The 92,273-nt window shown below is 72.3% G+C and carries 83 protein-coding genes and 3 pseudogenes; 41 read left to right on the top strand and 45 right to left on the bottom strand.

Translation table 11 applies throughout. From position 1 onward, the window contains the following. The first annotated feature begins 238 nt into the window (after nt 1–238). On the top strand, nt 239–652 hold the full coding sequence (locus ACH4B3_RS26525) for a hypothetical protein (protein WP_398466816.1): 414 nt from the start codon (nt 239–241) through the stop codon (nt 650–652). A gap of 111 nt (nt 653–763) precedes the next feature. On the opposite strand, the gene ACH4B3_RS26530 is transcribed toward ACH4B3_RS26525, so the two are convergent. Further along, the gene (locus ACH4B3_RS26530) at nt 764–1,462 is read right to left on the bottom strand and encodes a response regulator (RefSeq protein ID WP_398466818.1); all 699 of its coding nucleotides are present in this window, start codon (nt 1,460–1,462) and stop codon (nt 764–766) included. Beyond that, entirely contained in the window at nt 1,459–2,817 is a 1,359-nt protein-coding gene (locus ACH4B3_RS26535) for a sensor histidine kinase (RefSeq protein WP_398466820.1), read from the bottom strand. Before ACH4B3_RS26535 ends, ACH4B3_RS26530 begins: the two co-directional genes overlap by 4 nt. Before the next feature lie 160 nt (nt 2,818–2,977). On the opposite strand from ACH4B3_RS26535, the gene ACH4B3_RS26540 reads away from it, so the two are divergent. The 3 genes from ACH4B3_RS26540 (at nt 2,978) to ACH4B3_RS26550 (ending at nt 7,387) form a co-directional block, all read left to right on the top strand. Continuing rightward, a complete protein-coding gene (locus tag ACH4B3_RS26540; protein WP_398466822.1) occupies nt 2,978–3,685 on the top strand; it encodes an ABC transporter ATP-binding protein in 708 nt (235 codons plus the stop codon). Then, nucleotides 3,682–6,030 carry an ABC transporter permease gene (locus tag ACH4B3_RS26545; RefSeq protein ID WP_398466824.1) on the top strand — a complete coding sequence of 783 codons (2,349 nt, stop codon included), beginning with the start codon at nt 3,682–3,684 and terminating at the stop codon, nt 6,028–6,030. The genes ACH4B3_RS26540 and ACH4B3_RS26545 overlap by 4 nt, the downstream gene beginning before the upstream one ends. Before the next feature lie 439 nt (nt 6,031–6,469). Then, nucleotides 6,470–7,387, top strand: coding sequence for an SAM-dependent methyltransferase (locus tag ACH4B3_RS26550; RefSeq protein ID WP_398466826.1), 918 nt, complete (start codon nt 6,470–6,472; stop codon nt 7,385–7,387). A gap of 413 nt (nt 7,388–7,800) precedes the next feature. On the opposite strand, the pseudogene ACH4B3_RS26555 reads toward ACH4B3_RS26550, so the two are convergent. Next, nucleotides 7,801–8,381: pseudogene (locus ACH4B3_RS26555) on the bottom strand (snapalysin family zinc-dependent metalloprotease). 535 nt (nt 8,382–8,916) lie between these two features. On the opposite strand from ACH4B3_RS26555, the gene ACH4B3_RS26560 reads away from it, so the two are divergent. Further along, nucleotides 8,917–9,827 (top strand): IS5 family transposase gene (locus tag ACH4B3_RS26560; RefSeq protein ID WP_398466828.1). Its coding sequence is split into 2 segments (ribosomal slippage): nt 8,917–9,178 and nt 9,178–9,827, totalling 912 coding nucleotides; the frame shifts between segments, so codons are not numbered across the junction. On the opposite strand, the gene ACH4B3_RS26565 is transcribed toward ACH4B3_RS26560, so the two are convergent. Next, on the bottom strand, nt 9,813–10,310 hold the full coding sequence (locus tag ACH4B3_RS26565; RefSeq protein WP_398466830.1) for a hypothetical protein: 498 nt from the start codon (nt 10,308–10,310) through the stop codon (nt 9,813–9,815). The two genes, ACH4B3_RS26560 and ACH4B3_RS26565, sit on opposite strands and share 15 nt — an antisense overlap. Nucleotides 10,311–10,499: 189 nt before the next feature. On the opposite strand from ACH4B3_RS26565, the gene ACH4B3_RS26570 reads away from it, so the two are divergent. Then, nucleotides 10,500–10,817: a hypothetical protein gene (locus ACH4B3_RS26570; protein WP_398466832.1), complete on the top strand. Its 318-nt coding sequence runs from the start codon at nt 10,500–10,502 to the stop codon at nt 10,815–10,817. 50 nt (nt 10,818–10,867) lie between these two features. Here the strand turns inward: ACH4B3_RS26570 and ACH4B3_RS26575 are convergent. Continuing rightward, nucleotides 10,868–11,231, bottom strand: a pseudogene (locus ACH4B3_RS26575) (hypothetical protein); the annotation flags it as partial. Nucleotides 11,232–11,290: 59 nt separating this feature from the next. Here ACH4B3_RS26575 and ACH4B3_RS26580 point away from each other — a divergent pair. Together ACH4B3_RS26580 and ACH4B3_RS26585 are read left to right on the top strand one after the other, a co-directional pair. Next, nucleotides 11,291–11,632, top strand: a complete 342-nt coding sequence (locus ACH4B3_RS26580; RefSeq protein WP_398467101.1) for a DoxX family protein — start codon at nt 11,291–11,293, stop codon at nt 11,630–11,632. A 330-nt stretch (nt 11,633–11,962) separates the two neighbouring features. Next, nucleotides 11,963–12,151, top strand: coding sequence for a metal-sensitive transcriptional regulator (locus ACH4B3_RS26585; protein ID WP_398466834.1), 189 nt, complete (start codon nt 11,963–11,965; stop codon nt 12,149–12,151). 674 nt (nt 12,152–12,825) lie between these two features. Here ACH4B3_RS26585 and ACH4B3_RS26590 read toward each other — a convergent pair. The 4 genes from ACH4B3_RS26590 to ACH4B3_RS26605 all read right to left on the bottom strand — a co-directional run bounded on the left by ACH4B3_RS26590 (nt 12,826) and on the right by ACH4B3_RS26605 (nt 16,780). Next, the gene (locus ACH4B3_RS26590; RefSeq protein ID WP_398466836.1) at nt 12,826–14,100 is read right to left on the bottom strand and encodes an MFS transporter; all 1,275 of its coding nucleotides are present in this window, start codon (nt 14,098–14,100) and stop codon (nt 12,826–12,828) included. An 81-nt stretch (nt 14,101–14,181) separates the two neighbouring features. After that, nucleotides 14,182–14,712, bottom strand: a complete 531-nt coding sequence (locus tag ACH4B3_RS26595) for a carboxymuconolactone decarboxylase family protein (RefSeq protein WP_398466838.1) — start codon at nt 14,710–14,712, stop codon at nt 14,182–14,184. A gap of 106 nt (nt 14,713–14,818) precedes the next feature. Beyond that, nucleotides 14,819–15,715, bottom strand: a complete 897-nt coding sequence (locus ACH4B3_RS26600; protein WP_398466840.1) for a hypothetical protein — start codon at nt 15,713–15,715, stop codon at nt 14,819–14,821. 291 nt (nt 15,716–16,006) lie between these two features. After that, nucleotides 16,007–16,780 (bottom strand): SDR family NAD(P)-dependent oxidoreductase, encoded by a 774-nt coding sequence (locus ACH4B3_RS26605; protein ID WP_398466842.1) that lies wholly within the window; start codon nt 16,778–16,780, stop codon nt 16,007–16,009. A 367-nt stretch (nt 16,781–17,147) separates the two neighbouring features. On the opposite strand from ACH4B3_RS26605, the gene ACH4B3_RS26610 reads away from it, so the two are divergent. Beyond that, on the top strand, nt 17,148–18,398 hold the full coding sequence (locus ACH4B3_RS26610) for a sensor histidine kinase (protein ID WP_398466844.1): 1,251 nt from the start codon (nt 17,148–17,150) through the stop codon (nt 18,396–18,398). Then, nucleotides 18,395–19,099 (top strand): response regulator, encoded by a 705-nt coding sequence (locus ACH4B3_RS26615; protein WP_398466846.1) that lies wholly within the window; start codon nt 18,395–18,397, stop codon nt 19,097–19,099. Before ACH4B3_RS26610 ends, ACH4B3_RS26615 begins: the two co-directional genes overlap by 4 nt. 326 nt (nt 19,100–19,425) lie before the next feature. Here the strand turns inward: ACH4B3_RS26615 and ACH4B3_RS26620 are convergent, their stop codons facing one another. Then, nucleotides 19,426–19,815 (bottom strand): cupin domain-containing protein, encoded by a 390-nt coding sequence (locus ACH4B3_RS26620; protein WP_398466848.1) that lies wholly within the window; start codon nt 19,813–19,815, stop codon nt 19,426–19,428. Between the two features lie 153 nt (nt 19,816–19,968). Next, nucleotides 19,969–20,901 (bottom strand): NADP-dependent oxidoreductase, encoded by a 933-nt coding sequence (locus tag ACH4B3_RS26625; RefSeq protein WP_398467103.1) that lies wholly within the window; start codon nt 20,899–20,901, stop codon nt 19,969–19,971. Nucleotides 20,902–20,990: 89 nt separating this feature from the next. On the opposite strand from ACH4B3_RS26625, the gene ACH4B3_RS26630 reads away from it, so the two are divergent. Beyond that, entirely contained in the window at nt 20,991–21,944 is a 954-nt protein-coding gene (locus ACH4B3_RS26630; RefSeq protein WP_398466850.1) for a GlxA family transcriptional regulator, read from the top strand. A 118-nt stretch (nt 21,945–22,062) separates the two neighbouring features. Here ACH4B3_RS26630 and ACH4B3_RS26635 read toward each other — a convergent pair whose 3' ends face one another. From ACH4B3_RS26635 to ACH4B3_RS26645, 3 genes are all read right to left on the bottom strand, one after another. Then, complete coding sequence (locus tag ACH4B3_RS26635; RefSeq protein WP_398466852.1) at nt 22,063–23,007, bottom strand: SMP-30/gluconolactonase/LRE family protein; 945 nt, start codon at nt 23,005–23,007, stop codon at nt 22,063–22,065. Between the two features lie 422 nt (nt 23,008–23,429). Beyond that, entirely contained in the window at nt 23,430–24,353 is a 924-nt protein-coding gene (locus tag ACH4B3_RS26640; protein WP_398467105.1) for a DUF1648 domain-containing protein, read from the bottom strand. Between the two features lie 59 nt (nt 24,354–24,412). Continuing rightward, a complete protein-coding gene (locus tag ACH4B3_RS26645) occupies nt 24,413–24,760 on the bottom strand; it encodes a GntR family transcriptional regulator (RefSeq protein ID WP_398466854.1) in 348 nt (115 codons plus the stop codon). A 227-nt stretch (nt 24,761–24,987) separates the two neighbouring features. On the opposite strand from ACH4B3_RS26645, the gene ACH4B3_RS26650 reads away from it, so the two are divergent. Beyond that, nucleotides 24,988–25,707 carry a hypothetical protein gene (locus ACH4B3_RS26650; protein WP_398466856.1) on the top strand — a complete coding sequence of 240 codons (720 nt, stop codon included), beginning with the start codon at nt 24,988–24,990 and terminating at the stop codon, nt 25,705–25,707. Between the two features lie 271 nt (nt 25,708–25,978). Here ACH4B3_RS26650 and ACH4B3_RS26655 read toward each other — a convergent pair whose 3' ends face one another. Then, nucleotides 25,979–27,490 carry a hypothetical protein gene (locus tag ACH4B3_RS26655; protein WP_398466858.1) on the bottom strand — a complete coding sequence of 504 codons (1,512 nt, stop codon included), beginning with the start codon at nt 27,488–27,490 and terminating at the stop codon, nt 25,979–25,981. A gap of 680 nt (nt 27,491–28,170) precedes the next feature. Next, entirely contained in the window at nt 28,171–28,407 is a 237-nt protein-coding gene (locus ACH4B3_RS26660) for a hypothetical protein (protein WP_398466860.1), read from the bottom strand. A 653-nt stretch (nt 28,408–29,060) separates the two neighbouring features. Here ACH4B3_RS26660 and ACH4B3_RS26665 point away from each other — a divergent pair. Beyond that, entirely contained in the window at nt 29,061–30,281 is a 1,221-nt protein-coding gene (locus tag ACH4B3_RS26665; protein WP_398466862.1) for a GDSL-type esterase/lipase family protein, read from the top strand. 229 nt (nt 30,282–30,510) lie between these two features. Here the strand turns inward: ACH4B3_RS26665 and ACH4B3_RS26670 are convergent, their stop codons facing one another. After that, nucleotides 30,511–32,154: a serine/threonine-protein kinase gene (locus ACH4B3_RS26670; protein WP_398466864.1), complete on the bottom strand. Its 1,644-nt coding sequence runs from the start codon at nt 32,152–32,154 to the stop codon at nt 30,511–30,513. Further along, nucleotides 32,151–33,812, bottom strand: coding sequence for a serine/threonine-protein kinase (locus ACH4B3_RS26675; RefSeq protein ID WP_398466866.1), 1,662 nt, complete (start codon nt 33,810–33,812; stop codon nt 32,151–32,153). The genes ACH4B3_RS26670 and ACH4B3_RS26675 overlap by 4 nt, the downstream gene beginning before the upstream one ends. Before the next feature lie 156 nt (nt 33,813–33,968). Between ACH4B3_RS26675 and ACH4B3_RS26680 the strand changes: the two genes are divergently transcribed. Next, entirely contained in the window at nt 33,969–35,024 is a 1,056-nt protein-coding gene (locus tag ACH4B3_RS26680; RefSeq protein ID WP_398466868.1) for a Gfo/Idh/MocA family protein, read from the top strand. A gap of 169 nt (nt 35,025–35,193) precedes the next feature. Here ACH4B3_RS26680 and ACH4B3_RS26685 read toward each other — a convergent pair whose 3' ends face one another. The 4 genes from ACH4B3_RS26685 to ACH4B3_RS26700 form a co-directional block, all read right to left on the bottom strand. Beyond that, on the bottom strand, nt 35,194–36,384 hold the full coding sequence (locus tag ACH4B3_RS26685; RefSeq protein WP_398466870.1) for a serine hydrolase domain-containing protein: 1,191 nt from the start codon (nt 36,382–36,384) through the stop codon (nt 35,194–35,196). Beyond that, entirely contained in the window at nt 36,381–37,610 is a 1,230-nt protein-coding gene (locus tag ACH4B3_RS26690; protein ID WP_398466872.1) for a serine hydrolase domain-containing protein, read from the bottom strand. Before ACH4B3_RS26690 ends, ACH4B3_RS26685 begins: the two co-directional genes overlap by 4 nt. A gap of 424 nt (nt 37,611–38,034) precedes the next feature. Then, nucleotides 38,035–38,469: a VOC family protein gene (locus tag ACH4B3_RS26695; RefSeq protein WP_398466874.1), complete on the bottom strand. Its 435-nt coding sequence runs from the start codon at nt 38,467–38,469 to the stop codon at nt 38,035–38,037. Between the two features lie 166 nt (nt 38,470–38,635). Further along, nucleotides 38,636–39,166 carry a GNAT family N-acetyltransferase gene (locus ACH4B3_RS26700; protein WP_398466876.1) on the bottom strand — a complete coding sequence of 177 codons (531 nt, stop codon included), beginning with the start codon at nt 39,164–39,166 and terminating at the stop codon, nt 38,636–38,638. A gap of 72 nt (nt 39,167–39,238) precedes the next feature. On the opposite strand from ACH4B3_RS26700, the gene ACH4B3_RS26705 reads away from it, so the two are divergent. Continuing rightward, on the top strand, nt 39,239–39,832 hold the full coding sequence (locus ACH4B3_RS26705; protein WP_398466878.1) for a TetR/AcrR family transcriptional regulator: 594 nt from the start codon (nt 39,239–39,241) through the stop codon (nt 39,830–39,832). 69 nt (nt 39,833–39,901) lie between these two features. Here the strand turns inward: ACH4B3_RS26705 and ACH4B3_RS26710 are convergent, their stop codons facing one another. From ACH4B3_RS26710 to ACH4B3_RS26740, 7 genes are all read right to left on the bottom strand, one after another. Continuing rightward, a complete protein-coding gene (locus tag ACH4B3_RS26710) occupies nt 39,902–40,714 on the bottom strand; it encodes a tetratricopeptide repeat protein (RefSeq protein ID WP_398466880.1) in 813 nt (270 codons plus the stop codon). A 195-nt stretch (nt 40,715–40,909) separates the two neighbouring features. After that, the gene (locus ACH4B3_RS26715) at nt 40,910–42,724 is read right to left on the bottom strand and encodes a chitinase (protein WP_398466882.1); all 1,815 of its coding nucleotides are present in this window, start codon (nt 42,722–42,724) and stop codon (nt 40,910–40,912) included. Between the two features lie 545 nt (nt 42,725–43,269). After that, a complete protein-coding gene (locus ACH4B3_RS26720) occupies nt 43,270–43,887 on the bottom strand; it encodes an SUKH-4 family immunity protein (protein ID WP_398466884.1) in 618 nt (205 codons plus the stop codon). A 311-nt stretch (nt 43,888–44,198) separates the two neighbouring features. Then, entirely contained in the window at nt 44,199–44,753 is a 555-nt protein-coding gene (locus ACH4B3_RS26725) for a DUF3291 domain-containing protein (protein ID WP_398466886.1), read from the bottom strand. 32 nt (nt 44,754–44,785) lie between these two features. After that, entirely contained in the window at nt 44,786–45,493 is a 708-nt protein-coding gene (locus tag ACH4B3_RS26730) for a helix-turn-helix transcriptional regulator (protein WP_398466888.1), read from the bottom strand. A gap of 676 nt (nt 45,494–46,169) precedes the next feature. Continuing rightward, nucleotides 46,170–47,612, bottom strand: a complete 1,443-nt coding sequence (locus ACH4B3_RS26735; protein WP_398466890.1) for a sensor histidine kinase — start codon at nt 47,610–47,612, stop codon at nt 46,170–46,172. Further along, complete coding sequence (locus ACH4B3_RS26740) at nt 47,609–48,265, bottom strand: response regulator transcription factor (protein ID WP_398466892.1); 657 nt, start codon at nt 48,263–48,265, stop codon at nt 47,609–47,611. Before ACH4B3_RS26740 ends, ACH4B3_RS26735 begins: the two co-directional genes overlap by 4 nt. 272 nt (nt 48,266–48,537) lie before the next feature. Here ACH4B3_RS26740 and ACH4B3_RS26745 point away from each other — a divergent pair, with 272 nt between their 5' ends. The 7 genes from ACH4B3_RS26745 (at nt 48,538) to ACH4B3_RS26775 (ending at nt 54,549) form a co-directional block, all read left to right on the top strand. Continuing rightward, nucleotides 48,538–49,071: a hypothetical protein gene (locus tag ACH4B3_RS26745; RefSeq protein ID WP_398466893.1), complete on the top strand. Its 534-nt coding sequence runs from the start codon at nt 48,538–48,540 to the stop codon at nt 49,069–49,071. Between the two features lie 146 nt (nt 49,072–49,217). Then, nucleotides 49,218–50,279, top strand: coding sequence for a peptidoglycan-binding protein (locus ACH4B3_RS26750; protein ID WP_398466895.1), 1,062 nt, complete (start codon nt 49,218–49,220; stop codon nt 50,277–50,279). Next, entirely contained in the window at nt 50,276–51,046 is a 771-nt protein-coding gene (locus tag ACH4B3_RS26755) for an ABC transporter ATP-binding protein (RefSeq protein WP_398466897.1), read from the top strand. Before ACH4B3_RS26750 ends, ACH4B3_RS26755 begins: the two co-directional genes overlap by 4 nt. Nucleotides 51,047–51,204: 158 nt before the next feature. After that, a complete protein-coding gene (locus ACH4B3_RS26760; RefSeq protein WP_398466899.1) occupies nt 51,205–52,380 on the top strand; it encodes an ABC transporter permease in 1,176 nt (391 codons plus the stop codon). 97 nt (nt 52,381–52,477) lie between these two features. Continuing rightward, nucleotides 52,478–52,879 (top strand): DNA-binding protein, encoded by a 402-nt coding sequence (locus tag ACH4B3_RS26765; protein WP_398466901.1) that lies wholly within the window; start codon nt 52,478–52,480, stop codon nt 52,877–52,879. 3 nt (nt 52,880–52,882) lie between these two features. Continuing rightward, nucleotides 52,883–53,953, top strand: a complete 1,071-nt coding sequence (locus ACH4B3_RS26770; RefSeq protein WP_398466903.1) for a PEP/pyruvate-binding domain-containing protein — start codon at nt 52,883–52,885, stop codon at nt 53,951–53,953. Continuing rightward, nucleotides 53,950–54,549 carry a transcriptional regulator gene (locus tag ACH4B3_RS26775; RefSeq protein WP_398466905.1) on the top strand — a complete coding sequence of 200 codons (600 nt, stop codon included), beginning with the start codon at nt 53,950–53,952 and terminating at the stop codon, nt 54,547–54,549. The genes ACH4B3_RS26770 and ACH4B3_RS26775 overlap by 4 nt, the downstream gene beginning before the upstream one ends. A 394-nt stretch (nt 54,550–54,943) precedes the next feature. Here the strand turns inward: ACH4B3_RS26775 and ACH4B3_RS26780 are convergent. From ACH4B3_RS26780 to ACH4B3_RS26800, 5 genes and pseudogenes are all read right to left on the bottom strand, one after another. Continuing rightward, nucleotides 54,944–55,159 (bottom strand): annotated as a pseudogene (locus tag ACH4B3_RS26780) (IS5/IS1182 family transposase); the annotation flags it as partial. Nucleotides 55,160–55,428: 269 nt separating this feature from the next. After that, the gene (locus ACH4B3_RS26785) at nt 55,429–56,580 is read right to left on the bottom strand and encodes a cysteine desulfurase family protein (RefSeq protein WP_398466907.1); all 1,152 of its coding nucleotides are present in this window, start codon (nt 56,578–56,580) and stop codon (nt 55,429–55,431) included. Between the two features lie 37 nt (nt 56,581–56,617). Then, nucleotides 56,618–58,342, bottom strand: a complete 1,725-nt coding sequence (locus tag ACH4B3_RS26790; RefSeq protein ID WP_398466909.1) for an EamA family transporter — start codon at nt 58,340–58,342, stop codon at nt 56,618–56,620. A 1,478-nt stretch (nt 58,343–59,820) separates the two neighbouring features. Beyond that, nucleotides 59,821–59,994: a hypothetical protein gene (locus tag ACH4B3_RS26795; protein WP_398466910.1), complete on the bottom strand. Its 174-nt coding sequence runs from the start codon at nt 59,992–59,994 to the stop codon at nt 59,821–59,823. A 337-nt stretch (nt 59,995–60,331) separates the two neighbouring features. After that, nucleotides 60,332–61,279, bottom strand: coding sequence for an AraC family transcriptional regulator (locus tag ACH4B3_RS26800; RefSeq protein ID WP_398466912.1), 948 nt, complete (start codon nt 61,277–61,279; stop codon nt 60,332–60,334). Nucleotides 61,280–61,379: 100 nt separating this feature from the next. Here ACH4B3_RS26800 and ACH4B3_RS26805 point away from each other — a divergent pair, with 100 nt between their 5' ends. Then, entirely contained in the window at nt 61,380–62,294 is a 915-nt protein-coding gene (locus ACH4B3_RS26805; RefSeq protein ID WP_398466914.1) for an MBL fold metallo-hydrolase, read from the top strand. Nucleotides 62,295–62,446: 152 nt separating this feature from the next. Beyond that, nucleotides 62,447–62,896: a hypothetical protein gene (locus ACH4B3_RS26810; RefSeq protein WP_398466916.1), complete on the top strand. Its 450-nt coding sequence runs from the start codon at nt 62,447–62,449 to the stop codon at nt 62,894–62,896. A gap of 82 nt (nt 62,897–62,978) precedes the next feature. Here ACH4B3_RS26810 and ACH4B3_RS26815 read toward each other — a convergent pair whose 3' ends face one another. Further along, nucleotides 62,979–63,953 carry a helix-turn-helix transcriptional regulator gene (locus ACH4B3_RS26815; protein ID WP_398466918.1) on the bottom strand — a complete coding sequence of 325 codons (975 nt, stop codon included), beginning with the start codon at nt 63,951–63,953 and terminating at the stop codon, nt 62,979–62,981. A gap of 98 nt (nt 63,954–64,051) precedes the next feature. Here ACH4B3_RS26815 and ACH4B3_RS26820 point away from each other — a divergent pair, with 98 nt between their 5' ends. The 3 genes from ACH4B3_RS26820 to ACH4B3_RS26830 all read left to right on the top strand — a co-directional run bounded on the left by ACH4B3_RS26820 (nt 64,052) and on the right by ACH4B3_RS26830 (nt 66,724). After that, nucleotides 64,052–64,453, top strand: a complete 402-nt coding sequence (locus ACH4B3_RS26820) for a RidA family protein (protein WP_398466920.1) — start codon at nt 64,052–64,054, stop codon at nt 64,451–64,453. A 460-nt stretch (nt 64,454–64,913) separates the two neighbouring features. Next, the gene (locus ACH4B3_RS26825) at nt 64,914–66,275 is read left to right on the top strand and encodes an SMI1/KNR4 family protein (protein ID WP_398466922.1); all 1,362 of its coding nucleotides are present in this window, start codon (nt 64,914–64,916) and stop codon (nt 66,273–66,275) included. Nucleotides 66,276–66,373: 98 nt separating this feature from the next. Continuing rightward, entirely contained in the window at nt 66,374–66,724 is a 351-nt protein-coding gene (locus ACH4B3_RS26830; RefSeq protein WP_398466924.1) for a hypothetical protein, read from the top strand. A 301-nt stretch (nt 66,725–67,025) separates the two neighbouring features. Here ACH4B3_RS26830 and ACH4B3_RS26835 read toward each other — a convergent pair whose 3' ends face one another. Then, nucleotides 67,026–67,679 (bottom strand): TetR/AcrR family transcriptional regulator, encoded by a 654-nt coding sequence (locus tag ACH4B3_RS26835; RefSeq protein ID WP_398466926.1) that lies wholly within the window; start codon nt 67,677–67,679, stop codon nt 67,026–67,028. Nucleotides 67,680–67,899: 220 nt separating this feature from the next. On the opposite strand from ACH4B3_RS26835, the gene ACH4B3_RS26840 reads away from it, so the two are divergent. The 5 genes from ACH4B3_RS26840 to ACH4B3_RS26860 all read left to right on the top strand — a co-directional run bounded on the left by ACH4B3_RS26840 (nt 67,900) and on the right by ACH4B3_RS26860 (nt 73,865). After that, nucleotides 67,900–68,553, top strand: coding sequence for a DUF2867 domain-containing protein (locus ACH4B3_RS26840; protein ID WP_398466928.1), 654 nt, complete (start codon nt 67,900–67,902; stop codon nt 68,551–68,553). A 288-nt stretch (nt 68,554–68,841) separates the two neighbouring features. Continuing rightward, entirely contained in the window at nt 68,842–70,410 is a 1,569-nt protein-coding gene (locus tag ACH4B3_RS26845; RefSeq protein ID WP_398466930.1) for an FAD-dependent oxidoreductase, read from the top strand. A gap of 654 nt (nt 70,411–71,064) precedes the next feature. Then, entirely contained in the window at nt 71,065–72,228 is a 1,164-nt protein-coding gene (locus tag ACH4B3_RS26850; protein ID WP_398466932.1) for an amidohydrolase family protein, read from the top strand. A gap of 153 nt (nt 72,229–72,381) precedes the next feature. Beyond that, entirely contained in the window at nt 72,382–72,945 is a 564-nt protein-coding gene (locus ACH4B3_RS26855; protein WP_398466934.1) for a DinB family protein, read from the top strand. Nucleotides 72,946–73,151: 206 nt separating this feature from the next. Continuing rightward, nucleotides 73,152–73,865: a helix-turn-helix domain-containing protein gene (locus ACH4B3_RS26860; RefSeq protein WP_398466935.1), complete on the top strand. Its 714-nt coding sequence runs from the start codon at nt 73,152–73,154 to the stop codon at nt 73,863–73,865. On the opposite strand, the gene ACH4B3_RS26865 is transcribed toward ACH4B3_RS26860, so the two are convergent. Both ACH4B3_RS26865 and ACH4B3_RS26870 read right to left on the bottom strand, forming a co-directional pair. Next, nucleotides 73,847–74,422: a dihydrofolate reductase family protein gene (locus tag ACH4B3_RS26865; RefSeq protein WP_398466937.1), complete on the bottom strand. Its 576-nt coding sequence runs from the start codon at nt 74,420–74,422 to the stop codon at nt 73,847–73,849. The two genes, ACH4B3_RS26860 and ACH4B3_RS26865, sit on opposite strands and share 19 nt — an antisense overlap. Nucleotides 74,423–74,948: 526 nt before the next feature. Beyond that, the gene (locus tag ACH4B3_RS26870; RefSeq protein ID WP_398466939.1) at nt 74,949–75,422 is read right to left on the bottom strand and encodes a hypothetical protein; all 474 of its coding nucleotides are present in this window, start codon (nt 75,420–75,422) and stop codon (nt 74,949–74,951) included. A 466-nt stretch (nt 75,423–75,888) separates the two neighbouring features. Here ACH4B3_RS26870 and ACH4B3_RS26875 point away from each other — a divergent pair, with 466 nt between their 5' ends. Next, entirely contained in the window at nt 75,889–76,440 is a 552-nt protein-coding gene (locus ACH4B3_RS26875; protein WP_398466941.1) for a CGNR zinc finger domain-containing protein, read from the top strand. A 244-nt stretch (nt 76,441–76,684) separates the two neighbouring features. After that, complete coding sequence (locus ACH4B3_RS26880; protein ID WP_398466943.1) at nt 76,685–77,068, top strand: VOC family protein; 384 nt, start codon at nt 76,685–76,687, stop codon at nt 77,066–77,068. 398 nt (nt 77,069–77,466) lie between these two features. Here the strand turns inward: ACH4B3_RS26880 and ACH4B3_RS26885 are convergent, their stop codons facing one another. Continuing rightward, nucleotides 77,467–78,345, bottom strand: coding sequence for a sigma-70 family RNA polymerase sigma factor (locus tag ACH4B3_RS26885; protein WP_398466945.1), 879 nt, complete (start codon nt 78,343–78,345; stop codon nt 77,467–77,469). An 83-nt stretch (nt 78,346–78,428) separates the two neighbouring features. Here ACH4B3_RS26885 and ACH4B3_RS26890 point away from each other — a divergent pair, with 83 nt between their 5' ends. Then, on the top strand, nt 78,429–78,878 hold the full coding sequence (locus ACH4B3_RS26890; protein ID WP_398466947.1) for a carboxymuconolactone decarboxylase family protein: 450 nt from the start codon (nt 78,429–78,431) through the stop codon (nt 78,876–78,878). 263 nt (nt 78,879–79,141) lie between these two features. Here the strand turns inward: ACH4B3_RS26890 and ACH4B3_RS26895 are convergent, their stop codons facing one another. Then, complete coding sequence (locus ACH4B3_RS26895; RefSeq protein WP_398466949.1) at nt 79,142–80,383, bottom strand: low temperature requirement protein A; 1,242 nt, start codon at nt 80,381–80,383, stop codon at nt 79,142–79,144. Between the two features lie 308 nt (nt 80,384–80,691). On the opposite strand from ACH4B3_RS26895, the gene ACH4B3_RS26900 reads away from it, so the two are divergent. Both ACH4B3_RS26900 and ACH4B3_RS26905 read left to right on the top strand, forming a co-directional pair. Continuing rightward, the gene (locus tag ACH4B3_RS26900; protein WP_398466951.1) at nt 80,692–81,627 is read left to right on the top strand and encodes a lipase; all 936 of its coding nucleotides are present in this window, start codon (nt 80,692–80,694) and stop codon (nt 81,625–81,627) included. Nucleotides 81,628–81,638: 11 nt separating this feature from the next. After that, entirely contained in the window at nt 81,639–81,842 is a 204-nt protein-coding gene (locus tag ACH4B3_RS26905; RefSeq protein WP_398466953.1) for a hypothetical protein, read from the top strand. Nucleotides 81,843–82,092: 250 nt separating this feature from the next. Here ACH4B3_RS26905 and ACH4B3_RS26910 read toward each other — a convergent pair whose 3' ends face one another. Further along, entirely contained in the window at nt 82,093–82,659 is a 567-nt protein-coding gene (locus tag ACH4B3_RS26910; RefSeq protein WP_398466955.1) for a DinB family protein, read from the bottom strand. A 116-nt stretch (nt 82,660–82,775) separates the two neighbouring features. Here ACH4B3_RS26910 and ACH4B3_RS26915 point away from each other — a divergent pair, with 116 nt between their 5' ends. Further along, nucleotides 82,776–83,033 carry a zinc-binding dehydrogenase gene (locus ACH4B3_RS26915; RefSeq protein WP_398467107.1) on the top strand — a complete coding sequence of 86 codons (258 nt, stop codon included), beginning with the start codon at nt 82,776–82,778 and terminating at the stop codon, nt 83,031–83,033. A 118-nt stretch (nt 83,034–83,151) separates the two neighbouring features. Next, nucleotides 83,152–84,432 (top strand): alpha/beta hydrolase, encoded by a 1,281-nt coding sequence (locus tag ACH4B3_RS26920; protein ID WP_398466957.1) that lies wholly within the window; start codon nt 83,152–83,154, stop codon nt 84,430–84,432. A gap of 2 nt (nt 84,433–84,434) precedes the next feature. Here the strand turns inward: ACH4B3_RS26920 and ACH4B3_RS26925 are convergent, their stop codons facing one another. The 4 genes from ACH4B3_RS26925 to ACH4B3_RS26940 form a co-directional block, all read right to left on the bottom strand. Continuing rightward, entirely contained in the window at nt 84,435–84,683 is a 249-nt protein-coding gene (locus tag ACH4B3_RS26925; RefSeq protein ID WP_398466959.1) for a hypothetical protein, read from the bottom strand. A gap of 293 nt (nt 84,684–84,976) precedes the next feature. Further along, on the bottom strand, nt 84,977–85,624 hold the full coding sequence (locus ACH4B3_RS26930) for a dihydrofolate reductase family protein (RefSeq protein WP_398466960.1): 648 nt from the start codon (nt 85,622–85,624) through the stop codon (nt 84,977–84,979). A 327-nt stretch (nt 85,625–85,951) separates the two neighbouring features. Then, nucleotides 85,952–86,656: a GNAT family N-acetyltransferase gene (locus tag ACH4B3_RS26935; protein ID WP_398466962.1), complete on the bottom strand. Its 705-nt coding sequence runs from the start codon at nt 86,654–86,656 to the stop codon at nt 85,952–85,954. Between the two features lie 454 nt (nt 86,657–87,110). After that, nucleotides 87,111–88,403 (bottom strand): PAS domain-containing protein, encoded by a 1,293-nt coding sequence (locus ACH4B3_RS26940; protein WP_398466964.1) that lies wholly within the window; start codon nt 88,401–88,403, stop codon nt 87,111–87,113. Nucleotides 88,404–88,767: 364 nt separating this feature from the next. Here ACH4B3_RS26940 and ACH4B3_RS26945 point away from each other — a divergent pair, with 364 nt between their 5' ends. Further along, nucleotides 88,768–90,141, top strand: coding sequence for an acetyl-CoA carboxylase biotin carboxylase subunit family protein (locus ACH4B3_RS26945; protein WP_398466966.1), 1,374 nt, complete (start codon nt 88,768–88,770; stop codon nt 90,139–90,141). Next, on the top strand, nt 90,138–92,150 hold the full coding sequence (locus ACH4B3_RS26950; RefSeq protein WP_398466968.1) for a PEP/pyruvate-binding domain-containing protein: 2,013 nt from the start codon (nt 90,138–90,140) through the stop codon (nt 92,148–92,150). The genes ACH4B3_RS26945 and ACH4B3_RS26950 overlap by 4 nt, the downstream gene beginning before the upstream one ends. Nucleotides 92,151–92,273: the final 123 nt, after the last annotated feature.

Consider the following 92,273-nt stretch of genomic DNA (forward strand, 5'->3'; position numbering starts at 1 on the left):
CTTCGCCATCGCGCTGCGCGGCACCGGCGGCAACGACGGCCCCTTCTACTCCGTGGACAGCAAGGGCGAGAAGCCGCAGTTCAGCTGGAACGAGGGCGACGTACTGAACTGGAACACCAAGAAGCCGTACGACTTCTGACGGGCCCCGCAACTGGTGAACCGCCCGCTCCGTCACAGCGCCACGGACCTGCACAGGCGGTATCCGCAGGCATGTCCGTGGATCGTCCCTGGCATCCCGGTGGGCGATCAGCCGGGCACGGTCCTGCCAGGGGACCACCGACCGTGCGACATCCGTGAGATCGCGTCGTCGTATCAGTGGCTCGTCGGCTACGGGCAGGAGAACCTGGCGTCCGGGCTGTGGGAAGAGGATGAGCTCGCCGGGCATCCGCATCAGTGGGTGCCCTTCGCCGCTCCCGTCTCCGGAGGCTACGCGTTCGTCGACCACCGCCCCGGGGCCACCTACGGCCATGTCTACGAGATGGCCATCAGCGCGGGCGATACCGACGGACGACTGTGGGCCACCAGTCCGACCGGGCTGTTCGATGACCTGGCCACCGTGCTGGAGACCGGCACGTCCTTCCTGTGCTATCGGCCCCACGTCGGCGTGCGGCCGTCGGGGCAGCGCTGCCTGCGCTGGAGGGTCGTCGCCTGAGCTGCCGATCGGCCGGGGCGGGGAGCTCTCCAGGACGGCTGGGGCCCACCGGCCCCGGCCCCGGCCGAGGTCGGTCCGGTCCACGGCCGCGGCCGCGACTCTCGGCCCCGTCTACGTGGGCTCGGTGGGCTGCCGGGCGGCCTCGCGTGTGCCGACGCTGACCAGCCCTGTCTCGTAGGCGACGATGACGGCCTGGACACGGTCACGGAGCCCGAGCTTCGCGAGGATGCGGGCGACGTGCGTCTTGACGGTCGCCTCGGCCAGGTGGAGGCGGGTGGCGAGTTCCGCGTTGCTCAGTCCTCGGGCCAGCAGACCGAGCACCTCCAGTTCGCGCGGGGTGAGCGAGGCGAGGTCGCGGTGGAGGGCGGCGGTGTCGCTGCCGCGCTGGGTGAACCGCTCCACGAGGCGGCGGGTGATGGCGGGCGCGAGCAGAGCGTCGCCGGTGCGGACCGTGCGGACGGCCGCGGTCAGGTGTTCGGGAGTGACGTCCTTGAGGAGGAAGCCGCTGGCCCCGGCGGACAGCGCCGCGTAGACATATCGGTCGAGGTCGAAGGTGGTCAGGATGATGACGCGGGGTTCGCCGGGGGCGCCGGTGAGGATGCGGCGGGTGGCCTCCAGGCCGTCCATCTCGGGCATCCGGACGTCCATCAGGACCACGTCGGGCCGGGTGCGGCGGACCGCTTCGACGGCTTCGGTTCCGTTCGTCGCCTCGGCGACGACGTCGATGCCGTCGGCGCCGAGGATCATACGGAATCCGGTGCGGACCAGGGTCTGGTCGTCGGCGAGGAGCACGCTCAGCGGCTCGGTCACGGTGCCTCCAGGGGCATCAGGGCCTCCACACGGTAGCCGCCGCTCAGGCGTCGGCCGGTGTGCAGGGTTCCGTCGTAGACCGCGAGGCGCTCGCGCAGGCCGATCAGGCCCCGGCCGCTTCCGGTGCCCACGCCCGGTCGTCCGCCGGTGTCGGTGACTTCCACCCGGAGCCGGTCCGGGCGGTATTCGACGGTCACCGCGGCGGTGGCGCCGGACGCGTGCTTCACGGTGTTGGTCAGGGCTTCCTGGACCACCCGGTAGGCGGCGAGTTCGACGCCGGGCGGGAGGGGGCGGGGCGGGCCGGTCACGGTCAGGTCGACGGGCAGTCCGGTGTCCCGGACCCGTCCGACCAGCACCTCCAGCTGGCCCAGGCCGGGTTGCGGGGCCAGCTCCGCCGCCGTGTCCGCCGAGTCCGCACGTCCGTCCGCCGACTTGCCCTCGTCGGCCATGGTGAGCAGTCCCATGACGTGACGCAGCTCGGTCATGGCCGCCCGCCCGCCCGCCTCGACGGCGAGCAGCGCCTCGCCGGCCTGCTCGGGGGAGGTTTTCATGATCTTGCGGGCGGCACCGGCCTGGATGACCATGACGCTGACGTTGTGGGTGACGACGTCGTGCAACTCGCGGGCGATTCTGGCGCGTTCGTGCTCGACAGCCCGGCGCAGCGCCTCGGTCTGTTCACGTTGCAGGGCGGAGAGACGGGTGCGACCCTCGTCGGTCCGGAGTTTCCAGGTGCGCAGTCCGACGGCGGCCACGGCCATCGGAGCCAGGATCAGCAGGGCGATGTACTCGTTGGGGACGATCGGTGTCACCGAGTTCCCCGAAGTGCCGACCAGGACGACCGACACCGGCAGCGCCGCCAGGGTGGCCACCCGGTACGGGCTGTACACGGCGGCACTGTAGACGGCGATGACGAACGCGTAGAAGGTCAGCCGCAGGACGCTCTGCGGTGTCGCCAGTGTCGCGGCCGTCACGACGCACAGCACGGCCAGTGGGTAGCGGCGGCGCAGCGCCAGGGCACCCGAGGCGACGGCCGCGAGGGTCACCATGAGGGCCAGGCCGCCGGGGCCGGACGGGCGCGGCATGACGTGCTCCACACCGGGTGCGATCTCCCGCACCACGACGTTGCCGACGTTGTCGATGCCGTAGTAGACGGTGGCGCTGCCGAGTACCAGTGCCAGCAGCGCGTCGAACTGCCAGGCCCGCCGGGTGAGTCGCAGCGGTGGACCGCTCGGCACACCGGCGTCGCGAACGGTCCGGCGGGCGACTTCCGGCAGCCGTTTCAGCGTCGTACGTACGTCCCTCACCGGTTCATTGTCGCCGCCGCGCGGACCCGCGGAGTCCACCGTGGCGGTCATTCCCGCCGCACCGGATACATCACCCGCCTACATCGCAGGGATGACGTTTCCGGGGCTCAGCCCAGCACGGTACCGCAAGGGGTTCGGGCGGGCGATGCGTGCGGGCCGGGGCCGCTCCTAGCGTTCAGCCAGCCGACCGCCCCGTACCGAGGAGCCTTACATGACCATGCCGGTGATCGAACTGCGCGAGGTGAGCCGCCGATACGGCGACGGCCCGCTCGCTCTGCACCAGGCGTCGCTGACCGTGCAGCCCGGCGAGGCCGTCGCGATCCTCGGCCCTTCCGGAAGCGGTAAGTCCACGCTGCTCAATCTGATCGCGGGCCTGGACCGGCCCGACAGGGGGACCGTCACCGTGGACGGGGTGCGGGTGGATCGGCTGGGCGAGGCCGGATCGGCGCGCTACCGGCGGTCGAAGATCGGCATGGTCTTCCAGTTCTTCAACCTGCTCGACGATCTGACCGTCGCCGACAATGTCGTCCTGCCCGCGCGTCTCGCGGGTATGGCACGCGGCGAGGCGGACCGCCGGGCGGCGGAACTCCTGGAGAACCTCGGCATCGGCCGGCACGCCCGCGCCTACCCCGGGCGGCTGTCCGGCGGCGAGCGGCAGCGCGTCGCGGTGGCCCGGGCGTTGATGAACCGGCCGGCGCTGCTCCTGGCCGACGAGCCGACCGGGGCCCTGGACACAGCCGCCGGACAGGACGTCAGCAGGTTGCTCACCGGCCTCAACGCCGAGGGCCAGACCGTCGTCGTGGTCACCCACGACCTGGCTCTGGCCCGGTCCTGCACGCACCGTACGGTCCGGATCTCCGACGGCCGGATCATCGAGGACATCCGGTCGCATGCCCTCGCCCCTGAGGCCGCCCGATGAGCGCGCTCGGCAGGGTGGTGCGCTCGGGGGCGAGACGACGCCGGGTGCAGACGCTGGTGATCGGGCTCGCCACGATGGTGGCGGTGGCCGCCTCCGTCCTCGGCGGATCGCTGCTGGTGGTTTCCGGCGCGCCCTTCGAGGACGCCTTCGCCAGGCAGCACGGCGCGCATCTGTCCGTGCAGTTCGACGCGAGCCAGGTGAGCGCCGGGCAACTGTCGAGGTCCAAGGATGCCGAAGGGGTGAGCGCCGCAGCCGGGCCGTTCCGTACGGCGACGGTCACCCCGCGGGCGGGCGGGGCGGGCCCCGCGTGGCCGATGACCGTGGTCGGCCGGAGCGATCCCGGCCGGGACGTGGACGAGGTGGCACTGGTCGACGGGCGGTGGCCCACGCGCTCCGGCGAGATCGTGCTGTCCGTGGGCTCCTCGCTCATCCCGACCATGGGCATGAAGATCGACTTCCCCGGCCTGCCCGGCGGGCCGACGCTGACGGTGGTCGGTGTGGCCCGCTCGGTCACCCGGACCGCTGATGCCTGGGTGGCGCCTTCCCAGATGCCGGCGCTGACCGCGCCCGGCAGCGGGGGCTACCAGATGCTCTACCGCTTCACCGACGCTGGCACCGCCGCGCAGATCACCGCGGGCGGCAGGACCGTGACGCGGTCCTTGCCGCCCCGGGCGGCCGTCGGCGAGCAGTCATGGCTCACCGTGAAGAAGTCCGCCGAGCGCGACACCGCCCTCTACGTCCCGTTCCTCAGCGCGTTCGGCGCCCTGGGCCTGGTCATGTCGGTGCTCATCGTCGGCAATGTCGTCGCCTCGGCCGTGGGCACGGGAACGCGCCGCATCGGCGTCCTCAAGGCCGTCGGTTTCACCCCGGCCCAGGTCGTACGGGCCTACATCGGTCAGGCGCTGGTCCCGGCCGCCGTCGGCACGGCCCTCGGTGTCGTCGCAGGCCACCTGCTCGCCGTCCCCGTACTGGCCGAGACGGGGGAGGCCTACGGCACCTCGTCCCCGGGCATCGCCCCCTGGGTCGATGTGGCGGTGATCGCCGGGGTGCTCGGTCTGGTGGCGGCGACCGCGTGGGCCAGTGCCTGGCGGGCCGGCCGGTTGCGGACGGTCGACGCACTCACCGTCGGGCGCACCGCTTCGACGGGGCGCGGCCGGTGGGCGGCCCGGCTGGCCGGACGGCTGCCGTTGCCGCGGCCGGTCGCCCTGGGCCTGGCCCGGCCCTTCGCGCGGCCCGGCCGCGCCCTGGCCGTGGGCACGGCGATCCTGTTCGGCGCCATCGCCGTCACGTTCACCGTGGGGATGAGCGCTTCACTCGGCCGGGTGATGGAGGCCAAGGCCCACGACGTCGCCGATGTCACGGTGCCCGCGCCCCTGCCGGACTTCGGCCCCCAAGGCCCCGGCTCCGAGAAGCGGCGCGAGACCGATCCCGACGCGGTCGCCGATGCCGTCAAGGCCGCCGCCGGAACCGGGAGGTACTACAGCGCCGCGACGGTACGGACGAACGTGTCCGGCCTGACCGGCATCGTCGACGTGATCGCCTTCACCGGTGACGCCTCGTGGGGCGGCTACACCATGGTCTCGGGCCGCTGGATCGACAAGCCCGGTGAGGCCGTGGTCCCGACCCCGTTCCTGGCCGCCACCGGTGCCCGCGTCGGCGACACCGTCACACTGAACGGCCTGGCCGAGCCGGTCAGGGTCCGAATCGTCGGCGAGGTCCTCGACCCCCGGAACGACGGCATGCAGGTCTTCACCGACGCCGCGACCCTCGAGGGCGCACATCCCGACCTGACGGAGACGAGTCATCACATCGCGGTCGCCTCGGGCACCGACGTGACCGGCTACGTCGATGCGCTCAACGCGGACCTGGCACCGCTGGGGGCCACCGCCCAGGCCGGCGGGCTCGGCTCCGGCAGCGAGATGGTCGTCACGCTCAACTCGCTGTCAGCGGTCCTCACGCTGATGCTCGTCGCCGTCGCCGCGCTCGGCGTGCTCAACGGGGTGCTGCTCGACACCCGCGAGCGCGTCCGGGAGATCGGTGTCCACAAGGCGCTCGGGATGACCCCCCGGCAGACCGTCGCGATGGTGCTCACCTCGGTCGTCGTGACCGGACTGGTCGCGGGCGCTCTGGGTGTGCCGCTCGGCGTGGCCCTGCACGGCTGGGTCATCCCGGCGATGGGCGAGAGTGTGGGGCTCCGCCTCCCCGATTCCGTCATCGCCGTCTACCACGGGGCCGAGCTGCTCCCGCTCGCACTCGGCGGCCTGTTCATCGCCACCCTGGGCGCGCTGCTGCCCGCCGGATGGGCCGCCAGGGCCCGAACCGCCACGGCTCTGCGCACCGAATAGGAGGTCGGACTGCCGATTGGGGCCGGCGGGGTTCAGCGGCCATTGCGGTGGACTCGCTTTCCCTCAGAACTGCCACCACTCTGGTCGTTTCCTTGTCGATGCCTGCCGGGCTGGAGCACGGCGCGGTGGGGGTGCCGTCCAGGGCTTCGTCTGCCGTGGCTGCGTGGTGCTCCTCTCGGCCGGCACCGGCGCCGAACCGGTGGTTCCTCGGTGTCGGTCCGGGGCGGCGCGGGTGCCTCACGCGTTGGCTGGATCCACCGCATGAACGATGTCTGCCGCTTCCGGTGGCGCGTCCGGCGGTGGAGACTCGCTCGTACTCGGCACACCGTGGCCGGGCCGAGCCCCGCACACCGACGCAGGGCACGGGAGGGCGCGTGCCGTCGTCTCGTGGAGTACCGGTCACCCTCTCGCGCCTGCCCGTACCGAAAGGTCGTCCACCGTGCCTCTCTTACGTGTCTCGCCGCGCGCCGACGTCCGCCTCCTCACCAGCTTCCTCACCGCTCGGCTGTCGACGGACTACGCCACCCGGGTCCGCAGCCTCTACCGGATGTACCCGCCGGCGAACCTGCTGTCGGAGCAGAGCACCTACTTGAACGTCGGCTACTGGGAGACCGGCTCGGAGTCCTACGACGAGGCCCAGGAGGCGCTCGCCGGCCGGCTCGCCGAAGCCGCCGGGATGGGCCCCGGCGACACCGTGCTGGACTGCGGGTTCGGCTTCGGCGATCAGGACTTCCACTGGCTCGCCACCCGGCGGCCGCACCAGATCTTCGGCATCAACGTCACCCCGCACCACGTCGCCGCAGCGCGGGCTCGGGCCCGGGCAGAAGGGGTGGAGGGCCGGCTCCGCTTCCAACGTGCCTCGGCGACGGACATTCCCTTCCCGGACGGCTGCTTCGACCGGGTGGTCTCGCTGGAGTCGGCGATGCACTACCGGCCGCGCACCCGGTTCTTCGCCGAGGCGTTCCGGGTGCTGCGGCCCGGCGGGGTACTCGCCGTCGCCGACATCGTGCCGATGCCCGGCGCGGGCCCGCGGACCGCACTCGGCTGCCCGGCGCTCGACTGGGTCAAACAGACGGTGGACGACCGCAACTGGCACGACCGGGACGACTACGCCGGGAAGCTGGAGACGGCCGGCTTCCGGCCGGTGCGGGTGCGCAGCGTCCGGGACCGGGTGTGGGACCCGTGGATCGCCTACGTCACCCGCACGGTCGACCATCCGGCGTTCGCGCGCCGGGTGAGCTCCTTGTACCGCGGCATACTCAGGTGGGGGATGAGCGATCGCGTCCAACTCGGGCGGGACCTGGCCCGGCTGGACTACGTCCTCGCCTCCGCCGTCAAGCCGGACTCCTCCGCCTGACCGGCTCCGTGCCGGCCTGGCCCTCCGGTGTGCCATGCCGAAGCGCCGCAGGAATGCCTGCCATCCCAGGCCCACTCGGTTTCGGAGTCATCGGTGCCTGACCACCGCAGCCAGACCGGCTGGGATGCGGCGCCGCTGGTCAGGTACTCGATCCGGAGGCGGATCACGGTGCCTTCAGTCACCGGCAGGGCACCGGGGTGGGCGGCGGTCCAGGTCGAGCGATGGGTGAGTCGCGTATGGGTCCGCCCGAGGCAAGCGGTGGCGGCGGTGCCGTGGAGACGGGTTGCCGTCACCGTCTGTCCGGCCATGTGTCGTCGGCGGCCGCCCCGGGCCACGGGGGCTGCCGGGGGCGGCCGCGGCTTCGCCTGCTCCGCCTCGTGCGCGCGGTGCGGCGTCGCCGGCACGGTTCCGTGTCAGGGCAGGTCGATCAGTACGCGGCTGTCGTCCAGGTCCGCGCGGCGGCACGGTAGGCGTAGGCGGACTCGACACGGGACCGCTCGGTGGCGTTGGGGACGGCGTTCGTGCAGCTGGTACCTGCGCTGGAGCCCGACATCAGCTGGGAGCACGGGCCGGGCTTGGTGTCCGGCAGGCCCAGGCTGTGGCCAAGCTCGTGGGCGGCTATGCGGGTCTTGTCGTAGCCTTGGGTGACCGCCTGGCTGCCGAGCTCCACCCGCACCTGGCCACCGGGGCGGACCGGGCCCAGCGTGGCCTGCGGCCAGCCGGTGGTGGCGACGATCTGGATCTGAGCACGGGTGCCGAACGGCGCCTTCACCAGCTTCACGTTAGTGACGTTCGCGTTCCACGAGGCGACTCCGGCCGTGATGGCTGCTTCCCAGCCGCCGGCCCGGGTGTCGTCGTAGTAGAGGGTCGTCACCGCCGAAACACTCTTCGGTGCAGCCGTGGACGGCGCGGACGCGGCGATCTCCGCGGGCACCATGGTCAGGGCGATGACCGCGGCGGTACCGGCGGCCGCGAACCACTTGGAGCGGGACATGACTGTCCTTTCTCTGGGCTGGTCTCCGAGGCGGAGGACCTGGAACACGGGTTGTCGGAGACCTGACAAGTTCGTGTTGATGGGAGTATGCACGCGATCGCCGGTCCGCACTCATACCGGTCGGCCATAACGCCGGCGCAGGCACCGAGGCGAGGCTCTTCGAAGGGAGAGGTCAGTCCGACCTGACGCGGCGGGCCCCGAAGGCGTTCCGGACAAGTTGGAGCAGGAGCGGCGGGGGGCCGATCAGGTCCGACTGGTCGTCCGCCACGGCGCGGGCGGCCATCGGCTGACCGAAGGGGGGTCGGCGAGCTGTCCGTACGAGACGGCCCCGCCGCGGCGGCCGCCCGGCACCCCGTTCAAGTGCCGTGCGTGCGGAAAGCCTCCCCACTGAGATGACCGACGCGCATCACCCCAGACCAGAAGGCACTTTCGCGCTTCCGCTCAGGGTCCGGACGCCGCCGCGAGCACACGTCAGAGGCTAGGGCCTGTCCGACGGGTCGGGTGACTGCCGAGCGCCCTGATCGTTTTGGTCCGAGTGGGTCGGGGTGACTTCGCGGACGAGGAATGGCCCCGGTTGAGGCCGCACGTGCCGACGAACGTCGGGCGAGGTGGGCGTTGGAAGGACCACCGCCAGGTGATCAACGGGATCCTGTTCCGGCAGCGGACCGGCATCCCCTGGCGCGATCTGCCGTCACGGTTCGGTAAGTGGAAGACGGTGCATGACCGGCATCGCAGGTGGTCAGCGGATGGGACGTGGGACAGGATTCTGAGGGCCCTCCAGGCCGACGCTGACGCGGAGGCCGTATCGACTGGTCGATGGTGAGCGTGGACTCCACCGTGTGCCGAGCTCATCAGCACGCCGCCGGAGCCCGCAGGCAGGCACCGCGGAAACCTGGCGAGCGCACCCGGCCCGCCCAGCACCGTCCGGACGAAGCCCTCGCCCGCTCTCGGGGCGGCCTGACGACGAAGATCCACTTGGCTGGTGAGGGCGGACTACGGCCGTTGGCTGTGCTGGTCACGCCCGGACAATGGGGTGACGCCCCGCAGATGATCCCGGTTCTGGAACGCATTCGCGTGCCGCGCCCGGCCGGCGGTCGTCCCCGCACCCGGCCGGACCACCTCAGCGGCGACAAAGCGCACTCTTCGCGCTGCATCCGCCGATACCTGCGCCGTCGGCAGATCAAGCACACCATCCCCGAACGGCGGGACCAGCGGGCTCATCGCCGGCATCGCGGAAGCTCGGGAGGCCGACCCGCCGGCTTCGACCGGACCCGGTACGCGCGCAGGAACGAGGTCGAGCGGTTGATCAACAAGCTCAAGGCCCACCGGGCCGTGGCAACGCGCTTCGACAAGAGGGCCTACATCTTCCACGGCACCGTCACCGTCGCCGGGATCCGGCTCTGGCTCCTGCCGCGAACCGGGCCCGGTACATCACTCGGTGCGTGACGACCGACTCACGGGCCGCCAGGCCGAGGGCCAGGCGACGTCCCGGTTGACCGGACCGGTCACCCCCAGACTGGCCCGTGCGCACTCGAGGTAGCGGCGCTGTGCGTCTCTGAACTCCAAGTACGCCTGTTCCCAGCTCTGTTCGACTTCCGTGGGCACGCCCCGCGCCAGGTGCTCCAGCCGCCACAGGCAGTGGTTCAGCGCCTTGGACGCGGTGTTCGTGTCGGTGTCTCCCAACAATTCGCAGGTCTCCCCCAGCGCCGAACGGCGGGCCTCAGCCGCGCCGAGCTCGGCGAGCACCTCGGCAGTGAGCTCCAGTGGCGCGGGACCAGTCACGAGCCCACGACCCGCAGCGATGCGCTGATAGCGGCCCGCGAGCTCTTTTACGGCGTGAATGTACTCGCCATAGGCGTCCAGACGCCGCGCGTCCCAGCGCACGGACTGCTCACGCCGCCACCGCACCCGATCGTTCAAGCTGCTCACCAGGAACGCCCCGATAGCGCCCAGCGCAACACCTACCAGCGGAAGTATCTGTCCCGACAGACTCAAAGAGGCCCCCCGATCACGTAGTCAAACGGTTCCCCCATTCTCCCGACCGGAGCCCAGCGAAGTCGGTGATGCCATCACCTGCAACCGACTGGTGACTCCTCGGACAGGCCCTAGGCTCACCACATGGACATCCGCGCCATCGACCCCCGCGACACAGCCTGGGAGCAAGACCATGCCCGCTACCGCGTCTCCTTCTGGGACGTACCGGCCGTCACCTCCCACGAGTACGAAATCCTTGACGAGGTCGACGTCGACGAACTCCTGACCTGGGCGTCGGGGTACGCAGCCGAACGGGGATGGTCCTACACCGTCTACGTCTCCACCACCGACGGAGACAGCCCGGGCCTCATCCGGGTCGCAGGTGTCCTGGGCGATCCGTTCGCTGTGAGTGCGCCGCCGCTGCCGGGGCTCGCCGCGGGATCAGTCGGTACCGGGCCCTGAAACACCCCCGGCGGTCGCACGGGACGGCGGAGAATGCCGCGCCGCGGCCGTCACAGCCTTGGGTCCCGAGCCGTGGCAGCACCGGTTGCCGGTCCTCGGTGACGGTACGCGGCTGTCGCGATCTCGATGAAGGATCGGATCAACGGGTTGGCGGCGCCCTCGTTCCACACCGCCACCTCCCGGCTCGGCGGCATGTCGATCAACGGCACCACGGCCGGCTCCGCGGGCAGGTCGTGTCCGAGAGGGGCCAGGCCGACCGTGCCGTTCCACAGCGCGGTCTGCAGGCAATTCCTGGACGGCGCGCACCACTGGGCCCTCGCGCGGCCTGCCACCGTTCCAGTACGACTGCCAGACGGGGTCGGTGCCCTGCGGGAACTGGAACCAGCGGCGGTCGCTCAGCTCGGCCAGCCGCGATCGACGGGTCCCCGGGAACCGGTGGCCCACGGGCGGGAACGATGGACACCGCCTCTTGAATCGTCGCGGGACCGCTCGCGCTCTTCTACCTCTACGCGGGCACACTCAAGGTGTTCCGCAGCCGTGATCAACTCCGACCGATGATGGCCTGGGTCGACCACATGCCCTTGCCCGCCCTCAGGGCGCTGGGGACGGTCGAGATACTCGGCGCGACCGGTCTGATCCTGCCACCGCTGACCGGCGTCGCTCCCCCGCTGGCGCCGGCCGCGGCCATCGGCTTCGTACTCCTGCAGATGGGCGCGATCGTCGTCCACCTGATGGGCGATGACCGCCGGATCGCACTCAACGCCGGGCTCGCCGTCACCGCGGCGGTGACCATCCGGCCGGCCACCTGGCTGTGATCGAGCGGGCCGCACCGGGCCGGTGGCGCAGCACGGTGCGGCTGGGGGTGCTGTGGTGGGAGGGGTGCCGTGACCCGGTCCCGGAGCGGAACATCCACAACCGGCCCCCGGCCCAGTGGTGTCCCCGCTTCGACGCCCCGGCCGGGTGGCGGCGGACAAGGCCGCGCACGCGGCGGCTGACCGGTACTCGGACGTGCACGGACACCGGACCAGGTGGAGTTGACGACGTGTCCGGCTGCTTCTGCACGCTGCGGGTCACCGACGGGGCCGGCTGGGTCGTCCCGCCTCCCGGTGCCCTCCGCGCCCGAGCCCGGGTGAGGCTTTCCGCCCGTGCCGGGTGACCACCGCCCTTACACCCAGATCTCCGCCACCACCGCCGCTCTCCAGTCCTGCTCGCTCGCGCTACTGGAGGAGCACCTCAACTGCTGTGTTTCCGAAGCGCTGTCCCAGGGTGGGGACACGGCCAGGGAGAAGGTCGACGAGGCGTCCCGGGCCATCGCACGGCTGGTCCGCGCTTGAGCCGCAGATCGGGCCGGGCCGGGTGATCAGTCGGACAGGGACGTGACGGGCGGGGAGTCGGACAGGACCGACTCCCCGCCCACGCATGCTTTTCAGCAGCCGGGCGGCGGACCGGCGTCTCCGCGACCCGGCTCAACGGTCCGTCGAAGTGAACGACCACGCCGGCGAGATCTGTGCGCTCACCGCAGCCACGCCGCGCCGCTGCCGCGGTGGTCCGGAATTCCTGCCCCTTACCAAGGGCGCGTGTTCCTGCTCAAGGTCACAAGGATGCGTCGCTCAAATGGATCCCGACCGCGTTCTCCTCATGCCTGCCACTCATCCGCGTGAACCATCGGACGGTGATCCCGCCACAGGACAGCGGAGGGAACCTCGCTCCTACGTCTGGACGTGATGACTGGCCTCAGGACGTGCCCTCGTACTGGGATGCCGGCGTCCATGCGTCTCCGTGCCGGCTCGTGCAATCAGACGCCGGGTCACGCCCCGTCGGCGTGGCGGTGACAGCGCAGCGCAGGCAGCCTGCCGACGACGTGCCAGCCCTCGTGTTCGGTCTCGGACGGGAAGGTCGTGGCCGCCGCCCGCACGGAGCGGGGCGGCGGCCACGACCTTCCCGGTGTGTCCGGCCGGCAGCGCGTGCTGTGCACGACGCGGACGGCCGGAGCTGTGTACGAGGCGCTTCACGCGGCCTTGGCCAGGGTGGACCGGTCCTTGCCGGGCGCGTGCCGGGCGGGCGTCACGGGTCGGGTGATGGCTCCTCGTCCGTCGTGGCGCGGCCAGAGGAGGAGAGCCGCGATCGTTCCCGCCCCGGCGAGGAGCGCGAGGACGGACCAGGCGAGGGCGAAGCCGGCGCTCGTGCCGAGCCATCCCGCGACGGGATAGGTGACCAGCCAGGCCAGGTGCGACAGGGAGAACTGGGCCGCGAATGCCTGGGGGATCGCGTTCCGTCCGACGGAGGCGCGCAGGACCTTGCCGGTCGGTGTGATGATCAGCGCCATGCCGACGCCGATCGCGGTCCAGATGATCGCCGTGCCGGTCCAGGTGGTGAGGCCGGCCGCGATGAGCGTCACCGCGGCGGTCGTGCCGCCGGCGAGGACTCCGGCGCCGGTCATCATGACGCTGCGGGCAGCGATCCGGTCGAGTACGCGGGGCAGTACGAGGGCGGCCAGGAGGGTCCCGGTGCCCGACGCGGCGAGCATCCAGGCGACGTCCGACTGCGAGCCGCCCAGCTCGTCGCGGACGTGGTTGACGGTGTTGACGACGACGATCGACCCTGCCGCCGCGACCACGAGGTTGAGCGCCATGATGCCACGCAGCCGCGGCGTCCTGAAGAAGGTCCTGATCCCCGCTGCCACCTTGTCCCATGCCCTGGTGTGGGTGCTGGGGCGGGCGTCGGGGATGCGCGTCGCCAGGACGAGCAGGGCGGAGACGAGGAATCCGGCGGAGGTGCCCAGGAACAGCCGGTTGAAGCTCATGAACGTCAGGGCGACGGCCGCCAGCACGGGGCTGAGCAGACTCTCCATGGTGGAGGCGACCTGGGAGGCGGACAGGGCGCGCGTGTAGTCGGACTCGTCGGTGACGATGTCGGGGATGACGGCCTGGAACGTCGGGGTGAACGCCGCGGAGGCGGCCTGGAGCAGGCCGATCAGGACGTAGATGTGCCAGACCTCGGTGACCAGCGGCAGTGCCAGGACCACCGCGCCGCGGACCACGTCGAGGAGGACCAGAAGAGCCCGCCTGGAGAACCGGTCGACGTACGCGGCGACCAACGGGGCTATGGCCACGTACATCACCATCTTGATGGTCAGGGCGGTACCGAGCACCATGCCGGCGCGCGGGCCGGCGAGGTCGTAGGCGAGCAGCCCGAGGGCCACCGTGGTCAGCCCGGTACCGAACAGGGCGATGACCTGGGCACCGAACAGGCGGCGGTAGTCGCGGATGGCGAACAGACGCATGGCGGTTTCCTTCCGTGTCCATGCGGCGGGGCACGGGCTCGGGGTGGAGGCCGTGCCCCGCGAGTACAGGCGGGGGTGTCTCTAGGCACCGGGGTCGCTCTCCGGTGTGAGACCGGCGAGCAGGTTGAAGGCGCCGGTGAGGACGTTGAGTGCGACGACGCCGACGACATCGGCTATCGCGCGGTCGCTGTAGCCGTGCTCGCGCAGCGCGATGACCTGTTCGTCGGTGATCGACGTCGGCTCGCGGTAGATCCGGAGGGCGAGAGTGATGATCGCCGCGATCGCGGGATCGGCCGAGGTACCCGCGTGGGCTCTCTCGATCTCGTCCTCGTCCACTCCCAGGGCTCGGGCGGCCTGGACATGCGCGTCGAGGCACAGCCCGCATCCCTGCAGGGCCTGGATGGCGATCGAGATCCGTTCGCTGGTCCTGCGGTCGAGTTTGGCGCGTCCCATGGCCCGGCTGAGCTGGAGGTAACCCCCCAGTACCGCCGGTGAGTGCGCCATCGTGGAGACCATGTCACCGATCCGGCCATGGCGGGAGACCAGGTCGGCGAGGAGGTCGCGCGAGGCGCCGACCGCCGTGTCGGGCGTGAGTCGGGTCAGGCGGGGCATGACGCTCCTTCCGCTGTGGGGTGTGCTGGGGCGGGTGGGGCCCGGCGAGTCGAGCGCCCCGCTGCCGCGCCGGGTGGCGCGGCAGCCGATCGGGGCGTTCACGGGATCAGTGGTGTCCGTGGCCGCCGTGATGGTGGCTCCCGTGCTCGGATGCGGCCTGGGGTGCGGCGTCCGACCGGGGGGTGGCCGCGGTGGTCCGCACCGTGAACTCGGCCGTCCGGACGACGTCGTCGTGCTGGAAGTCCAGGTACAGGCGGTACGTGCCGGACGACGGTGCGACCGCCATGAACGCGATCTCCGGTCCCGGTGCGGTGGTGCCGTCACCCGGTTCGCCCTCCGGGTGGACGTGGAGGTAGCCCAGGTCACCGACCCGCAGCGCCACCAGGTGCCCGTACGCGGCCAGATAGGGTTGCAGGTCGGTGACGGGGCGGTCGTTCCGGCTGACCGTGAGGGTCAGCTCGCTCGCCTCGCCGGGCACGAGTTCGCCGTCGAGCGCGACGGTGTACTCACCGATGCGGGCGATCCCGGTGGCCTCGGGGAGCGGCCGCGGGTCGTACGGCCCGGCGACCGCGACGTCGATCCCCAGCGTCATGGTCCCGTCGTGGCCGACCGGGTGAATGTCGGTGAAGAATCTCCAGTCCCCCGGCTCCAGGGCCAGTTCGACGCTCCAGGTGCCCTTCTCGTCCATCACCGGGTGCACGTGCTGGAACCCGGCTGTGTCGCGCCGGACGGCGATGAAGTGCAGTTCCTTCTCGTGCTCGGGCACGAACTCGGTCACCGGCTGCCCGTCGGGACCGATCACCCGGAAGCTGACCGGCTGCACGCCGGCGGTGAGGATCGTCGCGTCGAATTCCAGGGTGTACCCGTTCTGGGAGACCGACAGCCCACCGGGCTGAGCTCCGGCGTGGCCGCCATGGCCGGCGTGTTCGGCGTGACTACCGTGGCCGCCGTGGTTGGCGTGCCCACCGTGGTTGGTGTGGTCGTGACCGGCGTGGTTCCTCATGACATCTCCCCTGTGTGACGCGCCTTCCGGCGCCGTCCGTTCTGGCTGTTGATCACAACCATATACCCCCAGGGGGTATTTGGGGAGCCCGAATCGCTGGATCCGGCGAGGGGCTTGCCGAAGCCCATGGTCGGACGTGGCCGCATCCGCGGGCCGGACGGCGAACGGCTCCGCGCACGACTGGCGGCCACGCGCCGGCCCGGCCGCCTCGGCTCGTCCCCCACGCCCGGCTGAACACCTGGACGGGACCGGCGGGGCGCCCAGCGCGGCGACGCCGCCCAGCCGGACCGTTCAGCCGCGCGGCGGCTGCACCATCGCGCGGCCGGCCGACACACCGCCATCCACCGACACCGACGTTCCCGTCATGTAGGGGAAGTCCTCGGACGCCAGCCCCAGGACCGCCTGCGCGATCTCCTCCGGCTCCGCCATCCGCTGCAGTCCATCGACGTTCAGCGGGCCGAACGCCTTCTTGTACTTCTCCCAGTCCGCGTCCGGGATACCGGGGGGCCGGACGAACGCGGTGTCGGTGGTGCCCGGCAAGAGCGCGTTGACCCGGATGCCGCGGGTACCGTAGGCGAGCGCCGCCGCTTTCACGATGCCCTGCACCGCGCGCTTGCTCGCCGTGTACGCGGCCCCGCCCGGCCGGGCTTGTTCGGCAGCCGAGGAGGCGGTGCAGATGATCACGCCTCCGCCCGCCTCCAGCATGTAAGGGACCTCGTACTTGATCGCGAGGAAGACACCGCGGGCGTTGGTCCGCTGCACGTCGTCCCACTCCGCGACGGCCATCTCGTGCGGCAGCTTGTTCCCCCCGACCCCCGCGTTGTTGAAGGCGATGTCCACGCCGCCGTACGCGGCGGCGACGCGGTCCACGAAACGCTGCACCTGCTCCGCCTCGCGTACGTCGGCCGGGACGTAGGTCGCCTCGCCGCCGGCGTCCCGGATCTCCCGTTCCACCTGCCGTCCCAGCTCCACCCGCCGCCCGCAGAATCCGACCCGGGCGCCCTGCGCGGCGAAGGCGACCGCCGTCGCGCGGCCGATCCCCGAGGTGGCCCCGGTGATGAGCACCGATTTTCCCCGGAAGCGACGTCCGGCACCGCCCCGGCGGGATGCTGCCGCGGCCCGCGCGCCCGGAGCCGTCGCGGCGACGATGCCGGCCAGTCCTGCCGTGGTGCCCGCCATCACTGCCCGTCGCCGGGGCCATGGACCTCCGGCCGGCGTGGCGTCGCCGCCGGTGGCGTCGACACGCCCTGGGCGGGCGCCGATCGGTGAACTGCCATGAGGTGTCGTGCCGTTGTCTGTCATGCACCGCAGCCTGGCAGCGCCGGCCCGGTGCGCGGCTCCTGCAACCGGCCGGGACCGGCGGCCTGAGGAAGGATCCCGCCTCCTCCTCCGGGAGGACCCGGCGCTGATGGCGGCGGCCTATCGTGACCGGGTGAATCCACAATGGACCGGTCGCGTGTTCGACGAGCGGTACGCGCCGGCGCGGGCCGGGGTGCTGGCGCTCGTGCTGCTCGGCGATCTCCTCCTGGTACTCGAGCCGGAAGACGGCTCGGACCGGGCCCTCGCCGTGGGCGCGCTGCTGCTGTACCCGCTCGCCGCCCGGCGCCCCTGGGAGGCGGTGCTCTGCGGCTCGGTGCTCGTCACCCTCGGCCACGGGCTCGGTTCCGGGATCGTCCCGGCGCTGAAAATCACCGCGGCGGTCACGGTGTTCGAGCTGGCCCTGCGTCGAGCGGGGCGGCTCCCGGCCGCCGGGGCGTCCGCGCTCGCCCTCGCCGTCGTCATCAACCGCCTGGGCGACCTGCCGGAACAGGCTCTCTCCGTGCTGTACAAGGCGGGTGTGGTGGCCGGGCTGCCGCTGCTGCTGGGCGCCTACGTGCGCGGAGTCCGGGACGCCGCGTTCCGGGCCCGGGAGGACGCCGAGCGGCGGGCCGAGCGCGCCGGTCAGCGTGCGGCCACCGCCCGCGCCGCCGAACGTGCCGCCATCGCACGCGAGTTGCACGATCTGGTGGCGCACCATGTGTCCTCGATGGTGCTGCGGGTCGGTGTGGCCCGCCACGTGCTGCCGCCGACGGACGCGCGCGTGCGCCAGGTCCTGGACGATCTGCACACCGCCGGCAGCACGGCGCTGGCCGACCTGCGGCGTCTGGTGGCCGTCCTACGCGACCCCGGCAACCAGGGGGTGGATTGCGCGCTGGTCGATCCGGCGGCGCTGCCGACCGCCTTGCACTCGGTCGCCGACCGTGGCCGCCTCACCGGCCTGAGCGTCGAACTGGCCCTCGACCCGGACGTGGCACGGCTGGACGCGGTACGCGGCTTGGCCGTGCTCAGGCTCGCCCAGGAGGGGCTGTCCAACACCGCCAAGCACGCCGGGACGGGCACCCGGGCCCGCCTGACGGTGCGGGTGACCGGGGACGACGTCGTCCATCTGGAACTGGACGACGACGGAGGGAAGCCGGCCCGGGCACCATCGGCCGCCGACCGCGCCGGGCCGCCCTCGCCTGCCCTCGCGGCGCCACCGCTACCGGCGGCGGTGGCCGCCCGCCCGGTCGGCCACGGTCTCATCGGCATGCACGAGCGAGTCGAACTCCTGGGCGGCCACCTGGAAGTAGGGCCGCACGGCGCCGGCTGGCGGCTGTCCGCGACCCTGCCGGGCCCCGGCAGACCATGGACGGCCGCCCCGTGATCCGGATACTCGTCGTCGACGACCAGGAGTTGGTCCGCATGGGTCTGCGCATGCTCGTCGAACCCGCCCCCGACATGGAGATTCTCGCGGAGGCTGACAACGGGGCCGACGCCGTACGGCTCGCCGACCGGCTGGCACCCGACGTGGTGCTGATGGACCTCCGCATGCCGGGCCTGGACGGCATCGAGGCCACTCGCCGCATCCTCGCCGGCCGGCCCGGCGCCCGCATCGTGACCCTGACGACCTTCGATGACGACGACCACCTCTATCCGGCCCTCGCCGCGGGGGCGTGCGGCTTCCTGGTCAAGGACACCCCGCCGGGCGACCTGCTGGAGGGGATCCGCAGGGCCGCCGCCGGCGGCGCTCCGTTCAGCCCGGACGCGCTGCGCCGGCTGGTCAGCAGAGCCGTGCGTGACCACATCCGGCCCCGCGAGGAACCCGTCCCGGCGGGCCCCGGTGCCAAATCCCCCGGAGTCGGCACCGTCTCGGCCCCGCGTTCGCTGGAGGGCATCTCGCCACGCGAGCGCGAGGTCCTGGCCCTGATCGGCACGGGCCTGTCCAACAAGGACATCGCTCAGCGGCTGCACCTGGGCATCACCACGGTGAAGACGCACGTGGCGAGCTTGATGACGAAGACCGGGCGGGACAACCGCATCCGGCTGGCGCTGCTTGCCCACAGCGCGGGACTCGTCACCGACTGAGCCGGCGGATCACGGACTCCCTCTTCGTCTCCCACCCGCACTCGCGTACAGCGCACCGCTGCTCGTCGACGGGCCACACGCCGCCATGCCGGGCTCCACGGCGTCGGCGCCGTGTGCGACCGCCGGCCGACGGCCGGCACCCGACGTTCCACGGTGGAGAAGCGGGCGCGAGCTGCCGAGCCAGGGGCACCCTGGCAGGCGCTGCTGCCGTGCCCCAGGGCGCGGATGAGCCGGCGCAGCTGCGTGTGGCGGGGCCGAGCTCGGCGCGACGGACAGCCCGACCGGAACCGTCGAGGGGCCCGGCCGGGCTGTTCACGGGGAGGGGGTCACTCCGCCCACGGAAGCGGGATCCTGTCCTCGCTGCCCGGCAGCATTGCCCTGCCACCCACGGCCATGGCGACCAAAGCCCCTGCCGGGCCGTCCACGGCCTTCAGTCGCCGCACGGCACCAGCGGGCACGATGACGGCCTGACCGGCCTTGGCGCGCCGGGTCTCGCCGTCCACCTCGATCTCGAACTCACCCGACAGGGGCATCCACACCTGCTCTCGGTCGATGATGTGCACCGGCGTGGCGGAGTCCGCGCCGAGTTCCACCCGCCAGGTGCTGATCTCGGTACTGCCCTGACTGGGGGCGGCCAGACCGAACATCGAGCCGGACGGCGTCCTGGTCGTCCGCTGCTCGCTCTCGCCGACCACGTGCACGAGCGCACTCTCCATGTGAAGCACCTTTCCCTGCCGTTGTAGAGCGAGTTCATCCATCTGCGCGGCGGTATCACCGCGTACACCGCGGCCGGACTCCTGGGTTCGCGGTCGGGGAGGGACCACGGGGTAGCGAGGGGCAGGCCGGCGCCCACGCCGGAGCGTCGGAGCTCAGGCAACGGTCAGCACGATCTTGCCCGTCGTGCGGTTGGTCTCGCCCAGGGCGTGGGCCTTGGCGGCGTCGGCGAGCGGGAAGGCGGCCTCGATGTGGGCGCGCAGGGCGCCGGAGGCGGCCAGGTCGGCGACGGCGTTCATGCCGGCGTGATCGGCCTCGACGAGGAGGGTCTCGACGCGGACCTCGCGGGCCGCGGCCTTCGCGGCCTCGTCGGGGTCGGTGCCCGGCAGGAGCGAGACGAGGACGCCGCCCGGCCGCAGGACGTCGAGGGAGCGGGCGCGGGTGTCGCCGGACACGGGATCGAGCACCATGTCGACGTCCTGGACGGCGTCGCGGAAGTCGGTCGTCCGGTAGTCGATCACTTCGTCCGCACCGAGCGAGCGGACGAAGTCGTGCTTGGCGGCGCCGGCGGTGCCGATGACGTAAGCGCCGCGGGACTTGGCGATCTGGACGGCGAGGTGGCCGACCCCACCGGCGGCCGCGTGGATCAGGACGCGCTGTCCGGAACGGACCGCGGCGGTGTCGACGACCGCCTGGTAGGCGGTGAGGGCGGCGAGCGGCAGGGCGCCGGCCTGGACGTGGTCGATGCCGGCGGGCTTGTGCGCGAAGGCGCGGGCGGGGCCCGTCACGTACTCGGCGTGGGAGCCGACGCCGTGCGGGTAGGGCAGCATCCCGAAGACCGCGTCGCCCGGCTTGAACAGGGTGACACCGAAGCCGACGGCCTCGACGACACCGGACACGTCCCAGCCGAGGACCAACGGCATCCGGTCCAGGAAGATGCCGGCGGCGCGGTGCTTCCAGTCGGTCGGGTTCACTCCGGCGGCGTGGACGGCGACGAGGATCTGGCTCGGACCGGGCGTGGGCCGCGGCAGGACGACCTCCTTCAGCACCTCGGGGGTGCCGTGGGTGTCCTGGCTGATGGCGCGCATGGTGGTGTGGTTCGTCATGCCTTCCAGCCTCGCCGGGGACCCCGGGGTCGTACCATGGCATGAATGCCAACTTCCGACGGGATCGTGCCATGGCTGTCCATCGTGTCGTCGTCCTCGCCCTGGACGGGGTGTACCCCTTCGAGCTCGGCATCCCGAGCCGGATCCTCGGCGCGCTCCAGGACCGCTACGAGGTCCTGACCTGCTCCGTCGACGGCGGCCCTGTCGCCACCAACGCCGACTTCTCGGTCACGGTGGGGCACGGTCCCGAGGTCCTCCCGACGGCGGACACGGTACTGCTGCCCCCCTTCGACATCTCCCGCCTCTCGCGCGCACTGCCGCCGGGAGTGGGCGAGGCGCTGGCAACCGTACGACCCGGCACCCGGATCGTGTCCATCTGCACGGGTGCCTTCGTGCTGGCGGCCGCGGGGCTGCTCGACGGCCGGCCCGCCACCACCCACTGGGCCGTCGCCGACGTCTTCCGGTCCTGGTACCCGACGGTCGCACTCCACCCGGACGTGCTGTTCGTGGACGACGGCGACGTGCTCACCTCGGCCGGCGCCGCGTCCGGTGTCGACGTCTGCCTCCACCTCGTACGCCGGGACCACGGCACCGCCGTCGCCAATCACGTGGCACGGGCCTGCGTCGTGCCGCCGTGGCGGGACGGCGGCCAGGCCCAGTACGTCGAGCACCCGGTCCCCCCGGCGTCCGCGAACGGCACGTCGGCCACCCGCCAGTGGGCGCTGGAGCACCTGCACGAGCCGCTGACACTGGTCCAGCTCGCCGGGCACGCCCGCATGAGCCTGCGCACCTTCGCGCGCCGCTTCAACGAGGAGGTCGGAACGAGCCCCGGCCGCTGGCTGATCCAGCAGCGCGTCTCCCGGGCCCAGCACCTGCTGGAGACCACCGACCTCGCCGTCGACGACATCGCCGGACAGGTCGGCTTCGCCACCGGGACCTCGCTGCGTGAGCACCTGCACGCCGCCATCGGCGTCACGCCGATGGCCTACCGCCGCACCTTCCGGGGCACCGCCCCGGCGAGGTGAGCGGCTGTGCGCGGGCCGGCCGGGCGCGGTCCACCCGGCGCCGGCCCGGGCCTCCTCGGCCCCGCCTCGGTCACGGATCGACCGGTGATGAATCGGCGGGGCCTCACCGCGGCGCCGGCTACCGCCAGGGCCGTCGCCCCGGTCCGGTCGGGTGGGTGCCGGTGTTGCCCATGACCACCGAATAGAGGCTGGTCTCCGCGGCGATGAAGAGACGGTTGCGCTTCGCGCCGCCCCAGGAGATGTTGGCGACCGCCTCCGGGACGTTCAGCCGGCCTATCAGGGTGCCGTCGGGGTCGTAGCAGTGCACACCGTCGTTCATCGCGGCGACCCAGAGCCGACCGCCGTCGTCGAAGCGGAGGTTGTCGAAGCGGGCCTTCTCGCGGATCCCCGCTTCGGCGAAGACCTTGCCGTCCGACAGGGTGCCGTCGTCGCGTACGTCGAAGACCCGGATGAGGCCGGCCCGGGTGTCGGAGACGAAGAGCTGCCGCTCGTCGGCGGAGAAGACCAGGCCGTTCGGCGCGCCGAAGCAGTCCGCGACCAGCCGCACCTCGCCGGTCGCCGGGTCGATGCGGTAGACGTTGTTGGCACCGATCTCGCTCTCGGCGCGGTACCCCTCGTAGTCGCTGGTGATGCCGAAGTCCGGGTCGGAGAACCAGATCGAACCGTCGGACTTCACGGTCGCGTCGTTGGGGCTGTTCAGGCGCTTGCCCTGCCAGCGGTCGGCCAGCACGGTGAGGGTGCCGTCGTGTTCGGTCCGGGTCACCCGGCGGTTCCCCTGCTCGCAGGTGATCAGCCGGCCCTCGCGGTCGAGGGTGTTGCCGTTGGTGTGCCCGGCGGAGCGGCGGAAGACGCTGACCGCACCGGTCTCCTCGTCCCACCGCAGCATCCGGTCGTTGGGAATGTCGCTCCACACCACCTGGCGCCAGGCGGGCACGTAGATCGGCCCCTCGGCCCAGCGGCAGCCGGTGAACAGGACCTCCACGGCCTCATCGCCGTTCATGCACCTCCCGGTACGGAACCGCTCGTCCAGCATCTCGTACAGCCCCGGGCGCTCGCCGCTCATGGAGTCCACTCCTCACGAAACCTGCCGCATGCCGAATGTGAATCGGCCTCAGCGGCATGTTGCAAGATGAGGTTCTGTCCTGGCTAGTAGATCCCGAATGGAGAGTCGTGGATCACATCGATCGGGCACTGCCGGCCCAGCTCCGGCGGAACGCCCCCGGCGGGCCGTCGACTGCCCGCCGGGGCCGCCGGCGAGCGCGCACGGAAGCCGCGCGGCGTTGTGTCATCCGGACGTGGCGTCATCCGGCGTACCGCCGTCGAGGTCGACCCGGCCGCCGCGGGCGGCGCCTCCCCGGCCTGCACGATGGTCGACTCGACGTGCTGGACGGGTGATTCGACACCGGACTTCCCCGTGCTCCCCGGGATTCCCGGAGGCTGCGCCTGGGTCCCGTTGGCATCGGGGCGAACACGGACCGGGAACGGTCACCGCCTTGAGCGGTTCACGCCCATGGAGTTGAGAAGTGCGGCACCGCGTTCCGCGTCGTCCACGCTGACGGCGAAGTCCTTGCCCTTGGCGCGGATGACCAGGCACTCACCGCCGCGCAGCATGACGGTGGTCCCCAGCCCGCTCAGCCGATACCCCCAGCCGCCGACCTGGGCGGGCGTACGGTGCTCGACTCGCGCCGACTCGATGTCCCCCGCGGCCCAGCGGCGAGTCGGCCACCCGAAGGGCCCGAAGGACACAACCAGTCCCTTCTCGCTGACCCGCGCTTGCACGGACGCGCAGCCCAGGAGGAGAACGGAGGCGAGAGTGAACGGTGTGACCAGTGCCCACTGAAAGTCGATCAGGCCGCCGACGGCGGCCAGGGCGGCGGCGATCGCCGCGAGTCCGGTCACGGCCGAGATGCCGTGAAGCCACGGGTTGGAGGTACGAGAGAGCCAGACCAGCCGCTGGCCGACGGGGATGTCCATGCCGGGTCCTTCCGCCGCCGTCCCCCGTGCGGCAGCTCCTCGGCGGGTGGCGGCCCACGCCACGAGCCCTGCCGTGGCGGCTGCGACCAGGGTGAGAACCATCCCGCCGGTCACCGGGTCGGCTTGGCGCCAGTCCGACAGATCGAGGTTCGCCCACACGACGGACGCCTGCCCGCCGGCCAGGAAGGTCCCGCCCGTCAGCAGCGTGGCGCCACCCCATCCCTGCAGGGCACCGCCGGATTCACCGTCGGTCCACCGCGAGGCGAGCACCACGCCCGCCACCAGCACCGTCCAGATCAGCGCCGGGAAGAACGCCGCCGCCCACAGCGGCATGGAGCCGTCGGGCTCACCCGACGCTCCGTCCCAGTGCGTCGCCAACCTCTCCGGCAGCCGCCCACTCGCCATCAGAGGCATCGCCACCAGGAGGACGAGGATTCCGGCAGACCAGCCCGCTGTGCCCCATATCGCTCTGCTCCTGCGAACGTTGCGCCCGTTCACGCCATCCCCCTGATCATCTCGATGAGGTCGGTCTTGCTGTAGCCCAGGCGCGCCGCGTCCGTCACCAGACCATGCACACGGTCCAGCACCACGGAGCGCTGGTCCGCCCCTTGGGCCACCGTCACGCCCCGTCCTCGGCGGAACTCCAGTACTCCCTCGTCGCGCAGGGCGCGAAGGCCGCGCAGAACCGTGTTGACGTTGACGTCCAGCACCTGGGAAAGCTCGCGCGCCGGCGGCAGCCGGTCGCCTGGACCGCACTCCCCTTCGGCGATGGCACGCCGGATGGCCGCCGCCACCTGCTCGTGCAGGGGACGACTGTCCGCGACGTTCAGTCTCAGCAGCATGGTGCCAATGAAGATAGCACCATGTTGCTCCTCTAAGGGGGTGGGCGCCCGCCGGAGCCGGTCAGCGGCGACGAGGCCGTCTCTCCAGGTGGGCTGCCGCGCGCGCTTTCGGACGTCCGGGACGCCGCGGGGACTTCGCGAGGACATCGGAACGCGATGATCCGCGGTTGCTGCATGAGGCTCGCACCCCGCCGCCCGCGATCACATCCACGGCTAGCGTCGGTCCCATGGGCCGGCTGCGCATGCCCGGCGGTGGGCAGGAACGCGCCCCGCTGCCCGACGAGATCCAGGCCAGACCGGGGAAGCGTCTGGACGACGTCGCCAAGATCCTCGCCGGGGCGCTGGTCACCGTCGCGGGCGTCATGACCGCTCTCGGACTCACCAGCGACGTCGTCTTCGTCGCGCTCAACAACGACTCGTGGCCGATCTACGTGGCGTCGCTCTGCGCCATCCTGGCGATCGTCTGCAGCATCGTGGCGCTACTGATGCGTCCCACACGACGGGGCAATCTGTGGGAGACCGCCGTGCTCATCCTCGGGGTGATCTTCTACATGGTCGCGCTGAGCGTGGCGGTGGTCGGTGCCTCGAAGGCGGCGGGCGGGAACGGGCGGCCGTCCATCACCGATGTCAGGCTCACGGGGCCCCGGTCCGATCCGAGGCTGAGGTTCCTCGTGCACGCCGACGGCGTCGACACATGGGCCACCATCGAGGTGTACGGAAACGCCGTGGACGAGGCCGGGGAGCCTCTGGAGCCGCCGGTGGACTTCTTCCACAGCATTCTCCGGCCCAACGATCGAGGCGTGATCGAGCACCGGGTCGAAACACCGGTCACCGTTCCGGCCGGGACGTGGGGCATCGAGGTCGGGGCCGTGGCCGCCAACGCGGCGAACGACTGCGAGACGCTCTCGGAGCGCGGGCCCACATGTGTGATGATCCAGCTGCCTTGACGCCCCTCAGGCCGGCGCGGGCCCACCTCCGGGCACCCGTACGAGGTCGAGGACTGCCCCACCGGTCCGGCGGGTACCGGAGTCAGGTCGGCGTCCGGTGCCTCGCCGAGACGATCCGGCTCTACGGCGAGCGAGGACCGGTTGCCGGGCGGGGCGGCGGGCGTACCGGGTGGCCGGTCGGCGGTGCCGCCTTCCCGGTCGCCCGGCCCTTGTCACCTCGACGCTGATCGGCCGGCTTCGGGTGCGACCTGTGACACGGCCTCACCCGAGGTCACTGCCAGGCGATGACGGGGTGGGTGTCGGCATCCCCGTTGATGGTGCCCTGGTATTCCAGCCCCTTCATTCTGGGCAGCTCACGCGGTGTTGCGCCGGGGACCAGCTCGGCGCGGTAATAGCGGACCTCTCCCGAACGCCGTGCCGAGAACAGCAGCTCGCGCCGGTCCGGTGACAGAGCGAGCGGGAAGATGTCGCGGTCACTGGTCGGGAGGAGGTCCCGGCTGGTGGACTCGATCGACGAATAGTCGCTGCTGAAGGTCAGCAGGAAGACGTTGTCGTTCCGCACGGTCAGGCCGATCTGAGCCAGGTCGACCTTGGCGCACAGTACCGTCTTGTCGTCCACCCAGCCCTCCGGGGAGCAGCCATCCTGTCCCCGGTCGGTCAACCGCATTTCGTGGGCCACTGCCGTGGTACCGCGCAGGTTCGCGACATGGAGTGCGCCGATCGCGGAGCTGACGGCTGTCCGGGACGGGTTGAGCACGAAGTTGCCGTCCGAAGCCGTTCTGAGGTTGGCGCCGACGCGGTGGCCCTGAAGCAGTTGGAGTCCCTTGGATTCGTGTGCGGCCACGAGCCGTCCGGTCGAGGCGGATCGGGCCCGGATTCCCTTGTGGTAGTCGTAGAACCAGATCTGGTCGTTCACCCGGTCGAACACGGGACCCGACTCCCGAGGCAGGCGTGCCGAGAAGCCGTCGCCCTGCGAGCCGGTCAGGTCGCGCAGCTTTCCTGTCGCGGTGAGGTACCCGACGTGGTAGCCGCCGTCGGCCGCGCTGATGGACACGGCCATGCGTTCGAACGACGCGTCGAACAACTGGCGCAGCGCCTCGCCCCTACCCGGGCACCCGCCCGTCCGCGTCATGGCCAGCTGATCAGGAGGACCGTACTCGACGTCCGCATCTTCCGGGATGGTGAACGTGCGAGTGCCCGTCCGCCGTCCCGTGTCCGGGTCCACGGCGATCAGGGTGACTGCCTCGTCGGTACACGATGCCGCGATGAGCTGGTGTGCGCCGGCAGCGAAGCCGTCCCCGTTCCCCGGCTTGTCCGACGCCTCAGCGGCACCGCCCCGGTGCTTGGACTGCCCGTCGTCGCCGCCCCGTGTGGCGTGCAGTGCGTAGCCGCCCCCTCCCAGGAGCAGCACCAGAGCTGCCGCGATGCCGAGGATCTTGTGGGTGTTCCGCGACGGGCCCGGGACGGCGTTGTGGTCGGCACTCCCCTCTTGGAACTGGAGGGCGTGAACGTTTCGAACAGTCCGGTCCAGGGCTTCGGCAAGCCGCGGGTCTTGCTGCGCTGCGGCGGCCAGGACAGTGACGGCGGCTTGTCGGTTGCCGTCGTTCGGCTCGCCTTCGAGCCGGCGCAGAACCTCCTGCGACATGCCACCGGCCCCCAGCGCCTGGTCGATCAGGTCGCGCAGGGCGTTGACCGCCACGTTCTGAGGGGGCGAGAACGGGTGTCCGGTCACCTGCTGAAACAGGAGCCTGATGGCCTCGGCAGCCACGGTCTTGGGGTCCACGATGCTCTTCTCTGGCGCGGGATGGTGTGTGGGAGTGGTGCGTCTGTGAGGCAACGATGGAGACGTACATGCCCCAACTCCCGCACACAGCAGGAGTGTTACAAAGTAATGCATCGCTACGTGAGGCCGCCAACCGCGCGTCGGGGCCCGGCGCCTCGGTCGGGGCCTCTCGTCCCAGGCCTGCTCCCGCATGGGCGCGCGTGCGGCTGCGGCACACGTCGCACTACTCGGACAGGCATGGCTTGTTCGGGGTGTGCTGCCGGGCTCCGGTCGGGCCAGGTCATGGGGCCCGGCATCATCGGTCGGCCGGCCCGCTCTCATCCCGGCTCCGGCGCAGGGCGGCGGCCTCGGTCGCCGCGGCCTGGAGACGGCGCTGGGTACGCGCGTCCCCGGTCGCAGGCGGCGCATCCTGCGGCGCGGCGCCCGGACCGCCGAGGACGTCCGCCGCCCGTTCGGTGTGCCTACAACGCCCGACCCGGACCTGCTGCTGCAGTCGGGTCGGGCGGAGGGGGCAGGCCCTTTCTCGCAAGGCCGCTGGGCGAGGCGAGGTGAAGATCGCCGTCCTTTCATGACAGGCAACGCCTGTCATGAAAGGACGGCGGCGGACCTGGGTGCCGGGCTCTGCCGGGAGGAGACAGCCGGTCAAGGCCTGGTGCGCAGTCGACAGGCGCCGCGAGGACCTAGTAATAGAGCCACACGGCGATGAGATTGCCGTTGAGTGCGAAAATCACTTCCCCTGCTCCCTGGGGAGGGTATCGATTCGCCAGTTCCACGGCCTGGTACACGTCCCCGGCGTTTCCATTCCAGTGCCACTGTTTGGCTGCCCGGAGTTCCGTGGTTCTGGATTTGAATTCTGCTGCTTCCTCCAGTGAGACGGCCCGGTCGGCGGGAAGCTCGTCATAACCCTGGTTGCCCATGGTGATGCTCCATTGGACGTCATATGCGGCGCTCGTGGCGCAGATCGGATCACTCGATACCGCTCACATCCCAGCGTGTTCCCCCGGGTCGGGTGATCGCAACCGGCGAGCACGTCGCACGGTCACATGCGGGGCCCGGTACCGGCATTGGAGTTCTGACGTGCAGGTTTCATGTGCGGTGTCCTGCGGGGGTTGCTCGCACCGCAGTGGGAAGCGTGGCGGTCACGGGCGGTGGCGGCACCTGAGCCCGCACGCTGCCGGATGGCCGCGGGCTACCGGATGGCCGCGGGCTACCGAAGGGCAGCCGTCATTGCCGGGTTCGCCCGCCCATGCCCGTTTCTCGCCGGGGCTCCGTGCCGAGTATCGCAGCACTCACCCGGGGCCTTCTTCGCCACCCGAACCGCACGACCGGCTCGCCGGGAGTGGCATGCCTTGCCGCCACCGCCCTCGTCCCGAGGGCGACGCCCGGCGACCTTGACGGAGGCCGCGGAACGTCGCCAGTGGTCACTGGCGAGATCAAACCGACATCTGCAGCTACCTTGCGGTAACCAAAAACGGCGTGCGAAATTCCGCTTGCCACCGGCCGGAGGCCTCCCCCGTCAGACACCATCGCCGAACCCGTTCGGCGCGGCCGATTCCGCAGGAGTTCCGTCGTGATCGGATTCCGCACCACCCAGCGCACGCGCGGCACCATCGTTACGCGCGGCACCACCGCCAAGGCCGGCAGGAGCACCCGGCGGCTGCTCGCCGCGGCCCTGGCCCTCCCCGCGGCCCTCACCGCCCTGGTCGCCACCGGGGCCGCCCCGTCCGCCGCGAGCCCCACCTCCGGCCCGACCGCGATCGTCTCCATGGGCGACAGCTACATCTCCGGCGAGGCCGGCCGCTGGCAGGGCAACAGCCTCAGCAACACCGGCAGCCGCCAGGGCACCGACCGGGCGTGGACGGGCAGCGGCTACGACCCCACCCGCGTGTACGGCGCCACCGCCGCGAACGGCTGCCACCGCTCGGACTCGGCCGAGGTGCGCTCCGCCTCGGGCACCGCACAGGAACGGATCAACATCGCCTGCTCCGGCGCCACCACCGAGAACGTCTTCCGCGCCTCGAACGGCGGCGTGCCCTACAAGGGCGAGGCCCCGCAGGCCGATCAGCTCGCCGCGATCGCGGCCACCCACGACGTCGAGCTCATCGCGCTGTCGATCGGCGGCAACGACCTGGGCTTCGCCGACATCATCACCACCTGCGCCACGGACTACGTCGTCTGGTACTCGTACTGCCACGACGACCAGCAGGCCGTCGTGGACGCGAAGATCGACCGGGCGATGGCCGACGTCGGCAAGTCCATCGACGAGATCAGAGCGGTGATGTCCGCGGCCGGATACACCGCCTCCGACTACCGGATCGTGCTGCAGTCCTACCCCTCCCCCATTCCGCGGGCCGCGGAGAACCGCTACCCCGAGAGCGGCTGGAGCCGCGTCGGCACCGGCGGCTGTCCGTTCTGGGACCGGGACTCGGACTGGGCGCGCGACTCACTGGTGCCGCAGATCGCCGACCGGCTGAAGGCGGTGGCCGCGGCGAAGGACACACAGTTCCTGGACCTGCGCGACATGGCGCAGGGACGTGAAGTGTGCGCCAGGGCGAGCAAGCTGGTGACCGCCACCCAGCCCCCGTCCGCCGCCTCGAGCGAGTGGATGCGGTGGATCGACAGCGACTCCACGCAGGGCCCGGTCCAGGAGTCCATGCATCCCAACCACTACGGACAGCTTGGCCAAGGCCGCTGCCTCGCCCTGATCCACGCCAAGCCGACCGGCGACTTCAGCTGCCGCAACACCCCCGGCTCCGGCGCCTCCGGCATGTATCTGACCGCTGTGTCCTGAGTCGTGTCCGATCGTTGATCTCGCGTCGGCCGTGGTGAGTCGACGGATGCGGCGACGTGGGAGCGGGTGGCGCCGCTGCCGCCGGAGGCGAGTGGCCGGGGAGAACCAGACCCCGGCCACTGTCACCCGCTGCCGGATACGGCCTGCGGCCCGCAGGCCTCCCGGTGGACGTGCCGCCCGCCGGCCCGGAGGTCGCCGCTCTCGGTCGCCCGGCACCGTCGGCTCCCGTTCAGCGCGGCATGGCCGTGATCGCGGCGCGGGCGATCTTCTCGGCCTCCGGCTTGCAGCTCGACACCGGGTGTTCGTCGCCGCCCAGGGCCACTTCGACCACGAGGTTGCCGTCGCGGACGTGCAGGTTGCAGTGCTCGGTGGGAGTGCTGACGTCCGGAGCGCTCCAGTACGCCTCGTCACCGAAGCCGAGGCCCTTGGCGCGGGTTCCCTCGGCAGCGTCCTCGCGGAACTCCTCGCGCTGCAACGTGGTCTCGTGGTGGTCATCACCGTCGCTGCGCTTCAGTTCCCAGCCGACGAAGGCATGTACATCGTCGACCAGGCCGGCGATCCGGACCTTCCGGGGATCGCCGAGTATCTGTCCCCACGCGCAGCTCGTCGAGGATCCTTTGTAACCCTCGTCGTAGTAGTCGAGCGCCTTGTTCCGTGCGGGTAGCGGTAGTTGCCCTGCTATCTCGGGGCAGACCGGCGCCTTCGCGTACCTGTCGGGCTCGCCGCGGTCCTCTTCTGCCGTGTCCTTCGACTGGCCCGTCGCCGGCCATGAGCCCGCGGCCGGTTCGTCATCGCTCTGCAGCGCGTACACTCCGGCGCCGATGCCGGCGACGCCGAGCACGCAGGCCGCCACCAGGGAAACGGCCTTCCCGGTCTTCCGCCGGGGCGGGGGCGTCGCGGGACCGGCCTGCCGTGTCAGGACGGCTGTGCGCACCGCGGCGGGATCGGCGGGAGCGGGGCCGGGCACGAGGGTGCGGTCCGTGTCGCCGAGCAGCCGGTCGATGTCGGCCCGTTGGGCGGCGATCGCCCGGTGCACGGCGGGCGGCCACGGGCGGCCGCTGTGCGCGGTCGAGCCCAGGAGCGCGAGGAGTTGCTCCGGGGTGGGCCGGGCCGCCGGATCCTTGGCCAGGCACGGCCCGACGACCGCGCGCAGGCGCGGCGCCACGGCGGACAGGTCGGGCTCGGCGTGCACGACGTTGTAGAGGGTTCCCGCCATCGACGGAGCCGCGAAGGGGCTGTGTCCCGTCGCGGCCATGGCCAGCACCGCGCCGAGCGAGAACACATCGCCGGCCACGGTCAGTTCGCGACCCTCGGCCTGTTCCGGTGACATGAACGCGGGCGAGCCGACCACCCAGCCGGTCTGCGTCAGCTCGGTGGCCTCCGTGCCCTCGGCGACCCGCGCGATGCCGAAGTCGATGACGCGGACACCGTCCTCGGCGAGCAGCACGTTCTCGGGCTTGAGGTCCCGGTGGATCAGGCCGGTCCGGTGGATCTCGACGAGCGCCGTGGCCAGCCCGGCGGCGAGGCGACGTACGGACTCCTCGGGCAGCGGACCCGACTCCTCCACGGCCGCGCCCAGTGAGGGGCCGTTCACGAACACCGAGGCCAGCCAGGGCAGCGGGGCTTCGGCGTCCGCGTCCATGACGGCGGCCGTGTACGCGCCCGACACCCGGCGCGAGGCGGCGACCTCGCGCCGGAACCGGGCCCGGAACCCGTCATCGGCGGCGAGCCGCTGGTGCACCTGCTTGACCGCGACCAGCCGGCCGTCCGGCGAGGCGCCGAGCAGCACCCGGCCCATCCCGCCCCGGCCCAGTTCGGCGAGGAGGCGATAGGGTCCGGCGGTGGCCGGGTCGGCTGGTCCCAGCGGCCTCATCGCTCGGCCGCCGCCAGCTTCAGGGCCGACTTGCCCACGGCCTTGGCGATGTCCCTGGCCTCGTCCTCGGAGTACCGCGTGCTCTCCACGACGACGTTGAGCTCCAAGTTGGTGTCCCGGGCGTACAGATTGGCGATGTTCCGCTGCCAGTACGCCTCCTCCCCGACGCCGACGTCAGTGCGCTCGTACGACTGGCTGGCGGAGGCGTAGCCGGTCTCGTATTTCTCCTTCGCCAGCTCCGCTCCGGTCTTGCCGTCCTCCGTGAGGTGACGATCCCAGGAGACGGCGATCTTGTCGCCGTAGCGGTTCTCCCAGAAGCACTGGTTCCGCTCCTCCGGCGTTTCGCCGACGGCCTCGAGGTTGCCGCTCGGATCTCCGTAGCCCGCAGGCACCTCCACCTTGCCCTTGGCCTCCTTGCACGACGGCACCCGCTGCGTGTACTTGTCGCGGACCTTCGACAGGGGCGTCGTCCCGGGGGTCGGGATGGTCTCGTTCTCGCTCGGTGCCGTGGTCGCGGGCTTTCGCCCCTGCGCGTCCTTCTCGTCGTCGCCCTTTCCACCGTCGTCGGATGGCAGGAGGTTCAAGGCCGTCACCGCGGCCACCACCGCCACGGCCGCGGCGGCCGCGGCCGGCCACCAGGTGCGCCTGCGGCGGGGCGCCGCGGCAGCCGGCGCGGGCGGGAACGACGGCGGGGGCGGGGGCCCGGCGGGTGGGGCCGTGATCGTGGTGGGCTCGGTGGCGGTGGGAGCGGTGGGGGCGGTGAGCACGGCGGGCCCGGTGACCCACTGGTCGATCTTCGCCCGCTGTTCCGCCGTGAGCCGGTGCACCGCCGGGGGCCACGGCCGGGACGAGGGCGCCACCGTGCCGATCGCCGTGAGGAGTTCCAGCGGCGACGGACGGTCCGCCGGGGCCTTGGCCAGGCACGGCTCGATGAACGTCCGCAGCGTCGGCGGCACGGCCTCCAGGTCCGGCTCGGAATGCGCGACGTTGTACAGCACGCTCGGCACCGAGGTTCCCGCGAACGGCGGCCTGCCGGTGCAGGCCATCACGAGGGTGGAGCCGAGCGAGAACACATCCGCGGCACCGGTCGTTTCCAGACCCTGCACCTGCTCCGGTGCCATGAACGGCGGCGAGCCGACCATGGCACCGGTGTGGGTGAGCTTCGTGTGGCCCTCGGCGGCCCGTGCGATACCGAAGTCGATGACGCGGACGCCGTCTTCGGCGAGCAGCACGTTGGACGGTTTGAGGTCGCGGTGGACCAGCCCCGCCCGGTGCACGTCGACCAGCGCCTGCGCGAGTCCGGCGGCGAGGACACGCACCGATTCCGCCGGGAGCGGGCCCGCCGCGTCCAGAGCCTGGGTCAGGCTGGGGCCCGGCACGAACTCGGAGGCGAGCCACGGTGTCCGGGCCTCGGCGTCGGCGTCCATGACGGCAGCGGTGTAGGCGCCGGACACTCTCCGCGAGGCGGCGACCTCGCGCCGGAAACGCGCCCGGAACGCGTCGTCCTCGGCCAGTTCGGCGTGCACCTGCTTGACCGCGACGAGGCGGCCGTCCGAGGCGACCCCCAGCAGCACGCGCCCCATGCCACCCTGACCGAGCTCGGCCACCACCCGGAACGGACCGATATGCGATGGTCCGAACAGCCCTGTTGCACCCATGTCGCCTCACTCCTTCCCCCTGGGCCGTCCGGCCCCCGAAGCGAGAGGATCATACAGACCCCGGCGGGTGCGGTCCGACCGGTGCTGCCGGCGCGGAGGGGGCGCCCACGGAAATCGGGTTGCTTTGGGCGAGTGGGGCCAAGCGACCATGTTTGCATGCGAGTTGGTGTGATCGGGTTGAAGATGGGGCTGCACCTGGCGGGCTGGTGCCGACGGCTGGGCATGGAGGTGGTGGCCGTCTGCGACCGGGACGCCGCGCGGCGGGAGGCGGCGCGGGAGGAACTGCCCGGGGCGATGGTGACCGAGCGGTGGGAGGAGCTGCTGGACCACGGGTTGGACGGCGTTGTCCTGGCCAACGACTTCGACGAGCACGCGCCCCTGGCCATCGCGTTTCTGGAACGGGGCGTGCATGTGCTGTCCGAGTGCGCGGCCTGTGTGGACGAGGACGAGGGGCGGCGGCTGATCGCAGCGGCCGAGCGCTCCGCGGCCACCTACTCGTTCGCCGAGAACTATGTCCACCACCCGCACGTCCGCCTGATCAGGCAGGCGGTCGAGGCCGGGGAGCTGGGTCGGGTCAGCGTGATCGAGGCCGACTACCTGCACGGCATGTCACCGGAGACCGTCGCGGCTCTGATCGGCGATCCCGGCAGCTGGCGCGGCCGTATCTCCGCGGCGGCGTACTGCACGCACACCCTGTCGCCGGTGCTGGCCGTCACGAGTGCCTGGCCGGTGGAGGTGTCGGCGTTCCCGGCGGACGGGGCCGACCCGGACAAGGCCGTCGTCATGGCCGTCCGGCTGTCCACCGGCGCGCTGGCCGTCACCCGCCATGGCTTCCTCCAGGGCGAGCCCGACAGCCACTGGAGCTGGCTGTCCGTCCGTGGCACCCGAGCGCTCGCCGAGTCCGTCCGCGCACCGGGCGAGCGGGCGTATTCCGTCCGGGTCCGGACAGAGGGCTGGACACGACCCGATGGCGCCGGCCGCGAGGAGGAACGAGTGCCGCCGCCCCTCGTTCTGGACGGGCGGCCGGTGGAACGGCAGGCCGAGGGGACGGTGCGCATCCTCCAAGGATTCCGGGCCACCGTGGAACACGGGAGGCCGCCGCTGATCCCGGTGCGTCCCGCGGTGGCCGCCTCGCTGGTCGGCACGGCCGGCGCGGAGTCGCTGAAGAACGGCTCGCGCCCCGTGCGGATGCCCCTCTTCGCGCCGGAGTGACGATCACGGTCCCCGTCGGGGACAGCCTGGATCGCACCGGGGTTCCAGGCAATCCGGCCGAGCGGGGGCGCCCGATCCCCCGCACCGCGCAGCGCCGCGGGGGTGTGCCGTTCGCCGGAGTCGCACTGTCCTCCGCTCCGACCCGATCACCACCCCGAACCGGGAAGGCTCAGTGGCCGTGTTCCGGTCCGCCGCTGTCGTCGCCCGTGAGCGCGTGTGCGGCCAGGGCGTTGGCCGCGGCGTCGGTCGCCTCGTCGCCGGGACCGGTCCAAACCAGGGTGAAGCCGCGCCGCCCGTCGGAGGTGGTCCCGGCTCGGGTGTGGAAGCCGAAGGTGTCACCGTGGTGGCCCCAGTACCCGCCGCCCGGGGAGGGCGCCCACATCAGGCCAAGGCCGTATCGGGAGCCCGGCCATGCTTCCGCGAGGTCTCCGGCTGTCGGCACGGTCCGGTGCATCTCCGCCTGTTCGGCCGGGCGCAACAGGTCGCCGCGCTGCAACGCGGCGAAGAAGCGGTTCACATCGGCGAGCGTGCCGATCAAGGCACCGCCCGCACCGCCGAGGGTCTGGTTGCAGACGGTGACGTCGACCAGGCGCGGCTCGTCGGGGAAGAGCCGGTAGCCGCGTGGGTGCGGGCCGTGGATCCGCGGGTCGGTACCCGGGGCGGTCGTGCCACGCAGGCCGAGGGGCCGGAGAATGCGCCGGGTGACGTGCTGCTCCCAGCTTTCACCGGTCGCCTTCTCGATGATCAAACTGATCACCTGGTAGCCGGTGGTGGAGTAGTTGAAGGCGGTGCCGGGTGGGAAGTCCGGCGGATGGCGCAGCGCGATGGCGATGAGTTCCGCCTCGGAGTACGTCCGGAACCGGTGGGTACGGAATGCCTCCGCCGTACGCAGCTGAGGCACCCCGGCGGCGTCCTCGGGGTAGTCGTACAGGCCGCTGGTGTGCTGGAGGAGGTGGCGGATGGTGATGGCGCGGCCGTCGTTGCCGTTGCCGGTGACCAGGCCGGGCAGCCAGCGCTCGACGGTGTCGTCCAGCGAGAGCCGTCCCTCACCCACCAGTTGCAGCACCACCGTCGCGGTGAACGCCTTGGTCGTACTGCCGACCCGCATCCGCGACTGCCAGGGCACCGGCAGCGCGCTGCCCAGTACGGCCGCTCCGGCTCGGGCGGTGCGGGTGCCGTGCGGGGTCGTGACTCGCGCGAGCACCCCCACGGGGCCGGTGGCGGCCACCGCGTCCACATCTGCCTGGAGCCGACCAGTCGTCGGGCAACTGTGCGCCGCGGCGGGGCCGGCGGCCGGGAGGGCGCCGGCGACGGCGGTGAGGCCGAGGGCGGTGACGACGGTTCGTCGGCTGAGGGTCATGACAGCCCCCGGCACAGTGCGTGGTCCACCAGGGGATGCAGCGCGGCGTCCTCCATCGGGACCTTCAAGTGATCACCGTTTCCGCTGGTGGAGACCACGATGCCGCGTTTTCCGTCCGGGGTGATCCCGCCGCGGGTGGAGGCGCCGAGGGTGTCCCCCCAGTGCGTCCAGTAGCCACCTCCGCAGCTGAGGTCGAACCACGTCAGGCCGAGGCCGTAGCGCCCACCCCATCGCGCGAACTGGGGCACCGGGACGGTCTTCATCATCTCGGCGAGCTCGGCTCGCTCCAGCAGCTTGCCGCCGATCAGCGCTGCGTGGAACCGGCCCAGGTCCTCCGTGGTGCTCACCAAGGAGCCCTCGGCGTCCATGTCCTTCATATTGAGCACCGTGGTGTCGAACCACGGCTCGCCCTCGGCGAACTGGTAGTACGTGTGCGGGTGCGGTAGCGGCAGATAGGGGCGGTGGCCGGGCACGAAGGTGCCGGTCAGCTTCAGCGGGACGATGATGCGCGCGGTGACCTCCTGATCCCAGGAGCGCCCCGTCACCGCTTGGATGACCAGTCCGGCAAGAATGTAGTTGGTGTTGGAGTACTCCCACCGGGTGCCGGGGACGCTGCTGGGCGGGTGCCGCATGGCGAGCTTCACCACGTACCGGGGGTCGTGTGCGTCGTAGCGGTGCTTCTCGAACTGCTCCGCGTTCTCCCAGCCCGGCAGGTCGGAGACGGTGGGCAGCCCGCTGGTGTGCTGGAGAAGGTGGCGGATGGTGATGGCGCGGCCGTCGTTGCCGTTGCCGGTGACCAGGCCGGGCAGCCAGCGCTCGACGGTGTCGTCCAGCGAGAGCCGCCCCTCGCCCACCAGTTGCAGCACCACGGTCGCGGTGAACGTCTTGGTCGCACTGCCGATCCGGATCGAGGAGTGCCAGGCCACCGGCCGGTCCGTGCCCAGCTCCGCCACTCCGGCACGGGCCCGCGCCCGCCTGTCCCCGTCCCGTAGGTCCGCCAGAACCCCGACCGCCCCCGCCCGGTGCACCGCCTCGGTGTCCCGCCGCAGGTAGGAGGGTGTGTCCGCCTCGGGTGCGGTGCCTGTCCCGGGTGCGACGGAGGTGCCGGACGCGGCGGGCGCCACGGAGAACTGCGTCGCGCTCGGCCCGGCCACCACCAGCAACGCCGCCGCGGCCGTCCAGGCGACGCGGGCGGCGTGCCGCCTGCGGGATGTCCTCCGTACCATCACCCGATCTCCGATCAGTCAGGGGGCGAGCCGTCGCGCGGGCGTCCCGAGCGACGAGGAACTCGGCCGAAAGAGCCTTTCCCGCCGGCCTCGGCCCGGCAATCGGCCTGGTCGGGTGGTTACGCCAGGTGAACGGGCTCGCCGATGCGCATCGTGAACGCGCTGCGCTCCGGTCTGGTCGGGGTCGATGTGACCTGTGAGGGTGATGGCCGTCCTGGTCGCGGAGTCGCCGCGGGAGCGGGGCGGACTGGACCCAGCCGCTGCACGTCCCCCTCCCGGGTCCGACGGACGCGTGCTGCGCCTGGCGGATCCGCTGCACCTCGCACACTGCCTCGGAAGGCTGAACCGGATCCGTGCTCCGGGAAGGCACCCGCCCGCCGCTGACCGAAGCTACCGGGGCTCCCCCGGTCTCGCCGGAGGAGGCTCAGTCGAGGCAGAACTCGTTGCCCTCGATGTCCTGCATCAGGATGCACGACTCGTTGTCGTCGTCGGCGAGCAGCGTTCGCACGTGTACCGCGCCGAGCGCGACCAGGCGTGCGCATTCGGCCTCCAGCGTGGCGAGGCGCTCTTCGCCCACGAGTCCGGTGCCGGCCCGCACATCGAGATGCACCCGATTCTTGACGATCTTCCCTTCGGGGACGCGCTGGAAGAGCAGGCGCGGGCCCACACCCGAAGGATCACTGCATGCGAAGTAGACGACCTGATCCTCAGGCGGCAGCGAGCGGTGGTGGTCCTCCCACGAGGCGAACCCCTCCGGGACCGGCGGTACGACGTATCCCAGCACCTCGCACCAGAATCCGGCGAGACGCGCGGGTTCTGCGCAGTCGAAGGTGACTTGGAACTGCTTGATCGATGACATCGGCGCACCATAGCAGGGGGGCTCCGGCCCTCATCTCCTGGCATGGATCCGAATGTTGCCGGGGGGACGGCCCTCATCGGCCGCTGCCGTGCGGCCGCGGGGAGCAAGCGACGTCGACGCCTCCAGGGCCCGCCAGCGTCCCGAGCCGGTGGTCGATGCGTCGCCGTCAGCCGTCGCCGTCCGCCGTGCCGGCGCGCAGGTCGAGGGTCCAGTTCTGGCCGACGAGGTCGTGGCCGTAGCTGTGGTGGCGCTCCTCGTCGGCGAGGGTGAAGCCGAAGCTCTGGTAGATCCTGCGCGCCGCCGCCAGCATGTCGACGGTCCACAGCGTCACCTGCTCGTAGCCCGCCTGGCGGGCGAACGCGAGGCACTCCCCGACCAGGCGAGTCCCCAGGCGTAGGCCCCTGCCCTCCGGGGTGACGAGCAGGACGCGCAGCTTGGCCGTCTTCGGCTGGTCGCCCGCGACGAGGAAGACGCAGCCCACGCGCCGGCCGTCGACTTCGGCGATCCAGCCCGCCTCGCGGGCCGGGTCGTGCCGGGTGCCGTAGTCGGCGACGATGGTGGCGACCAGGGCCTCGAAGTCCGTGTTCCAGCCGAACTGCTGGTCGTATGTCTCGCCGTGGGCCATCACCACCCATCCCAGATCGCCGGGGCGGTCGGCGCGGCGTACGGCGACTTGCTTCTGATCCTGCTGCGGCATGAGCTGCCCTCCTGGCCCCGTGGGTCGTTCCTTCCCCGTCACTGAAACGATTGTTTCAGTTAGGCTAGCCGTATGTCCCAGGAAGCGCCAACCCCCTCCGCCCGGCAGAACGAGCTGCTGGAGGCGGCCTACCAGTACGTCCTCACCCACGGCCTAACCGACCTGTCCCTGCGCCCGCTGGCCCAGGCCATCGGCTCCAGCCCGCGGGTCCTGCTCTTCCTCTTCGAGAGCAAGGACGGTCTGCTGCGGGCGCTGCTGGCGCGCGCCCGCAGCGACGAGGTGGCACTCCTGGACCGGGCCCGGCAGACCGACAGCCCCGCCGGACTGGCGCCGGCCGTCCAACGGATCTGGACGTGGCTCGCCGCGGAGGAGCACCGGCCGCTGCTGCGACTGTGGGCCGAGGCGTACGCGCGCTCCCTCGTCCAGCCCGACGGTGCCTGGGCCGGGTTCGCCCGCGCCACGGTGGCGGACTCGCTCGGCGTGCTGGCCGACTGCCAGCCGCCGTCCGAACGTGACAGCGAGTCCGGCGCCACCCGCCGCACGCTGGCCCTGGCCGTCCTGCGCGGCGCCCTGCTCGACCTCCTCGCCACGGACGACGAGGAGCGGCTCACCCTTGCCGTCGCGCACCAGCTCGCCCTGTTGCGTGACGGCGGCGGGGGCGGCTGACGGCCCGGCTCACTCGGCACCGGTCTGGCACTCGTCCAGCCCCGGACCGTCCGGGTCACCCGCGAACGACTACCCCACCGGCTCCTCCCCGAGAAGCGCCAGCAGGGCTCGGGCATCGCGGATGCGGGGATGGGCCGGGTACAGATTCCGCTCGCAGTCCGCCAGCGCCCGGGCGGCCGCCTCCCGGGCCTCGCCGTTCCGGCCCTGTCCGTGCAGCGCCTCGGCGGTGACCAGGTCCAGCTGCCCGCTGTCCCCGCGGCACGGGAGCGGGGCGAACCGCCGCGCCTCGGCGAGCGCCTCCGCGTACCGGCCCTGCCCGGTGAGGCAGCGCACCAGGGTGGCGTGGAGGGAGGAGAGGGCGGCCTCCTTCGCTCGGGGCAGGTTTCCGCGGGCGACGGCCTCGGCCTCCTCGTGGCGGCCCTGGCCGCACAGGGCGGCTGCCAGGTGGGCCAGCGCGTTGATCTCGACGGTGCCGAGCGAGGTGAGCCGGGACACCCGGACCGCTCCGCGCAGTACGTCGAGTGCCTCGTCCTCCGCCTCCCGGTGGCGCTCCTGTCCGATCAGGGCCAGGGTGCGGTGGTTGCGGACGATCAGCCGCAAGAGCTCGGTCTCGGTGTCGACCGGTTCCACTTCGGCGATGAGCGCCTCCAGTTCGGGCAGCACCTCCGCACCCCGGCCGTGTACGACGGCCACGCCGGTGGCCAGGGTGAGCGCCTGCCACCGCGGCAGGGGCCGCGTCCGGCGCCAGGGGCGCTGCGGGATCGCGGCGAGCGCGCGGGCCTCGGCCTCGACCTTCTCGTAGGCTCCGGCCCGGTACTCGCGGGCGAGGCGGGCGAAGGTCTTCTCGCGCTCACGCTCCCGTGGCGTCCATATGCTCTTCACGGACGGTGAGGGTACGCGAGCGGGAGCCTGTCGGTCTCGGGGCATCCCGGCCGTCCGCCGCGCACTGCCGGTGCCCTGTCCGCTCCTCGTCCTCGGCGCCTGGTGCGGGCTGGTGCGCCGCGGCTGCCACCGGCCGCGGAGGTCGCGGCCGGTGGCGCCCGGGTGCGGTGCGGCCGGCCGGGGCGCGACTGCCGCTCAGCCGAAGTACGCGTCGAAGTTCTTCTGGAACTCCCAGTTCGCGTAGCGGTCCCAGTTGATCGACCAGGTCATCAGTCCGCGCAGGCCCGGCCAGGTGCCGTGGGTGGCGTAGGTGCCGCAGTCGGTCTTCTTGGTGAGGCAGTTCAGGGTCTTGGTGACCTCGGCCGGGGAGACGTGGCCGTTGCCCGCGTTGGTGGAGGCCGGCATGCCGATCGCGACCTGGTCGGGGCGCAGCGGCGGGAAGACGTTGTTCCGGTCGCCGGCGACCGGGAAGCCGGTGAGCAGCATGTCGGTCATGGCGATGTGGAAGTCGGCGCCGCCCATGGAGTGGTACTGGTTGTCGAGGCCCATGATCGGGCCGGAGTTGTAGTCCTGGACGTGCAGCAGCGTCAGGTCGTCGCGCAGGGCGTGGATGACCGGGAGGTAGGCGCCGCAGCGGGGGTCCTGGCCGCCCCACTTGCCGGTGCCGTAGAACTGGTAGCCGTTCTGGACGAAGAAGGTCTCCGGGGCCATGGTCAGCACGAAGTCGTCGCCGTACTCGGCCTTCAGGGTCTTCAGAGCCGAGATCAGGTTGACGATCACGGGGGTCCTGGGGTTCTTGAAGTCGGTGTCGTCAGCGTCCAGCGACAGCGAGTGGCCCTCGAAGTCGATGTCGAGGCCGTCGAGACCGTACTCGTCGATGATCTTCGAGACGGACGAGACGAAGGTGTCGCGGGCGGCGGGCGTGGTCAGCCGGACCTGGCCGTTCTGGCCGCCGATGGAGATGAGCACCTTCTTGCCGGCCGCCTGCTTGGCCTTGATCGCCGCCTTGAACTCGGCGTCGCTCTCCACGTTCGGGCACTCGGTGACCGGGCAGCGCTCGAAGCGGATGTCGCCGGAGGTGACCGAGGTCGGTTCGCCGAAGGCCAGGTCGATGACGTCCCAGCTGTCGGGCACGTCGGCCATGCGTGTGTAGCCGGAACCGTTGGCGAAGCCGGCGTGGAGGTAGCCGACCAGCGCGTGGGGCGGGAGGTCGGAGGGGTCCCCGCCGCCCGGGCTCCCGGCGGTCGTCGCGGTGACCGTCGCCGACCGCGCGGACTCGCCCGCGTCGTTGACGGCGCTGACCTGGAAGGAGTACGCCGTCGAGGGGGTCAGGCCGGTCACGGTGGTGGAGGTTCCGGTGACCGTGCTGACCCTGGCGCCGTCGCGGTAGACGGCGTAGCCCGTGGCGCCCGGGACCGGTGACCAGGACAGGGCGACGCTGGAGGAGGTGACCGTGCCCGGGGCGAGGCCGGTCGGCGGCGCCGGGGGCTGGCCCGTCTCTCCCCCCGGGCCGGTCAGGGTGATGTCGTCGGCGTGGTAGGCGCCGGTGCCGTACCAGCCGTGGGTGTAGATCGTGACCTTGGTCGTGGAGGGGCCGGTGCGGAAGGTGGTCGTCAGGTGCTGCCAGTCGGGGGCGGTCTGGGCCCAGGTGGAGACGTCGGTGGTGCCGGTTCCGCTCGCGCCGAGGTGGACGTAGGTGCCGCGGACGTGGCCCGCCAGCGTGTAGGCGGAGTCGGGCTTCACGGTCACCGTCTGCGCACAGCGGGCGTTGTCCGCGCCGACCGGGGTGGCCTTCAGAGCGGCGGTGCCGCCGTGCACGGGTGAGGTGACGGTGGTGCCCGCCGTGCAGGTCCAGCCGTCGAGGCCGGATTCGAAGCCGCCGTTGCGCGCGAGGTCCGCGTCGGCCGCCCGGGCGGCCGACGAGAGCGCGGTCATGCCGGACGCGGCGAGTGCCGCCGCGGTGAGCAGCGTGACGAGGGGGCGACGGCCGAGAGGTCTGGAGCGTTCCACAAGTGCCTCCGGGCAGGGGGGAGATGGGGAGGAGGGGGCGCGCCCAACTTGGTCCAGACCAATTCGGTTGTCAACCCCTCGCGCGGCTCGGCACTCGCCCTTCCGCCCCGGAAGACGCGCCACCGCCTCGTACACCGCCGGCTCGAAGACCCCCGCCCAGGAGGACGGGAGCCTGTCACCACCCTCCGGCGTGCCGCTTGCCGGCCCGGCCGGGCGGGCTCACGGATCGCGCCGGCGGACGGCGACCACCGCGACGACCCCGGCGGCCGGCGGCCAGGCCGCGTACACGATCCAGGATCCGCTGACGGTTGCCGGCCAGCGGGCCGATGCGAAGGGGGCGTCCACCTGGACCACTCGTTCCCACGCGCCCCGGGGCAGCGCGTGGGGGTGCCGGACGACCACACAGCGCGGCTACTGACCGAACTCGAAGCCCGCGACCGGGCCCAACCCGTCATCACCGCCTACGAGATCGGCCCGGCATCGCCACCTCGGTGAACACCGAGCACCTGTCCCGACGCGATCCCGGTCATGGCATCGGCGGGCGATCACCCGTGGAGCGAGCGGGCTCCCGGGCTGTCTCCCGTGAAACGCTGACCCGCCGCGATCTCCTCGCCGACCACCGACCAGACCGTCTCGTCGTCCTGGAAGGGAAGCGGGTCGATGCTGCTCGTCTCCCGGCGGATGCGCTCGACATCGCGGTCCAGCCGCTCGAAGTCGGCTTCCTCGTCGCCGCCGTCGCCACTGAAGGTGAACTCCTCCAGCAGGCGCTGGAACCGGAGGGCGACCCGGAGGAGGGAGGAGACGTCCGCGTGGAGTCCCCGCACGGTCTCCTCGTCCGCGTCGAAGGCGTACACCGTGCCCGATCCCGGGTCGAGGGCGAGGTGGGCGTTGAGCAGCCAGCCGATGACAGGCCATGCGCTCGCGTCCTCGGAGGCGTCCTCGAAGTCCTCGACGTGGACGACATCCCGGACGAGGGGCAGCCGGCCGGAGTCCTCGTCGGGCACACGCAGCCGGAGCGTCCCGGTGGGGGCGCCGACGGTCTGCAGGAGGCGGGCGCCCTCGGTGTCCGCGGCGAAGGGCGGGAAGGCGGTGGCGGGCAGGGTCACGAGCCGGTCCTCGCCGAAGATGTCGACGAGCTCTCCGCGGGTGACGTCGAAAAGCACTGGCAGGTCTCCGAGCTCGGGGGCGGCACGGGCGCCGTGGGATTCCCGGTGGACGGTCACCACGGCAGCGCGTTGCGGATCGAGGCGCTTTCGGCGACCGCGATTTCGCCAGGACGCCGCTTCGATCGCAGCTTCCCACGTCCTCGTACCGGGCGTCGAACGAGAGGCGTTCGGCGCGCGGTCGACCGGCGGTGGCGGCGAGACTTCCGCGCGGGCCGGGTGGGGGAGAGACGACACCGAGCCGGCCGGGCGCGTCGCTCATGGCGATCGGGGAGAGCGGTGGCGTCACCCTGCCGGGCCGGCGTCCCGCCCTACACCGCCGCCGCGTCCCCGGCCGGCGTCGGCCGGGCGCTGCCGGCGGCCTGGTCCGGCTGCGCCGGCGGCACGGCCGGCAGGTGCCCGGCGGCCTCGGCCGCGGTGCAGGAGGAGGCGAAGGTGAACGCGTACGGGGACGGCCCGTGCGCCCGCAGGAACGTCAGCCGCTCCAGGGCTTCGCCGACGGTCGGGAGGTGACCGGCGGGGACCCACCAGAGCACCAGGTGCGACTCGACGTGCCGCGCGAACCAATCGCGGCGCCGGCGCATCACCTCCAGGTGCCCGGTGCGGTAGGTGAAGTCCCACAGAGCCTCCTGGGTCTCCCACACCGACAGGTTGACGATGACGTCTTCTCCTGCCGGACGCATGCCGGTGGCATCGGCCTCGCCGTCCTCCACGAGCCGCCACACGAAGCCGGGCGCGCCGTCGGCGGCGGCGTTGACCGGGTCGAGCATGTCGACGAACGGCGCCATGCGCGGGTCGTCGAGGGGGTAGCGGAGGGTGGCGACGTTGAGCTCGGCGAGGTGGGCGGCGTGCGCGGATGCGGTCATGACCTCATCTCAGCACGGCCCACTTTTCTATGTCAATGCTGGTTTGTTTTAGAATCCTCGACCACGACGCAGCACTCCCCCGGCCGTGCGTCCATGCGAGCGCGAACGGGACCGTCCGTACCGAGCAGCCCCTCCAGCAGCGCGAGATTCATGCCGCAGACGAGCGGCGGGAAGCGTTCGGCGACGGCATGGAAGGGGCAGTTGCGCATACGGACCACCCGAGCGGCCGTCCCGGCCGCCCCCTCGACACCTCCACCGTCCTGGCCCCCCTCGGCGTCTTCCCGATGCGGTTCGTAGCCGCGAGCCGCCAGCATCTCCATGGCTTCCTCGAGACCGCCGCAGGGCGCCGCCGAGCCGCGCAGGGCCTCGCCCCGGCGGCGAGCGGCCGCACACAGCCCGGCGTCCAGCCCGGCCTGCTCGGCGGCCTCGGCGAGCAGTTCGGCGGCGGTGCGGTAGTCGCGGGCGGGCAGCGACACCGACCGCTCGACCCGCACCCGCGTGTACACCTTGGCGGGACGGCCCGCCCCCGGCCCGGAGCGGCCGGTCAGACGGCGACTGCCGCTCTCCAGCAGCCCGGCATCGGTCAGCTTGTCCAGATGGTGCGCAGCCAGCGTGCGCGCCACCCCGACGGCCTCGGCGGCCTCGTTACGGCCGACCTCACGGCCCTGCGATGCCACGTACTCGTACAGACGGCGCCGCACCGGATCCTGCAACACCGCGATCGCGTTGATGTCCTCCACCAGGCCATTGTAGGAACAACGCGGATAGGAGATAGAAGCGGAGACCCGGCGCCGACCGGGGCGCCCCGAGGCGGAACCCGGCCGGTCGGCCGCACCGGACCCAGCCGGCCGAACCGCCCGGTCACCACACCGCGGTTGTGGTCGGGTAACCCGATCACAACGGACCGCAGGTCCTCACCAACGTCAGACTCCCCCGCCGCCCGCCCCGCGCGCAGAGGCTGTAGGACGCCGCGCTCGCCCGGTGTGCCCGCCGGATTCGAGCACCCGGCCGCCTTGGGACGGTATCGCCGTGGTCGGGGCGGTGCGGAGCCGCCGGCCGCCGCCATCGAGGAGGGACCGGGCCCGTCCTCGAGGAGCGGCATCCTGGCCGGCACCGCCTACCGTCCGCGGCCGGCCTGACGGCCCGGCCTCACTCGGTAGCAGTGCCGCCGTCGTCCGCCAACGGGTTTTCACCGATGCTCCACGGCCGGGCCCCATGAGCCGGCCTCACAGCGCCGGGGTGCTTCACCGTGCCGGACCGCGACGCGGCGGCGGCCAAGGCGACGCGACGCGACGGGGCGTCGGACTTCGGTCCGACGGACGCGCGGTTTCGGCGGCTTCGCCGTCCTCGGCGCCCCACGGGGCGCCGCCTCCGCCGTGACCGACACGTCGCGGTCCCGGGGCGGGATGGCGAAGATCACCGCCGCCTCCTGGGAGGTCCTTCCTGGGAGGTCGGGACCGGTGATGGTCGGCCCGGCCGGTCCCGGAGCGGGCCGGCCGGGCGCCCGGGCAGGGTGACGGTCACCACCAGCCCGCCGCCGTCGCGGGGGCGGGCTGCCACCTCCCCGCCGTGGGCGTGGGCGACGGAGCGAACGATGGACAGCCCGAGGCCGACGCCCTTGCCGGTCACCCGCGGGGCGCCGACCGCGCCCGTGCGGCCCTGCGGACCGGTGCCGAGGCGGCGGAACGGCTCGAACAGCGAGGGGATCTCATACGGCGGCACCACGGGCCCGGTATTGCTCACCTCGATCTCCGCGCGGCCGTCGCCCCGGGTACGGCTGACCACCCGGACCCAGCCGCCGGCGCCCGCTCCGCCGTCTCCACCGGTCGCGCCGGTCCTGTGGTCCTCGTCGGCGCCGGCGGTGTTGTGCCGGATGCCGTTCTCCACCAGGTTCTCCACCATGCGCTCCAGCAGCAGCGCGTCGCCGGCGCTGATCGCCTCGTCCGCCTCCTCGTGCACGGTGATCGCCGCCCGCTCGGCCTCGGCGGCCGTCTGCGCCACCACATGGCCGAGCACATCGGCCATGTCGACCGGGCGGCGTTCGGTCACCTCGTTCTCCGAGGTGGCCAGCAGCAGGAGACCGGTGATCAGCCGGTCGTGCCGGGTGTTGATCTGCAGCAGGCTCTCGCCCAGCTGTCTGACGTCCTCGGAGGCGGTCTTGCGGTGCATGGCCAACTCGACCAGAGCGCGCCCCAGGGTCAGCGGGGTACGCAGCTCGTGCGAGGCGTTGGCGACGAACCGGCGCTGTCCGTCGAAGGACCGGTCGAGCCGTTCCACCATGGTGTCGAAGGTGTCGGCCAGGTCCTTGACCTCGTCGTCCGGGCCGCTCAGCGAGATGCGTTCGTGCAGCCCCCGACCGGCGGCCGGGGCCGCGGCGATGCGGCGCGCGGTGTCGGTGACCCGGTGCAGCGGCGCGAGCACCCGGCCGGCGATGAGCCAGCCGAGACCGGCCGCGGCACCGCCCACCACGGTGAGGGCGATCCCGCCCTGGGTGATCAGCGATGCGGTGGCCGCGTCTCGCAGCCTGCCCTGCTGGTCCCGCATCCATTTCTCGGCCGCGGGCCCGGTGAGCACATCGCCGTCGCCGGTGCGGACGAACGCCTTGGGCGGCGGCGCGAGTGGAGGAGCGCCGCGCTCCGGCGACGGGTCGGTGGTGGCGGTGGAGCCGGACGGCGGAGCGTCGGGCCCGCGCTTGCCACCGAGGACGACCTTGGCGGTGCCCAAGCCGTGCACCTGCGCGCTGAACAGTGCGTAGGTGACGCCGAGCAGAACCACCCCGGCGACGAAGAACATGCCGCCGTAGATCAGGGTCAGCCGGGCCCGCAGGGTGACGCGGCGCGGCTTCGACGTCTCCCTCACCGGATGCGGTACCCCACTCCCGGGACGGTCTCGACCACCGGCGGGTCGCCGAGCTTGCGGCGCAGCTTGAGGACGGTGAGCCGGACGGCGCCGGTCAGGGGGTCCGCGTGCTCGTCCCATGCCTTCTCCAGCAGCTGCTCCGCGGAGACCGCGGCGCCGTCGGCGCGGAGCAGTTCGGCCAGTACGGCGAACTCCTTTCTCGCCAGCGGCACATAGCTCCCGTCCCGGAACACCTCCCGGCGCGCCGGGTCCAGGGTGATGCCGGCCCGGCGCAGCACCGGTGGCGCCGCGGGGCGGCACCGCCGGCCCAGCGCCAGGACCCGCGCGGCGAGTTCGGGGAAGGCGAACGGTTTGGTGAGGTAGTCGTCGGCGCCGAGGCCGAGCCCGGTGACCCGGTCGGTGACCTCCGCCGCCGCCGTCAGCATCAGCACCCGGGCGGAAGACCCGCGTTCGACCAGCTCCCGGCACACCTGGTCGCCGTGGACCACCGGCAGGTCGCGGTCCAGGACCACCACGTCGTAGTCGTTGACGCCGGCCCGCTCCGACGCCGCCGCCCCGTCGTAGGCGACGTCGACGGCATGGGCGTCCTGCCGCAGCCACTCCGCGATCGCGTCGGCGAGCATCGGCTCGTCCTCCACCACCAGCACCCGCATCCGTCCGCTTCCCTCCGCGCTCTCCGCCGATCGGCCGCGCGCAGCGTGCGTGTCCGCCGCGGCCGGGAGCCATGGTCGCGCAACGGCTGTTTCCTTTCCGTCAGTTCGCGGCACGGCAGCCGCGCGGGCAGCGCTGCGGAGCCGGGAAGGCATGAAGGCGGGGAGGGCGCCGGGTGGGGAAACGCTGAGGAAACGGCCCCTCGTCTTCCATCACACCTCGGGTCCGGCGCCGCGCGGGCGGCTGTCGGCCATGACCACGAGGAGATATCGGAATGCGGAGAAGGCCCACCCCCATGCGCGGCGTGCTCGCGGCGCTGCCGCTCGCCCTGGCGCTGGTGCTCACCGGATGCGGTGACTCGGACGACAGCGCTGACGTGGCCTCGGCCGGCGGCGACAAGGACGGCCGGCCCGGTTCCCGACCGTCGATGAGCATGCACGAGATGGGCGTGAAGTACGCCTCCTGCATGCGGAAGAACGGCGTCCCCATGGAGGATCCCGAGCCCGGCAAGGGCGTGCTGCTCCGGTCGGACCAGGCCGGGGTCGACAAGGCGACGCTGGACAAGGCCATGGAGGCGTGCCGCGAGTACCAGCCGCAGGCGCCCGGCGGCGGCGGGCCGAAGGACGGGGGGAAGATGCGCGAGTACGCCCAGTGCATGCGCGAGAACGGTGTGGAGAAGTTCCCCGACCCCGAGGGCGGCGGCATCCGGATCGACCGCGCCATCGGCGAGGACCCGGACTTCGATGCGGCCCAGGAGCAGTGCCAGGACACCATGGCGGCCGGCCAGGCGCCCTCGGAGGGCCGGTGATGACCGAGCCGTCCGCCGCCCCCGCAGCCGAACCGTCGCCCCCGGGGACGGAAACGGGCCGGCATCCGGAACGGGTGGCCGGCGAGGACCCGAAGACACCGGACGACCGTGGGCGTGGCCGCCGCCGGGTGCGGCGCGGAAGGAGGTTGACCGCCGCCGGCGTCCTGCTGCTCACGGCCGGCGGGGCCGTGGCCGCCACCCTCGGGCTGCGCGGCGGCGACTCCGGAGGCGAGACCGCCGGCACGCTGCCGCCCGGCACCGCCAAGGTGACCCGGGAGACCCTCACCGACTCCCGGAGTGCGGACGGCCGCCTCGGATACGGTCCGTCCAGGTCCGTGACCGGCAGGGTGCCGGGCACGCTCACCTGGCTGCCGGACGCCGGCCGGGAGATCACCCGCGGCAGGGCGCTGTACGAGGTGGACGACCGCCCGGTGGTGCTGATGTACGGCTCGATGCCCGCCTACCGCCCGATGCGGACGGGTACCGAGGGGCCCGATGTCGAGCAGCTGGAGGAGAACCTCGGCGCGCTGGGCTACACCGGCTTCACCGTCGACGAGACGTACACCGACGCCACCGCCGACGCGGTCCGGCAATGGCAGGAGGACCGGGGGCTGCAGCAGACCGGCACGGTCGAGCTGGGCCGGGTGGTGTTCGCATCGGGCGCGGTACGCGTCGACAGCCTGGACGCCTCCGAAGGGGATGCCACCGGAGGCGGCACCGGGGGCGGTGACGGCGTGCTGGCCGTCACCGGTACCGCCAAGGCGGTCACCGTGGAACTCGATACCGCCGACCAGCGGCTGGTGAAGGAGGGGGCGCGGGCCGGCATCACGCTCCCCGACGGCCAGGAGATCACCGGCCGGGTCGACAGCGTCACCACGGTGATCGAGGGCGGTGGCCGCGAGGGCGAGGAGGCGACGACCAAGGTGGAGGTGATCGTCGCGATGGAAGGGCGGAAGGCACAGCGGGCGGCGGACGACTACGCACTCGCCTCGGTGGATGTCTCCTTCACCGCGGGCGAGCGCGAGAACGTGCTCACCGTGCCGGTCGCCGCCCTGGTGGCGCTCGAGGAAGGCGGCTTCGGCGTGGAGGTCGTCAGGGGTTCCACGGCGCGCTACGTGCCCGTCACCACGGGCCTGTTCACCGACGGCCGGGTGGAGATCAGCGGCAGGGGCATCGCCGAGGGGACGACCGTGGGGATGCCGAAGTGATCACTCTGACGGACGTCACCAAGGAGTACGCGGGCGGGGTCACCGCCCTGGCCGGGGTGTCGCTGACCCTCGCCCGCGGCGAACTGACCGCCATCGTGGGGCCGTCCGGCTCCGGGAAGTCGACCATGCTCAACATGCTGGGCACGCTGGACCGCCCCACCTCGGGCCTGGTGCACATCGACGGGCATGACGTCGGCGCGCTCTCCGAGGACCAGCTCTCCGCGCTGCGTGCCCGCCATATCGGATTCGTCTTCCAGCAGTTCCACCTCGCCGCCGGCACCTCGGCGCTGGACAACGTGGCCGACGGGCTGCTGTACACCGGGCTGCGGCAGCGCGAGCGGCGCGAACGCGCCGCCCGGGCGCTGCTGCGGGTCGGGCTGGGCCACCGGGTGCACCACGAGCCGCACGAACTCTCCGGAGGTGAACGGCAGCGGGTGGCCATCGCCCGCGCGGTCGTGGGCCGGCCGGCCCTCCTCCTCGCCGACGAGCCGACCGGTGCCCTCGACTCCGGCTCCGGGGCGGGGGTCATGCGGCTGCTGCGCGAACTGCACGCCGCCGGCACCACGGTGGTGGTCATCACCCACGACCGGGAGATCGCCGCGTCCCTTCCCCGGCAGGTGCGCATGCGCGACGGGAGGGTGGTCACCGACTCCGCGCCGGGGGTGCCGGGTGCGCCGGGCGTGGCATCCGGGCCGGCCCGGAGCCGGCCGGCCGTATCCGCCCCGGCGTCCTCGACCCTTCCCACCACGGCGGAGGCGGGCCCGTGACCGGCACCGAAGCACCGCACTCCGGCGCGCGGCGCTCCGCCGAACCGGGCTCGGACACACCGGGTCGCGATGTGCCGGGCTCCGACACACGGCGTGCACGGCTCTCCCGTGCACCGCGCTCCGCCGGCTCGCGCGACGTCGTCCTGCGCCCGGCCCGTATGCGGCCCCGCGACGTGGTCAAGGTGGGGGCGGTCGGCCTGCGCACCCGCCCGCTGCGTGCCTTCCTCTCCGCGCTCGGGATCGCCATCGGCATCGCTGCGATGGCCGGGGTGGTCGGCATCTCGTCCTCCTCCCGGGCCGACCTGGACCGCACCCTGGCCTCGCTCGGCACCAACCTGCTCACCGTCTCCGCGGGCCAGACCATGACCGGTGAGGAGGCCCGGCTCCCGCTGTCGGCGGAAGCGATGGTCGACCGGATCAACCCGGTGACGGCGGTCTCCGCCACCGGGCGTCTGAAGGACGCCAAGGTGTACCGCACGGACCGGATCCCCGAGGCGGAGACCGGCGGCATCGGCACGTACGCCGCCCGCGTCGACCTGTACTCCACCATCGGCGGCCGGCTCAGCAGCGGCACCTGGCTCAACGCGGCCACCGGCCGTTATCCGGCCACCGTGCTGGGAGCCACCGCTGCCGAGCGGCTCGGTGTCAGCCGTGCGGGACCCGACACCAAGGTGCTGATCGGGGGGCGCTGGTTCACCGTGGTGGGCATCCTCCGGCCGGCCCCGCTCGCCTCCGAGCTGGACACCGCGGCGCTGGTCGGCTGGGGCGCCGCCCGGTCGGAGCTCGGCTTCGACGGGCACCCCACCACCATCTACACCCGTGCCACCGACGCGCGGGTGGAGTCGGTGCAGGCGGTCCTGGGCGCCACGGCCAACCCGGAGGCGCCCAACGAGGTGCAGGTGTCCCGGCCCTCGGACGCTCTCGCCGCCAAGCAGGCCGCCGGGGAGGCGTTCACCGGCCTGCTCCTGGGCCTGGGCGCCGTCGCCCTGCTCGTCGGCGGCGTGGGGGTGGCCAACACCATGGTCATCTCGGTCCTGGAGCGCCGCTCGGAAATCGGGCTGCGCCGCTCGCTGGGCGCCACCCGCGGCCAGATCCGCACGCAGTTCCTCTCCGAGTCGCTGCTGCTGTCCGGCCTCGGCGGGGTGGGCGGAGCGCTGCTGGGCGCCGTGGTGACCGGCGGCTACGCGATGTACCAGGGCTGGCCGACGGTCATCCCGCCGTGGGCGGTGGCCGGTGGCGTCGCCGCGACCTTCGCCATCGGCGGCCTGGCCGGCCTCTACCCGGCCGTCCGCGCCTCCCGGCTCTCCCCCACCGAGGCGCTGGCGGCCCCCTAGGTCCTCCGCTGCGGCGATGACCGCCACGGTGCCGCACGGCAGTACGCCGTGCGGCACTCCCCACGGGCATCAACATCATGTTGACAACATGATGTTGATGCCCTGGAATGGGCACATGGCCAGCACCGAGCGGGACAACGCCGCCGATCTCGACCGGGCCCGTCAGGTCCTGTACGACGCCGGCGCGGCAGAGCTGGAGCGCAGGCCGTGGCAGCCCCCGGGGTGTCCGGCCGCCGACGCCGAGCTCGTGCGCTACGCCGCCTGGGTTGCGCGTGAACCCGACGCCGGGCCCCAGGTGCTGGCGGCAGGCCTGCGGCTGCTGGCGTCGGCACGCTCCGAGCTCGAACAGATCGAGGCGGGACTGCTGTTCGCAGCGAGGGGAGCGGGGATGACGTGGCCGCAGATCGCGGGCGCGTTCGGCCTGGACTCGCCGCAGGCGGCCCAGCAGCGCCTGAACCGACTGCAGGCCCGCGTCACCGGCCCGATCGAGAAGGTCTGACCCGTGTTCGTCGCCCTGTCCGACGCATCCGCACGATGCGGAACCAAAGCCGCCAACCTCGCTCGTCTGCTGCGCGCAGGCTTCGCGGTGCCGGACGGTTTCGTGATCACCGACCCCTGTGCCCGCGGCTGGGAGCGCGAGCTTGCTCCTGCCCTGCGGGCGCTGGGCCGTGGGCCGTTCGCCGTGCGGTCCTCCGCACTGGGGGAAGACGGGTCAGCGGCGTCGTTCGCGGGCCAGCTGCACACCACCCTCAACGCCGCCAGCCCGACCGAGGTCGCCGAGGCGGTGCGCCGGGTTTCGGGCTCGGCCGGTAGCGGGCAGGCGGCTGCCTACGCAGCCCGGACCGGTCACCTGGCGTCGGAGCCGAGCGTGATCGTTCAGGTAATGGTCGCTGCCGAGGCCGCCGGGGTGGTGTTCACGCGGCATCCGGTCACCGGGGTCGACGAGGTGGTGATCGAGGCGACCGCGGGGCTGGGCGACAGGCTCGTGGCCGGCGTCGTCACACCGCAGCGCTGGATCCTCGATGGTGAGACGAGCTCCGGTCCTCACGGTGGTGGCGCCCTCACGGCCAGGCAGGCACACGATCTGGCTCAGGTCGCCCGGCGGATCGAGGATCTGTTCGGCTGCCCCCAGGACATCGAGTGGGCCGTCGCCGAAGGCCGGGTTTGGGTGCTGCAGGCCCGCCCCATCACCGCCGCCCCCCGAGCTGCGGCACGAACGGCGGCACCGGCCGGGCAGCTGCTGGTGGCCGGCACCGCGGCCAGCCCCGGCACCGCGTCCGGTCCAGCGCGGGTGATCACCGGCCCTGACCACTTCGACCGGTTCACGCCCGGCGGCGTGCTGGTCTGCCGCACCACCTCGCCGGTCTGGACGCCGCTGCTGGCGCACGCGGCCGCAGTGGTCACCGAGACCGGGGGCATGCTCGCTCACGCCGCGATCGTGGCCCGCGAGTTCGCCATCCCCGCCGTCCTCGCCGCCGAGGGCGCCATGACTGTACTCACCCATGGGCAGCCCGTGACCGTGGACGGCACCCACGGCACCGTCACCGCCGCAGACGAATGGACAGACCGATGACCCGGACCACCCCAGGCGACCTTCTGGTCCTGCACGCCACGCGCACACTCGGCCACGCCACCGCCGCACGCCTGGCCGAACGGGCCGGACTCTCCCAGGCCGAAACCGTCGAGCACCTGCTGGACGCGCAGTCCCGCGGGTGGGCAAACCACTCCAGCTTCGCCGGCGAGGGCGGATGGTCCCTGACCGAGGCCGGCACACGGTACGGAGAGCGGCTCCTGGCCGCCGAACTCGACAGCGCCGGCGCCCGTACCGCGGTGGAGGAGGTCTACCGGGACTTCCTGCCCACCAACGACCTGGTGGCCGCGGCCTGCACGGCCTGGCAGCTCACCGAGATGGCCATCGGCTCGCAGCCGGTCACCCTCACCGCTACGATCGACGCGCTCACGCAGCCCGCCCGCACGCTGGCCCAGCTGGAAACCCGCCTGACAGCCCACCTGCCCCGGTTCGCCGGATACCACCACCGCTTCACCGCCGCGTTGCACCTGGCAAGCATCGAACCGAAGTGGATCACGGGCACGGACCGGGACTCGTGCCACCGGGTCTGGTTCGAACTGCACGAGGACCTGATCGCTACACTGCAGCTGACCCGCTGATCAGACACGCGACCGAGAATGACCCGGCCGAGTGGGCGCATGCCGGGCCCGGCCCGTCATCGACGGACGACGCCCCAGATCGCCGCGTACAACAAGCGCCGCTGCCCGCCGATGGATCGGCACCGCCGCCACCGGCCCGTGCACGGCGGCGCCGGCCACCTTCGCCCCGACGAGCCGCAGGTGCTGGAGTAACGGGGCGCTTGGCGTTTCCGTGGTCGCCACCGCCCCTCCCCGCCACCGCAGCTCAGGAGTGGGTGAACGAACTCCGGATTCTCTCGCGGGCGGTGGCCCCGGTCCTAGGAGGCCGGCCGAGCCATCTCGTGGCGGCAGCAGGTGGCTGCCCGGGCTGGGCGGGCGGAGCCCTGCTGCCGACTGATGAGGTCGGCTGGGGCATGGTGGCGATTGCCCGGAACTGCTTGAGGCGGGCGAAGCACCGTTCGACCACGTTGCGGTCGCGGTAGACGGCCTTGTCGAAGGTGGGGGGCCTGCCGCCGAGGGCTCCGCGCCGTCGGCGGCCGGCCGTCTGGTCGCGGCGTTCGGGGACCGTGGTGGCGATGCCCCGACGTCGCAGCAGGTGGCGGATCGCCCGGCTGGAGGAGGCCTTGTCGTCTATAGCAGGCTGGGGAGGATCCTGGCGTTCCGGCCCCGCCGCGTGAACGGCGGGGCCGGACTCGTCCACGTGGTGCCGGGTGAACGGGTCGGGGAGACGGCCGGACCGGATGTGCCGGAGACCGGCCGGAGTCGGTTCCGGTGGGAGTGTGCCCGCGCCCCTGATCGCCTGCCGGGCCGCACGCCACCTCGCCGCCATGCTCGTCCGGACCCGGCGTTGCCGAGGAGACGGAGCCCGGGGGGCCGGGTCCGCCCGGCCCCCGGTCCTGCCTAGTCCATCGCCGGTTCCGGCAGCGCCGCCGCAGCCAGGTACCGGGCCGCGTCGATCGCGTCGGACTCCTCCGTGAAGCGGCCGAAGCTCAGGCGGATGCTGCCCTTGATGTGCTCCGGCGGCAGTCCGATCGCCCGGAGTACGTGCGACGGCTCCTGCGCGGAGCTGTTGCAGGCCGAGCCCGTCGAGATGGCGAGGTCGACGAGGCGCAGCAGCAGTTCCTGCGCGTCGACCCCCTCCAGGGACAGGTTCAGCGCGTGGGGCAGGAAGCCCGGGCCGGTGCCGCTGTTCAGCCGGAAGGGCGCCTTCGAGCCGGCCGCCAGCTCGGCCAGGAAGGTGTCGCGGAGCCTCTCCAGGCGGCGCGCCTCCTGCTCCCGCACCTCCTCGACCCGGGTGACCGCCGCGCCGAGGCCGATGATGGCAGCCGTGTTGAGCGTGCCCGCCCGCAGGCCGCGCTCCTGGCCGCCGCCGTGCACGAGCGGTGCCAGCGGTGCCATGTCGGTGAGTTCGTTGGAGATGTAGAGGGCGCCGATGCCCTTGGGTCCGTAGATCTTGTGCCCGGAGAGTGTCAGCAGGTCGATGCCGAGTTCGGTCACGTCCACGGCGAGCGACCCGACCCCCTGCGTCGCGTCGCAGTGCAGCGGGACGCCCGCCCGCCGGGTCACCCGGCCGATCTCCGCGATCGGCTGGATGGTGCCGATCTCGTTGTTGGCCAGCATCACGGAGACCAGCACGGTGTCGTCTCGCAGGGTGCCGGCTACCTGCTCCGCAGTGACCCGCCCCTGCGCGTCCACGGGCAGGACGGTCACCGAGTAGCCCGCTTCGCGGAGGTACGCGCAGGTGTCGAGCACCGATTTGTGTTCGATCGCCGTGGTCACGATATGGCCGCCCGGACATCGTCCGGCTAATCCCTTGATCGCTATGTTGTTCGCCTCCGTGGCCCCGGAGGTGAAGTAGATCTCGCTGCGTGCCCCTCCGACGAACCGGGCGACCGCGCTCCGGGCCCGCTCCACCTCGCGGAAGGCGCGGACTCCCGCGGCGTGCGGGCTGGCGGGGTTGGCGAAGTACTGCGTATGGGCGGTTTGCATGGCTGCCATGACCGCGGGATCCATGGGTGTGGTGGCCTGATGGTCGAGATAGATGGTGCGCATGGAAGGGTCCCCTGTTTCGATCGTTCTGCTTGCGGTCTCAGAAATCGCGTGCGGTCAAGGCCATCTCGACCACGTTGGTGCACGACGGGTCTGCGAAGACGAGAATGATCTCGTCGGTGGGCGCTGCGTGGTTCCGCAGGTATATCTCGGCGCCCTTGGTGACCTTCTCCTTGTCCGCGAACGAGTTGATGTCGATGACGTAGGCGCGTGCGCAGTCGGAGTACTGGCGCAGCCGGGCGAAGTACCTGCCGAAGTATTCGTTGACTATCAACGGGCAGCGCGGCACCACGTAGTTGTCCTTGACCACACCGGCGAGGACCTTCTCGTACTGGCGGGAGCGGTAGTAGATGTCGTCACCGTCCCGGACGAACCTCGGCTCCACGGAGGGGTCCTTGAGCCACTCCTTCATCGACCGGGCCGCCCGGTTGCGCAGGGTCCGTTCGCGGGTGACGGTGAAGGTGACCCCGGCGGTGGCGGCGGCGTCGGTGAGCGGGGTGAGGTCGAACGCCTCCGGTGCCGCCGGCGCCGTGTCAACCGAGCAGGTTTCGGCGCCGCAGGCCATCCCGAGGTCGTTGTGGATGACGTCGAAGAGCACCTTGTTGCCGCGATGGCGGTAGCGGATGGACGCGCCCAGCACGTGGGCGAGAGCGAAGGAGTTGCGGGAGAAGTCCCCGATGCCTCCGGCGGTCTCGAAGTAGCCTCCGGCGATGAGCGTCGCGGAGCGCTGCGCACGGCTGATGTGGTCAAGAACCGGGCCTGTGCGGTCGTCGTCGGCGACGCGCGCGGTTCGCTCGGGCAGGTGGGTGGACGGCATGGGACAACCCTTCTTCTGCGAGTGTTCGATGAGGTGCCGATGAGTCGTCCGGGGTGCGGCGGCTCTCTCCTGGAGGCTTCTTCGGTTCTGGTGGTGCGGGGCCGGGCGCCCCGGCCCGGCTCCCCAGTTCGCGGCGACGGCGGCCACCACCACGCACAGCACCGCCGCCCATTGCGGGACGGAGAGCGCCTCGCCCAGCACGACAAGGCCCACCAGTACCGCGATCACCGGCTCCAGCGTGCTGAGCACGGCGAACACCCGGGGCGGCATCCGGCGCAGCGCGACGAACTCCAGCGAGAACGGCACCGCCGTGGACAGTACGGCGACCGCGAACGCCACGGCCAGGACCCCGGGTTCGAGCAGCACGCCCGCCGGTGGCAGCCCGAGGGCGAAGGAGCCCGGCAGCGCCACGACGGATGCCACCGCCATGCCCGTCGCCAGCCCGGCACCACCTGACGTGGCCCGGCTGACCGCCGACCCCAGCAGGATGTACCCGGTCAGCGCCACACCGGTGAGGAGGGCCGCGAGCACTCCGACGGGGTCGCCCCCCGCGTGACTGCCGCCCAGGACGACCAGTCCGGTGCCGGCGAGCAGGACCCAGAGCACGTCCAGTGCCCTGCGGGAACCGATGAGGGCGAAGAGCAGCGGCCCGGTGTACTCCAGCGTGACCACGACACCGAGTGAGAGCCGCGAGGTCGCTTCGTAGAAGGACAGCTGCATCACCGCGAGCACCGCCCCGTACGGCAGCAGCAGCCGCCAGTGGGAGCGCAGGAGGCGCGGCGCCGGGCGGAAGAAGAGGCAGAGCAGCGCGGCCGCGATCAGCAGGCGCAGCAGCGTCGCGCCGGCCGGGCCGGTGCGTTCGAAGAGCTGCTTCGCGAAGGCCGAGCCGAACTGGAGACTCACCATTCCGGCGAGCAGCATGAACGGCGCCGGAACGAGCCCTGACAAACCGGTCGGGCTGGCCCTGGCCTCACGTAACGCCCTGGCTCCCGGTAAGGACTTCCTGGCTGTGGCGACCTCGGTCATGAACCACTTGCTCCGTCGGTGGTGGCGGACGGGACTGCTCGCGCCCTACGAGGGTGGCCGCGGGCCGGGCGCATACTACGGTGGCCGGGAGCCGGGCGAAGTCGAGGCAGTCCTCCCGGCGTCGGGGAGGGTGCCGGCACAGGTGGCGACGACGAACGTCCCGGCGCCGGTCCCCCGGACGACGTCGGCGGCTTCGTCAGGCGGCGGAGGCGGTTCCCCGGACGGGACCGACGGGGCCGTGGAACCGCCCGCCGGGACCGGTCCCCGGCCTCGGCTGACACCTCCGCCTCGCGGGAGACCGCATGACGGTGGCGCTCTTCTCGACACTGCACGGCTCAGCCCCCGTTTTCCCCACCGGTAACGCGTACCTGGCCACCGGCTGCGTCCCCCGGTCATCCCGGGCCTCCGCCTCCGGAGCGGCCACCGGAACCAGCGCCCCGACTACCGGCCCCACTCGTAGCCGGCCGGGTTTTCCCCGAAGCCGGCACATGGCACGTCTCATTGGACTGCCCACTCCTTTCATCAACCACGTGTTCGAACCACGGTGTACAAGAAGCCACAGCTCGCCACGTCCGACCCAACCGAAGTCGGCCGAGATCCTCCGCGCCAATGACCGGATCTATCCCGCAATAACCAATGAAGTGCCAACTTCAACTATTTTCGATCGCGCGGGAAGGCCCCTGTCCGAGGGAGCCCAGTGAAGGAGAGAGCCGAAACCGCTCAGAGGTTGTGCCACGGGGCACGGCACGGTGACACCGGACCGTCCGGCCCACGCGCAGCGGCTAGGACCATGCCCGGCAGGTGAGGGTGGCCAGGCGTCGAGGGTGGGTTTCCGAGCCGGAAAGGGGCTCGTCCCGGGCACCGGCGCACCGACGCCAACGGCAGCGGCGAACGGAAGGGGCCGCTGATGCGCGAGCGCGGAGGGCGCGGCGCCGGGGCGGGCCGGTAGCCGGTCGGCGTAGATCAGGAGGGGGGCGCCTCCGGCGTCCGGTGGCGCGCACCCCAGCCGCGACGGCCGCCCCTCGTGCCTCGGAAGATCACGACCTCGTGTGTCCACGGCCCGTCTTCCGGGCCGGGCCGCCTTCCGTCCGGTTGCGAAGCGGTGCCGCCGGGCTCGTCCCATGGCCCGCCGGAAGAATGCCGGGATCGGTGGGCGCTTCGGCCCTGGCTGTGCGGTACCGGCGCCGCTCGGAGTAGTCCACGGCCGGCTCCGCTTCGGTGCCGTCGGCGGTCACCGGTGATCCCCGGGCTGCCGGGGCCCACAGCACAGCCGCGTCCCCGCCCCGCCCGAATCCCCGGTAGCGGGGCGGGCGCCGGCGAGGACGCGGATCGGCTGCCGAGGGCGCGACCGAGCTCGGCCCGGCCGTCCGCCCTCGTCTGCCCTGGTGAGGGCGGAGCGGTCAGCGCTTGAAGCCGTCCTTGGACTTCTCCTTGGCGGCCCGGGCCTTGCCCCGGGTCTCCAGGGCGGCGCCCTTGGCCGCCGTCGTCTCGTGGTTCATCGCATGCGCCGCCTTGCGCACCACCTTGCCCAGCAGCTGCTCGCCTGTGGCCTTGGCCTTCTCTCCGGCGCTCATATCGATCCTTTCGTAGGGACTCATCCGTGCGCCTGCCCGCGGGCCGGGCCGGGAAACCGGTACGGCGGACCACCGGTCGGCGGTCCGAGCCCGAGGCCGCCGGTCGCCGGGCGTCCGCCCGGCCGGCTTCCGAGGGGCTCCCGCCGCACGGATCCGCGCCGACCGCACCTCTCCGCGAGCGCCGTGACCTGCACTTCGAGGGCAGGTCACGGCACTGTGGCCGACGAACCCGCTGTCGGCCAGGGCGAAGCTGCGGCCGGGCAGCACAGCAGCGTGTCGGGGGGCGCGTCACTCCAGCGGTCGCCCACGGCCGCGGGCCTGACCACGCCGACCCGCTTCAGGACTCCACGGGCGGGGCTTCGGTCGACGCTCGCTCCGCGGACCCGGCTCGGTACCGCCCGGGGCTGGTCCCGAACTCCCGGCTGAAGGCGTGCGAGAGGGCGTACGGGGTGCCGTAGCCGACCTGGCGGGCGATGGTGGCCAGAGGGTCCGGGGTGTCGCGGAGGAGGGTGGCGGCGAGGGTCAGCCGCCACCAGGTGAGGTACGCCATCGGCGGGCGGCCCACCAGGGTGCTGAACCGGCGGGCCAGGGTGGGACGGGAGACGCCCACCTCGGCGGCCAGGCGGCCGGTGGTCCACGGGGCGGACGGGTCGGAGTGCAGCACCCGAAGGGCGGCGGCCGCCACCGGGTCGCCCAGCACCGCCGACCAGGCTCCGGCCTCGCCCTGGGCCATCCAGGAACGGAGCACGTAGACGAAGAAGAGGTCAAGCAGGCCGGGGACCGCGATACCGGAGCCGGGCCGCTGTCCACCCAGTTCGCGGCCGAGCAGTTCGATGACAGCGCGGAGTTCAGGGTGGCTGCCCACCCGGTTCGGCAGGTGGACGACCGCGGGCAGTTCCGCCATGAGCGGGTGCAGACGGCTGCGGTCGAGCCGGTACTTGCCGCACAGCATCTCCACCTCCCCCGAGGCGGTCGATGGCGGTCGCGGTCCCCTCCCGTCCACCCAGTGCTCGAACGGCACCGCCCGCTCCACGCCCAGCGTGTCGAGGGGAGAGTCGGCGATCACATGTCCCGTGCCGTGAGGCAGCAGCACCGCGTCACCCGAGCCCAGCGAGACCGGAGCGCCGCCGTCGGGCAGCAGCCAGCACCCGCCCTCCAGCACGACGTGGAAGCCCGCGCCGCCATAGGGGGCGAGCCGGGTGGACCAACTCCCGCTCACCCGGACGCGATCGGAGGAGGGCCGCCCGAGGCGCACCGTCGAGATCGCGTCGCTCACCACGTCCATCGAGGCAGAGTATCAATGGGCTCAGAAGTGAGAGCGATGCGTATGCGAATGAGCCTGATGAGCATTGAGAAGCTCATGCGTCCTTTCTAGGGTCGATGACATGAAGAGCGAGAACGTGCAGCGCATCGTGCTGGGTGATGTCGAGGTCATCAGGGTCACCGAGTGGCAGGGGGCGTTCGCACCCGCCCGCGGCCTCGTCCCGGAATCGTCCGCCGAGGTGTGGAAGGACAACGAGGAATGGCTCGCACCGGACCACTGGGAGCCGGACGGCGACACGGCGGTGGTCGCGCTGCAGAGCTGGGTCCTGCGCAGCGGCGGACGGACGGTCCTGATCGACACCGGGGTGGGCAACGGGCGAGAGCGGCCGAGTTCGCCGCACTTCCACCACTGGCAGGGTGACTTCCTCGGCCTACTGGCGCGGGCCGGCGTCCGCCCGCAGGATGTCGACGTGGTGGTCAACACCCATGTCCACGGCGATCACGTCGGCTGGAACACCATGGACGCCGAGGGGGAATGGGTGCCGACGTTTCCCCATGCCCAGTACCTCATCCCGGCGGCCGACGACTTCCACTTCGGCCCGGACAACGCGTACGGCAACGGCCTGCGCGAGGAGGACCGGCTGATCCACGAGGACAGCATCGCGCCGATCCACCGTGCCGGCCAGGCCGTGCTGTGGGACGGCTTCCACCGCATCGACCGGCACCTCACCCTGGAGTCCGCGCCGGGCCACACCCCCGGCTCGTCCGTGCTCCGGCTCGCGTCCGGTAGCGACCGGGCGGTGTTCGTCGGGGATCTGCTGCACAGTCCGGTGCAGATTCTCCACCCTTCCTGCAACAGCTGCTTCTGCCTCGATCCGGAGCGAGCGGTGACCAGCCGCCGCCGGATCCTCGAAAGGGCCGCCGCCGAACGGGAGCTGGTCGTCCCGGCGCACTTCGGTGGGTCGGGCGCCGTGGAGGTCCGGCAGGAGGGTCCTGGATTCGCTCTCGGGCGGTGGGCGGCCCACGGAACCCAGTAGAGTCCGGTTGCCGGCGGCGGACGGCCCTCCGCGCGGCTGAACTGCTCCCGCTGAGCATCGTCATGCAGCAGACTCATCCCCACGGCCTTCATGCTGATCCGGTTCAAGGGCCGGCACCGCTATGTGCGCCTGGCGGACCCGCCATCGCCGAGATGATCGAAGCCCTTGCCGCCCGGGCACCGCAGCAGCTCGTCCCGGTCCGCTCGCTCGTTGCCGCCCGCCAGCACCGTGCCGTGGCCTTCGCCCGCATCTGCTACGACCATCTCGGCGGCTCCTTGTCCGTGGCGATCACCGACGCGATGACCGAACAGGGATTCCTGGACTGGGAGTTCGGCCCGGTCCTTACTCCCCCGGGCGCCGCATGGCTCACGGACACGGGCATCACCCAGCAAACGGCACCACACGTACGCACGTGCCTGGACTGGACGGAGCGGCGTTCGCATCTGGCGGGCGCGGTCGCCGCGGCCGTATTCCACCATGCGGTTCAGGAGTCCTGGCTCGTGCCGGCCGACGGCTCCCGCGTCGTGCGGCTGACGGACCAGGGGCGCGACGCCTTCCGACGGCACCTGGGCCTGGCTGACGAGGCACTCACAGCTCGCTGAGCTTGTTCCTCATGTCCGACGATCGCCCGTCCGGGCCATCGTCTTCGGGGCCTCGTTCGAAGCCGGAGGATGAAGAACAAGCTCAGGAAGACACTCCGTAGCGGGTGGCGATCGCGGCGGCGCGGTCGCGCAGGGAGTCGCGCAACCACTGCGGGGCCAGGGCCTCCGCGCTCGTGGCGAGCTGCCACAGTGCCCATTCGGCGTGCCTCCGGTCCTGGAAGGTCACCTCCAGCCGCAGCCAGCCGTCCGCGTCGGCCTCTTCGGCGCGGACGGCCAGCGCGGTGCCCACCAGGTCCTCCCGCCGTGCCGGGTCCAGTCGTACCAGCACGGCGACCTGGTCGCCGCCGGTCCGGAACCGGGTGCTGCGCTCCTGCCAGGCCCGGTCCAGATCGACCCGGTCCGGCCGCTGGGCCGGTTCGTCGAGTTCCTCCGCGGCCGACACCCGGGACAGCCGGTAGGTGCGGTCCGCGCCGGACCTGCTGGCCAGCAAGTAGCCCTGGTCGCGCACGGTGACCAGGCCGATCGGGTCCACCGTGCGCCACTTCGCGGTCTGGTCCACAGCCGCGTAGCGGATGCGCAGCTTGTGTCCGGCGAGCACCGCGCGCCGGATCTCGGCCATCACGGCGTCGGGCACCTCCTCGGCGACCACGCGGCGCGCCAGGAGGTCGGTCTCCGGGTCGATGAGCAGTCGCTGCGCCGCTCCGGCAGCGGTGGTCCGATAACCCTCGGGCAGCGCGTCGACCACCTTGAGCATGGCCGAAGCGAGCGCCGAGCCGAGACCGAATGCCTGTGCGCCGCGCCGCGATCCGGCGACCAGCAGGGCCAGGGCCTCGTCGTGGTTCAGTCCGGTGAGTTCGGTCCGGAAACCGGGCAGCAACGCGAATCCGCCGTGCCGACCGCGTTCGGCGTAGACCGGGACGCCGGCTGCGGACAGCGCCTCGATGTCGCGCAGCACGGTGCGGGTGGACACCTCCAGCTCGCGGGCAAGCACGGTCGCGGACAGCCGCCCGTGCTGCCGCAGCAGCAGGACCAGCGATACCAACCGATCGGCGCGCATACGACAACCCTACGGGAATACATGACACAGGATGTCGTGATGCGTTGCGAGGCTTTACCCGCACCACACAGACCCATCGCACGTGAGAGGTGACCCGCATGGCACACGCCATTGTCAATCCGGATGGTTTGCACGACCCGGTCCCGTTCGGCTACAGCCACACCGCCACCGTTCCCGCAGGTTCGGAACTGGTGCTCGTCGCGGGTCAGTACGGTTCGGGCCCGGACGGCGCCGTCGTCTCGACCGACTTCACCGAGCAGGTGAAGCAGACGTTCCACAACATCGGCGTCGCTCTCGCCGCCCATGGGCTCGACCTCGGCCACGTCGTCCAGCTCAGGACCTATGTCGTGAACCATGACGTCAGCAAGCTGGGGCCGATCGCCGGGGCCGTGCAGGAGTGCTGGGGCACCGAACCGCCCACGCAGACCCTCATCGGTGTCGCGAGCCTGGCTGCGCCGGACGTGCTGTTCGAAGTCGAGGCCCTCGCCGTCCGGCCCTGACGCGCCGCCGTCCGCCCCCGGGCCGTCCGGCACGGCCCGGGTGGCGGTTCGGATCAGTCGACGATGCGGACCAGGGACCGCGCGACCACCATGATGCCTCGTCCGATCAGCTGGAACAGGCCCAGCTCCCCGGCGAGTTCGCCGGCATCTGCGGCGGCGTCCACCCGGTCCTCCTCCGACCGGCATCGGGCGCAAGCGCGGGGCCACCGGCGCTTGTGGCCACCACACTTTCGGCATCTCGCCACGGGCACACCATCCTTCTCGTCCCGCAGGCGCGGCGCGCCTGCCGGCACCAGTATGTGTCGTCTCGGCCCGCACGCGTTTCCGGTGGCGGGAGGGCCGGCCGTCGCCCGGTCGCCGGGGCTGGGGCTGGGCCCGGAGGCGCGGGTGCCCTGGTGGTCCGTCGGCCCGACGCGGCCCTGCCGCCTCCGCTGTCACCGGCTCCGCGTACGGTCTGCGCATGGTTGACAGGAGATCCGCACTGCCATCGATGGACGACTTCGCGACCTGGGAGCCCGTACTGAGGCTCATGGTGGCCGGCCACGCGGAGCGAGGCTCTGCCCGGCCCATCCATGTGGCGGGGCGCGTCGGTCGGCACGGCTGGAGTCTGCCCCTGCCGGGACGCATGTCGTCGACGGAGCGGGCCGCGGTGGAGGCCATACGGAAGGCGCTCGCCCGTGGCGGAGCCACGGAGATCGCGTTCAGCGCGGAGGTCCGGCCGTGCGGCCGGACCACGCTCGGCCTGGTCCGGCCCGGCCCGGCGGTGGAGGGCGCCATCGGCCACCCGGGGCTGGGGGTGCTCGTCCTGGTCGAGGGTTCCCTCGCCGAGCCGTGGCGCCGCCTTCCCGAGCGGTACCTCGGGTCCGTTCCGGCTCCTTCCGCGGACCTGGAGTCGCTGGAGCGGACGTTGCGCGAGCGGCTGCCCGACGCCGTCGGCGCGACGGAGGAGGAGATCGCCGCCGTCGAAGCGCGCCTCGGTGTCGCGCTGCCCGACGAGGTCAAGGTGCTTTACCGGGTGACACGGGCGCGATGGGAGGACTGGGGCGAGGACTACGGGGCGGCGGCTCGTGTCGGTTCCGCGGTCGGTTGTGAGCTTTTCGGCCTGGACGACCTGCACAGCATCGACGCGGGGGCCCGTCACCCCGGCTGGGCTCAGGCGTCGACGGAGGCAGCCGGCACTCCGCCCGGGGCCGCGGTGCAGGGCCTGGCCGGTTCGCCCGGCTGGATCGCCTTCGGGACCAACGGCGGCGACACGTTCGCGGTCGATCTGACCCCCGGCCCGTCCGGACACACCGGGCAGGTCATCCTGGTCGACCACGAACAGAGCTTCGGCGCCGAACTCGTCGCCGATTCCCTCACCGACTTCGTCCTGGACCGAAGGAAGGCGGAAGGCGGTGGCCGCCGGGATCGGCCGCCGGTCGTGGCCCGGGTCGGCAGCGAAGGCCTGCGGACCGTCGAGGCCGCCGCCCACCCCGCCCTGGAAGTCCTGGCCGTCGACGCCTCGGACGGTGCGCCGTTCAGCCTGGCCCCGGTCACCGGGCTGCCCCGCCTGCGCACGCTCACCGCCTTCCCCGGCGCGCTGGTCGATCCCCTGGAGGTCGCCGGCCTTTCGGGACTGGAGTTCCTGGAACTCGGCGCACGGGAATGGCGTGTCCTCCTGGACGCCGGATCCGTCCCGCGCACCCTGAAGGCCGCGGCCATCAGGGTGCACGACCGAAACCATCTGCACACCGTGTCGATCGCCAACGAGATTCTGGCTCTCTGGGACCGGCCGCAGATCGTGCAGACGCTCCTCGAAGGAGACCTCGGCCCCGCGGTATGACCGGCGAGCCGCCACACGCGAGAACCTCCCGTTACCGTTTCAATAGAATATTCGACCAACGTTGACAGGCCGACACACGGCGAGGAGATTGAGAGGAGGTGCTGAACAGGATTGGGAAAAGGGAAACAGTCATGACAGCCACCGTAAGCTTCATCCGCTTCACCTGCGAGGAAACCGAAGACAGCGGAAGTGACGAGATATACCTGTCGTACAACGGCGAGGGCATCTGGTTCGGAACGGGGCTCGACGAGGGCGAATACCGCGACATCAACCGGACCCGGCAGGTCAACGGCGAGGGAGCGGTCGTCATGTTGGAGTCCGACTACCCCGACAGCGATGACTACCTCGGCAGGGTCGTCGTCCGTGAGTCGGACAAAGGGCAGGGGACGAAGACCGGGATATTCAACCTGGACGATGCCCACTACACGCTGTACTACGAAGTGTCATAGGTGCGGCGGCCGAGTTCTCTCCCGTGAACAGGCAGCATGGTTCAGGTCGTCGCTGAATTCCGACCGAGTGCACCGGCGGTGCGCGGACACCGTGTCAGTGCGTTATCCGGACCGGTGATCCCGCACCGCCGGCCGTTCCGCCGTATGGCCACACGGCGCCCGCCGACGGCGGGTTCATGCCGTTCGCGGCCGCCCGCGAACGACCGCCCCGCCGGGCACGCCGCCGCGGCCGCCGGAACGCATGCCGCCGCGGCCGCCGGAACGCATGGCGACACTCGCCCGCTGCGGGCTCCCTGACCGGTCACCGCGGCAGAGGCCCGTCCCCTGTGCCATGTCCGTGGACCTGGGGCGCCGGGGAGCCCGGACCGGTGAGGGCGAGTGTCGCGTCGAGAAGCACGGAGGTCAGGGCGGGGAGCCGGTCGGGGGATTCGGACAGCAGGAAGAGCCAGGCGAACACGGGGCCGACCAGCAGGGCGTTGAGGGCAGCCGGGTCGGGGCGGGTGGCGAGTTCACCGCGTGCGGTCGCACGGTCCAGGATCTCCCCGAGGGTCCGACGCTGGGCTCCCAGGTACTTCTCGTCGAACCGGTCGCGCAGCGCGGGGTCGGCGTGGATGTCGGCGAGCAGGCCGGGGACCGTCCCCGGCGGCGGAGCGGCCATGCCGTCCGCGACCTCGGAGAGCACGGCGGCCAGGTCGGCGCGGAGCGATCCGCGGTCGGGCGCCACGGCCAGGAACCGATCCGGCAGGAGCACGTCGAAGATCATCTCTTGTTTCGTCGCATGGCGGCGGTAGATCGCCGCCTTGCCCACGCCGGCTAGCGCGGCCACCTCGGCCATCGTGACCCGCGCGTACCCCACCTCGGTCAGCAACTGCCGGACGGCGGAGGCGATGGCGTCGTCGACGCGGCTGTCCCGAGGGCGGCCCCCCTGGCTGCGAGCTTGCTTTCGAGCAGACATGAGCGCATCATACGGAACCAGCAGTATCGAAACCAGCGGTTCCAGAACTGGCGGTTCCGCGTCTCCGGTACGGCCGCCACCTGCCATGCCGCCCGGGCTGCCGGCGTGCACGCCGACGGCGCCGGACTCCGCCGCGACCATCGACGCCCCGACGATCGGCGACACCATCGCCGTGCCCCGGCCCGACCGGCAGGGCACACCGGCTCGGAAGGAATGACCGATGCGCATCCCGAAAGCCGCCCACCACGCCCAGCCGTGGCGGATCCACGAGTTCACCCACGACTTCCGCATCGAGGACGTGTGGTCCTTCCGGGCGCCCGGCGCCGGGCCCCGCGACTTCCCCGTGATGCTCAAAGCGCTCAAGACGGCTTACGACAGCCGAAAGGAACCGGCCGCCGTCAGGTTCCTGTTCGCGGTGCGCTGGAAGCTCGGCGCCCTGCTCGGCTGGGACACCCCCCGAGCGGGCCTGGGCGGACGAGTCGCCTCGCTGCGCGACCGTCTCCCCCTCGACCTGGCCCGGACCGCGAACGACGCCGCCCCCTGCACCGACCCGTTCTCCGAGGTGTACCAGCTGGACGACGAAGCGGCCCGCGAACTGGGCAACGGAACCGTCCACACCATCATGCACCTGGGCTGGGTGCCGACCGGCGACGGCGGATACGAACTGCGCATGGCGGCGCTGGTCAAACCCAACGGACTGTTCGGACGGCTCTACATGGCCGGCATCCTTCCGTTCCGCTACCTCGTCATCTACCCGGCACTGACCCGTCAGTGGGAACGCGCCTGGCTCGACCACGGCCGCCCGAACCGGCACGCGGCACAGGCCATGTGCGGAGGAACCCCCGGCCCGGGCGCGCGTCCGGACCAACGCTGAGACGACACCTGACGCGCGAGCGGCCCTTTCGTCGCCCGGACATGCGGGTGACCTCTGTCATCACCGGGCCCCTTCGGTGGCCGTGCACCGGCCTTCCTCGTGCTTGCTTCATCGGTAGGGGGCTTCCCCGGACGGGTGACCGGCGGGGCGGGCGAGGCAACCGGGGAGGAACCCGGACAACCGGCTCCCCGCCCCTCCCGCGGAGCCTGCCCCTTGACACCACGGCGCCTGTTATGGCTGGTCAGGGCGGTGTAAAGGGCTTTCTGACCCTCGTTCATAGTGGGCCCCATGGACTATGAATATGACGTGGTGGTGGCCGGAGGCGGCCCGGTCGGACTGATGCTGGCATGTGAGCTCCGACTCGGAGGCGCGCGGGTGGCCGTCCTGGAGCGCCGCACCGAAGTGGACCCGACGATCAAGGGCGGGGCGATCACCACGCCCAGCGCCGAGGCGCTCTACCGCCGGGGCATGCTGCCCGCGCTGGCCGAGGTGCAGCGGCGGGCTATGGACCGGTTCCGTGCCTTCATGCGCGAGCGGGACGGCGGGGACGGAGGCGTGACCGCCGGCCAGGGGCTCGGGTACGTGGGGCACTTCGCGGGGATCATGCTCCGCGCCGACCTGGTGGACCGTACGGAGCCGGGCCTCGGCGACGCCGGACCCGCCGCCGAGATCAGCCTCGTGGCACAGCAGGACATCGAACGGCTGCTCGGCGGGCGGGCGGACGAACTCGGCGTCGACGTGCGCCGGGGCGTCGAGGTGACCGGCTTCGCCGCGGACGACGGGGCCGTCACCGTGCGGACCAGCGGTGGGGACATACGCGCCGGCTGGCTCGTGGGCTGCGACGGCGGCCGCAGCACGGTCCGCAAACTCGGGGGGTTCGAATTCCCCGGTACGGACCCGGAGATCACCTGTCACCAGGCGATCGTGGAGATGACCGGTACCGGGGACCTGAAGGTCGGCTGGACCACCACGGACACCGGGATCTACGCCCACGGGCCGATGCCGGGCCGCATCGTCACCGTGGAGTTCGACGGCCCGCCGGCCGACCGGAACGCGCCGGTCACCGCCGAGGACCTCCAGGCCCGGCTACGCCGCGTATCCGGCGTGGACGTCACGATCACCGAGGTCAAGACCGCGACCCGCTTCACCGACCACGCCCGCCAGGTCACCGAGTACCGCAAGGGCCGGGTGCTGCTGGCGGGCGACGCGGCGCACGTGCACTCCGCGTTCGGGAGCCAGGGACTGAGCCTGGGAATCGGGGACGCGATGAACCTGGGCTGGAAGCTCGCCGCGGTGATCGGCGGCCGGGCGCCGGAAGGGCTGCTGGACACGTACACCTCCGAGCGGCACCCGGTCGGCGCGGGGATCCTGGCCTGGACCCGGTCCCAGGTCGCGGCCATGCGCCCGGACCCGCAGTCCCGGGCCCTGCGCGAGATCGTCAGCGACCTGGCGGGGACGGTCGTGGGCACCACCTACCTCACCGCGCGGCTCAACGGTGCCGGGGTGCGGTACGAGCTGCCGGGCCATCACCCGCTGACCGGGCGCAGCGCCCCGGACCTCGAACTCGCCGACGGCAGCCGCCTCGCGGACCACCTCCACGGCGGCCGGGCGCTGCTGATCGACCTCACCGACGACCCGGGCCTCCGGGCCGTCGCCGCGGGATACGCCGACCGCGTCGGCACCCTGACGGCCGGCTGCCCCTCCCGCCCGGAACTGGCTGCGGTGCTGATCCGTCCGGACGGTTTCACAGCCTGGGCGGCCGACACCGAGGCGCAGGCATCGACGTCGACGGCCGGGCTGGCGGAGGCGCTGGAGCAGTGGTTCGGGGTGCCGGAGCTCGCGGTGACGCCGGGCTGACCCACCGCTTCCCGGGGGCGGGGTGCGTGCACCGTGCCCCCGGCGCGTGGCGTTCGCGGCCCTCGGCGTCGGCCCGGCGGGCCGGAGACCGCGGAGCGCCCGGACCGGCCACCGCGTGACGCTGGGGCTCGCGCGGCCCGTGGGCGGCGTGGGCCCCGCCGGGGCCCGGGTCGGTCATGGCCGATCCCCCGGGCCCCGGCGGGCGACCGGCCGGGACGGGGCGGCGCCCGGCAAGAGGCCGGCTCCGTCGTCGTTCCGGGCGAGGACCCGCGCGGAGAGGGCCGGCACATCCCTGAAGGCCGGGACGCGGCCCGGGTACGCGCAGTCCTCGCGGGCGGGGCCGACGGCGGACGGCCGTCCGGCCGACGGTGACGACAGCGGCGATGGGCCCGGGGGCGCGAGGCCGCGCGGGGCGGACGGTGCCGGGTCGCGGTACCGCCGCCGCCCCGGTACCGCCGCCGCCAGGCGGTCCCGGGCGCCCGGCGGTCCCGCCCGGGAGCCGCGCGACGGTGCGGTCCCAGGTCCGGTCGGCCGTGACGGCTACGCCCACCGGGCGGAATCCCAGGCCCTACGGGCCCGCTCCGGTGGCCGTGGGCTCGCGGCCGGTCCACGGTGGTCCCGCAACCATCGGACGACCACGGACGGGGTACCGGGATGTCTGAGCCGAACCGGGCAGTGAAACGGCGCAGCCTGCTGGCGGCCGGCGGTGCGCTGGCCGCCACCGTGGCCGCCACGGAGCAGTCCGCCGCCCTCACCACCGGCGGTGCGCCGCGGACGGACTCGGTGGGCGGCGACGACGCCGGCCGGGCGAGGATCGACGTCCACCACCACTTCACCGCCCCCGAGTGGGTGGACTGGGCAGAGCGGGAGGGCCTGGTACGGCGGCGGGACCTGCCCTGGTGGGCACGCTGGGACCTGGACTCCACCCTCGCGCTGATGGACCGGGCGGGGATCGCCACCGCCGTCCTCAACCCCACCATGCAGGACCGCTACCGCTCCGCGGCACAGGCGAAGGAAGGGCTCACCATCGTCTTCAGGTCACTGGCCCACCTGATGACCGCCCACCCCGGCCGGTTCGCCTTCTTCGGCCCCGCCGTGCTCGACCATCCCGGCCTCACCGGGTGGGCGCTCGGCCGCGCCTTCGATCTGGGCGCCGTCGGTGTGAGCGTCAAGGCCAACTACGACGGCGTCTATCTCGGCGACCCCTCCTACGACCGGGTCCTGGCCGAACTCGACGACCGTGCCGCGGTACTCGCCACCCACCCGCTCGACCTGCCGGGCGGGCCACCAGGGGTGCCCACCGTCCCGGGAATCCCCAACTTCATGTGCGACTTCCTGCTGGACACCACGCGCGCCGCGGTGAACATGATCCGCACCAGGACCCTCGACCGCTACCCGCGCCTGTCGGTGATCCTTCCGCACGCCGGCGGGTTCCTCCCGCACATCGCCACCCGGCTGGAGGCGTTCGGCGACTTCTGCACCCCGCCCCTCGACGCCTCCCTGGTCCGGGAGCACCTGCACCGCTTCCACTACGACACGGCCGGCCCTCTGGCACCGGCAGCCACCCTCGTCGCGACCGCGGGGGCCGACCGGATCCTTTTCGGCACCGACTGGCCGGCTGCCTCGGCCGAGATCATCACCGGCATCACCGTGCCCGCCGTCGACACCGACCACGCCTTCACCCACCACCAGCGCCGCGGCATCAACCGCGACAACGCCCTCCGTCTCATGCCCGGTCTCGGCCACACCCCGTCCGCCCGGAAACGACATCACCGGGCCGACCCACCGCCCCAGCCCGCCCGCCGCCCCGCGGTCTGACCGGCGGCCATGTCGAAACAGCCGCTCGCGGCGGCGCGGCCCGAAGGCACACCAGCCCCCAGGGGCATCTCCCGGTGCGGTACGCCCTCGCGGCCCGCGGCCGGCGACGGCGTCCGCCAGGGGCGCAGCCTCCGTTGTCTGTAGTGTGCGGAGATGACAAGAAGCGAGCGACTCGCGGACCAACTGGACCGGCACTGGCACAAGAACCTGCGGCCGCGGCTGCACGGTCTGGCCGACGAGGAGTACTTCTGGGAGCCGGTGCGCGGCTGCTGGAGCATCCGCCCACGTGGCACGACGGCCGCACCGATATCGGCAGGTTCGGGGGAATGGACGATGGACGCCGCGTCGCCTGACCCGGTGCCGGCGCCGGTGACCACGATTGCCTGGCGGCTGGCTCACATCATCGTCTCCTGCCTGGGTTATCGGGTCGGATGGCACTTCGGCGGCCAGGACGTCGACTCCCGGACCTTCGCCTACGCGGGGACCGCTGACGAGGCGCTACGGCAGCTCGATGACATGTACGGGAGATGGAACGCGGGGGTCCGCGAGCTCTCGGACGCCGACCTGGAGAATCCGCCCACGGTGGGTCCCGAGCGGTTTCCCATGGAGGGCATCGTCCTGCACGTCAACAGGGAGCTGATCCATCACGGCGCCGAGATTTCCCTGCTGCGCGACCTCTACCGCTGGCAGGACGGAGCCGTACCGCGCCGAACATGACCTCCGGACCACCGGCGATCGAGAGCTTCCCGTACGTCGTCACGACCCCGGCAGCCACACCACGCTGATCCGTGGTGAGGTGGACGGTGCCGTTCCCCGCACCGCGGCGCACCCCGCCCCGCCGTGATGCGGTGTGAGTGCTCCGGTGCGGTTTCGCGATCGATCCGGGTCGGTTCGTCGGCTACCACGCGTCGTATCCTTCGCCCGTGGAACTGCGCTTCGAGACACGCCGATCCGACTCGCCGTGGGTCGGCACCGTGTGGACCTGCACGAGCGGGCAGGTCACGGCGATGACGTCGGTCGCGGGGGTGCACTGGGGCCTGGTGTTCTGGGAACAGGACGGCCGGGCGTACGCGGGCATCACCGGTCCCGAGACGCGGACCGGCACGGTGCCGGTACCGGAGGGCGCGGCCTTCACGGGGATCGAGTTCGCTCTGGGCACCTCGTTGCGGGCCGTGCCGACGCCTTCGTTGGTCGACGGCGGGGTCGAGCTCCCGGATACCGAGCGCCGGACGTTCCGACTGGACGGCACCCGCTGGGAGACACCCGGCCCGGACGACGCCGAGGCCCTGGTCGAGCGTCTGGTCCGGGCCGGGATCGTGGTCCGTGACCCGCTCGTCGCCGAGGTACTGCGGAGTCATCAGAGCCCGGCTGTCTCAGGGCGCACGGTGGAGCGCCGGTTCCGCGCCGCGACCGGTCTGACGCGGGGCGCCGTCCGGCAGATCGAGCGGGCCCGCACGGCGGCGGAGCTGCTGGCGGCCGGCAACCCGGCCGCCGATGTCGTCGCCAAACTCGACTACTTCGACGAGCCGCACCTGGCCCGGGCGTTGCGCAGTTATGTCGGACGCACCGCCGGGCAGCTGCGCGAGCGCACCGGCGGCGCGATCGCCCTCGCCCTGGATCAGCGCTTGACGTCGTAGACCAGCTTCTGGATCCCGTTCGAGTAGGTTTCCGACTCCCGCAGCCTCAGCATCTGCTTGTCGCGATCGGCCCGGCCGAACAGGCTCTTCCCGGCGCCGAGCAGCACGGGGAAGACCAGCAGGTTGTACTGGTCGATCAGGCCCGCGTCGGACAGCCGCCCGGCCAGCTCCGCGCTTCCGTGGATGTAGATCGCACCGCCCTCGCCCTCCTTGAGCGCGGCGACGTCCTCGGTCGAGCGCAGGATGGTCGTCGGCCCCCACCCGTCGACGAGGGCGTCGTCGGACAGCGTGGTCGACACGACGTACTTGGGCAGTTCCTTGTAGTCGGCGTGGTCCTGCGAACCGGGCCAGACCGACGCGAACGCCTCGTAGCTGCGGCGGCCGAACATGAGCGCCGTCGTGTCGGCGAGCTCCTCGCTCTTCAGCGACCATGCCTCCGGGACGAATTCGAGGTCCTTGACCACCCAGCCGCCGCTGCGGTGCCCCTCCTCCGGCCCGCCGGGCGAGTCCACGACGCCGTCGAGCGACATGAAACCGGTGTAGACCAGCTTACGCATGGTGCTGTCTCCTCATGATCGGGCGAGCTGCTGGGTTCAGCCTAGATCGCGGCCGCGGGGGCGTCTTGGACGGAAACGACAGCGGGTGCGGGCGCGTCCCGGAGCGGCGCCGCGGTCGGCCTTGGCGGGCTCGCCGCCCGGCCCGATGCCGAGTTCGGCCGCCGGACGGCTCCCCTCGACCCTCACCTCCTGCCGGCAGGTGTCGGCCCGCCGGCCGTCAGGTCGACGGGCGGGGCCCGGCCGGTTGCCGGGCGGCGGGCCCGACCGGACCGGCGCCGCTCCCCGCCCCGCAACCCCTTCAGGCCGTCGACCGGCGGCACCACGGACCCGGTCGCCCAGGCCGGGGGCGACCGGCTTCAGCCCGAGGCCGGACCGAAGCCGGACTGGTCAACCGTGCCGGGCCCGCGCAACTCACCGCGCGTGGCCGCTCCTTCGCCACATGTGGTGTGAGGCAGCGTCACGGAGCGCTCGAAGTGAAGCAGCGCCCGGAGATCGAGGGCCAGGCAGCGAAGCACGCGTCGGCGCGTCACTGCTCTTCGAGGGACGCCTGCCGGGCAAGGAACTCCTCGAACGCCGCTTTCTGCTTCGGATCCATGAAGCCCTGGCGGACGTTGCGCGCCTTTTCCTCAAGCCAGTGCGCCTCCTCGGGGTTCAGTAGCTCGGCGACCACCACGCCGTCGCGTGCGACCGCGGTGCGCCCTCCCACGCGACGGCGAAAGAGCGTGAACGGGCCGAATTCCGCCGGGTGGGCCAGTTCCGGCTGCTCCACCCCAGCCCCGTTCTCGTCCCCGGCACCACTCGTCGGCCAGGCGGTGGGGGCCCAGTGCTCCCAGAGCGCCAGCGTGGCCGCGGGCACCATCACCGCGCGTTCCGCCGGTTCACCGCCCTCCCACAGGAAGGTGACAGTGACGGGCTCGCCGACCGCCTCGGCCAACCCGAGCACCCTCTCCACCTCATCGTTGATCGGGTAACCCACCACTACATCGATCTCAATGCCCATGGTGCACGAGGCTACTGACCGCGTCCGGCACGGCAGCCCGGAGACCCTGAGGCCGGTCGCGGCCCGCCGGTACGGGTCACCGAGGTCACCGAGGACCGGCGGGGCAGGGCCTTGACGATCTCCCCCTCGACCAGGATGACCAGACAACCGCACCCGCCGACGCAGTATTCGACCTCGCCTTCGGAAGTGCGGTGGTGCGACTGCGCCGTCCACCATCGCCTCTCCTCCGCAGTCGGCTCCTGGCAAACGGGGCAGCGGTCCTCGTCGGACGGTGTGACCGTGGACGGTGAAGTCATGTCGCCAGCCTGCGGTCACCGCCTAAGGCACTTCAACCATTACATCGGTCGCCGGTCGTCTCGACTCGCTCCCCGGGCCGGTGCGCGGGTGCACGGCTCGGGCGGGGCCGGCGCAGCCACCGCGTCGAAGGGGAGGCTCCCTGCCCCCACTCGGTGCTGTAATAACCTTTGTGCATTTCAACCATTACGGCGGAGAGGCGGCTCGGCTGGCCGCGGACCTGGTCAACCTGACCGTTGCACCCCGCCCTGACGACCTCGAACCGCTGCTCGCCGCGCACGGCATCACGCGCCGCGCACTCACCACACGGCAGGCCGAGGAGATAGGGACGTGGCGCCGACGCCTCGCCGCCTGCTTCGGGCCGCAGGATCTCGACCGACGGTGTGCGGCGATCAACGCGCTCCTCGCCGAATCCTCCAGCCGACCCCACATATCGCTCCACGACGGCCGGCCCCATCTGCACTACAGCGCCGAAGCGGCGGACCCCGCCGCCCATATCCGGGCCGTCACCGCGGCCGGACTCGGCTATGTGGTGTGCTTCGCCGGCGCCGACCGGCTGGGACGCTGCGCCCGCCAGGGCTGCGGTCTGGCGTTCGTCGACACCTCACGCAACGGTCGGCGTGTCTACTGCTCGGTGCGCTGCGCCAACAACGACGCGGTGGCTCGTCACCGCGGGCGACGCCAGGGCACGCGCCCGCCGCCGCCCGCACACGAAGCCCGGTGAAACCGTCCAGAAGGCGCTTCGCGCGAACCGCGGAGCCGTCGCCTCGCCGGTCCCGGCGAGGGCAGCCGGTTCCTTCCTCAGGGGCGGCCATGTCAGACTTCCAGTTCCGGTCCCGGCGAGGGCAGCCGGATCCGCCGTGTCGCACCGGTCCGGCTCGACGACCATCGCAGGACCGGAACCGCCCTCCCGACGGACGAGCACGACTCGGTGGCTTCCGGCGTGGAAATCAGGAAGGCTCTGGTGCATGGTCTCGGTATTGCAGAACGTGGCGATTGACTGTGCGGATGCCTATGGGCTGGCCCGGTTCTGGAGCGAGGTGACCGGCCGCCCGCTGCATCCGGAGGACGAACCCGGTGATCCGGAGGTCCAGGTGTTGCTGGCGGAGGGTCCGGTGCTGCACTTCAACCAGGTGCCCGAAGCCAAGTCGATCAAGAACCGGATCCATCTGTGTCTGCGCCCGGAGACCTCGCGTGAGCAGGAGGTCGAACGGCTGCTGGGCCTTGGCGCCACCCTGGTCGCCGACCACCGGAATCCCGATGGCTCCGGCTGGGCGGTCCTCGCTGATCCCGAAGGCAACGAATTCTGCATTCTGCGCAGCGAGTCCGACCGAGCCGCCAGGTCCTCCTGACGAGTCGGCGACCACACTGGCCCGCTTCGGATGAGTGCTGGTCACAGCCGTTCGTCGAGGGCCGCGTCGAGGACGGTCGCTTCGTGACGGACGGCGAGCGTGTCGGGTCGGGGCGGAGCGGGTTGGCGTGGCAGGAGGCGCCGTGGAGCCGGGTGAGGTGGCCAGGCGAATGCGTACACCGTCTCCGCCTGCGCCGGGCCCCGGTGCCGGGGCCCGGCCCGCCCGCCCTGGCGCCGCGCGGCCTGTCAGGCGTCGTCCGCGGGCCGCCCGTCGTCCGGCCGGGCTGCCCGCCTCCCGCCGCGCTCCGTCCGGACCTGACGGCGTCCGGCGAGCCGGACGCCGACCGCCTCGGCGGTCTCCCGAACACCCCGGCTTGCGCACGGAAGCCGTCCAGGGGTTCACGCCGGAGCCGGCAGGTCCATCAGCGCGAGCTTGGCCGGGTCGATGACGATCGTGATGCCGGCGACCCGGCCGCCGGCGACGGTGAACGCGACGACCGACAGCGGGGTGCCGTCCTCGCGCCAGGAAACGATCCCCGGCGCGCCGTCGACGAGCACCGTCCGCCCCTGCGCGGCTGCGCCGGCGGACAGTCGCGCGCCGGCCGCGACCTTGGTGGCGCCGAGGGTGACGACCACACCGGACGGGGTGTCGACGGTCAGTTTCACCTCCGGGTCGAGCACCCGCAGCAACTCCTCGAAGTCGCCCCGGCGAGCCGCCGCCAGGAAGGCCTGGACCACCTCGCGCTGCTCCCGTCCGACGCCGTCCGGCCGCTCCACCGCCCGCACCTTCCGGCGGGCGCGGCTGGCGAGCATCTTGGTGGCGGCGGTGGACTTGCCGAGGATCCGGCCGATCTCGTCGAACGGCACCGCGAACAGGTCGTGCAGCACGAACGCCAGCCGCTCGTTCGGCCCGAGCGACTCCAGGACGACGAACAGCGCGACCCCGACGGAGTCGGCGAGCACCGCCTCGTCCTCGGGGGCAGGGCTGTCCTCCACCGTCACCACCAGCTCGGACGGGCCGTCGTCGTAGGGCGCCTCCGGGCGGGCCTGCCGCGATCTCAGGACGTCGAGGCTGATCCGGCCGACCACCGTGGTCAGCCAGCCGGCGAGGTTGTGGATACCCGACGTGTCCTGGCGGGAGAGGCGCAGCCATGCCTCCTGGACCACGTCTTCGGCGTCGGCGTGCGATCCGAGCATGCGGTAGGCGACCGCGCGCAGCCGGTCGCGTTGGGCCTCGAACGCCTCTGCCACCGGCTCCGCCGGACTGGTGTCGGACATGTTGTTACCTTCCTCGGCTGTGCTCCGTCACGGGTGATGACGGGCCCGGACGGGCTCGGGTAACCGATGAAGGAGCGACATCGATGGAAGCACGCACGACCGGCCCGGCGAACCCCGATGTGATCACAGCGATCCAGCACCTCTACAAGGCGATTCACGCCGGGGGCGTGGACCAGCGCCTGCTGTCCCTGGTCCATCTGCGGACCAGCCAGATCAACGGCTGCAGCCCATGCGTCTTCTCCTCGGTCGAGTCGGCGCGGAAGGCCGGTGAGACGGACGAGCGGCTGCACAACGTGGTCGCGTGGCGCGAGACGCCCTTCTACACCGAGCGCGAGCGGGCAGCCCTCGCCCTGACCGAGGCCGCCACCCGGCTCCAGGACAACGCACCGGGCGTGACCGACGCGATCTGGGAGGCCGCAGCCGACCACTTCAGCGAGGAGCAACTCGGCGCGATCACCCTGGAGATCGCGCTGACCAACTTCTTCAACCGGATCAACCGCACGGTCCGGGAACAGGCGGGCAAGACGTGGTGACCCCGGCGAGCTGCCCGGCGCCGCACCGGCCCGGGCCGGGCCGGTGCGGCGCCGGTGGCGGGGCGTCCCTCCCCTGGGGCCCGTGCCCTGCCGCTGTCAGGCGACACACGGCCTCGTCCGGCCGGGATCTGACGCCCGGGCCGAACCCGTCCGGACGGCACCCGCCCCGGGCCGATGGCCTGGGGGCAGGTGTGGCCGATGGGACATGGAACGGAGCGGCAGGGCCTCAGCCGTCCCGCGTCCACGGCGCACCGGTCGGGCGATCAGGCTGCCGGTGCGCTCTCCGCGGAGGGGACGAGCGGGTCGGGCCGTCCCGTCGGTGCGTCCGGTGTCGTACGGCTGTGCAGGACCGCCATCGCCGTCACGGCCGAGGCCAGCAGCGCCAGCGCGAGCAGTGCGGGGATCAGGGGGACCACGGCGCCTGCGGCCAGACAGCCGAGTCCGGCCGCCAGCAGGACGGGCGAGTTCCGTCCCGTGGTGCGCAGCAGTATCGCCACGCCGGCCAGCAGGAAGAGGCCCGCCCCACCGGGGAGCGCCCACGCCACCACCCCGTGCAGCGGCTCGGACAGGTCGTAGTGGTCGCTGTCGGCGACCTGGTGGAGCACCGACTTCAGGCCGAGCGCGGTGAGCACGATCCCCGCGACCAGGGGCAGATGGAGAAACGTGTAGGCGTCCCGTGCCAGTCGCGTGCGGTCATCCCCTTCCAGGGAGGTCAGCCGGTGCTCGGCGATCTCGTCTATGTGCCGGAAGTACATCCGCCACAGACCGGCCACGACCGCCAGCCCTGCCGCGGTGGCCGCCAGTACCGGCGCGGATACGGGATAGCCGGACATGCCGACGCCGATCGCGATGAACGACTCGCCCAGCGCGATGATCACGATGAGGGCGTGCCGCTCGGCGAAGTGCCCCGGTGAGGTCACCCGCCAGCCGGAGGCCCCGGTGACGTAGACCCCGCAGTAGTCGATCAGCACGGCCGCGAGCCAGATCAGCACCTGTGTGACACCGCTGAAGGCGGTGCCGACCAGCAGCAGGAGGAAGGGCGGCGCCACCGACAGCAGCGCGGTCCTGCGCAGCGTGGCGTGCAGCCGGTCGTCACCAGGGCTGGAGATCCGGTACGAGACCAGGTGCAGGACGCGCACAGCGCCGTAGCACAGGACGAACACCATCGGTCCGGACAAGCCGCCGGGCGCGTCGTGAAACACCTCGGGAACGGTGAGCGACATGATCAGGACTACGGCCATCACCGTGACCAGCACGGCGAACATCGCCCCCGAGTCCGCGCGGACCACGTTGCCCAGCCAGGCGAAGCAGCACCAGCACCACCACAGCAGTGCCAGCACAACCGCCGCCCCGAAGACCCGCAGAGGCGTGGGATCGGCCGCCATCAGCGCGGTGACCTGCGTGATCGCATACACGAACACCAGGTCGAAAAACAGCTCGGCGGGCGTCACCCGGTGACCGTCCTCGGTGGCGATCATCCGGGAACGCCCTCTACCAGTCGGCACGGCTTCTCCCTTTGCGAGTCCAGCAGTTGGAACAGGTGGTCTGGCTGATTCGCACGCAGGATACCGGCGCCATCAAGGGCCGAACGCACCCTCGCGACCACCCGCGCTCCCGTCAACTGCCGGGCCGCTGCGTGTCCGAGGGGCCTCGGGGGAAGGCCACCTCGGCGACTCCTCGCCGGGCCGGTGTACGGCGGTTCCCAGCGGTGCCCGCGGTGCGGCGACCACCGTGCGCGCCCGGAGGGAACAGAACCGGTGGCCCGCGCATTGATGATCACCTGTCAGCGAGAGGAAGGACGCGGAGGCATACCATGACCACCTCAATGCGCGAGGTCCCCCTCGCCGGCGGCCCGGTCGAGTTCCGCGGCGCGCTGGAGCTGGAGACCATCGAGTCGGCGGTGCTGCCGCTGCGGCTGCCCGCGTGGACCAGGGCGCAGTACCCGGACGCGTTCATGCGGGGCGTGGCCGACATGCCCACGGGTGTCCGGCTGGCGTTCCGCACCGGGGCGCGTCTGCTGGAGCTCGACGTCCTGACCACCGTGTGGCACTTCGACGGCGAGCCGGAACCGTTGGGCCCGGGGCTGGTGGAACTGGTGGTGGACGGGGAGCCGGCCGGCCGGGCCGAGGTACCGGTCGGCAACGTCCTGCGCCTGTCCGAGCCGCGCGGTGAACGGCGGCTCGAGCCCGGTGCCCCCGGCACCGTGCGGTTCGCCGGGCTGGCGGCCGGGGTGAAGGAGGTCGAGCTGTGGCTGCCTCAGCAGGTGCGCACCGAACTGATCGCGCTGCGCGCGGGCGCCGAGGTCGTGCCGCCCGCGCCGAACGGCCGCCGCCGCTGGGTGCACCATGGGAGTTCCATCAGCCACTGCGTCGAGGCGGACTCTCCCACCGGCACCTGGCCGGCCGTGGCCGCCGCGATCGCCGAAGTGGACCTGGTCAACCTCAGCCAGGCCGGGAACGCGATGCTCGACCCCTACGTCGCGCGCACCATCCGGGACACCCCGGCCGATCTGATCAGCGTCAAGGTGGGCATCAACATCGTCAACGCCGCATCGTTCCGGCGGCGCACCTTCCTTCCGGCGGTGCACGGCTTCCTCGACACGGTCCGCGACGGCCACCCCGACACCCCGCTGCTGCTGATCTCGCCGATCACCTGTCCGGCGGTCGAGGACACCCCGGGCCCCGGTGTCCGGACGCCCGAGGGGATCAAGGCCGCGGTGCCCGCGCCGACGTGGCTCGGGGCGCCCTGACGCTGAACGTCGTGCGTGACACGCTCGCCCGGATCGTCGAGGAGCGTGGCAGACACGACCGGAACCTGCACTACCTGGACGGGCGTGAGCTGTTCGGCCCCGGCGACGTCCATGACCTGCCGGACGGCCTGCACCCGAACGCGGCCGGCTACCGGCGGATCGGCAAGCGGTTCGCGGAGGTGGGTCTGGGCCTGCAGACCGCCTTCGGCCGGTAGGCCGCCGGCCCGGCTCGCGCCGCGCCGCGGCGGTACCTGCCGGTCCTCACCCGCGGGCCCCGCCCGCGAGACGCTGCCGGGCACGGCGCCGCCACCCCGGTGCCCGGCCAGCGGCACCGGGGCGCGGCCGGCCCGCTTCCCGCCACACCTCAGGCGCCCGCGGCGCGGCCCAGCGTTTCGCGCGCAGTTTCGGCCTGGGGTCCGGTCAGCCCGTTGGGCATGCCGTGCCGGTGTGGCGGGCCGGGTCGCGTCACTGGCCGACCCTCCCGTCGACGCACTCGCGCAGCAGGTCGGCGTGTCCGCAGTGCCGGGCGTACTCCTCGATCCTGTGCACCAGCAGCTCCCGGATCGCGATCCGCTCCTTCCCCACCCGCTCCCCCAGGCCCGGGTGCCCGGCCAGTGCGGCGTCGGTCGCGTGCTGCTCGCGTTCCAGATCGGCGTACGCGGCGTCGACCACGGCCTGTTCGGCCACGGCCCCGTCGAAATCCCCGTCCTTCTCGCCGTACAGCTTCGGCAGCGGGTCGCCTTCCGTGATCCAGTTGCGCCAGTCGCGTTCCACCTCGGCGAGGTGCCGGAGCAGACCGAGCAGCGACATCGTCGACGGCGGAACCGCCCGCCGGGCCAGCTGTTCCGGATCCAGGCCCTCGCATTTCATTTTCAGGGTGATGCGGTAGTTCGTCAGGAAGTCCAGCAGTGTGGCGTGCTCGCCTTCCGGGCTGTCCTCGTGGTTGCGAGGGTCGTCGGCCGGATCGGCCCACATGTCGGGGTAGACGGTCGCCTGGGTCCATCGCGCGGGTTGATCACTCATGCGTCCCATGCTGGTCCGCGGCAGCCCGTGTCCGCCACTGAGTTCTCCTGCCGGGGCCGCCGTTCTCCTACCGGGGCCGCCGTTGTCATGCCGGGGCGCCCGACGTCGGTTACGTCGGGTCCTCCCTGCACACCGCCGCGCAGTTCGCCCAGCTCGTCGACGCGGCCCGGCACGGCCGCGTCCGGCCGCTCGTCCATCACCGCTACCCGCTCTCCCGTCCGCACACGGCACAGGAGGAGTTCGGGAAGCGGGAGCACGTCGGGAAGATCGTCATCGACCCCGCCCTCCGACCCGGCCGGCCGCGGACGTGCCCACCGCGTCCCCGGGGCGGACGTCACTACCTTCCCCGGCCTCGCCGCACCAGCGTTTCGGGCAGGGCCTGAACCCTCGCCGGCGCCGCCGCCGAGCAGCAGCATTCAGGTCATCCCCCTTCGTACTTCGACCCCGGGGGAGGTCGGACGTCGCGGACGGCCGACGTCACAGAGGCACAGGGAGACAGCGATGGTCGGTAGGCAGACCGGCACCAGTGAGCACATGAGCAGAGCCGGTGCGCCTGAGCGGGGCACCGGCTCCGGGGGTGAGGGGACCGCCGGAGTGACCCGACGGGCCGTCACCACCTCGGCCTTCCTCACCGCGGCGTCCCTGTTCGTGGGCGGGGGCTTCGCCCAGGCGCGGGTGGCGGACGACGTCACCGTGCGGCTGCCGGCACCGACCGGCCCGCACCGGACCGGGGTCACCACGCTGCATCTGGTCGATCAGCACAGGCCCGACCCGTGGGACGGCAGCGCCGCGCGCGAGGTGATGGTCACGGTGTTCTACCCCGCGAGGGCGGTCCGCGGGTACCCGATCGCACCGCAGATGACCCCGGCCGCGGCGGAGAAGTTCACGGCCTTCGACCCCGTGTACCTGCATCGGGAACTGCCGGCGAGTGGCGTGGACTGGGCCGCCACGATGACCCACTCACACACGGGTGCGCCGGCACAGCCGGTCCGGCGACCGGTCCTGCTGTACACCCCGGGAGGCGGTGACCCGCGCACCGTCGGCACCGCGCTCGCCGAGGAACTGGCCAGTCACGGCTATGTGGTGGTGACCATCGATCATCCCGGCGAGTGCGGTGCGGTCGAGTATCCCGACGGCACGGTGCGCGAGTACGGACTCCCCGGGACTCCCGGGGAGCCGCGGGTCTTCCGCACGGTGATCGGCGCCCGGCTCGCGGACACCCGGCTCGTGCTGGACAAGCTGGCGATGCTGGCCTCCGGCCGGAATCCCGACGCGGGAGCACGCCCGCTGCCGGAGAACCTCGACCGGGCCCTGGACCTGCGGCGGGTGGGGGTCTACGGCCACTCGGCGGGTGGGACGACCGCGGCCCAGGCGATGTACGAGGATCGGCGGATCGACGCGGCGGTCAACCTCGAGGGCTATCTGGACTACCCGCCGGACACTCCAGGCGAGGAAGGCGAACTGCTCCCGATCGCCCGGCACGGCGTGGACAGGCCCCTGCTGCTGTTCGGGACCGACGGATTCCGCGACGCCCGGTTCGATCGTTCCTGGTCGGCGATGCTCGCCCACCGGGAGGGATGCACTCGCCGGCGTCAGCTCGGCGACGCCACCCACTGGGTGTTCACCGACTACGCCGCCATGGCGCCCCAGTTGCAGGCCGCCGGGCTGATGACCGCGGACGACCGTACCAAGCTGGTCGGCGCGATCGACCCGGCGACATCGGTGCCCACGGTGCGCGGCCAGGTGCTCGCGTTCTTCACCCGGCACATCCCTTCACCCTGAGATCACCGGTCCGCCGGACGGGCCGGGCGTGGGCCGGGCGTGGGCCGGGCCGGGCGCGCCGGGTCGTCCCGGTGGCCGGGGTCGGCGAGGATCCGCTCGGCCAGTTCTCGCGCGGATGCGGCGGGGTCGGTCTCCGGACGGGTGGCTCCGGCCGCCAAGACCCCGTCGATCAGCAGCTGAAGCCGGTCGGCGGCGTGGGCCGGCCGGGGATGACCGAGCCTGTCGGGTTCGTCGGCCGGCAGCCGGCTCACGCGCTCCCGGTACTGGCGCGTCACGGCATGTCCCGGGTGGCCGGGGTCGGCCAGGGCCGGGTCGGCGGCGAGGTACCGGCAGCCGCGGAAATCCGGTTCGGTGACGACGGTGGCGAGCTTGTCGAACGACGTGGCCGGACCACCCGCGTCGGCGGGCGGCCGCGGCCGGGCGCCGGGTGGCCGGCCGCGGCCGCGTGGTCCCGGCAGCCGGCCACCCGATGCGGGACGTGACGAACGGCCTCAGGGCGGCCCCGGAAGGCGGTCCGGCCGCCCGGGACCGCCCTGAGGAGTGGTCACTTCCGCCAGAACAGGTGGTGCGTCACACCGCTCGGACTGGGCACCACCTCCAGGTGGAACCGGTCGAGCAGCTCGTCGGGGGACTCCCAGAGCCGTAGCCCCGACCCGAGCTTCACCGGCGAGACCGCCACATGCAGGGTGTCGACGAGGCCGGCGTCGAGGAACTGCCGGATGGTGGTCACCCCGCCGCCGAGCCGGACGTCCCTGCCCTGCGCGGCCTCCCGCGCCCGCTCGAGCACCTGGGCGGGTTCGCCGTCGACGAAGTGGAACGTGGTGTCGGACAGCGTGATCGAAGGACGCGGGTGGTGGGTCATGACGAAGACCGGGGTGCGGAACGGGGGCTCGTCGCCCCACCAGCCGTTCCACTCATGGTCCTGCCACGGCCCTCGCTGGGGCCCGAACTTGTTACGGCCCATGATCTCCGCACCGATGTTGCGCGCGTAGTCCCGGGTGAAGTAGTCGTCGAGGCCCCGGCTCCCACCGGGCTCGGCGCGCATGGGCCAGCTCGCCGTGGCACCGGCCCAGGCGAACAGCCGCTCCGGATGGGCATGACCGAACGGGTTCTCGAGGCTCTGGTTCTCACCGGCGCCCACACCGTCACTGGAGACGTTGAAGTTCTGGACTCTCAGTAGCTGCTGAGCCATGTGTTCCTCCTTGGTCGGGGACGTCAGTGGTGAGACTCCCCGGACCGGGCAAACTCATCGCCGCGTCGGTGACCGGTCGGGTGCCGCCCCGGCGGTGAGGGGTGCCGCGCCCATATGTGGCGGGTGGCGGTGGGGAGGGGGTGTCCGCTCCCGTGGAGGGCCGTCCATCCTCCGCCCGCCCGTGGAGGAGGCCCGGTCGGGTGTGCCGGACGGCCGGCTCGTGAACGGCAGGCGCCGCCGCCCCACAGCAGCCGAGGGACAGCCGGCCGGTGGCGCCGGGCCCGGTACGCCCGGGGCGTCGGCGGCGGAGTGACCGCACTCGTACCGTCACGGAGTGCGGAAGCCGCGAAAGGTCACCTGCGTCCGGCTGGTGAAGCCGAGCCCTTCGTAGAGCGTGATCGCGCCGGTGTTCACCTCGGCCACGTGCAGGAAGGGGCGTTCGTTCCGGGCCAGGACACGTGCGACGAGGGCACCGACCAGGCGGGCGGCGTGTCCTCGCCCGCGTGCCTCGGGGGCCGTGCAGACGGCGCTGATCTCGGTCCACCCCGGAGGCCGGAGCCGTTCGCCCGCCATGGCCACCAGCCGGCCGCCGTCGCGAACGCCGAGGTAGGTACCGAGTTCGTGGGTGCGCGGCCAGAACGGGCCGGGTTTGGTCCGCGCGGCCAGGTCGAGCATCTCCGGCACGTCGGCCGCGCCCAGTTCGACCACATCGGTGCCGGCCGCGGCCGGTGCCCGGTCGGGGCTGCTGCCGGCGGGCCAGACCATCTGCCGGCCTTCGAGGACGAAGACCGGCTCCCAGTCCGCCGGTGGGGTCGCCGGGCAGCTGAACATGTCGGCGAACGCGTCCCGGCCGAGGAGCCGGGCGAGTTGGGCCCAGTCCTCCTCGTCCGCGTCGGCGGGTACCGCGGAGAAGGTCGCGACGTGCGGCAGGTAGCCGGCGGCCCGTCCGAGGCGGCGCCCGAACCCCGCGTGGCGGCCGCGCAGCGACTCGCCCACCGGATCCTCCAGTGCCGTGGTGTCCCCGCTCGTCATCGTGGTGTGCCCTTCCCCTGTGCGCGCTCGGCCGAGCGGCACGATACCGCCCGGGCTCCCGCGGGCGGGTCCGGGAGTGGCGCCGGGGCTCCGGGGCCGTCACCGCCCTCGATCCCGCTGCCCGCGCCGGGGGCGTACGGGGCACCACCGCATGTCCAGGACCGTGCCCGCCTGCCCGGGAAGACCGCGGTCGCACAGCGGTCGTCGCCAGGGGCTCACCGGAACCGGCAGCCCTCCGGCCGGAGTCCGCAGAGCCGCCGCCGGGCGGCCGGCGGACGCAGCCGACCCGCCCGCCGGCGGAACGGCGGGCGGCCGGCGTGGCCGCGACGGCGGCGGGCGGCCGGCGTGGCCGCGACGGCGGCGGCCGGCCGGGCCCGGGCGGAGCCGCGGTGGTCCGGCGGCCGGCCCGCCGCGCCCGCGCGGCCGAGCACCGGGGAAGCCCCGCGCCGCTGCCTCACCGTGGACCGGACGGCCGCGGCATGGTCGCGGAGCGGGGCGGCCAGGCCTGGGGGTCGAGGATGCCCAGCACATACGCGCGGCCGACCAGGGCGAGCCGGGTGGGAGCGCCCAGCAGGTCGCGCAGCCGGCCCAGGTGGTAGTCGAGGGTCTGCCGGGAGAGGCCGAGCGATGCGGCGATCTCGTTGTTGCCATGGCCGGCGGCCAGCTTGGCCAAAATACGGATCTGGGCGGCGGTGAGTGCCGGGAGCGGCCGGTGCGGCAGGCCCTGGTGGGTCAGCATCGCCCAGACGCCGCGCGCCCGCCCCGGGTCACCGCGGACAGCGGTGAGCAGCAGCCGGGCCCGCCAGTGCGCACCGTCGGCGCTGACGAAGGCGGCCGAGGTCTGGATGCGGCGCCTGCGGCAGGCCACCAGCTCGCGCCAGACCCGCCACAGCTGCGCGAGATCGTCCGCGGGGGCGAGGAAGCCGTGCGCCGAGCGGCCCAGCAGATCGGCCGGGCGGGCGCGCAGCAGCCCGGCGGCCGCGCCGCTGATCCGCTGGATCCTGCCGCCGGCGGACAGCAGGGCACACGGCAGGCCGCTGTGTTCGCTGAGCGCCTGGAGGTTCTCCTCAGCGGCGCGGCGCTGGCTCAGCGCGCGGGTGTAGTCCGTGATGTCGACGTAGATGCCGGCCACACACGTCTGCCGCCCCTCGATGACCGGGAACCGGTGGCCGACCGCCTTCCCCGGGGTGCCGTCGGGGCGGTGGAAGCCGAGGGTGTGCCGGACCGGCTTGCCGGAGGCCAGGATCTGCCGGTCCAGTGCCAGGAAGGCGGCCGCGTCCTCGGGCGCGTCGAAGTCGGTGACCGGGCGGCCCACGACCTCCTCCGGAGTGGTGCCGTAGAGATGGGCGTAGGCGTGGTTGGCCCACAGGTAGCGGCCGTGGCCGTCGCGGATGAAGGCCGCGGCCGGAGCGAAGTCGGCGAACGCGTCGTAGCGGCGCCGTTCGGAGGTGACCGTGCTGATGTCCACGGCCAGACCGCTGAGCCTGCCCCGGCCGTGGGCGGAGGGCCGTTCGGGATAGCAGCTCACGTCGAACAGCCGGCCGGCGAAATGTACCTGGAGCCGGTCGATGCCGCCGTGCGCCACCGGTCGTGCCGCTCTGGGGCCCAGGGTGTCGAGCAGCCGCTGGGCCATCAGCGGATCGCGGAACGCGCCACCGCCGCAGTCGATGACCCGCAGTCCTTCGTCCGCCTCCCACCAGGACACGGGCATGCGGTCGAGCAGCGTACTGAGACTGGTCTCGTCCATCAGCCGCCTCTTCGCTGTCGGTCGCTCCGGTCCCCTGCGCCGGAGCCTGGGCAAGGGCTTCCCCGTCTCTGCGTGCGCATGCCCGGTCACCGCCGGTAGCGCGAATCGGGCCGGATTCAGCGCCTCGGGGGCGCGGCGCCCCGCCTTCCGGAAGCACCCGGTGAGCCACGGGGTTGGGGGCGCCGCCGTACCGGCGGGGCGTCAGCCGCCGGGAACACTCAGGCATTTGCCTGAGAGGCCCGCGCCGCCGCGGGGGTACTCGGTTCCCGCCGGCTGCTTCGCCTGACGGGCCCGGAGCGCGACGAACGCCCGTCGGACGGCCGGGCCGACGACCATCCCCCGGAAGAACGAGGAGTCGTTTCCCGTGAGCAAGGTGCTGTTCGTGTACGCCAAGGGCGGGCCACCGCTGGAGTACGCACTGTCCCGGGTCGCCGCGAGGGCCGAAGTGCACCTGCTGGCGCTCAGCCCCCTCCCGCCGTCGGCCCGCGGGCGGTGCGCCCGGCTGTGCGCCTCGGTGACCGTGCCCGGTGAGGCCGGGCCCCCGGACCTGGTCGCACTGATCACGGCCCGGGCGCAGGCCGTCGGCGCGGACGCGGTGTTCACGCCCTCCGAGTACGCGGTGGTGGCGGTGGCCGAGGCGTGCCGGAAGCTCGGCCTCGCCGGAGCCGGTGACACCTGTGTGCTCGCCCGCGACAAGCGGATGATGCGCCTCACCTGGTGGGAGCACGGCGTGCCGCAGCCCCGGTTCCGTGCCGTGGCCGACGAGGCCGAGATACGCGCCGCCGCGGCCGGGATCGGCTTCCCCATGCTGCTCAAGGCGGCCTGGAGCGCCGGGTCGACGGCGCACCGGATCATCAGCGGTCCCGAGGACATCGCCCCGGCATGGCGCCGGGCCCGGGCAGTGATGGAGGAGTCCGCGCGGCACGGCTACGCCGAACTGCATGTGGCGGGCGCGGACGGGGACTTCCTGGTCGAGCAGATCGTGGAGGGCACCGCCGAGGACTGGTTCGACGAGCCGGGGTGGGGCGACTACGTCAGCGTCGAGGGCATCGTCGCGGACGGCGTCTACCACCCGGTGTGCCTGAGCGGGCGCATGCCCACCGTGGCTCCCTTCACCGAACGTGCGAGCATCACCCCCGCACTGCTCCCCGCGGCGGCCCAGGAGCGGATCGTGGAGCTGGCCCGGGCCGCCGTGGACGCGCTGGGGCTGCGCACCTGCGGCACCCACACCGAGATCAAGCTCGGTGCCGGCGGGGAGATGTGGGTCATCGAGACCGCCGCCCGATTCGGCGGGGCGATGACCGTGCCGCAGATCGAGGAGGTCTTCGGCGCCGACCTGATCGGCATGCTCGTCGACGGCCTGCTCGGCCGGCCGGTGGCCTGGCCCGGTGGGGTGCTCGGTCCCGGGGAGGCCGTCGGCGCGGCGGGATCGCTGGTCGTGCTGGGCGTCGACCGGACCGGCGCCCCCTGGCCGGACCGGCGGGTGTGGGACTTCTCCGCCGTCGACCGGCCCGCGCTGATCACCGAGGGCAGCCGGCTGACGGAGGTGACCGAGCACTCGCTTCCGCACGGTACCCCGGTGCCGGTCTACGACCCGGCGGCGGGCGCCAACAGCATGGCCGCGCTGTGCCTGCTCTCCGCGTCCGACCCGGTCACCGTGATCCGCGACTTCGAGACGCTGACCGACGCCCTGCCGGACGTCCTCCCGGCCGTCCCGGACGGCGGGGGGCGGATATGAGCGGCACGCGCGTGCTGCCGAGTCCGGCGGCCCCCGGCACCGACGCGACGGTGGTCGGCGAGAATCTGTCGCTCCCGCTGTTCCGCACCCTGTCCGGGGTGCTGGCCGGGCACCCGTATGTGAAGGTCGTGGTGGACCGCGCCGAGCACACCTGGCACCTGCTGGACACGGCGGTCCACCCCTTCCACGTGAACTACACGGCCACCCGGATCCTCGGCATGAGCCTGGCGGAACTGGACGCCTGCCTCGACGAGTTCAACGCCTCGGTGTACACCGATCCCGACCGGCGGTTCCTGCTCGGAGTGTTGTCCCTGCACGCCGACGAGGACCCCGAAGGCCGTGAGCGGCCCTTCCTGGTCCTGGAGACCACCGAGGCCGACACCATGGACGGCGCCCTGCTCCAGGAGTTCTACGGCTTCGTACGGGAGCGGGTCGACGGACGTCTGCCGCTGCTGCTCAAACCGGCCAACCACGGCCAGGAACACGAGCTGGCGGTGATCAGCGAGGTACGCGTACCGCGGATCCTCAGCCACCAGCTGTTCGTCAGCCGCCCCCGAACTCCGCTGAACACCGGCGAGGCGGTGGGCCGGCTGCGCTGGTTCCGCTCTCCGGAGGAGTACCGGGAGCACGCCGCCGGCCTCGGCTGGGCGGACATCGTGGCCATGGACCGGCTGCCGGACGACGTGCCCAGGGTCGCCGGGTTCATCAACGCGGCGCCGATCACCCCGCTGTCGCACACCAACGTCCTCGCCTCCGGCTGGGGCATTCCGAACGCCATCGTGCGCGACCTGCGCCAACTGGTCGAGGCGGACGCGCTCGACGGGGCCTGGGTCCGGTACCGGGTGGACGACGACGAGATCAGCTTCACCCGGCTGGGCAGCGTGCCCGAACTGGACGAGCCGGCCTGGCACCGGCAGCGCATCCGCCTGGAGCCGCCGCTGCTGGAGGACGTCCCGGTGCTGGAGCTGCACCGTCTGCGCGGCGCCGACCGGGACCGCTACGGCACCAAGGCCGCCAACCTCGGCGAGCTGCACCACGTACTGGACAGCCGCACCGCGGACCTGACCGCCTACTACGGCCGGCCGCGGCCGCCGCGCCGCGATCTGTACGGGCATCTGGCGTCCCGGCTCGCCGCCCCCGCCGACGCCGGGCCGGAGGCGCTCCGGAGCGCGGCGGCCCGGTTCGTGGCCGAGACCATCCGGGCTCCCGAGGGCATCGCCCTGCCGTTCGCCCTGCAGCACCGCTTCCTCATCTCCTCCCCCGCCCTCCAGCAGGGCCTGGGCAAGCTGAAGATGGCGCTGGAGCTGTCCGCGACCGACCTGCTCGACTCCCTCTGCCTCCACCTGCAGCAACTGGTCCGCGGCACCCCGATCCCCGAGGAGGTCGCCGCGCGGATCACCGGCGCCGTCGGTGACCGGCCGATCGCCGGCCGCCGCCTGGTCGTACGCTCCTCGTCCAACGCGGAGGACCTGCCGGGCTTCTCCGCCGCCGGGATGTACGACTCGATCACCACCGTCCGCGGGACAGCGGAACTCCTCGACGCGGTACGCCAGGTCTGGGCCTCGCTGCTCTCGCCGCGCAGCGTACGGCTGCGCCATCAGGCGGGCATCCCCCTCGACGACACCTACATGGGGGTCATCGTGCAGGAGTACGTCCCGGCATCGCTCGGCGGCGTCCTGGTGACCTGCAATCCCACCCGCCGCGAGGACTTCCGCAACGTCTACCTCAACTGCACTCCGGGTTCGCCGGAGAAGGTGGTCGACGGCACGGTGCTGCCGCTGCAGTACCTCTACAACACGGTGGAGGGTGGCGGCCGCACCGTCGCGGTCGGCTCGGCCGTCGAGGACCTGCCGCCCGCGCACCGGGCCCGCCTCGCGGATCTGGCGCTCACCGGACGGCTGCTGCAGTCGCACTTCGGCGCCGACCCCGAGGACCCGCTGGACATCGAGTGGCTCATGACCGAGCAGGGCGACTTCCGGCTGGTCCAGATCCGCCCGTACGCGCTGTGAGCCGGCGGGCATCCGCCGTCGCGGCCCGCCCCCCCCGGGCCGGCCCCCCCCCCCCCCCCCCCGCGGGGGGGGGGGGCACAGCGCGCAAACCACGGTTTGCGCGGGGGTGTAAACCGCGGTGGG

This window comes from Streptomyces sp. NPDC018031, assembly GCF_044327625.1.
Taxonomy (GTDB): domain Bacteria; phylum Actinomycetota; class Actinomycetes; order Streptomycetales; family Streptomycetaceae; genus Streptomyces.

Coding starts and splice junctions, on each gene's coding strand:
- ACH4B3_RS26535 (WP_398466820.1), bottom strand. CDS start 2,817: ATGACCGCCACGGTGGACTCCGCGGGTCCGCGCGGCGGCGACAATGAA.
- ACH4B3_RS26540 (WP_398466822.1), top strand. CDS start 2,978: ATGACCATGCCGGTGATCGAACTGCGCGAGGTGAGCCGCCGATACGGC.
- ACH4B3_RS26545 (WP_398466824.1), top strand. CDS start 3,682: ATGAGCGCGCTCGGCAGGGTGGTGCGCTCGGGGGCGAGACGACGCCGG.
- ACH4B3_RS26570 (WP_398466832.1), top strand. CDS start 10,500: ATGGACATCCGCGCCATCGACCCCCGCGACACAGCCTGGGAGCAAGAC.
- ACH4B3_RS26590 (WP_398466836.1), bottom strand. CDS start 14,100: ATGCGTCTGTTCGCCATCCGCGACTACCGCCGCCTGTTCGGTGCCCAG.
- ACH4B3_RS26595 (WP_398466838.1), bottom strand. CDS start 14,712: ATGCCCCGCCTGACCCGACTCACGCCCGACACGGCGGTCGGCGCCTCG.
- ACH4B3_RS26600 (WP_398466840.1), bottom strand. CDS start 15,715: ATGAGGAACCACGCCGGTCACGACCACACCAACCACGGTGGGCACGCC.
- ACH4B3_RS26620 (WP_398466848.1), bottom strand. CDS start 19,815: ATGGAGAGTGCGCTCGTGCACGTGGTCGGCGAGAGCGAGCAGCGGACG.
- ACH4B3_RS26625 (WP_398467103.1), bottom strand. CDS start 20,901: ATGCGCGCCATCAGCCAGGACACCCACGGCACCCCCGAGGTGCTGAAG.
- ACH4B3_RS26630 (WP_398466850.1), top strand. CDS start 20,991: ATGGCTGTCCATCGTGTCGTCGTCCTCGCCCTGGACGGGGTGTACCCC.
- ACH4B3_RS26635 (WP_398466852.1), bottom strand. CDS start 23,007: ATGAGCGGCGAGCGCCCGGGGCTGTACGAGATGCTGGACGAGCGGTTC.
- ACH4B3_RS26645 (WP_398466854.1), bottom strand. CDS start 24,760: ATGCTGCTGAGACTGAACGTCGCGGACAGTCGTCCCCTGCACGAGCAG.
- ACH4B3_RS26650 (WP_398466856.1), top strand. CDS start 24,988: ATGGGCCGGCTGCGCATGCCCGGCGGTGGGCAGGAACGCGCCCCGCTG.
- ACH4B3_RS26660 (WP_398466860.1), bottom strand. CDS start 28,407: ATGGGCAACCAGGGTTATGACGAGCTTCCCGCCGACCGGGCCGTCTCA.
- ACH4B3_RS26670 (WP_398466864.1), bottom strand. CDS start 32,154: ATGAGGCCGCTGGGACCAGCCGACCCGGCCACCGCCGGACCCTATCGC.
- ACH4B3_RS26675 (WP_398466866.1), bottom strand. CDS start 33,812: ATGGGTGCAACAGGGCTGTTCGGACCATCGCATATCGGTCCGTTCCGG.
- ACH4B3_RS26680 (WP_398466868.1), top strand. CDS start 33,969: ATGCGAGTTGGTGTGATCGGGTTGAAGATGGGGCTGCACCTGGCGGGC.
- ACH4B3_RS26685 (WP_398466870.1), bottom strand. CDS start 36,384: ATGACCCTCAGCCGACGAACCGTCGTCACCGCCCTCGGCCTCACCGCC.
- ACH4B3_RS26690 (WP_398466872.1), bottom strand. CDS start 37,610: ATGGTACGGAGGACATCCCGCAGGCGGCACGCCGCCCGCGTCGCCTGG.
- ACH4B3_RS26695 (WP_398466874.1), bottom strand. CDS start 38,469: ATGTCATCGATCAAGCAGTTCCAAGTCACCTTCGACTGCGCAGAACCC.
- ACH4B3_RS26700 (WP_398466876.1), bottom strand. CDS start 39,166: ATGCCGCAGCAGGATCAGAAGCAAGTCGCCGTACGCCGCGCCGACCGC.
- ACH4B3_RS26705 (WP_398466878.1), top strand. CDS start 39,239: ATGTCCCAGGAAGCGCCAACCCCCTCCGCCCGGCAGAACGAGCTGCTG.
- ACH4B3_RS26725 (WP_398466886.1), bottom strand. CDS start 44,753: ATGACCGCATCCGCGCACGCCGCCCACCTCGCCGAGCTCAACGTCGCC.
- ACH4B3_RS26740 (WP_398466892.1), bottom strand. CDS start 48,265: ATGCGGGTGCTGGTGGTGGAGGACGAGCCGATGCTCGCCGACGCGATC.
- ACH4B3_RS26745 (WP_398466893.1), top strand. CDS start 48,538: ATGCGGAGAAGGCCCACCCCCATGCGCGGCGTGCTCGCGGCGCTGCCG.
- ACH4B3_RS26760 (WP_398466899.1), top strand. CDS start 51,205: ATGCGGCCCCGCGACGTGGTCAAGGTGGGGGCGGTCGGCCTGCGCACC.
- ACH4B3_RS26765 (WP_398466901.1), top strand. CDS start 52,478: ATGCCCTGGAATGGGCACATGGCCAGCACCGAGCGGGACAACGCCGCC.
- ACH4B3_RS26775 (WP_398466905.1), top strand. CDS start 53,950: ATGACCCGGACCACCCCAGGCGACCTTCTGGTCCTGCACGCCACGCGC.
- ACH4B3_RS26785 (WP_398466907.1), bottom strand. CDS start 56,580: ATGCGCACCATCTATCTCGACCATCAGGCCACCACACCCATGGATCCC.
- ACH4B3_RS26795 (WP_398466910.1), bottom strand. CDS start 59,994: ATGAGCGCCGGAGAGAAGGCCAAGGCCACAGGCGAGCAGCTGCTGGGC.
- ACH4B3_RS26800 (WP_398466912.1), bottom strand. CDS start 61,279: ATGGACGTGGTGAGCGACGCGATCTCGACGGTGCGCCTCGGGCGGCCC.
- ACH4B3_RS26805 (WP_398466914.1), top strand. CDS start 61,380: ATGAAGAGCGAGAACGTGCAGCGCATCGTGCTGGGTGATGTCGAGGTC.
- ACH4B3_RS26810 (WP_398466916.1), top strand. CDS start 62,447: ATGATCGAAGCCCTTGCCGCCCGGGCACCGCAGCAGCTCGTCCCGGTC.
- ACH4B3_RS26815 (WP_398466918.1), bottom strand. CDS start 63,953: ATGCGCGCCGATCGGTTGGTATCGCTGGTCCTGCTGCTGCGGCAGCAC.
- ACH4B3_RS26820 (WP_398466920.1), top strand. CDS start 64,052: ATGGCACACGCCATTGTCAATCCGGATGGTTTGCACGACCCGGTCCCG.
- ACH4B3_RS26825 (WP_398466922.1), top strand. CDS start 64,914: ATGGTTGACAGGAGATCCGCACTGCCATCGATGGACGACTTCGCGACC.
- ACH4B3_RS26835 (WP_398466926.1), bottom strand. CDS start 67,679: ATGTCTGCTCGAAAGCAAGCTCGCAGCCAGGGGGGCCGCCCTCGGGAC.
- ACH4B3_RS26840 (WP_398466928.1), top strand. CDS start 67,900: ATGCGCATCCCGAAAGCCGCCCACCACGCCCAGCCGTGGCGGATCCAC.
- ACH4B3_RS26845 (WP_398466930.1), top strand. CDS start 68,842: ATGGACTATGAATATGACGTGGTGGTGGCCGGAGGCGGCCCGGTCGGA.
- ACH4B3_RS26850 (WP_398466932.1), top strand. CDS start 71,065: ATGTCTGAGCCGAACCGGGCAGTGAAACGGCGCAGCCTGCTGGCGGCC.
- ACH4B3_RS26855 (WP_398466934.1), top strand. CDS start 72,382: ATGACAAGAAGCGAGCGACTCGCGGACCAACTGGACCGGCACTGGCAC.
- ACH4B3_RS26865 (WP_398466937.1), bottom strand. CDS start 74,422: ATGCGTAAGCTGGTCTACACCGGTTTCATGTCGCTCGACGGCGTCGTG.
- ACH4B3_RS26870 (WP_398466939.1), bottom strand. CDS start 75,422: ATGGGCATTGAGATCGATGTAGTGGTGGGTTACCCGATCAACGATGAG.
- ACH4B3_RS26880 (WP_398466943.1), top strand. CDS start 76,685: ATGGTCTCGGTATTGCAGAACGTGGCGATTGACTGTGCGGATGCCTAT.
- ACH4B3_RS26885 (WP_398466945.1), bottom strand. CDS start 78,345: ATGTCCGACACCAGTCCGGCGGAGCCGGTGGCAGAGGCGTTCGAGGCC.
- ACH4B3_RS26890 (WP_398466947.1), top strand. CDS start 78,429: ATGGAAGCACGCACGACCGGCCCGGCGAACCCCGATGTGATCACAGCG.
- ACH4B3_RS26900 (WP_398466951.1), top strand. CDS start 80,692: ATGACCACCTCAATGCGCGAGGTCCCCCTCGCCGGCGGCCCGGTCGAG.
- ACH4B3_RS26910 (WP_398466955.1), bottom strand. CDS start 82,659: ATGGGACGCATGAGTGATCAACCCGCGCGATGGACCCAGGCGACCGTC.
- ACH4B3_RS26920 (WP_398466957.1), top strand. CDS start 83,152: ATGGTCGGTAGGCAGACCGGCACCAGTGAGCACATGAGCAGAGCCGGT.
- ACH4B3_RS26930 (WP_398466960.1), bottom strand. CDS start 85,624: ATGGCTCAGCAGCTACTGAGAGTCCAGAACTTCAACGTCTCCAGTGAC.
- ACH4B3_RS26935 (WP_398466962.1), bottom strand. CDS start 86,656: ATGACGAGCGGGGACACCACGGCACTGGAGGATCCGGTGGGCGAGTCG.
- ACH4B3_RS26940 (WP_398466964.1), bottom strand. CDS start 88,403: ATGGACGAGACCAGTCTCAGTACGCTGCTCGACCGCATGCCCGTGTCC.
- ACH4B3_RS26950 (WP_398466968.1), top strand. CDS start 90,138: ATGAGCGGCACGCGCGTGCTGCCGAGTCCGGCGGCCCCCGGCACCGAC.